The following is a 115,343-nucleotide window of genomic DNA, read 5'->3' on the forward strand; positions in this document are numbered from 1 at the left end:
ATGCTTCTTGTCGGGGTCTTGGGGGCTTGCCACCAAGACAATTTCCGGAAATTGTTTCGTTAACTCACTTTAGTCTATAACCATGAACAAATCTCTCGTTTTGGCAGCTGTGATCGCTGCTGCTGCCCTGGCTGCTTGCGGTAAGAAAGAAGAAGCTCCTGCTCCTGCACCCGCACCTGCTGCTGCTCCTGCCGCTCCTGCTGCTGACGCATCTGCTGCTGCTCCCGCTGCCGCTCCTGCTGCTGACGCATCTGCAGCCAAGTAATTTATTTACTGGCAACAAAAAAGCCACCTTCGGGTGGCTTTTTTGTTGCTTGCGACGGGTGTCGCAAGGACTGGCTTACTTGATGTCGTCCACGATGACCTTGGCAATGCGTTGCGCGCTCGCGGAGGTATCGGGAGCGCCCTTGCTATCTAGTACGGACACGGTGGTGACGTCCCCCTGGCTCTTAAGTGCAACCTGGAATTTGGTCGCTTCAGCCTGCTTGGACGAGCTGCCGAAGAGCTTGCTGAAAAAGCCCGGCTCCGTGCTGTCGACATCGGTGGGGACGTAACGCACGAAATAAATGCCTTGTTTGCGGTCGCGGTCTTCCACAGTGAAGCCTGTGCGGTCCAACGCCAGTCCAACGCGGCGCCAGGCGCGATCAAATCCTTCGCTGATCTGTACGACCGGGTGCCCATTCTGTGTGGCAAGGGTGGCCAGCGATTTGGCGGCGGCGGTGTTGGCAATCTGGGATTTGGCCTGCTCAGTGGACGCTCCCAACTTCACCATCAGGCGACGCAGAAATTCAGCTTCCAACTCGGGGTCGGTTGCGCGAGGTTGCCAAATTGTCTTGTCGGAGCGCTCGGTAGTGTAGACCTCCACCAACCCACGGTGGCTGATGTAGATCTCGGTTTCGCCGGCGGCATTGGTTTCCAGGCGCGTACGGAACTTGTCCCGTTCGGCAGTGGAATACACGGAGTCCAGTATCTTTCCGATGGAGTTGCGGATGAAGTCCTGTGGAATCTTGGCGCGGTTCTCGGCCCAATCCGTTTCCATGATGCCCAGATTGCTCTGGTCCATGGCCAGCAGAAAGCCGTTTTCCTGCCAGAAATCCTTGACAGGCTCCCACAGCTTGTCGGCAGGGCGCTTGACTACCAGCCAGCGCTGGTTGCCTGCCCGCTCCACGCGAACGTCACCGAGCTCGGGAACCGCCACGGGTGCCTTGCTGACCGTGGTATCTACGGTTTTCACGCTGGAGGCGGATACGGCACCGTCGACCATGGTGTAGCGGGTGTCTTTGGAGAGTTGTGTCAGATCCGGCGGAACAATGAGCGTTGGCGCTTTGGCTGCGCTGCGGTAGTCCACCTTGTCGGATTCCAGCGCTGAGCAGCCGGCCAATGCCAGGGCTGTGCCCAATGCGGTCACTTGAATAATCGATTTCACAAATTTCCTTGGTGTACGTGGCTTAAATCAAGCCGGTGGAACGCATCACACCTTCCAGCATCTGCTGGCTGGGTTGTGTCAATGTGGTCAGCGGCAGGCGCAGATAGCCCTCGCTGAGGCCCATGCGTGCTACTGCCCACTTCACGGGGATGGGGTTGGATTCAACAAACAGAGCTTTGTGCAGCGGAAGCAATTTGCGCTGGATAGCCATGGCGCCGGCCGCGTCCCCGGCAATGGCCGCCATGCACAACTCGTGCATGAGGCGCGGTGCCACGTTCGCGGTCACGCTCACATTGCCGTGTCCTCCGCAGAGCATGAGCGCCACGGCGGTGGGGTCGTCGCCGGAGTAGATGGAAAAGCCTTGAGGCGCTTCCTTGATCAACCACTGCGCGCGTTCAATGTTGCCGGTGGCTTCCTTGATGCCGACGATGCCGGGCACCTGAGCCAGACGCAGCACCGTGTCGTGCGCCATATCGGCGACCGAGCGGCCGGGCACGTTATAGAGAATGACCGGCAGGTCCACGGCTTCTGCAATGGCCTTGAAATGCTGGTACTGGCCTTCCTGCGTGGGCTTGTTGTAATAGGGGACAACCTGCAACTGGCTGTCTGCGCCAACCTTCTTGGCGAAGCGCGCCAGCTCGATGGCTTCCTTGGTGGAATTGGCGCCGCAACCCGCCATGATGGGTACCCGGCCTGCAGCCTGTTCCACTGACACGCGGATGATTTCGCAATGTTCTTCAACACTGACCGTGGGGGACTCGCCTGTGGTGCCGACGACACCGATGCAGTCAGTTCCTTCGGCAATGTGCCAGTCAATCAGCTTTCGCAGTGCCGCGTAATCCACCGCTCCGTCTTCGAGCATAGGGGTAACCAGGGCAACAATGCTGCCCCGCAAGGGACCGTGTGAAGAGTTCATGGAGTGCCAATAGTTCGGTAAACGCGCATTTTACCTAGAGAGTGTGCCGCGCCATTTCCAAATGTCCGGCATCTGGTAAAGCTGGGGCAAAAGCCACGATACGTTGGACAAACCGGTCAGGAGACGGCAAAAAACCATTCTCATAGGCCACGATCTGCATTCCGGCACATGCCTGCAACAGTTCGCCAGCCTGCAGAAGAAAGTCGGGACGGGACGGGCGGCCTACCGTTTCGTTGCCCGCGGCAAAGGTTTCGTACAGAAAATACCCACCCGGCGCAACGCTGCTCACCAGTGTGGGCAGCAATGGCCGCCAGAGGTAATTGGTGACGACCACGGCACCGAAGGTGCGCAGGCCGTTTGCATCGGCCAATGGCCAGGGCCCAGTTTCAATGTCGGCCTGCAGCAGATGGGCTTGCGGCACGTTCTGCTGCGCGGCAGCGATGTCTTTGTCCACACCCCACACGGCGTGACCACGTTCCGCAAACCATTGGAGATGACGGCCGCCGCCACAGGCCACGTCCAGCACGGAGCAGTCTGCAGCGAGCAGATGCGTCCATCGGGTGATCCAGGGGGATGGTGCAGAAAGGTTGTGGGCAGCGGCAGTTGTCATTCGGACTCAGGGGCTAAAAGCAGGACCATAGCTGATTGCTGAGCTGCACCAGAAAGTCCGCTCTGCTATACAGGGCGAACACCGCAGTCAGCAAGGCCACAACCACCAGCATCACGGACCAGCGCGCGTTGCGTCGCATGGGGTTCAGGCCGATTGCGGCTGTACGGCGCGCGCAATGGCGCGCTCCTTGATGGGCAGATTGACCAGTGCGGCTGCCACACCCAGGGCAATGGCGATCAGCCAGACGCTGTCGTAGCTACCGGTCTTGTCATACAGATAGCCACCCAGCCATACGCCCAGAAAGGAACCGATCTGGTGACTGAAAAACACAAAGCCGCTCAGCATGGACAGGTGGGCCACCCCGAAAATTTGCGCCACAGTGGCATTGGTGACTGGTACCGTTGAAAGCCACAACAGCCCCATCACACTGGCAAACAGATAGACCGACGCAGGCGTCAGCGGCGCCAGCAGGAACAGGGTGATGGCGACCGAGCGGGCAAGGTAGATGAACGCCAGGATCTTGCGCTTGGCAAGGCGCTGGCCTAGCACGCCGGCGGCGTAGGTACCGAACACGTTGAAAAGCCCCACCAGGGCCAAGGCGTAGCTCGCCACCTGAGGCGAAAGCCCCTTGTCCTTCAGATAGCTGGGCATGTGTACGCCAATGAATACGACCTGGAAGCCGCAGACAAAATAGCCCGCCATCAGCAACTGGAAGCTGGGGTACTTGAAGGCCTCGCGCATGGCTTGCAGGATGGATTGATCCCGGTGCATATGGGCATGGCCGCCGAAATCCGGCTCACGCAGCCCCCAGGCCAGCGGTGCTATCAGCAGGGTCGCAAATCCCAGCAATACCAAAGCCTGCTGCCAGCCGAAATGGCTGATCAGAAACCCCTCGGTGGGCACCATCAGAAATTGCCCGAAAGATCCTGCCGCCGCCGTGACTCCCATGGCCCAGGAACGTTTGTCTGCTGGCACATTGCGACCGATGACTCCATACACCACCGCATACGTGGTGCCCGACTGGGCCACACCGATCAGCACGCCGGCGCTCATTGCAAACAGCAGGCCACTGTCAGCGTAAGCCATGCCCAAAAGGCCCAGGCAGTAGGCGGCCGCACCTACCAGAATCACCCGGAAAGAGCCAAACCGGTCAGCCAGCATGCCGGCAAAGATGCCGGCCACACCCCAGGCCAGATTCTGGATGGCAATGGCAAAAGCAAAGGTTTCGCGACTCCAGCCACGGTCCTGCGTGATGGGCTGCAGCCACAGACCAAAGCCATGGCGAACGCCCATGGCCAGCGTGACGATCATGGCGCCGCAGACGAGCAACTGAAGTATGGATATACGTTTTTGTGTTTCAGGCATGCCACCTAATGTAGCCAATCTGTATAAGGTCAGGAACGTAGTCCCGTACCAGCCCTGTTGCCGACGTGACAATCAGCCGCGTGCCGCGGTTGGCTGTCTTTTTGTACAGTGAAAAATCAATCACCCACTACAATGCGCGCCTATGTCAGCCAAACCCCCCTCATCCAATTCCGACTATTCAGAAGGCTCCATCCGCGTCCTCAAGGGCCTGGAGCCGGTCAAGCAGCGCCCGGGCATGTACACCCGCACCGACAACCCGCTGCACGTCATCCAGGAAGTGCTGGACAACGCCGCCGACGAAGCGCTGGCCGGGCACGGCAAGAAGATCAAGGTCTGCCTGCATGTGGACGGTTCGGTATCCATCGAAGACGACGGCCGCGGCATTCCCTTTGGCATGCACCCCGAAGAAAAGGCCCCGGTCATTGAGCTGGTGTTCACCCGCCTGCATGCCGGTGGCAAGTTCGACAAGGGCAAGGGCGGTGCCTACAGCTTCTCCGGCGGCCTGCACGGCGTGGGCGTGAGCGTAACCAACGCCCTGGGCAAGCGCCTGGAGGCCACCAGTTACCGTGAAGGATCGGTGGCTCGCATCGTGTTTGAAGGCGGCGACGTGACCGAGCCGCTGCAGGTGCGCAAAGTGGGCGAAGGCGACCGCAAGTCCGGCACCACCGTGCGCGTCTGGCCCGATCCCAAGTATTTCGAGTCCGCTGTGTTGCCCATGAACGAGCTGACCCACTTGCTGCGCAGCAAGGCGGTGCTCATGCCCGGCGTCAGTGTTTCCCTGTTGAACGAAAAGACCAAGGAAACCCAGACCTGGCTCTACAAAGGCGGTCTGCGCGACTACCTGATGCAGTCGCTCAACGCCGAGCCGGTGATTCCGCTGTTTGATGGTGAAGGATTTGCCGACAGCCAGAGTGAGCAGTTTGCCGATGGCGAAGGCGCCACCTGGTGCGTGGCCTTCACCGAAGACGGTCAGCCCGTGCGCGAGAGCTATGTCAACCTGATTCCCACCAGCGCAGGCGGTACGCATGAAAGTGGTCTGCGCGACGGCCTGTTCACCGCCGTCAAGAGTTTCATCGACTTCCACAGCCTGTTGCCCAAGGGCGTGAAGCTCATGCCTGAGGATGTGTTTGCGCGCGCAAGCTATGTGCTCTCGGCCAAGGTGCTGGACCCGCAGTTCCAGGGGCAGATCAAGGAACGGCTGAATTCTCGCGATGCGGTGCGGCTGGTTTCCGGCTTTGTGCGTCCAGCCCTGGAGCTGTGGCTGAACCAGCATGTGGAATACGGCAAGAAGCTGGCCGAGTTGGCCATCAAGGCGGCACAAACCCGCCAGCGGGCTGGCCAGAAGGTGGAAAAGCGCAAGAGCTCCGGCGTGGCCGTGTTGCCCGGCAAGCTCACCGACTGCGAGAGCCGCGACATCCTCTACAACGAGGTGTTCCTGGTGGAGGGCGACTCTGCGGGCGGCAGCGCCAAGATGGGACGCGACAAGGAAAACCAGGCCGTGCTGCCCCTGCGCGGCAAGGTGCTCAATACCTGGGAAGTAGACCGCGACCGCCTGTTCGCCAATACCGAAATCCACGACATCTCGGTGGCCATCGGCGTGGACCCGCACGGCCCCAATGACGAGCCCGACATGAGCGGCCTGCGCTACGGCAAGGTCTGCATCTTGTCCGACGCGGACGTGGACGGTTCCCATATCCAGGTCTTGCTGCTCACGCTGTTCTTCCGCCACTTCCCCAAGCTGATCGAGACTGGGCACGTGTTTGTCGCGCGTCCGCCGCTGTTCCGCGTGGATGCACCGGCGCGCGGCAAGAAGCCTGCAAGCAAGGCTTACGCGCTGGACGAAGGCGAGCTCACCGTGATTCTGGACAAGCTGCGCAAGGAAGGCGTGCGCGAAGGCGCCTGGACCATCAGCCGCTTCAAGGGCCTGGGCGAGATGAATGCCGAGCAGTTGTGGGACACCACGCTGAACCCGGATACGCGTCGTCTGTTGCCGGTGGCCCTGGGGGCCATTGATTTTGGCCAGACCGAGGCGTTGATCACCAAGCTGATGGGCAAGGGTGAGGCGGCGGCGCGGCGCGAGTTGATGGAGTTGCACGGGGACTCGGTAGAGGTGGACGTCTGAAGCTCCCACACCCCGGACTTCGCCGCTGTGGGTACACCCGCCGCGCAAACATTTAGTTGAACAAGACAAACATGACCGACCAACCAATCATTGATCTCACTTCACCCGACGGCGGCGGTGATGACCAACTCAACCTGGCCACATACGCCCAGCGCGCGTACCTGGAGTACGCGCTCAGCGTGGTCAAAGGCCGGGCCTTGCCTGATGCCTGCGATGGCCAGAAGCCGGTGCAGCGGCGCATTCTTTACTCCATGTCGCGCATGGGCCTGGGCTTTGGCGGACCCAATGGCAACACCGGTGCCAAGCCGGTCAAGAGCGCCCGCGTGGTGGGCGACGTGCTGGGCCGCTTCCATCCGCACGGAGACCAAGCCGCCTATGACGCACTGGTGCGCATGGCGCAGGACTTTTCGCAGCGCTATCCGCTGATCGATGGCCAAGGCAATTTCGGTTCACGCGATGGCGATGGCGCTGCAGCCATGCGCTACACCGAGGCACGCTTGGCCAAGATCACCACGCTGCTGCTCGACGAAATCGACCAGGGCACGGTGGACTTCCAGCCCAATTACGATGGCTCCACCGAAGAGCCCAAGCAGTTGCCCGCGCGCCTGCCGTTCTCCCTGCTCAATGGCGCCAGCGGCATTGCGGTGGGACTGGCCACCGAAATCCCCAGCCACAACCTGCGCGAAGTGGCCGATGCCTGCGTGGCCCTGATCAAGTCGCCGCAGCTCAGTGATGAAGAGTTGTTCACGCTGATACCCGGCCCGGACTTTCCCGGTGGCGGCCAGATCATCAGCCCGGCTGCCGACATTGCCGACGCCTATCGCACCGGACGCGGCTCGCTGAAGTGCCGCGCGCGCTGGAAGATCGAGGACCTGGCACGCGGCCAATGGCAACTGGTGGTGACCGAGTTGCCACCGGGCGTAAGTACCCAGCGCGTGCTGGAAGAGATTGAGGAGCTGACCAACCCCAAGGTCAAGGCCGGCAAGAAGGCGCTGTCGCAGGAGCAGACCCAGCTCAAGGCCAGCATCCTGGCGGTGCTGGATGCAGTGCGTGACGAGTCCGGCAAGGAAAACGCCGTGCGTCTGGTGTTCGAGCCCAAGACCAGCCGCATTGAGCAGCAGGAGCTGATCACGGCCCTGTTGGCACACACCAGTCTGGAGTCGTCCTCGCCGGTGAACCTGACCATGGTGGGGCTGGACGGCAAGCCCACGCTCAAGTCGTTGCGCCAGATGCTGCAGGAATGGATCAGCTTCCGCCAGACCACCATCGAGCGGCGCTCGCGCCATCGGCTGGGCAAGGTGCTGGACCGCATCCACATCCTCGAAGGGCGCCAGACGGTGTTGCTCAATATCGATGAGGTGATCGCCATCATCCGGAGTAGCGACGAGCCCAAGGCGGCGCTGATTGCGCGCTTCAACTTGAGCGACCGGCAGGCCGAAGACATCCTGGAAATCCGCCTGCGCCAACTGGCGCGCCTGGAAGCCATCAAGATCGAACAGGAGCTGTCCGAACTGCGCACCGAGCAGGGCAAGCTGGAGGAAATCCTCAATAGCCCGGCTGCATTGCGACGCCTGATGATCAAGGAGATCGAAGCCGACGCCAAGACCTTTGCCGACGCCCGCCGTACCCTGATCCAGACCGAGAAGAAGGCCGTGGCCGAAGTCAAGGTGGTGGACGAACCGGTGACTGTGGTGGTGAGCCAGAAGGGCTGGGTGCGCACGCGCTCCGGCCATGGTCACGAGGCCAGCAGCTTTGCCTTCAAGGCCGGAGACGGCCTGTACGACACCTTTGAGTGCCGCAGCGTAGACACGCTGCTGGTATTCGGCTCCAACGGACGCGTGTACTCGGTCGCGGTATCGCTGCTGCCGGGCGGGCGCGGTGACGGCCAACCGGTGACGACTTTGCTGGAACTGGAAAGCGGCACCCAGCTGCTGCACTACTTTGCCGGACCGGCAAGCGCCACCCTGTTGCTCAGCAGCAGCGCGGCCTATGGCTTCCTTGCCAACGTGGAAAGCATGGTTTCGCGCCAGAAGGCGGGAAAGGCCTTTGTCACCTGCAACGCGGGCGAGACCTTGTGCAAGCCGTCCCTGGTGAGCGGCGCCCATGGGCGCGTGACCACGGCCGGTACGCCGGCCACCATGGTCCCGGTAGCCACGCATGTGGCCTGTGCCTCCACGGGCGGGCGCATTCTGACCTTTGAAATCGGCGAACTCAAAGCCATGGAGAAGGGCGGGCGCGGCTTGATGCTGATCGATCTGGAGCCCAAGGACACCTTGGCAGGCGCGGCAGCCTATACCCGCAGCATCCGCATCGAAGGCATTGGCCGCGGTGGCAAGGAGCGCGAGGAAACCCTGGAAATCCGCAGCTTGAACAATGCCCGCGCCGCCCGTGCACGCAAAGGCAAGGCGGCCGATCTGGGCTTCAAACCCACTGGCATCACGCGGGTCGAGTAAGCCCGTATTTCCGTCGGAGCCGGGCTCGCCCGGTTGTTGATTTGGCGCAAATGCGCTGTCAGCAAACCTCAAGACGGTAATTACACAATGTGTCATGCATAAAAAATTGCTGATAGCGGGCGGGGGAATCGGTGGACTGGCGGCTGCCCTGGCCTGCGCGCGTGCGGGCTGGAGCATGGAGTTGCTGGAACAGTCCCCGGTCTTTGGAGAAGTCGGTGCCGGCATCCAGCTCGGGCCGAACGTGGTCAAGGTGCTGCGAGAGATGGGATTGGAGCCGGGCCTTCAGCGCGTGGCAGCCTACCCCAGTCAGCTGGAAGTGCGCAACGCGGTGTCCACCGAACGCTTGGCGGTGTTCCCCCTGGGCAAGGTGACGGAGCAGCGTTATGGCGCGCCTTACGTGTCGATCGCCCGTGCCGATATGCATACCTTGTTGCTGGATGCGGTGCGCCAACACGACAGCGTGGGGCTGCACCTGGATTCGCGCCTGGCAGGCATTTCCACGACAGACCACAGCGTGCGCGTTGAGACCGTGCAGGACCAGGCATTCGAGGCGCCCTTGTTGGTGGGGGCCGACGGCTTGTGGAGCCAGGTACGCAAGGAGGTCATCGACGATGGCGCTCCGCGCGTGACCGGCCACCTGGCGTTTAGGGCCATGCTGCCGCAAAGCACCTTGCCCGTGCCACTGCGCAGCCAGGTCGTCACCGCTTGGATGGGGCCGGACTTTCATGCGGTGCATTACCCGGTGCGCGCAGGCGAGTGGCTCAATGTCGTGTGCATTGTGCACGGCAAGGTGGTGGGTGATCCGCAGTCCTGGGACCACAGCGCCAATGCCCACGAGCTGCGCAGCCGCATGTCCCAGGCGCGTGGCGCCTTGCGGGATCTGATTTATGCCATTGACCAATGGCGTCTCTGGCCTCTGTGTGACCGCGAACCCATGGGCAGCGCAGCCGAGCACGCCAAGGGTCGCATTGCCCTGCTGGGGGACGCAGCCCACCCCATGCGACCTTATCTGGCGCAGGGTGCCGGCATGGCGATCGAGGACGCGGCGGCCTTGGCTCGCTGCATCAGTGAAACGCCGCAGGAAATACCGCACGCCTTGCGGCGCTATGCCGAGATGCGCTGGCAGCGCAATGCCAGGGTGCAGGCACGTGCCATCCAGAACGGCAAGATCTACCACCTCAAGGGTCTGGCGCAGGTGGGACGCGACCTGTCGCTCAAGCTGCTGGGCGCAAGGCTGATCGACGTGCCCTGGCTCTACAACGGCCCCTGATACGCGCGCAGAGCGGCGTAACATGGCGCCTCCACAGGAGACGCCATGAAGTCCTTTCGTACCTATTCTTTTGAAGCTTGCAACGCACTGGCGCAAAGCGCCCGCGTAGCCGCCGTGCTGACTCTGGCCGGGGCCATGGCGGCATGTGCCAGCAGCAGCACCAAGCCCGACGCGGCAAGTCTGGATCGCATCCAGAACGTGGTGGTGATCTATGCCGAGAACCACAGCTTTGACAACATCTATGGCCTGTTCCCCGGCGCCAACGGCATTGCCAACGCCACCGCAGAGCAGAAGCTGCAACTCGACCACGACGGCACGCCGCTCAAGGAACTGGTGACCTTCGGCGCCGATGGCAAGCCGGATGATCGCTATCCCCGCATGCCCAATGCGCCATTCCGTATCGATGCGTCTCCGGTCAACCGTGCCACCAACCAGATCGTGCCCAGCCCCACACATCTGTTCTACAACAACCAGGAGCAGATCAACGGCGGCAAGAACAACCGCTTTGCCGCCATGTCGGCCGTAGGCGGCTGGGTCATGGGCTATTACGACGGCAGCCAGTTCCGCATGTGGCAATGGGCGCGCGATTACACCCTGGCCGACAATTTCTACATGGGCGCATTTGGCGGCTCCTTCCTGAATCACCAGTACCTGGTGTGTGCCTGCGCTCCGCGCTTTGAGAATGCACCAAGCTATATGCGGGCCCAACTTGACGCCAGCGGCAAACTGCTGAAGAAGCCCACGTCTCCTTCGGCCAATGCCGGCGCGGTGCAACTGGTCAGCAGCAACGGTGGCCAAGTCACCCCGGACGGATACGCGGTCAACACCACGCAGCCTCCTTACCAGCCCAGCGGCGTGGTACCGGCAGCCGGCGGGCCGCTGGAAATGGCCAATCCAAACGGCGTGGCGCGCAACGGCGGCAATCCGGAGTTGCCACTACCACCACAAGCCACCAAGACAATTGGCGACACCCTGTCGGCCAAATCGATTGACTGGGCCTGGTATGCAGGCGGCTACCAGCGCGCCTTGGCTGACGGCACACAGGACCCCACCGTGCCGCGCAAGGTGATCTACACCAAGTCGCCAGACTCACCCAACTTCCAGCCGCACCACCAGCCTTTCAACTACTTCGCCAATTACGCGCCCGGCACCGAAGCGCGGGCGCGCCATCTGCGTGATGGCGAGGATTTCCTGAAGGCCATTGATGCCGGGCAATTGCCACCGGTGGCGTTCTACAAACCGGCCGGTGTAAATACCCAGCACCCCAGCTATACCGACATGATTACGGGCGACCGCCATATTGCTGATCTGCTGGACCGGCTCAAATCCAGTCCGCAGTGGAAGAGCATGCTGGTGATCGTCACCTACGACGAGAACGGTGGCTATTGGGACCATGCAGCGCCACCCGCCGCGCCCGGTCTATCTGATCGTTGGGGTCCGGGTACTCGCATTCCCACCTTGCTGATCGGCCCCATGGTGAAGAAAGGCTATGTGGACTCCACCAGCTATGACACCGGCTCCATTCTCAAGCTGCTGACCCGCAGGTTCGGCCTGGAGCCACTGCCGGGCGTGCGTGAAAAGGTGGGAGATCTGACGGGAGCCCTGCAATAGGAAGTTCGTGTTGCGCGTCCGACTGTGGACGTGGATTTTGTGAATGGATGTAAGGTTGTTTGACTTTGCATGTGCAGGCCCTACGCTGTGCGCATTTACCTCACGCAATCCCATGAATCAGTTCAAACGTCTGACAGCCTCTCTCCTGATTTGTTCCACCACGCTGCTGGGCATGCCACTGGCGGCCCACGCAGGCATCGTGTCCAGTGCCGACGTGCTGGCAAGCCAAGGACAGACAGACGCCCGCGCCAAGGTCAACGCAGTGCTTGCGCGTGAGGACGTGCGTGCCGGCTTGGCTGAGCGGGGACTGAGCACCGAGCAGGCACAGGCGCGCGTGCAGGCCATGTCCGATGAAGAAGTCGCACAGTTGGCGGGCCGTATCGATCAGGCCCCTGCAGGTGGTGATATCTTGGGCGTCGCCTTCACCATCTTCATCATTCTGCTCATCACCGACATCCTGGGTCTGACCAAGGTGTTTCCGTTTACCCGCGCAGTGCGATGAATCCGGCGCGCCTGGCGCGCTGCCTTGCGGAGCTGGCTGGAGCCTTGCTCCTGGTGCTGCTCAGCGCCTGTGCCACGCCGCAGGTTAGCCGTCTGCAATCGGACGCGGGTGATCTGCCTGCTACAGGCAGCGTGTCCGGCGTTCCTTTTTTTGCACAAAAGGAGTACGAATGCGGGCCGGCGGCGCTGGCCATGGTCCTGTCTGCCGCAGGTGTGGCGGTTACCCCGGATGAGCTGGTGCAGCAGGTCTACTTGCCAGCCCGCAAGGGTTCGTTGCAGGTGGAAATGCTGGCCGCGACACGGCAGCGTGGTCTGCTGGCCTACAGGCTGCAAGCCAACCTGAAGGACTTGCTGGCCGAGGTGGCAGCGGGACATCCGGTACTGGTCTTTCAGAACGTTTCACTGCCGATCTACCCGGTCTGGCACTACGCCGTGGTGATTGGCTATGACCTGCAGCGCAACACCATCACATTGCACTCGGGCGAAACCGCATCCATGGAGATGTCGCTGTTCGCTTTTGAGCGCACCTGGGAGCGCGGCAATTACTGGTCCATGCTGGCCTTGCCTGCGGGGCTGTTGCCGGCCACGGCCGATCTGCCGTCACTCGCCCGCAGTGCTGCGGATCTGGAGGCGCAACAACCCCAAGTCGCGCTGGCCACCTACAACGCCGCACTTGCGCGTTGGCCAGGTGATGCCAACCTGCTGCTGGGGCAGGGCAACAGCGAATATGCCCTGGGCCAGATTCCGGCGGCGATTCAGGCTTACCGGGCTGCGGTACAAGCGCGCCCCGACTTTGCCGACGCATGGAACAACCTGGCGCAAGCGCAGCTGGATGCGGGCAACCGTGTGGCGGCCGCGCAGGCCATCGCAGAAGCGGTCAAGCTGGGTGGCGCAAGGCTTGCGCAATACCAGGCATTGCAGACACAGATCCAATCCGCCACACCCCAATGAGGTGTGCACTGCGCCTTTACGCTTGTCGTTGGCACACCGGTACGCTAGGCTTGTGGCATGCAAAAACTCAGTGATATCAACGGGCCGGGCGAAGATTACTTTGTCGCGGAAGAAAAGCGCATTGCCGGCAACCCCAGGCAAACCGTGTGGATGCAATACACCGATGCCACCGGCCAATTCATGGTCGGCTTCTGGCGCAGCCAAGTGGGCAAATGGAAGATCGCCTATACCGAAGAGGAGTACTGCAGCATGCTCGCGGGGGTGAGCGTGATCACCCATGCGGACGGCACCGCCATGACGGTGCGTGCGGGTGACAGCTTTGTCATTCCGCGCGGCTTCGTGGGGACCTGGGAGGTGCTGGAAGAAACCACCAAACGCTTCGTGATGTATGACAGGGCTGTATCTGCAGACCATGCGTAGTGCGTGCGGATGGCTTCTGGCCGGGTTGCTGGGTTGCGCAGCGGCGCTGGCGCAAGATGAGGAGCGCGCCAATTTTCTGGAGATCCCGTTCCTGCAAGTCACCGACGGCATCAAGACTTGTCCGCACCAGCAAGAGCCGCGGATGACCCGTGCGCAGGCCGTTGCGCAATCCCATTCACGGGCCGAGCGCGGCACCAGTTGCTTCCAGGCTGGCCGTTGCCGGTTGCCCAATGCCTATCTGTACGACAAGGAAATCATTCCGAGGGTGAACAGGCCATACTGGTGGACGGGCGATTCACGCATACCAGCATCTGGGTCGAAGGCCAGCGCCGCTGGGTATGGCTCAAGGGCTGTGCAACGAGCAGGGCAGAGGCGCAGGCCGTGGAAGACTTGGTCCGTAGTATTGATGACGTGGAGGCAGTGGTAAATGAGCTTTCTATTCAGTTGCCTGCGGGCCAGTAAGGTACGGTGGCATGCCTTGCAGGGGGCATGGGCATGACGCGGTATGTGGCCCTGCTGCGAGGCGTCAGCCCGCAAAATGCCAAGAGCGCAGATCTGGTGCGCGCTTTTGAGAGTGCAGGCCTTACCAAGGTCCGTACCGTGCTCTCCAGTGGCAACGTGGTCTTTGACAGCCGCACCTCCAGCGAAGCGCGGCTCACGCGCCAGATTGAGGATGCATTGCAGCAAAGCTTGGGGCGTTCTTTTCGCACCATCTTGCGCACCCGCACTTTCCTGCAGGAACTGCTGGACGCAGACCCGTTTGCAGCACACGCCGTTCCCGAGGGGGCCAAGCGGGTGGTGAGTTTTCTGCCGGACGTGTCCGCGCCCAGGATTGCGCTGCCGCTCAGCGTAGACGGTGCCTTTGTGCTGCAGCAGGTCGGCCGCGAAGTTTTCACGGCCTATGTGCCAAGTGAGAAAGGTCCGGTGTTCATGCAACTGATCGAAAAGGCCTTTGGCTCCGAGGTGACGACACGGACCTGGGACACGGTGCGCAAATGCTCAGTTGCGTGACCGAAAGGGCGGGTGACCAGCCGCCACCGGCAAAGGCATCTTTACACCTGCTTTAAATTGCGCCTGGGGTGTCGAACCATAATGACCTGACACCACAAAAAGTGATCTGACAATGCCTCTGCGCGCCCTCCGTTTCCTGCTCTCCGCCTTGCTTTTTTCAGCCCTTCTCACTGCATGTGGAGGTTCCGGCAGCAGCGCACCGCCGCCTGTTGGTGGCATCACTGTCACACCGGGCAATGGACAGGTAACGATCACCTGGACGCAAGCCGCCGGTGTGGAGTACTGGCTCATGTATGCACCAACGGCAAACCCCATTGACATCAAGAACCCGCCAGGCGGGCATGTGTGGCTGACCGCCATTACTTCGCCGTATGTGCTTACCGGGCTCACCAACGGCGTGACCTATTCGTTTGCAATGAATGCCCGCACCGGAAGCGGACCGGGCGGGGCGCAAACACCTTCGGTGTCGGCCACGCCGCGTGCTGCTGGGACCAGCGGACTCTGGACGGCAGGTACGGCGCTCGCCGGTGACTTGCGCAGTCTCACCACCGATGGTACCAACTATGTGAGCGTGGGGACGCAAGGCGCGATCTACACATCCACCGACGGCCTCAACTGGAGCACCGTTACCGATGCCACCACCGGAACCAACGACCTGAACTCGGTGCTGTACTTCAATTCAACTGTTGGCTACGTGGTGTCTGATGCCGCCAAGCACATTTACTATGGCACCGATCTGACGGCCCTGACCCTGGCCCAGACCGGCACCAGCAATATCAACGCATTTGCCAGCGACGGCACCAATCTGGTTGCGGTGGGGAACAGCGGCACCATTCTTCGCAGCACCAACGGCTCCACCTGGACTGCGGCCAGCAGCGTACCTGCTGCGGCCAATCTGCATTCCGTGGTGTATTCCAGTGGAATCTGGGTGGCGGTGGGTGATGCGGGCGCCATCTACGTCAGCACCGACAGCGGCGCCAACTGGACCATTCCCGGCGGCAGCTACGCCACGGTGACCAGCAACCTCAGGGGCATTGCCGCCAATGGAACGGCTTTTGTCGCCGTGGGTGACAGCGGTACCGTGGTGACCAGTGCTGACGGATCCAGCTGGACGTCACTGACCCTCTCGGGCAGCGTCAACCTGTACGCGGTGAAAGCCTCGTCGGCACAACATGTGATTGTGGGGGCCGCAGGCAGTGCGTATGTCAGTACAGACGGTTCCACCTGGACGGCCCAGACCACCAACCTCAGTGGTGATCTGTTGGCATTGATTGGTTCGCCCACGGAATACTTTGTGGTGGGTACCAGCGGTACCAACGCCATTTCCAAATAGCGCCGTAGAGCGTCAAGCGGCCCTTCGGGGCCCGGGCTGGTCCATGGACCGCTCAGGGATGCAAGCCGTTCATGGCTTCGAGGAAATCCCGAGCCAGCGGCTCGCCACGCAGATGGCGCCCCTGCGCCACCACTTGCTGCCCGGCCACATAGACCGCGTCTATCGCAGGCGTATCGCAGGCAAACACATAGGCATCCAGTGTGTGGCTGCTGGGTATGCCCAAGAGGCCACTGGCGCGCGGGTTGAGAACCAGCATGTCGGCGCGCGCTCCGTTCTGCAGCCCCCAGCGTTTCTGGCCGGCGGCCTGGCCACCGGCGGACAGGGCGGCTTCCAGCAGGCGCCCAGCGGTTGCGCTTTGGCCGGTGGCCGGGCTGGCTGCCACATTACGCTGTTGCAGCCGCATGCGCTGGCCATATTCCAGCCAGCGCAGCTCTTCGTTCCATTGACGGCACACATGGCTGTCCGAGCCGATGGCCATGGGCACACCATGTTGCAGCCAGGTCGGCAGGTCGGCAAATCCATCACCCAGATTGCCCTCGGTACTGGGGCAGATCACGATGCCCGCGCCGCCGGCGGCAACAGTTTCAATTTCAGCGGGTTCGGTATGCGTGGCATGCACCAGCTGCCAGCGTGCGTCCAAAGGCAGCGCGTCGCATAGCCAGGCGATGGGGCGTTTGCCGGTGTGCGCCAGGCAGTCGCGCACCTCCTGCATCTGCTCGGCAATGTGGATGTGAATCGGCATGTCGCTGTCGCCCACTTGTTCCAGTAGTTGCGTGATGGAAGCGGGTGATGCAGCACGTAGCGAGTGGACGGACACGCCGGCATTTACCAATGGCCGGCCGGACTGCGCAACGGTTTTCTGCAGCCCGGCAATGAAGTCGGGGGTGCCGGCGAAGCGGCGCTGGTCATTGCGCAGGTTGGGTTGCGCAAAGCCGGCGCGCTCATAGAGCACCGGCAACAAGGTGAGCCCCATGCCCGCGTCGGCCGCGCCATCGGCGATGGCCCAGGCCATGGTGGCGGGGTCTGCGTACGCCAAGCCTCTGTCGTCATGGTGCAGGTAGTGGAATTCACACACTTGGGTGTAGCCGCCCAGCAGCATTTCCGCATAGAGCTGGGCCGCCACGGCGCGCATCTGTTGCGGTGTGATGCGCAGGGCTACGCCGTACATGCGGTCGCGCCATGACCAAAAATCATCCTGGTCGGACGCGCGCCGCTCCGACAGGCCGGCGAATGCGCGCTGGAAGGCGTGGCTGTGGGCGTTCACCATTCCGGGCAGTACCGGGCCGGGCAGCACAGTGGCATGCTCTGGCGCGGTTGCGACGTCCGGTGTGATGTCTGTCCAGTACCCCTGCGCGTTGGCCTGCAGACAAACCTGGTGCTTCCATTGGCCGTCTACCCAGGCCAGAGGTGCCCAGAAAAAAGAGGTGCTTGCATTGGTCATGGTGCGGTTCTCAGCTGGGCTGCCACGTCAACATCGTCTGCACCAACTGCTGCAGCAGCGGTCGCACACGCGCCGCGCGTGTTTCGTCCAGTCCGTACGGCGGCGTCTCTGGCATGTAGCAGCTCCAGCACATCTCCAACTGCACGGCATGCCAGCCCTCCTGCGGACGACCAAAGTGGCGCGTGATGTGGCCGCCCTTGAAGCGACCATCCACCACATGACTGAATGCGCTCTGCTGTGCCAATACCTGGGCCAATGCTTCGCGCAAATCGGGCGCCACGCTGGCGCCATTGACCGTGCCCAGGTTCAAATCCGGCAGGCGACCGTCGAACAACCAGGGCACTTCGGACTTGATGCTGTGGGCGTCGAACAGCACCGCGTGACCATGGGCTGTGCGCAGGCGCGTGAGCTCAGCTTCCAGCGCATAGCGATAGGGGCACCAGTAGGTTTCTATGCGACGGGCTATTTCGGCATCGTCCGGTGCCATGCCCTCACGGTACAGCGGGTCTCCTGTGAAGAAGCGGGTAGGGCACAGCTCGGTGTTGTTGGCGCCCGCGTACATGGGGGTGTTTTCGCTGGGGCGGTTGAGGTCAATCACATAGCGCGAGTAGTGCGGCACGATCATGCTGGCGCCGGTACTGCGCACAAAGTGGTAGAGCTTGTCCAGGTGCCAGTCGGTGTCTTCCACCTGCAGCGCGCGCTCCACAAAGCGAGGCTGCAATTCAGGCGGAATCACGGTGCCCACATGCGGCATGCTGACCAGCAATGGTTTGCTGCCGGGGTACAGTGTGAATACTTCGTTGTGAATGGTCTTTTTCATAGGTCTCGCTCCTGGGCGCCTACGATAACGCGCTTGCACGGGTTGGTGCCAAACCAATAGGCCAGCTCGTTGGGGTGTGCAACATCCCACACACAGAAGTCGGCGCGCTGGCCTGCAACCAACTGGCCGCGGTCAGACAGACCCAAGGCCTTTGCCGCATGCACGGTCACACCCCGTACGGCTTCTTCCGGTGTCAGTCGGAACAAGGTGCAAGCCATGTTGATCATTAACAGCAGGGACAAGCCCGGCGACGTGCCCGGATTGTGGTCGGTGGAGACTGCCATCGGCACGCCGGCTGCACGCAGCGCGGCAATGGGTGGCAGCTTGGTGTCGCGCAGAAAATAGTAGGCACCGGGCAAGAGCACGGCCACCGTGCCGCTCCGGGCCATGGCGGCAATGCCGGCTTCACTCAGGTGTTCCAGGTGGTCGCACGACAGTGCACCGAACTCCGCAGCCAGCGCAGCGCCGCCCTGGTCGCTGAGCTGTTCGGCGTGCAGCTTGACGGGCAACCCCAGGCGGGCAGCGGCTTCAAATACGCGGCGCGTCTGCGCCGGGCTGAAGCCGATGTTTTCGCAGAACGCGTCCACGGCGTCGACCAAGCCTTGCGCATGCAGCGCGGGCATCCAGGCGCAGACGGCGCCCACATAGTCATCGCTGCGGCCTTCGAACTCGGGAGGCAAGGCATGCGCTCCCAGGTACGTGGTGCGAACGGCAACAGGCAAGGTACGCCCCAGTGCGCGGGCCACCGCCAGGCTGCGCGCCTCATGTTCCAGGCTGAGGCCGTAGCCGGACTTGATCTCCACGGTGGTCACGCCTTCGCGCATCAGGACTTGCAGCCGCTTGCCCGCATCCGCCAGCAACTGGGCATCGGACGCGGCGCGGGTGGCGGCCACGGTGGAGCGGATGCCGCCGCCCGCGCGGGCGATGTCCAGGTAGCTGGCTCCCTGCAGCCGCATCTCGAATTCATGCGCGCGGTGGCCACCATAGACCAGGTGCGTGTGGCAGTCGATCAGACCGGGAGTGACCAGTGCGCCGCCCAGATCGTGGGTGACGTTGATCTTCTGTGTGAACTGCGCAGGCAATTCCGACTCGGCACCGACCCAGTGCAGCGTCTCGCCCTGGGTGAGGATTGCGCCGTGTTCGATCAAACCCCAGCCAGCGGAGCCAGCCAGCGTGGCCAGCCGGGCATTGCGCCACAGAGTCAGTGAATAGGTCATGGGGTGGGCCCAGGTGTGTAGCCCAGCCACCAGGCGGCAGCGGGCTGGTTGTGGAGGGGTGTGAAGTGCATGGGCGCTGCGTTGGCGGCTTCGGACCACAGCAGCGTGTGTGCTGCGAGTTCCATGGACTGCGTGCCTTGGGTCCAAGTGCCAGCGACTGCGGTGTACAGGCCGCCCATGGCGAAGGTGCAGGTCCAGTCGGGGGACTGTTCCACCGCCAGCACAGTGGCATTGCCGCCGCGTGCCATGAGGTTCAGGTCTTGCGTTGGACCGCTTATCAAAGAGCAACCGGGTGCAAGGCCGCCATCAAAGTGCAGTGGGGCATGGCCCGGTAGCAACTGGTGATCCCGCGTATGGCCATCGGCCGTAGGCATGTGCAGCACCACCCCTTTGCCACTCAGCACCACAAACCAACGCTGCACGCCAGGGAACGCAGAGAAAGGGCCACTGGCAGCGATGTCGGCACGGCTGATGCGCAATTGCCATTCTGTGTCAGCCTGGGTGGCGGTGGGAGTCTGGGCAGCAATGCGCTCTGCTCCGTGTCCCCCGCCTGCTGCGCAGGCTCCTCCTTTACCTGCGCAGAGCGCATTGCCGCCCAGACTCCCGGGGACAGGCGGCCACACCAAGAGTTCGCGGGTTTGGCCGCCGCCGTTGCGCCAGGGGTGGGGGGGCTGGTCGTCTGCGCGAATGATTTGGATGGTGCTCATGGCTTGAAAGCACCGCTGATCTGGTAGCGCGTACCCGGGTGTACCAACCGCGCCAGCGTGATGGGCACGCCGCGGTTGATGGTGCGGCGTACCACGATGAGGCAGGGGTCTTGCACGCCAATGCCTAGCAGTTGCGCCTCTTGCGCGGTGGGGCTGGCGGCTTCGATGGAATATTGCGCTTCCCACAGCGGCGCCACCTGCAGCAGGTATTGCGTGGGCGTGATGGTCTGGAAATCCACGTCCAGATAGTCCGGCGCGCAGGCCGGGTTTACGTAGCGGTCTTCGCACTGCAGGGGTACGCCGTTTTCGCTGTGCACGATAAGGCTGTGAAACACCGTGCTGCCGACCTCTACGCCCAATTGCGCCGCCAGGTCGGCCTTGGCCTTTTCCTTCTTGGCAAACACCACGCTGGCCTGGTGGGTATGGCCGCGGGAGACGATCTCGTCGTGCAGATCGCGGATGGTCAGGGTGGACGACACGCGCGACAGGTGTGCCGCAAAGGTGCCCACACCCTGCACGCGGGTGACCAGCCCTTCGGCCTGCAGCTCGCGGATGGCGCGGCCCACCGTCATGCGGCTCACTTCAAAGCGCTGCACCAGCTCGGCTTCGGACGGCATCTGGTCGCCGGGAACCCAGCGGCCGCTGGCCAGGCCTTCCTTCAGGTAGGCCTTGACCTTGGAATAGGGCGCGTGGGTGGATGGCTTGTTGGAAGGCATGTGCAAATTGTAGTTGCATAGACATGTCTAGACAAGTACACTCGTGCCGAAATTCGCCCCCCTTTTGCTTTCAGGAGACACCATGACCAACCTCGCCGACATTCAGCACGCCGCACAACCGCATCCCGTACGCGCCCCGCGCGGCACGGCCATCACCTGCAAGAACTGGCTGATCGAAGCCGCCTACCGCATGATCCAGAACAACCTGGACCCGGAGGTGGCTGAGAACCCCGACGCCCTGGTGGTGTACGGTGGCATCGGCAAGGCCGCGCGCAACTGGGATTGCTATGAGGCCATCCTGGAAGCGCTGAAAAACCTGAACGAAGACGAAACCCTGCTGGTGCAAAGCGGCAAGCCCGTGGGCGTGTTCCGCAGCCATGCCGACGCACCCCGCGTGCTGATTGCCAACTCCAACCTCGTGCCCAAGTGGGCTACCTGGGAGCACTTCCATGAGCTCGACAAGAAGGGCCTCATGATGTACGGCCAGATGACGGCCGGCAGCTGGATCTACATCGGCAGCCAGGGCATCGTGCAAGGCACCTACGAGACCTTTGTCGAAGCCGGCAAACAGCACTACAACGGTGATCTGGCCGGCCGCTGGATTCTCACGGCCGGTCTGGGTGGCATGGGCGGTGCGCAGCCTCTGGCCGCCAGTTTTGCAGGTGCGTCCTCCCTCAACATCGAATGCCAGCAAAGCCGCATCGACTTCCGCCTCAAGACGCGCTATGTGGACGAGCAGGCCGCTGATCTGGACGACGCATTGGCCCGTCTGGAAAAGTACAGCAAGGAGAAGAAGGCCGTGTCCATTGCCCTGTTGGGCAACGCGGCAGACATCCTGCCCGAGCTGGTCAAGCGCGCCAAGGCCGGCAGCATCCGCCCCGATATCGTGACCGACCAGACTTCGGCCCACGACCTGGTCAACGGTTACCTGCCCAGCGGCTGGACGGTGGAGCAGTGGCGCGCCGCCCAGGCCAACGACACGCAACACGCAGCACTGCGCATCGCCGCTGCCAAGAGCTGCGCCGTGCATGTGCAGGCCATGCTGGACTTCCAATCCATGGGTGTGCCCACGGTGGATTACGGCAACAACATCCGCCAGGTGGCGCTGGACCAGGGCGTGCAGAACGCCTTTGACTTCCCCGGCTTCGTGCCCGCCTATGTGCGCCCGCTGTTCTGCCGCGGCAAAGGCCCGTTCCGCTGGGTGGCGCTCAGTGGTGATCCGGAAGACATCAAGAAGACCGACGCAAAGATGAAGGAGCTGTTTCCCGAAGACGCGCACCTGCACCGCTGGCTGGACATGGCGGGCGAACGCATTGCTTTCCAGGGTCTGCCCGCACGCATCTGCTGGATCGGCCTGGGTGAGCGCCACCGCGCCGGCCTGGCCTTCAACGAGATGGTGAAGAACGGCGAACTCAAGGCACCCATCGTCATCGGCCGCGACCATCTGGACAGCGGTTCCGTGGCCTCCCCCAACCGCGAGACCGAATCCATGCGCGACGGCTCGGATGCGGTGAGCGACTGGCCTCTGCTCAATGCCCTGCTCAACACCGCGGGCGGCGCCACTTGGGTCAGCCTGCACCACGGCGGCGGTGTCGGCATGGGCTACTCGCAGCACAGCGGTGTGGTCATCGTGGCCGATGGCACCGATGCAGCGGCCAAGCGTCTGGAGCGCGTGCTCTGGAACGACCCCGGCACCGGCGTGATGCGCCATGCCGATGCGGGCTATGACATTGCCGTTGCTTGCGCAAAAGAGCAAGGCATGAACTTGCCCATGTTGAAGCACCCCTGAGCGCCTTTGGCGCTTCCCCTCAAGGGGACGATACCGGCGGCCTGGCGGAGCCAGTTCCACGGTATCTCTGCTTGAACTACCCACATTTTTCGAGAATCACATGAGCAAAATAAATCTGAACCCCGGCCACTTCACATTGGAGCAATTGCAGGCTATTCACGCGGGCGTGTGCCAGCTGGAATTGCCGGAAGCGGCACGCGGCGTGGTGCGCGCTGCGCATGCCTTGGTCAAGGCTGCAGCCGATGGAGACGCGCCGGTCTACGGTGTCAACACCGGCTTTGGCAAACTGGCCAACAAGCGTATCGACAAGCACCAGCTTGACGCCTTGCAGCGCAACCTGATCCGCTCCCACAGCGTGGGCGTGGGCGAGCCGCTGGTCGCGCCCATCATGCGGTTGATGATGGCTACCAAGGCGGCCAGCCTGGCACGTGGCTACTCCGGTTGCCGCGAGGTGGTGATCGACACGCTGCTGGCCGTGCACAACGCGGGCCTGGTGCCCTACGTGCCCTCGCAAGGCTCAGTGGGTGCATCGGGTGATTTGGCACCCTTGTCGCACATGACCCTGGCACTGATGGGCGAGGGCGACATGCTGGTGGACGGCGTGCGCGTGCCGGCTCTGCAAGCCTTGCAGCAGGCGGGCATCACCCCGCTGACGCTGGAGGCCAAGGAAGGGCTGGCGCTCATCAACGGCACCCAGACCTCCACGGCGCTGGCACTGCATGCCTTCCTGAGTTTCGAGCCGGTGCTGGAGGCCGCACTGGTCATCGGCGCACTCACGCTGGATGCGGCGCGTGGCAGCGATGGCCCGTTTGACCCGCGCATCCACGCGGTGCGTGGCCAGCCCGGCCAGATCGATGTGGCGCAGTACTACCGTGCGCTGCTCCAGGGCAGCGCCATTCGCCAGTCGCATGCCGAAGGCGATGACCGCGTGCAGGACCCGTACTGCCTGCGTTGCCAGCCGCAGGTGGTGGGTGCCTGCCTGGACCAGATGCGCCATGCGGCGCGCATTCTGCTGATCGAGGCCAATGCGGTCACCGACAACCCGCTGGTCTTCGCAGACAACGGTGCGATGATTTCTGGGGGGAACTTCCACGCGGAGCCCGTGGCTCTGGCCGCCGATGGCATGGCTCTGGCCATTGCCGAAGTGGGCGCCATTGCCGAGCGGCGCATTGCCATGCTGATCGACAGCGGTGTATCGCGTCTGCCGCCTTTCCTCACACCCGACGCGGGCCTCAACAGTGGCTTCATGATTGCGCATGTGACAGCCGCCGCGCTGGCCTCGGAGAACAAGTCCATGGCCCATCCTGCCAGCGTGGACAGCCTGCCCACCAGCGCCAACCAGGAAGACCATGTGTCCATGGCCACCTTTGCGGCGCGCCGCCTCCAGGGCATGATCAGCAACACCTCCAACATCCTGGGCATCGAGCTGCTGGCGGCTGCACAGGGCATCGAATTCCTGCGCCCGCTGCGCAGCTCGGATGCACTGGAAGCCGTGCACGCCCTGTTGCGCAAGGACATTCCCGCCCATAACGTGGACCGCTATCTGGCGCCGGACATCGCCCATGCGACGCAGCTGGTGCGCGACGGCTCGGTGGCCCATGTGCTGCGGGGCCTGACGGGCTTGCCTACGCTGTGGGTTCCGGTCTGAGTCCCATCTAACCTGCCCAGGGCGGGGGGCTATAGTGCGCGGCATGGAATTGCTGCCCCACCTCCGACCCTTGCGTGCCCTGGTTGCCGTGGTGCAGGCCGGCAGCAGCCAGCGGGCTGCCACCCTGTTGCATGTGGCGCAGTCATCGGTGGCGCGCGCCGTGCAGCAGCTGGAGTCGGCCATGGACGGCGCACTGCTGCTGCGCAGCGGACGCGGCATGCAGCCCAATGCGCTGGGCCAGCGGCTGGCGCTGCGGGCGCAGCGTGCCCTGGAATTGTTGGCAGCAGCCGATTGCCACAGGCGTCGCGCTTCCACCGTCTCTTGGACCGACAGCCCCCTGGCGCTGGGGCTTTCGCAGCGCCATGTGCAGACCCTGCTGGCGCTGCAGCAGTCTGGCAGCGAGGGCAAGGCGGCCCAGGCGCTGGGCTTGAGCCAGTCGGCAGTGCACCAGTCCTTGAGCCAGCTGGAGCATCTGGCAGGCAGCACGTTGTTCGTGCGCACACGCGGCGGTCTGCGGCTGGACGAGACCGGTGCAAACCTGCTGCGGGCCGTGCAGCTGGCATTGGCCGAATTGCGCCAGGCCGAAGATGAATGGCCGCAAGCGCACGGGCGGTTGCAGGGCCGGTTGACCATCGGTACGCTGCCGTTCTCCACCACCATGCTGCTGGCACCTGCGGTCAGCCGCGTGCTCGACATGCAGGCGGATGTGCAGGTCGCCATCGTAGACGGCACGTTCGATGCATTGGTGCAGCAGCTGCGCAGTGCGCAGATCGATTGCATTGTGGGTGCCTTGCGTCCCACGTCCCCCGCCGCCGATGTGCAGCAGGAAGTGCTGTTTGAAGATCGTCTGTCCGTGGTGGCGCGACGGAACCATCCGCTGGCACAGCGTCGCACCTTGCAATGGCGCCATCTTGCCCAGGCGCAATGGGTCATGCCCATGCCCCAGACCCCGGCTGCTGCCGCGTTTGCGCAGATGCTCCAGTCGGCCGGCATGCCGGCACCGCCGGATGCATTGCACGTCAACAGTGCCTTGATGATGCTGGCCTTTCTGGCCGAGGGTGACCGGCTGGCCCTGATGTCGCCCCGCCAGGTGGCGCGTGAGCTGGCGCAAGGGCAGTTGGTGGAGTTGCCGCTGCCGGTGCGGCACACGCCGCGCCGCATTGGCGTGATGCTGCGCGCCGGCTACCTGCCCACACCGGCCGCTGCGCAGTTGCTGGAGGCCCTGCGCGCCGTGGCTGCGACGTTGTAGCTAGTTGCCCCATAAGCGATTTGCATAGCAGAGCAGGGCTTTGCATTGGACGCTTCGGAGGCGTGTTCCCACAATCGGCGCATTCCATAACAACCATTTGAAGAGACAACCATGCGCAAACGTCTGCTGCTCCAATCTGTCGCTGCTGCTTCCCTGCTGTGCAGCCTGCCGCTGTCCTACGCACAGGATGCGGTGTTCAAGATCGGCCTGATACTGCCGCTCACCGGCCCCTTTGCTTCCACCGGCAAGCAGCTCGAAGCCGGCGCGCGCCTGTACCTCAGCCAGCAGGGCGATACCGTGGCCGGCAAGAAGGTGCAGCTCATCGTCAAGGACGATACAGGCGTGCCCGATGTGACCAAGCGCATGGCGCAGGAGCTCATCGTCAATGACAAGGTGCAGGTGCTGGCAGGCTTTGGCCTCACACCGCTGGCCATGGCCACTGCGCCCATTGCCACCCAGTCCAAGACGCCCATGGTGGTGATGGCCGCTGCCACCTCCAGCGTGACCGACGCGTCGCCCTACATCGTGCGCACCAGCTTCACCGTGCCCCAGGTGGTGACCATACTGGCCGACTGGGCCATCAAGAACGACATCAAGAAGGTGGTGAGCCTGGTGAGCGATTACGCACCGGGTGTGGACTCTGAAACCTTCTTCAACCAGCGCTTCACTGCGCAGGGCGGCACGGTCATCGAGGCCTTGCGCGTGCCCTTGCGCAGCCCCGACTTTGCACCCTTCCTGCAGAAGGTGCGCGACGCCAAGCCCGATGCGCTGTTCACCTTTGTGCCGGCCGGAGTCGGTGCGGCCCTGATGAAGCAGTTTGTCGAGCGCGGCATGGACAAGACCGGCATACGCGTCATCGCCGAAGGCAGCGTCACCGACGACGACATCGTGGACGGCATGGGCGAAGTGGCGCTTGGCGTGGTGACGGCACACCATTACTCGGCCGCGCACAACTCGCCGCTGAACAAGCGCTTTGTCGAAGCCTTCGGCAAGGCCAACAACGGGTTGCGACCCAATTTCATGGCGGTGGGCGCCTATGACGGCATGCACGTGATTGTGGAAGCCGCCAAGGCCAGCAAGGGCGCAGGCAACGACGCGCTGCTGCAGGCCATGAAGGGCCAGTCCTTCGAAAGCCCGCGCGGCCCGGTCAGCATCGACGCGCAGACCCGCGACGTGGTGCACAACATCTATGTGCGCAAGGTGGAAAGAATCGACGGCAAGCTCTGGAACAGCGAAGTGCAGACCTTCACCGCGGTGAAAGACCCGGGCAAGGCGGCGAAGTAAACCATGGCCAAAATGACTTTGGCCTTGTTGCCCGGTCTGATGTGCGATGCAGCAGTGTGGTCGCCGCTCTATCCCCATCTGGGGCGGACCGTTTCCCCCTGGGTGCCGGACTATGGCGATCTGGATGACCTGGGCGCCATGGCAGACCGCGTACTGCAGCAGGTGCCCAGCGAACGCTTTGCACTGGCGGGTCACTCCATGGGCGGCCGGGTGGCATTGGAAGTGGTGCGCAAGGCGCCGCACCGCGTCACCCACCTGGCGCTGATGGATACCGGCTACATGGCACGGCCCGCTGGCGCTGCGGGCGAGCAGGAGGCACAAAAACGCCATGCCTTGTTGCAGATTGCCAGAACCGAAGGCGTACGCGTCATGGCGCAGACCTGGGTGCAGGGCATGGTGCATCCGGCGCGGCTGCAGGACTCTGCGCTGCTGGAGAGTGTGCTGGCCATGTTTGCGCGCAAGACGGCTGACATCTTTGCCAGCCAGATTGCGGCCCTGTTGGCGCGTCCCGATGCATCGCCTGTGCTGAGTGCCTGGAACAAGCCGACGTTGCTCCTGTGTGGCGCCCAGGATGAATGGTCGCCCCCGACCCAGCATGCCGCCATGCAGGCGCTGCTACCCGATGCATTGCTGGCGGTGGTGGAACATGCCGGGCATATGGCGCCGATGGAGCGGCCGGTCGCGGTTGCACAGCGCTTGTCCGACTATCTGCAACGCGGGGAGGGCGGAGCATGACCACGCCCGAAGAGTTGGCAGCCCAAGCGCAATGCCGCGATATGGTGCTGCGTGCCGCCGAAGCCGTGGACGACGGTGATGCGCAAGCCTTTGCTGCCCTGTTTGCGCCGGATGGCGTACTGGTGCGACCGGACGGCAGCCATTTGCAGGGCCGTGTGGCCATCGCCCAGGTATATGCGTCGCGCGACCCGGACCGCCTGACCCAGCACCTGATCTGCAACCACCGGGTCACCGTGGACCTGGCTGCAGGAACCGCGGAGTCGTTTTGCAAGGTGCTGCTCTGGAGCGGGCGCCGGAGCGCAGAAGCCAGCGCCAAAGGACGTCCGGCAGACGCCGTGCAGCAGGTGGGCGAGATGCATGACCAGTTGCAACGCGATACGCAGGGAAGCTGGTTCATACAAAAACGCATTGCACGCTTCGTCCTTTACAGCAGCTGATCTTCGGAGTATTCCGTAAGGACTCAGGACGGCAAGGCACTCAGCGCCGTTCGTGTCCCCCGCCCTGCGGGCTCCTCCTTTACCTCACCGCGCTGACTGCCTTGCCGTCCTGAGTCAGCCAGCGTTGTTGGCATGCCGTCGGCCCAATCCACCGCGTTTTGCGGTGAAATAGCGGCATGACCCACCTCTACCAGCTTCCAGATTCCACAGTTGAGGATTACCAGCGCAATGGCGCCGTGGTGTTGCGCGGCGTTCTTTCCGCCGCGCAGGTTGCTCTGCTGACGCAAGGTATTGAACACAACCTGCAACACCTCAGTCCGTTGGCGCAGGTGGCCAGCAAGGCCGACGATCCCGGGCGCTTCATCGAGGACTTCTGCACCTGGCAAAGCAATGCTGCCTACGAACAGATCATGCGCAGTTCCGCCTTGCCGGAAGTGGCCAGGGCGCTGATGCGCAGCAGCAGCGTGCGCATCTACCACGACCACCTGCTGGTGAAGGAGCCCGGCACGCGCCAGCCCACGCCCTGGCACCAGGACCAGCCCTACTACAACGTCAGCGGTTGGCAGAACGTGAGCTTCTGGGTTCCGGTGGACCCGGTGCCGCTGGAGAGCACGTTGCGCTTTGTCGCCGGTTCCCATGCCGGCACCTGGTACATGCCGCGCACCTTCCGCGACAACCAGGCCAAGTGGTTCCCGGATGGAACGCTGGCCGAACTGCCGGCCATTGACGCTCATCCGGACCGCTACCACCAGTTGGGCTGGGCGCTGGAGCCAGGGGACGCGGTGGCGTTTCACATGCTCACCCTGCATGCCAGCGGCGGCGTCAGCCCGGCCCAGAGGCGGCGGGTGTTTTCGGCGCGCTACCTGGGTGACGATGCCCGCCATGCGGTGCGGCCCTGGCGCACCTCGCCGCCGTTTCCGGGCTTGAGTGAGCGCCTGCCCGATGGCGTGGCCATGGAGGATGCACTGTTTCCGTTGGTATGACAGGCTGAATGCACCAACTTGTATACCAGTGGCATGCGAATTGCATGAACTGGTGATATGACAAGTGCAACCGAAATCAGTGAACGCATCATCGAGGCCGTGATGGCCCAAAAACTCGCACCAGGCGCGCGCCTGGGCGAGCAGCAGTTGGCCATGCTATTTGACTGCAGCCGGACCATCGTGCGCGAGGCGCTGACGCGTCTGGCAGCACGCGGCATCGTCACCGTCAGCAGCCGACGCGGCTGGTACCTGATCGAACCCTCGCTGGATGAGGCGCGCGAAGCCTTCGAGGCAAGGCGCGTGATAGAGATGGGCCTGATCCGATGCACCACATCGGTGAGCAAACCGGCCATCAAGCTGCTCAAGAGCCACCTCGCCAAGGAAAAGGCCGCCATCAAGGGCGATGACGTGGGCTTGCGCAGCTTCCTGCTGGGGGACTTCCATGTCTGCCTGGCCGAATGCCTGGGCAACACCCTGTTGGCAGACACGCTGCGCGACTTCACGGCGCGCACCACCCTGATCGCCATGCTGTACCAGTCTTCCCACGACGCCGCGCACTCCTGCGCTGAGCATGCGGAGATCGTGGATGCACTAGAGCAGGGCGAGTGGGCCAAAGCGGAGCAGATCATGCAGCGCCATATCGGCAATGTGCAGGACGCCCTCAAGCTCAAGCCCCCGGGTGACGATCCTCTGGCCGAGCTGCGCAAGGCGCTGCAGCCGCTGAAGGAGGGGCAGGGTGGTAGTGGCACGCAAGCTGTGGCACAACCCTTGCATACAAGATCGGCATCCAAACCCTCTGACGATTCTTCTACCTATTTAAGGGCACTCTTATGAAATTGGTTCACGCTTCCAAACGCAACATCCTGCTGGCCATCGCTGCCACCTGCCTGCTGGGCAGCACCGCTGCACAGGCGCAGACTGCACTGGATGACATCCTGAAGTCCAAGGTGCTCAAGGTCGCCATTCAGACCGACTCCGCACCCTACGGTTTTGTGGGCACCGACCTCAAGCCCATCGGCCTGGACATCGACATGGCCAACTACATCGGCAAGAAGCTGGGTGTGTCCGTCGAATTGGTGACGGTGGTGAGTGCCAGCCGCATTCCGGCACTGCAAACCAAGAAGGCCGAGCTGGTGATTGCCACCTTGGGCAAGAACCCCGAGCGCGAGAAGGTGATCGATTTCACCGCGGCCTATTCGCCGTTTTTCCAGGCCGTGTTCGGTCCCAAGAGCGTGGCAGTAAAGAGCTTTGCTGATCTGGCTGGCAAGACCGTGGGCGCAACCCGTGGTGCCATGGAAGACCAGGAGCTCACCAAGCTCGCACCCTCGGGCACCGACATCAAGCGCTTTGAAGACAACAACGCCACAGTGGCTGCGTTTGCCTCGGGCCAGGTGCAGTTCGTGGCACTGGGTGCGTCGGTTGCGGCCAACATGATGGCCAAGAACCCTCAGTTGGCTGCGGAGTACAAGCTGCTGATCAAGGAAAGCCCCAACTTCATCGGTGTAGCCAAGGGCGAAGACAAGCTCAAGGCCAAGGTCAACGAGATCCTGGCCGAAGCCAAGAAGTCGGGCGAACTGGATGCGCTGTCCAAGAAGTGGCTGGGGCGTCCCGCTGGCGATCTGCCACTCTGATCCCGGTTACGGGACGCGGTGGCGATGAACATACAACTTGACTTCGCGGCAGTGCTCTCGGAGTGGCCGCTGCTGCTGACGGGCGTGGCCTGGACGCTGGCGCTCACCATTGCCTCGGTGGTCGTGGGCACACTGCTGGGCATAGGCTGTGCATGGGTGCGTGCGCGTGGCTTTGGTGCCGCGCTGGCACCGGCCTGGCTCAAGGCGCTGGTGGCAGCCTATGTGGAGCTGATCCGCAACACGCCGTTCATCGTGCAGTTGTTCTTCATCTTCTTCGGTTTGCCCGCAGCAGGCTTCAAGCTATCGGCCGAGACGGCCTCTTTCATTGCCATGGTGGTCAATCTGGGTGCCTATGCCACCGAGATCATCCGTGCCGGGCTGGAGGCCACGCCCAAGGGGCAGATCGAGGCTGCACAAAGCCTGGCTCTGTCCGGCAGGCAGACTTTTGTGTGGGTGGTGTTGCCACCTGCGCTCAAGAAGATCTGGCCCAGCCTGGTGAGCCAGATCATCATCGTGATGCTGGGCTCTTCGGTGTGCGGGCAAATCTCCACACAAGAGCTGAGCTACGCGGCTGACCTGATCCAGAGCCGCAACTTCCGCTCCTTCGAAGCCTTCATCGTGGTGGGTGTCATCTACCTGGTGTTGTCTGTGTTGATGCGCCATGTGCTCAATTGGGCCGGGGCCAAGTTTCTCTTTGGCAGGAGGTAGGCCATGGTTGAGTTTTCACTGTGGGACATCCTGCGCAACCTGCTGCTGGCCGTGCGCTGGACCGTGGGCCTCTCGTTGATTGCCTTCATCGGTGGTGGCTTGGTGGGCATGTTGTTGGTGTTGTTGCGTCAGAGCCGCTGGTCTGTGGTGAACAACCTCGTGGCCACCTATGTGCAGATCTTTCAGGGCGTGCCCCTGCTGGTGCAATTGTTCCTGGCCTATTACGGCCTGGGCCTGTTTGGCATCAACACATCCCCCTGGGTGGCAGCTGGCATGGGGCTCACGCTCTACACCAGTGCCTTTCTGTGCGAGATATGGCGCGGCTGCATCGCCTCCATCCCCAAGGGGCAGTGGGAGGCATCGGCCAGCCTGGCACTGAATTTTTACGAGCAGATGCGCTACATCGTCCAGCCGCAGGCGCTCAAGATTGCCGTGCCGCCCACCGTGGGTTTTCTGGTGCAGGTGATCAAGGGCACGGCCCTGGCCTCTGTCATCGGTTTCATGGAACTGACCAAGGTGGGCAAGACCATTGCCAATGCCACGTTCAGTCCGTTTCTTGTTTTTAGCGGTGTGGCGCTGATGTACTTCGTGCTGTGCTATCCCGTCAGCCTGTACGCCAAGCACCTGGAGAGGAAGATTCATGTCCATCGTTGAAATTGCCAGCCTACGCAAATCCTACGGCGCCAACGAGGTGCTCAAGGGCATAGACCTGCAGGTCACCAAGGGTGAAGTCATTGCCATCATCGGCAAGAGCGGCTCGGGCAAGAGCACGCTGCTGCGCTGTATCAATGGCCTGGAAGATTTCCAGAGTGGCACCCTGAGCGTGGACGGCAAGCCCTTGCTGCACCACAACGCTGCAGCCATGCGCGAGCTGCGCCAGCATGTGGGCATGGTGTTCCAGAGCTTCAACCTGTTCCCGCATCTGACGGTGGGAAAGAACATCATGCTGGCGCCCGGCCTGGTCAAGCACAAGGACGCCGCAGCCAATGAGGCGCAAGCGCGCAAGCTGCTGCAGCGTGTGGGCCTGGCCGAAAAGTTCGACGCCTATGGCGATCAGCTCTCGGGCGGGCAACAGCAGCGTGTGGCCATTGCCCGCGCCCTGGCCATGGAGCCGGCCGTGCTGCTGTGTGACGAAATCACCAGCGCGCTGGACCCAGAACTGGTGGGCGAGGTGCTGCGCGTGGTGGAGAGCCTGGCCGACGAAGGCATGACACTGCTGATGGTGACCCATGAGATGAACTTCGCCCGCAAGGTGGCAGACCGTGTCATCTTCATGCACCAGGGGCTTGTGCATGAAATGGGCAAGCCTGAAGACCTGTTTGCCAACCCCCAGACGCCGGAACTCAAGCAGTTCCTGGGCGCCTTGCACGCCTGAAGGGCGCGGCCCCAGACGATCTACAGGGCCGTGCGCAAGGTCCAGATTTCCGGGAACAGCACCACGTCCAGCATCTTGCGCAGGTAGCTTACGCCACCGGTGCCGCCGGAGCCACGTTTGAAGCCAATGACACGTTCCACCGTGGTCACATGGCGGAAGCGCCAAAGCCGGAATGCGTCTTCCAAGTCGGTGAGTTCCTCGCCCAGCTGGTACAGATCCCAATACTTCTCAGGTTGGCGATAGACCTGCAACCAAGCCAGCTCCACCTCGGAGCTGGCGCTGTAGGGCTGTGTCCAATCGCGTTCCAGGTGGCTCTGCGGCACGGCAATGCCGCGGCGCGCCAGCAGCTTGAGTGCCTCGTCGTACAGCGACGGTGCCTCATAGGCTGCCTGCACCGTGGCCAGCCGTTCCGCGCTGTGTGCATGGGGTTTGAGCATGGCGGCATTCTTGTTGCCCATGGCGAACTCGATGCAGCGGTACTGGTAGCTCTGGAAGCCGCTGCTCTGGCCCAGGTAGGGACGTATGGCGGAGTATTCGGGCGGCGTCATGGTGGCCAGCACATCCCAGGCGTGCACCAGTTGCTCCATGATCTTGGAGACGCGCGCCAGCATCTTGAAGGCGGGCGCCATCTGGTCGTTGGCAATGTTGCGCACGGCGCCGTGCAGCTCGTGCAGCATGAGCTTCATCCACAGCTCGCTGGTCTGGTGCTGCACGATGAAGAGCATTTCGTCATGCGCGGGTGACAGTGGATGCTGGGCACTCAGGATGGTATCAATGTGCAGGTAGTCGCCATAGCTCATGTTGTTGCTGAAGTCGAGCTGGGCCTTTTCTTCGGCAACGATCTGTTCGGTACGATGCGCACCGTCCTGGCCAGACGCACTGTGCATGGGGCAACCGGAAGGTATGTTGGTCATGGTCAGGTCACCGCATGTTTCTGGTTGAACGCAGGCTTTTGCCATTCACCGGTTTCCAGCACCTGGCGCAGGTGTTCGACCGCGTTCCATACATCTTCAAAGCCGATATAGAGCGGGGTGAAGCCAAAGCGCAGGATGTCCTTGTAGGCCGCTCCGTCACCAGCGCGGAAGTCGCCAATCACGCCACGGGCAATCAGGGCCTGCACGATGGCAAAGGCGCCGGAGCCACCCGGTGCGTGCTCACGCGTGAGGCAGACTTGCGAGCCCCGTTGTGCGTGGGCGCGGGGAGTGGCCAACCCCAGGCCGAAGCCTTGGCAGCGCTGCTCCACCAGTTCTATGAAGAGGTCGGTCAGTGCCAGTGATTTGGTGCGCAATGCTGCCATGCCGCCCAATGCTTCGGCCGCCTTGAAACCGTCCAGGCCGCATTCCAGCAGTGAGAGGCTGACCATGGGCTGCGTGCCGCACAGGTAGCGGGTGACGCCGGGTGCGGGCTGGTAGTCTGGCGTGAAGGCAAAGGGTGCCGCGTGGCCCCACCAGCCTGACAGCGGCTGCCAGAAGCGGTTGGCGTGCTTTGGGTTGACCCACAGGAAGGCTGGCGCGCCCGGACCGCCGTTGAGGTACTTGTAGCCGCAACCTACGGCGAAATCGGCGCCCGCGCCCAGCAGATCCACTGGCACCGCGCCCGCGCTGTGGGCCAGATCCCAGATCATGAGTGCGCCCGCAGCATGGGCCGCTGCGGTGACCGCGGCCATGTCGTGCATGGCACCGGTGCGGTAGTTCACATGGGTGAGCATGAGCACGGCCAGGTCGCTGGTGAGCGATGCGGCAATTTCCTCCGGCTCCACCAGCTTGAGGGTAAAGCCCTGGGCCTTGCACAGGCCCTCGGCAATGTAGAGGTCGGTGGGGAAGTTGCTGCGCTCGCTCACGATGACGCGGCGTTGCGGCGCATCCTGTTTGGCGATGGACACTGCGGCGGACAGCACCTTGTAGAGATTGATGGAGGTGGTGTCGGTGGCCACCACCTGGTCCGAGCCGGCACCGATCAGGGTGGCGATCTGGTTGCCCAGGCGCTGGGGCAGGGTGAACCAGCCCGCGGTGTTCCAGGAGCGGATCAGGTCGTGTCCCCATTCCTGGGTCACCACCTGGGCGGCACGTGCCGCGGCGGTTTTGGGCATGGCTCCCAGCGAATTGCCGTCCAGGTAGATCACGCCGGGTGGGATGGAAAACAGGTCGCGCAGGGAGCGCAGTGGGTTCGCAGCATCGCGCTGCTGGCAGTCTTGCAGAGTCATCATGGTGCTTCTCTTCGGGTGGTTGGTTGACGCGCAGCGAAGGTAACACCAGCGAAATTGGTGTGGTGTCGGCAATTTCCAACACCCTGCAAAAATAGTTTAGAACTAAAGTAAATCAGTCAAGGGAGGCAGGCCGCGCATGCGCCGTGCGCGCTGGCAGGCCTCACTGCCTTCCTCGAATTCGCGGCAGGGCGAGGGGCGCCATTCGTAGATGCCGCACAAGGCTTTTTCGCCCACCTTGCCACTGAGTGCGGCGCAGCGCGGGGGAGAATGGTCGGTGCCGCGCATGCGTGCCAAGCTGGCGGTGACCTCCACCGCCAGGCCTTCGGGCACGCTGCCGCCCATGTCCTCACGTTCGTACACGGAAAAATCCACCCGGAAACTGGCGCAGCAGGCTCCGCAGGTGGTGCAGGCGCTCATGCAGGTGAGTGGCAGACGGCTTCGATGTTGTTGCCGTCCGGATCGATGACAAAGGCGCCGTAGTAATTGGGGTGATAGTCCAGCCGCAGTCCCGGTGCACCGTTGTCGCGTCCACCGTGGGCCATGGCAGCTTGGTAGAAGGCGTCGACCGCGGCGCGGTTGGGTGCGGACCAGCAGAGATGGCAGCCGGTGGTGACGGGGTGACCGCCGTAAGGGGAGGGGCCGTCGGCAAACCAGGTATCGACCCGGTGCCCATGCGGTGTGTTGGCGTCGGGCGTGCCATAGCCCAGCATATTGCTGCCGCCGTAGTTGGCTTCCACCACCAGGGCGTAGCCCAGAGTCGCCAATGTTGGCGTGTAAAAGGCCTTGGTCCTGGCGATATCGCTCACGCGGAAGGTCATGTGGTCAATCATCGCCCGTCTCCTAGAGTTTGCCCAGCAGCAGGTATTCCATCAGGGCCTTTTGCACATGCATGCGGTTTTCGGCCTCGTCCCAGACCACGCTTTGCGGGCCATCGATGACTTCGGCCTCCACCTCTTCGCCGCGGTGGGCGGGCAGGCAGTGCATGAAGAGCGCGTCGGGTGCAGCCACCGACATCATCTTGCGATCCACACACCAGGCTGCAAAGGCCTTGCGGCGCACTTCGTTCTCCGCCTCATAGCCCATGCTGGTCCAGACATCGGTGGTGACCAGGTTGGCACCGGCGCAGGCTTCCATCGGGTCGCTGTAGGTCTTGTAGCTGCCCGAGCCCATGGAGGCCGGGGCGGCGGCGGTGATTTCGTTGACCTCGTAGCCGCTGGGCGTGCTTACGCGCAAATGGAAGCCCAGCAGGGCAGCGGCTTGGAGCCAGGTGTTGGCCATGTTGTTGCCGTCGCCCACCCAGGCCACCGTCTTGCCGGCAATCGGGCCACGGTGTTCGATGTAGGTGAAGATGTCCGCCAGGATCTGGCAGGGGTGGAACTCGTTGGTGAGACCGTTGATGACCGGCACGCGCGAGTGCGCTGCAAAGCGTTCGAGCTTGCTTTGTTCAAAGGTGCGGATCATCACGATGTCGGTCATGCGGCTGATGACCTTGGCGCTGTCTTCGATGGGCTCGGAGCGGCCCAGTTGGCTGTCGCCGGTGGTCAGGTGCACCACGCTGCCGCCGAGCTGGTACATGCCCGCCTCGAAGCTCACGCGGGTGCGGGTGGAGGCCTTCTCGAAAATCATGGCCAGGGTGCGGTCCACCAGGGGCTGGTGGCGCTGGAAGGTCTTGAACTTGGCTTTGATGAATGCGGCACGCTCCAGCAGGTACAAGGTTTCTTCGGTCGTGAAGTCGGTGAACTGCAGGTAGTGCCGTACGGGTGGTGCACCTTGCGGCAAGGTGCTGGGTACCACGGGCTTGTGTGTGCTCATGCTTCTTCTTTCAGAAAGGCTGCAATCAGCGGGCAAAGGATGGCGGCAATCTGGTCCGCCTCGGCTGTGCTCAGAATGAGTGAGGGCACCAGACGCACCACGCTGTCAGCCGTGACGCTGATCAGCAGGCCGGCCTCCAGTGCGCGTTGGGTCAGGGCGCCACAGGGCTTGGACAGGTCGACGCCCAGCATCAGGCCCTGGCCGCGCACTTCACGCACGGCACCGCTGGCGAGCTCGGCCGCCAGCCCTTTTTCCAGTGCCGCCTTGAGGTGTGCGCCCACGCGCTCAGCGTTGGCCAGCAGGCCTTCTTCTTCCATGATGCGAATGGTTTCCACCCCGGCGCGCATGGCCAATGGGTTGCCACCAAAAGTGCTGCCGTGGTTGCCTGGCTGGAAGATGGTGGCGGCCCTGGGGCCCACCACCACGGCGCCCACTGGCACGCCCGAACCCAGGCCCTTGGCCAGCGGCATGACGTCGGGCTTGATGCCCGCCCATTGGTGGGCAAACCATTTTCCGGTGCGGCCCATGCCGCACTGCACTTCGTCGATCATCAGCAGCCAGTCTTTTGCGTCGCACAGCGCGCGCACATCGCGCAGGTAGTCCATATGCATGGGATTGACGCCGCCTTCACCCTGGATGGCTTCCATGAACACGGCCACGACGTTGGGGTTGCCGGTGGTCGCAGCCTTGAGTGCTTCGATGCTGTTGACCGGCACGCGGATGAAACCTTCGACCAGCGGCCCAAAGCCCGCCTGCACCTTGGGGTTGCCGGTAGCGCTCAATGTGGCAATGGAGCGGCCATGGAAGGCTTTTTCGTAAACCACGATTTCGGGGCGTTCAATGCCTTTGTCGTGGCCGAACTTGCGCGCCAGCTTGAGCGCGGCTTCATTGGCTTCCAGGCCGGTGGAGCAGAAGAACACATTGGTCATGCCGGAGCGCTCGACCAACAAGCTGGCCAGTTGCTCCTGCAGAGGGATGTGATAGTAGTTGGAGGTGTGAATCAGCTTGGTCACCTGGTCTTGCAGCGCCGCCACCAGCTTGGGGTGGTTGTGGCCCACGGTATTGACGGCAATGCCGCCCAAGCCGTCCAGGTACTCTCGCCCATTGGTGTCCCAGACGCGGCAGCCCTGGCCGTGCGACAAGGCAACAGGCAGGCGGCCATAGGTGTTCATCACGTGGGGTGAACTGGGAACGGACGGGGACTTTTCGCTAGACATGCTTTCACTCCGGACTGGTAGAAAAAACTTCGGCCCAACGCAGGTTGGGCCGTTGAACGCTGATTTTAGGCGCATATGCACGTCACCTTCACGGCAACACAGGGCACCATCACGGTGCCTATTTTTTACCTGGCTGTTGTCAGAGGTGTGACAGATGAAAGGGTAGAATTCTTGTGCGCTGCAACACCTGTGTGCTCACGTACAAGCGCCAGCGCTTCATTACCGATATGGATTCCTCTTCCGCCAAAAAACTCTACATCCTGGGTGTGACCAACCAGGGCAAGACCTTCAGACCCAGCGACTGGGCTGAGCGTCTGGCCGGGGTGATGAGTCAGTTCCGACCCGGTGGAGCGCGGCCCGGTAGCCATATCGCTTATTCCCCCTGGTGCGTCCCCACCTCGATTGGCAACACCAAATGCGTCATCGTGCACAGCGAGCTGCGCGACCACAACGTGATGGCCTGGGACTTTTGCGTGCACTTTGCCCGTGACAATGATCTGCAGGTGAGCGAAACCCGTCCAGAGCCTCCCGAAAGGAAATAGCCCCCACGGTCGCCCACTGCGTGTGGCTTCCTGCCCCCCAAGGGGGCCGCATTTGCCTTGGGGCGGCCCGGCGGCAAATTTCCGGCGTCAACCCCGGTCGCCCACAAAAAAGCCGCTCCGAGGAGCGGCTTTTTGCTTTGTTGACAGCGCACCCGTTACAAACGGCAGACCCCAGAAGGGTCCGTGCGAATGCCTAAGTGATTAGGCGGCGAGTGCCAAGGCTTTCACCTTGGTAGCCAGACGGCTCTTGTCGCGAGCTGCCTTGTTCTTGTGGAAGATGCCCTTGTCGGCCACGGTGTCCACCACGGCTTGCATCTTGGCAAACAGTTCACCGGCCTTGGTCTTGTCACCAGCCAGAACTGCCTTTTCCACATTCTTTACCGCGGTGCGGTATTTGGAACGCAGGGAGGTGTTCGCTGCGTTGATCTTGACGTCCTGACGGACGCGCTTACGGCCCGACGCCAGGCGCGGGTTCTTTTTCTTGGGTTTTCCAGATGCCATATAAGTAATTCCTTGTGTCTGAGGATGTTGTCAGCAAAGCCCGCGATTGTACCACCCGGTTACAACCCAGGCAAACTGGCCTTGGGGGCATGGGCGCTACACTCGGCCCGGTGAGCCTAATCAAATCTGCATCTACTGTATCCCTGCTGACGCTGGCATCCCGCATAACCGGCCTGGTTCGCGAACTGTTGGTGGCATCCACTTTCGGTGCCAGCGCCATGACCGACGCCTTCAACGTGGCGTTCCGCATCCCCAACCTGTTTCGCCGCCTGTTCGCCGAAGGCGCCTTCAGCCAGGCCTTTGTGCCGGTGCTGGCTGCCAGCAAGGCCCAGCACGGGGATGACGCAACAAGGCTGCTGATCAACCATGTGGCGACCTTGCTGGCCTGGACGCTGCTGCTGACTTGTGTGCTGGGCGTTCTGGCGGCTCCGGTGCTGGTGTGGCTGATGGCCAGCGGCTTGCAGCAAAACGCGCATGGATACGACACGGCGGTATTCATGACCCGCTTCATGTTCCCCTACATCGGGTTCATGTCGCTGGTGGCGCTGTCTTCCGGCGTGCTCAATACCTGGAAGCGCTTTGCCGTCTCAGCGGCAACGCCGGTGTTGCTCAATTTCTCCATGATTTCCGCCGCCTGGTGGCTGGCTCCTTGGTTCAAGACCAAGGGAATCGAACCGATTTACGCCATGGGCGTTGGCGTCATGATCGGGGGCGTGCTGCAATTGGCGGTACAGATCCCGGCGCTGCACAGGCTCAACCTGCTGCCGCGCATTGGCTTGACTTGGCAAAGCGTGAAGGTCTCCATAGCCGATCCCGGTACCCGGCGCATTGGCAAACTGATGATGCCTGCCTTGCTGGGCGTCAGCGTGGCGCAGATTTCCCTGCTCATCAACACCCAGATCGCTTCACACTTGCCTACTGGCAGCGTGAGCTGGCTGACCTATGCGGACCGGTTGATGGAGTTCCCCACGGCCATGTTGGGCGTGGCTCTGGGCGTGGTGCTGATGCCTCAATTGGCTGCAGCCAGGGCGTCCGGTGACATGCAGCGCTATTCCGCCTTTCTGGATTGGGGGCTGCGCATCGTGGTGGTGTTGTCGGCTCCCTCGGCCATCGGGTTGCTGATTTTTGCCAAGCCGCTGGTGGCGGTCTTGTACCACTACGGCGCCTTTACCGCGGATGACGTGCAACAGACAACCCTGGCGCTGATGGGTTACGCTGCAGGCCTGCTGGGACTGGTGGCCATCAAGGTGCTGGCGCCAGGCTACTACGCCAGCCAGGACATCAAGACGCCGGTACGTATCGCCGTGGCCATTCTGGTGCTCACCCAGGTCATGAATGTGGTTTTGGTGCCTCTGTACCACGTTGCAGGCTTGTCCCTTTCCATTGGTCTTGCGGCTATGCTCAATGCGGGGCTGCTGTTGACGGGCTTGATCCGCCGCGGTACCTTTAAGCCGGAGCCCGGTTGGGGACGGTTTTTGTTGCAGGTGCTGGCTGGCAGTGCGCTGTTGGTGGTTTACCTGCTGTGGGCAGCCAACAGTGTGGACTGGATCGCGTTGCGAAGTGAAAGTTTCAAACGCATCGTATTGCTGGCAGCGACACTGGTGGGTGCGGTGCTGGTGTACCTGGGTGCGGTGTGGGCTGCAGGCTTGAATCCACGCCAGTTTTTGCGTCGGTAGCCAAGAAGGGGATGCAGAGGCAAACATGGTTATGAACCTTTCATACGATGTGCCATCGCCGTTGGATTACTTTGCCAATCTGGTGCAGAGCGACGCCAACTTTGCCCTTTTTGAGGCAGCTGTCAGTCTGGCGCAGGACGAATACCCGGAGCTGGACGTCCAGACCGTTCTGGGCGAGGTGGATCATCTGCTGGAGCGGCTGCGCAGGCGTTTGCCAGCGGACGCGGGCCAGCTGCACAAGTTGCGCATCCTCAACCATTTCTTCTTCCAGGACTTGCGCTTTGGCGGCAATGTCAACAACTACTACGATCCTGACAACAGCTTTGTCCATACGCTGCTGCGCACGCGCCGTGGCATTCCCATCTCCCTGGGGCTGCTGTGGATGGAGCTGGCGCAAGGGCTGGGCCTGTCCGTGCGGGGCGTGGGCTTTCCCGGCCATTTCATGGTGAAAATCAACCTGCCTTTGGGCCAAGCCGTGATTGACCCCATGACCGGGCAGTCGCTAAGCCGCGAACAGCTGGCTGAGCGGCTGGAACCGTTCCGCCAGCAGGATGAATCACTGGAGGACATGGACGTGCCGCTGGGTCTGTACCTGCAGAGCGCGCCGCCGCGCGACATCATTGCCCGCATGCTGCGTAACCTCAAGGAGATCTACCGCACCCAGGAGGACTGGCCGCGCATGCTGGCCGTGATGGAGCGGCTGATTGTGTTGCTGCCCGAGGCCTGGGCCGAGTACCGTGATCGCGGACTGGCACACGCCGAAATGGGCAATACCGAGCAGGCGCTGGCTGACCTGGAGTGCTATCTGGTCAACACGGACGATCTGGTGGACGTCAACGCCATTGCCGACCGGGTCGACGAGCTACGGCGCGACGAAGGCTAAGCCTGGTGTTGTGAGGGCGTGCCGTGCACGCCAAACTGGCGCCAGGCCCGGCGCAACTGGGTATCCGAGCCAAATCCGGCCATTTCTGCCGCCTGCGTGACATTGCGACCGCTGCGCAACGCACTCTGCGCCACCGCCAGACGTATCTGCCTGAGATAGGCCAGGGGAGCGACCTGCGCATGCTCCACAAACAGGCGGGTCAAATGCCGAGGTGAAGTGTGGGCAATATGGGCCATGGCTTCCAGATTCCAATCGTTGGCCGGCGCACTGCCAATGGCGTCCTGCACCCGGTGCAGCGCGGGGTGCAGGTGGTTGCGATAGGACAGAAACGGCGACAGCTCAGGGTCTTGCGGCCCGCGCCGCATCGCCACCACCATGGTTTGTGCCACCTGCGCGGCAAGCGCCGGCCCGCACAGGGCGCCGATGCGATGCAGCACCAGATCGATCCCGGTGGTGACTCCCGCACTGCTGAAAACCGGTGCGTCCTCCACAAACACCCGGTTGCTCACCACTTGGCATGCGGGGGCAACGGACTGCAGTTCTTCCAGATGCTGGTGGTGTGTGGTGGCACGTCGCCCGTTCAGCAGACCGGCATGCGCCGCCAGCACAGTGCCGGCACAGATGGCGAGAAGCTCCAGTGTGCCGTTTTGCAGCCTCAAGCCACTGAGCCATTCCAGCGCGCTGCGCATGGCTGGGCTTTCCACGTCAATGAAGGGGCCTGGCTGCCCCACCACGACCACCCAGGTCGGCAAGGGCAGGGCGGCAGGCAGTGGTTCCAGTCCGGCAATGGCAACGCCTACCGAGCTCATGGTCTGCGGCAACGGGCTGACATAGCGCAAACGAAATGGCTCCGCCTGACCCTGGGCCAGCAGGATGTCGTTGGCAATGCGAAGCGCTTCTGCCGGACCGGCCCAATCCAGGATCAGGCTCTCGGGCAACAGCAGGAACACTACCTCGCGGGCCTGGGCCATGCTCACCTCGTTGTGCCCGCAAGATGCTCACGCAAGCCGGCCTGGAACACCCGCTGCGTTGACGCCGGGTTGTTGGCCAGTTTTGCCTCTGGTCGGCGTGGCCTTTGCAGCAGTTCGCCGCCGCAGTTGGGGCAGCTGCCATGCAGCAGCGTGTCCGCACATTTGGCGCAGAAGGTGCATTCGAAGGTGCAGATGCGCGCCTGCTCGGAGCCTGGGCCCAGATCAGCGTCGCAGCATTCGCAGTTGGGTCGCAGTTCCAGCATGAGGGTTCCTTGGCTGTACGCAGCGATCAGGCCGAAGCTTCCAGCGCCTGCGCCACCGAGCACACGCGGGCGAAGCGGCCATCCAGAACGGTGGCGGTGCGAGCCTTGATGTCAGCGGCGCTCAGGGGTTGGCCATTGGGTTGGGTCATGTCAAAGGTCAGGGTGGCATCAAGCACGTAGTCGATCTCCCAACCCAGGTCGGAGGCATGGCGCGCCGTGGTTTCGCAGCACTGCTCGGTGCGGATTCCGCTGACGATGATTTTGCGGATATGGTTTTCGGTCAACCACACCTGCAGTCCGGTGCCCACCAGTGCGCTATGGCGACCCTTGGTAAATGTGGCGGCGGCAGAAAAGTCGGCCAGCCCCTGCACAGGACGGACAAAACCCGAGACCAGGGAAAACGGGTTGCCTGCCTCTTCAGGTGGATCGCTGTGGAAGATGCGGATGACGGGAATGCCCTTTGCCACAGCACCGCTGATCAGCGCATTCTGTTCAGCAAGATAGGCGGCCGCCAGGGCTTCATTCCAGGACGGGCGCTGGCGAAAGGACTCTTGCGCATCGATCACTAAGAGACATGTATTCATGGTGTATTCCTTGGGGGTTAAGGTAGATAAGCCCTAATTCTCCTAGGAGACATCAGGTGGCGCCACGCGCAGACCGACACGTATCGTACATTTTCAGACATCCGGTTGGAGAGAGTCCCCGGCGCATACTTCACGCACGCAAGCGCGCAGCCACTGATGCGCGGGGTCGGCGTGCATGCGGGGATGCCAGAGCAGGGACACCGTTATTTCCGGAGTGGAAACCGGCAGCGCGAAACTGTGCATGCCGTCACGCAGATTGCCGGTATGCCGTTCGGGTACGCTGGCAATCAGGTCCGATGCGCGCGCCAGCGCCAGGGCGGTTGCAAAGCCGCCCACCACCGTGACGATATCTCTCTTCACCCCTTGGGCGTTCAAGGCTTCGTCCAGTGCACCCTTGTCCAACCCCAGGCGCGACACCAGTACATGCTTGCCGGATGCATAGCGTTGGGGAGTCATCTCGCCTTCCCCCAAGGGATGACCACTGCGCACCACACCGACGAAGCGGTCGCGAAACAGTGCCTGGGTACGCAGCTCCGGGCTTGCAGCCTGGCCGACCACACCAGTCTCCAGGTCCACGCTGCCATCGCGCAACAAATGGCTTTCCTTGTTGAACTTGGGCAGAAAGTGCAGCCGCACCTGGGGTGCGTCAGCCGCCACGCGCTCGATGAGGGCGGGACCGAAGTTCTCCACAAAGCCTTCGCTGGTTCGGATGGTGAAGGTTCTGGCCAGCTGCCGGAGTTTGGGTTTCTGAGCCGGGCGCAATGCCGCTTGGGCCTGCTGTACCAGGGGACCGATGCTGTCGCGCAGCTCCAATGCCCGGGGTGTGGGTACCAGCCCGCGCCCGGCACGGACCAGTAGGGGGTCGCCGGTGGACTCGCGCAGTCTGGCCAAAGCCCGACTCATGGCGGACGGGCTCAAATGCAGGCGCTTGGCTGCCTGGGCCACATTGCACTCGGACAGCAAGACGTCCAGGGTCAGGAGTTGGTTGAGATCGGGGCGGACCATGGCCAGACCATAGCATGTTTGCGTACGAGGTGGCGTTTGATGCAGGTATACATTGCAAATGCTGCGTCTTCCGCCATGTCACTCAAAAACATAAGCTTCCTTCAACGCCTCTTCCCGGGGCAAACAAAGGAATCCATCATGTTGAAAATCGACCCGTTGAAGCAAGCCACGCCGTTGCGCGAAACGGCTGCGCTACAGACTTCACCTTGGGGCTGGGCAATCGGCAGCCTGTCACTTTCCATCCTGTTGTCGTCCATGGGGACCAGCATTGCCAATGTGGGGCTGCCGGCACTCGCGCAAGCCTTTGGCGCCCCGTTTCAGGCGGTTCAATGGGTGGTGATCGCCTATTTGCTGGCCATCACCACGTTGATTGTCAGTGTGGGCCGTCTGGGGGACCTTGTGGGTCGCAAGCGTCTGCTGCTGGCAGGCATCGCACTGTTCACGCTGGCGTCGGTGGTGTGCGGTATATCTCCCTGGCTCTGGTTGCTGATAGCCGCCAGGGCGGTGCAGGGTCTGGGTGCGGCGGTCATGATGGCGCTGACCATGGCCTTTGTGGGGCAGACGGTGCCCAAGGCCAAGACCGGCAGCGCCATGGGCTTGCTGGCCACCATGTCCGCCATCGGTACGGCGTTGGGTCCGTCGCTGGGTGGCGCATTGGTGTCCGAATTCGGTTGGCCAGCGCTGTTTCTGGTCAATGTTCCAATGGGCATCCTGACCTTTGTATTGGCCTGGCGCCATCTGCCCATGGACCGGCGCGCATTGGCCCATTTGCCACCGGGATTCGACCACCTGGGTGCGTTTCTACTGGCCCTGACCCTGGCCGCCTATGCGCTGGCCATGACGACCGGGCGCAGCCATTGGGAGGCGCTCAACTATGCCCTGCTGGGAGCCGCTACCCTGGGAGTCGGTGCGTTTGTGTGGGTACAGGCGACGGCCGGATCTCCTCTGATCCATTTGGCCTTGTTTCGCAACAGGGCGTTGTGCGCCAGCCTGGCCATGAATGCGCTGGTGTCCACGGTGATGATGGCAACGCTGGTTGTCGGGCCGTTCTATCTGGCGCGCGGTCTGGGTCTGGCCACTTCGATGGTGGGTGCCGTCATGTCGGTGGGACCGCTGATTTCCGTATTTGGTGGAGTCGTGTCCGGGCGCATGGTGGACCGCTGGGGCACTTCGCGCATCACCCTGGCCGGTCTGGTGGCAATGACGCTAGGTGCCTTGGCGCTGTGCAACATCCCGGCCGCTCTGGGCATTGCGGGTTACGTCACGGGTATTGCCATCCTGACGCCCGGTTACCAGCTCTTCCAGTCGGCCAACAATACGGCGGTCATGGTGGATGTGCAGGCGGATCAGCGCGGGCTGATTTCGGGCTTGCTGACCCTGTCACGCAATCTGGGTTTGGTTACCGGCGCATCCGTCATGGGGGCGGTGTTTGCGTTTGCGGCACAGACCGCAGATATCTCCACAGCAGCTCCGCAATCCATTGCGCGCGGCATGCACTTCACGTTTGCCATGGCGGCGGTGTTGACAAGCATGGCCCTTGCACTGGCCATGGCGGCATACCGCACCGCCAGGATTGGCCGCTAACGAATCGGAATGTGCTTCAGGCAACCACGACGGCGGCGGTGTCACCGCGCGCAGCGATGCTTCCAATGGTGTAGACGGTCTCACCTGCGGCACGCAGAGTGGCAGCACAGGCCTCGGCCTGGGCGGCATCGATGACCACCACCATGCCGATACCGTTGTTGAAGGTGCGGTTCATCTCGATGTCGTCGATGCCGGCGGTCTTCTGCAGCCAGGCAAACAGCTCGGTCTGGGGCCAGCTGCCTTTTTTCAGATGGGCAGCGGTTCCTTCTGGCAGCACGCGGGGAATGTTTTCCAGCAGACCACCACCCGTGATATGGGCCAGGGCCTTGATCGGGTGGGCGGCCAACGCCGTGAGCACATTCTTCACATACAGGCGGGTAGGCTCCATCAGCGCTTGCTTGAAGGGTTTTCCATCCAGCGTGGCTGGGGCGTTGCTGCCGGCGCGCTCGATGCACTTGCGCACCAGGCTAAAGCCGTTGGAGTGCACGCCGCTGCTGGCCAGGCCCAACACCACGTCACCCGGCTTGACGTCGGCTCCGGTCAGGATCTTGGACTTTTCGACGGCGCCCACAGCAAAACCGGCCAGATCGTATTCACCGGCGGGGTACATGCCCGGCATTTCGGCCGTTTCACCACCAATCAGCGCGCAACCGGAGAGTTCGCAACCCTTGGCAATGCCGCCGACCACGGCAGCCGCCGTGTCCACGTCCAGCTTGCCGCAGGCAAAGTAATCCAGGAAAAACAGGGGCTCGGCACCTTGCACCAGCACGTCGTTCACGCTCATGGCCACCAGATCGATGCCCACGGTGTCGTGCATATTCCATTCAAACGCCAGCTTGAGCTTGGTGCCCACGCCGTCGGTGCCGCTCACCAGCACGGGTTCCTTGTAGCGCTTGGGCACTTCAAACAGGGCGCCAAAACCTCCAATACCAGCCAGCACGCCCTCGCGCATGGTTTTCTTGGCCAGGGGTTTGATACGCTCAACCAGGGCGTCACCTGCGTCAATGTCGACACCGGCGTCTTTATAGGAGAGGGGAGTGGGGGAGTTGGATTGGGTCATGAAAAGGTACTTGGGGCTTAGGCTTCATCAAGCCCGATAGAATTTGCCTTGATTTTAAGGGTTCCCACCTCCCCCTCCTGTATGCAATTCACCCCCACCCAAAAAAGTATCGCCGCATGGGGCGCAATTGCAGCCGTGTTTGTCCTCGCTTTGTGGCTGCTGGCGCCGGTGCTGGCGCCCTTTGTGGTGGCCGCTGTGCTGGCCTACGCCCTCACGCCTTTGGTGGATGGGTTGGATCGCCTGGGGCGCGGCCGCATTCCGCGTGCGCTGCTGGTCATGCTGGTGGAGTTGCTGTTTGTAGTGGCCTTGACCGCCATCGTCTTACTGATTGTTCCCATCCTGGCCAAGGAATTGCCGCAGATGCGGGACCAATTGCCCTTGCTGCTGCAGAAGGTCAGCGCGCTGCTGCAGCCGCTGCTCACCCAATGGGGCTTTCAGGTCGCCCTGGACATGGAAAGTGTCAAGAGCTTCGTCAAGACCTATCTGGATACCAATTTCCAGGACGCCATGGGCTCGGTGTTGTCTTCGCTGAAGATCGGCGGAAACGTGGCCTTTTCCCTGGTGGGCAACCTGGTGCTGATTCCGGTGGCCTTGTTTTACCTGTTGATGGAGTGGGAGAAGTTGGTCGGTCAGGTGCGCCAGCTCATTCCTCCCAAGTTGCGCCCGCCCACGGATGCATTTGTGCGGGATGCGGATGCGGTACTGGGCCAATACCTGCGTGGGCAGCTGCTGGTCATGCTGCTACTGGCGGTGTACTACAGCCTGGGACTCAAGCTCTTTGGACTGGATCTGGCGTTACCCATCGGCGTGTTTACCGGGCTGGCGGTATTTGTGCCCTATCTTGGGTTTGGCCTGGGCTTGCTGTTGGCCAGCTTTGCCGGGGTGTTGCAGTTTTCTGCGGATGCCGGGTTGTCCCATACCATCATCATGCTGATCACGGTGTTTGGCGCCGGGCAGGTGCTGGAGGGCTTTGTGCTGACCCCCCGGCTGGTGGGCAAACGCATTGGTTTGCACCCCCTGGCGGTGATTTTTTCCTTGTTGGCGTTTGGCCAGTTGTTCGGTTTTTTGGGGGTGCTGGTTGCCTTGCCGGTAAGCGCCGTGCTGCTGGTCGCCATCCGCCGCGTGCAAAGCGGCTATCTGGCCAGCCATTTGTATCGGGGCTAGTGCACAGCGTTCATGAAACAGATTGCTCTCGATATCGGCCTGTCCACCGGCCCCACGGTGGCCAATTTTTTCGCCGGCCCCAATGCCGCCGCGCTGCAGCACTTGACGCTGTGGCTGGGAGATAAGGCAAACGCCGCCACCCGCTCTCCTGTGCCAACCTACTTCTGGGGGCCCAGTGGCAGCGGCAAGAGCCATTTGCTCAAGGCCGCACGCGAAGGCTTGCGTGAGCAGGGCGCACGTGTGGGCTGGCTGGATGCCAGCGTTCACGAAGCGCCGGAATACTCCGAAGGCTGGGCAGCCATCCTGATGGATGATGTGCACCTGTACACCGCTGCACAGCAGCAGATGGCCTTCAACTGGTTTGTGCATGCGCAAACCCTGCAGCGCCCGGTCATGGCTGCCGGCGATACCGTGCCGGCGGAACTCCAATTGCGCGACGATTTGCGGACCCGGCTGGGTTGGGGTCACATATTTGGTCTGCAGCTGCTGACCGAACCGGAGCGCCGTGCCGTGCTGCGTCAGGCAGCGGACGCACGTGGCGTGTTTCTGGGCGACGAGGTGATGGATTTCATGCTCACCCGTTTTTCGCGCGACCTCGGCAGCCTGATGGAGTTGCTGGAGCTGCTGGACGGCTACAGCCTGCAGACCAAGCGTGCCATCACCATCCCCTTGATTAAATCCATGTTGGAGAACCAATGACCTTGAAGAAGCTGGCCCTGTTTGATCTGGACCACACCCTGATTCCCTTTGACTCGGACTACAGCTGGGGCGAATTCACCCTGGGCCTGGGCTGGAACGACGCGCAGGATTTCAAACGCATGAACGACGCCTTCTATGCACAGTACAAGGCGGGCACTTTGGATATCCATGCCTATTGCCGTTTTGCCACGGCCGCGGTGTGCCGCCAGGGGCCGGAAAGGTCCAAGGCAGCCCATGCCCAGTACATGGAGAAAGTGGTGCTGCCCGGCATCCGCCCCTGCGCGCGCGAACTGGTGCGCCAGCATCAGGACGCCGGTGACACGGTGGTCATCATCACGGCCACCAATGAGTTCGTGACCCGCCCCATCGCACAGGCGTTTGGCGTGAAAGACCTGCTGGCCATCGAACTGGAAGTGGACAGCGCCACTGGCTGGTATACCGGAGAAATCCGGGGCGTACCCTCCTTCCGTGAGGGCAAGGTGACCCGCACCGAAGCCTGGTTGAAGGAGCATGGACTGAGCTGGGACACGGTACACGTCACCTTTTACTCCGACTCCATCAACGACGTGCCCCTGCTGGAGAAGGCCAATGTGGCAATTGCCACCAACCCGGACGATCGCCTGCGGGTGCTGGCGGCAGAGCGGCAATGGCGCATACTCGACCTGTTTGCCTGAGAGTCGGCAAACTTTAGTTAGGAATAAACGACTTGATCAAGAAATTCATCGACAAACTGCTGGGAAAGGCTGGCGTCACCTCGCGTGCGACCGCCCCCAAGTTTGGCAAGCGGGTGGAAGTGCCGGCAGCGACCCATGGCATCGATCCCACACTGGTAGACGAACGTGCCATCAATGTGGTGCGTACGCTCAAGGGCGCCGGCTTTGAGGCCTATATTGTGGGCGGGGCCGTGCGCGACCTGCTGCTGGGCCTGCGTCCCAAGGATTTTGACGTGGCCACCAATGCCACGCCCGAACAGGTCAAGGGGCTGTTTCGCCGTGCCTTCATCATCGGGCGGCGCTTTCGCATCGTGCACGTGGTGTACGGTCGTGGCCGCGAGAATGAGGTGATTGAAGTCTCTACCTTCCGTGCCTACCTCGACAACGCCGCTGCCGAGCAGGTGGCAGGCAACGAGAAGACCAGCAAGAGCGAATTGGCCGGCATGAAGCATGCCGTGGACTCCAGCGGCCGGGTGTTGCGCGACAACGTCTGGGGTCCGCAGGAGGAAGACGCGGTGCGCCGTGACTTCACCATCAACGCCATGTACTACGACCCCGAGACGCAAATCGTGGTCGATTACCACCATGGCCTGAAGGACGCCAAGAACCGCACCCTGCGCATGATCGGTGACGCCACGGCCCGCTACCGCGAGGACCCGGTACGTATCATCCGCGCCGTTCGGTTTGCGGCCAAGCTCAATGGCCTGGGCTTCAAGCTGGAGCCCAAGACGGCCGCTCCGCTGATCAAGTCGCAAGCCTTGCTGGCCGACGTGCCGCAGAGCCGTCTGTTTGATGAAATGCTCAAGCTGCTCCAGACCGGCCACGCGCTGGCATCGGTCGAGCAGCTCAAGACACTGGGCATGGCCACGGGCATCTATCCGTTGCTGGACGTGGTGGTCGAGCGCTCGGCTCAACCCTTTGTCAATGCGGCCCTGAAAGATACTGACCGCCGCGTGGGTGAGGGCAAACCGGTGGCACCCAGCTTCTTGCTGGCCTGCGTGCTGTGGGCCGATGTGCGTGACGGCTGGGCCCGTCGTATCGCCGACAAGCAGCACAGCCACCCGGCATTGCAGGATGCCATTGAAGACGTGTTCAATGCCCGTATTGGTGACGTCTCCGGACGCGGCAAGCTGGCAGGTGACATGCGCGAGATCTGGCTGATGCAGCCGCGTTTTGACAAACGCGTGGGCAGTACCCCGTTTGGCATGGTGGAGCAGCCGCGCTTCCGTGCGGCATTTGACTTCATGCGGCTGCGTGCGGATGCGGGCGAGATTGATGAAGTGCTGGCCGACTGGTGGCAGGAGTTCAGCATGGCTGACGACAACCTGCGTCAGGACATGATTGACCAAGTACGGGCCGAGCAACAGCAACGCCCCAAGGCACCCCGTGTGCACCGTGCGCCCGCACAGGCGCGCGATAAGCCCAGGCAAGATGCCACGGGCCCGTCGGATGATCCTTCTGCAGAACATTCTGATGCGCTAGGTGATTCCGCTGAAGGCGGCAGTGCGCCACGCAAACGCCGCCGTCGCCGTCGCCCTGGCGGTGACCGCGGCGCAGGAGGCGCGCCACAGATGGGTGGAGCCGACGCTTGAGCGAGGAAATGGCTGAGCCGGTTGTTGCCTACATCGGATTGGGCGCCAATCTGGGTGACCCGCGCGGTGCCGTGCTGTCGGCCATGCAAGCCATTGCCGATCTGGATGGTCTGGTTGTCACGCGCAAGTCATCCTTGTACGGCAGCGCCCCGGTCGATGCCGGTGGTGGTGACTACGTAAACGCTGTGGTGGAAGTGCAGACCTGGCTTGCCCCCCATGACCTGCTGGCAAGGCTGCACGATATTGAACAGGCGGCCGGGCGCGCCAGGCCCTACCGCAACGCGCCGCGCACGCTGGATCTGGATATCTTGCTCTTTGGTGAACGAACCCTGGACGATGGGCAATTGACCATTCCCCACCCCCGCATGTGGCAACGTGCCTTTGTGTTGCGCCCGCTGGCAGAAATCGCTCCGGCGCTGGTGACCCAGGACCAACTGCAGGCCGTGGCGGATCAGCTGATCTGGGCTCTATGAAGCGTCTGCCACCGCTCAACGCGCTCAAGGCCTTTGCGGTGGCCGCCCGCGAGGGAAGCTTCACCCAGGCGGGCGAAGTGCTGCACGTGACCCAGGGAGCGATTAGCCGACAGGTCAAGCAGCTGGAAACGGCATTGGGTACGCCCTTGTTCGTACGTGTGCATCAGGCCGTGGAACTCACCCCGGCCGGCAAGGAGCTCGCCCATACCCTGCAACGGCTTTTCAGCGAGATGGAAGTGGCTGTGTACAAGGCCTCCGGCAAACACCGGCCACAAATGCTGTCTGTCAACGTGCCCCCCACGTTTGCCACGCGCTGGCTGGCGCCTCGGCTTTCCGATTTCCGGGCGCGTTACCCCCATATTGACCTGTCCATCAAGACCGACCCCATTGCCACGGTGCGTGAGGCACGCTCGCTGGACTGTCTGATCGTCTACGCAGAGCAGCCATGGCCCAGAGTCGTGTGTGAGCCGGTCATGAAAGAGCGGCACATCATGGTCAGCGCACCTTCGCTGTGGAACCAGGGGCGTCCCCCCGCGATTCCTGGCGCCACGATGTTGCATGTGCTCGATGGCGGTAGCCGTCTGCCTGTGTGGGAGCGCTGGATTGCCGAACACGGGCCACGTGCACTGGATGTGCGCCCTGGCCTGACTTTTAGTACCCTGGACCAGGCCATCAACGCCGCCATTGCCGGTGCCGGTGTGGTCATCGTGGACGAGGCCATGGTGGTGCGGGAGTTGCAGTCCGGTGAGCTGGTGCGTCACAACCCGCTGTACGTGGAAGGTCCGTTCGCCTACTGGTTTGTATTGCCGCAAAACCAGGCGCCAACGCCTGCGCGCGTGAGCGACTTCAGGGATTGGCTGATGGGTCGCGTGGCACAGGATTGACGGCGGCAGCTGTGGCACCGCGTCCACTGCTGAGCACGTTGACCAGCACGGCCAGCACGATTACTGCTCCACCGATCAGGCTTTGCTGCGCGACCTTTTCGCCAAAGAGGGCGTAGACCCAGAGCGGTGCCAGCGGGATTTCTATCATGCAGACCAGTGATGCCAACACGGCCTTGGTACGCCGCACACCCAGCAGGTACAGGCCAAAACCCACGCCCACATTCAGTACGCCGTAGAGCCAGAGCCAAGCCAGATCCTGCGTGCTGGTATTGGCAAAGGTGGAGAAGGGCGCCATGGCTAGCGCCGCCAGAAAAGTGCCCATGTAGGTGACCTTGATCATCTGCGCCTGCGGATGGCGCTTGATGCCCACGGTGATCAGCGCAAACAGCAAGGTTGCCAACAAACTCAGTGCCGATCCCAGCAGGCTGTGCATGGAAGACTGGCCCCACACGATCAATCCCATACCAGCCACCACGGTCAACGTGCACAGCAGGTCCACGGTGCGCACCCGGGTGCGCAGAACGAGGGCGGAAAGCAGCAGTGTGATGACGGGAAAAGCGCTGTAGATGAACACCACGTCGGCAACAGGCGCGAAGAAGAACGCAGCGATGAAACACACCATGGCACCTGAACTCAGCAGCGACATCCACAGCTCTGCCCGGGTCAGTCGCCAGAGGGCGGACAGGCCATCCCTTTTGCCCAACAGCATCTGGATGGCCAGCACCGAACTGCCACCGAGCAGGGAGCGCCAGAACAGGGTGGTGAACACGTCCGTGCTGACCATCCGCGGAAACAGCCCGGCGGTGCTCCACGACAGCGCCGCCAGCGCAATCAGTGCAACCCCCGCCCAACGGGTGAGGAATGTCATGGTTTGCGTATGCTGATGCTCCGCTGCTGCGGCGCCTACCGCAGCAGGGTGCGGCGCATATCAGGCTGCAGCCTGAGAGCGGTGGGCCAATACCTCGTCAAGCCAATCGACGCGCATTTCCGGAACGGCGGTGATGAGCTTCTGGGTATAGGGGTGCTCGGGGTTGTCGAAGATCTTGTCGGTGGCATCAAAGGCAACAAACTTGCCTTGCAGCATCACGGCCGTACGGTGGGCGATGCGGTGCACCACGTCCAGATCGTGGGTGATGAGGATGTAGGACAGTCCCAGTTCACGCTGCAGCTTGCGCAGCAAGGTGAGAATTTCTTCCGCCACCAGAGGGTCCAGTGCCGAGGTCGGCTCGTCCAGAATGATCATGTCGGGCCGCGCCGCCAAGGCACGTGCAATGCACACGCGCTGCTTCTGGCCACCGGAAAGCTGCCCCGGCCTGCGTGAGAGAAACTCCACCGGCAGCTCGACCAGGTTGATCAGTTCCTTGGCGCGCTGTTCCACTTCCTTGCGGCCGGAGCCGAAATAGAACTGCACCGGCCGTCCAATGATTTCCATCAGGCTCTGGCGCGGATTGATGGCCACGTCGGGAATCTGATAGACCAGCTGGATGCGTCGCTTGAGCTCCTTGCTGCGCTCTTTCAGGCTGCGGGGCAAAGCTTTGCCCTGGAAAATGATCTCGCCGCTCTTGGGCGGTAGCAGTCCGGTGACAACGCGGGCCAGCGTGGACTTGCCCGAGCCGGATTCGCCAACCACGGCCACCGTTTCACCGCGCTTCACGTCCAGCGTAACGCCTTTGACCACATGGAAGGCACCGTAGTAGGCGTGGCAATCGTTGATGGACAGAACGGTTTCCTCTGCCTTGACCGTGTCCGGGGCAGCGCGTTCGCTGGCCGCGGCACCGCGCACCTTCACCAGGCGTGCCGTGTAGTCCTGCTTGGCATCGTGCAGGATTTGTGCAGTCAGGCCTTCTTCGACTTCCTTGCCATGGCGCAGCACCTTGATGCGGTCCGCCACCTGGGCCACCACGGCCAGATCGTGGGTGATGTAGATCGCTGCCGTCTTGTACTGGTGAATCAGCGACTTGAGCAGAATCAGCACTTCGATCTGGGTGGTTACGTCCAGTGCAGTCGTGGGCTCGTCCAGGATCAGCACGTCGGGTCGGCAGGACATGGCCATTGCCGCCATGGCGCGCTGCAGTTGGCCGCCGGAAGCCTGGTGCGGATAGCGGGCACCGAAATTCTCGGGATCCGGCAGGTCCAGCGCCTTGAAGAGTTGGCGGGCCCAGGCTTCCGCTTCGCTGCGCGACATCAGCTTGTGGATGGTGGGCGCTTCACAGACCTGGTCCATCAGCGTGTGGGCCGGGTTGAAGGCGGCGGTAGCGCTCTGTGCGATGTAGGCAATGCGCTTGCCCCGCACACCACGCCGACCGTCGGCATTGAGCGCGCGGATATTGGTGCCGCCCAGAATGATTTCGCCGCCAGCAATATGCACACCGGCGCGGGCGTAGCACATGCTGGACAGACCAATGGTGGACTTGCCTGCGCCGCTCTCGCCAATCAAGCCCAGCACTTCACCCTTGTTGACCTTGACGTCCACGTTGTCCACGATGACGTTGCCGGCGATGCTTTCCAGTCGCAGGCCCTTGATTTCCAGAATCAGTTGATCGCTCATGTCCAGGTGTTCCTTAGAGTTCGGCTTGCGCGCCGGAGGGGCGTGCATCGATGGACAGCATCCAGTCCACCACCAGGTTCACCGACACGGTGAGCAGGGCAATGGCCGTGGCGGGGTAGATGGGGGCCATCATTCCGAAGTTGATGGCCGCGGCGTTCTCGCGCACCATGCCGCCCAGGTCGGCGTAGGGCGGCTGAATGCCAAGGCCCAGAAAGGACAGGCCGGCAATGAACAGGAAGTTGAAGCAGAAGCGCAGGCCGAATTCGGAGATCAGCGGCGCCCAGGCGTTGGGCAGGATCTCGCGGCGGATGATCCACCACAGGCCTTCACCACGTAGGCGCGCAGCCTCCACGTACTCCATCACGGTCAGGTTCATGCCCAGCGCACGCGCCAGCCGGAACACCCGGGTGGAGTCCAGCACCGCGATGGTCATGATCAGCACCGGGATGCTGGAGCCGAACACGCCCAGAATGATCAGCGCAAAGATCAGGCCGGGAATGGACAACATCACATCGACCAGACGGCTGAAGAAGATGTCGACCCAGCCGCCCATGACGGCGCTGACAAAGCCCAGCACGATGCCGATCAGGAAGGACAGCAAGGTGATGGCCAGCGCCACACCAATGGTCATGCGGGCGCCGTACATGATGCGGGTGAGCATGTCGCGGCCGATCTGGTCTGCACCCAGCAGCATGGCGCGCGAGGGTTCATCCCAGGTACCGCCGACATTGGCGGACTGACCGTAGGGGGCCAGCCAGGGTGTGAAGATGGATACGAAAATGAAGATGGCCACCACGGTCAAGCCGAACCAGGCGGACAGGGTGGGTTTGTGTCCAAAGACTTTCATGTGTCGCTTCCTTGAATTCAGCGCTTGTGGCGCAAGCGGGGGTTGACCAGAATCACCAGAATGTCGGCCAGCGTATTGAGCGTGACGAACACCATGGCAAACACCAGGCCGCAGGCCTGGATCACCGGCACATCGCGCTTGGAAACCGCATCCACCATCAATTGACCCAGACCGGGGTAGACAAATACGGCCTCGATCACCACGACGCCCACCACCAGGTAGGCAAGGTTCAGGGCCACCACGGTGATGATGGGGGCTGCCGCATTGGGAAGCGCATGACGCACGATCACGCGCCCGCGCTTGGCACCCTTGAGAAAGGCCATTTCAATGTAAGGTGTGGACATCACCGACAGCACCGAGCTGCGTGTCATGCGCAACATGTGCGCCGCCACCAGCAATGTCAGGGTGATGGCTGGCAGGGTGGTCTGGTACACCCGCTCGGAGAACGGCATGCCCTTGTAGACGGTGGATAGAGAAGGGAACCAGTCGACATCCACTGCCATAAAGATGATCAGCAGGTAGGCGATGAAGAATTCGGGCAACGAGATAGCCGTCAACGTAACGATGTTGGCCAGCTTGTCGGACAGCTTGCCTTCATTGATGGCGGAGAAGATACCAAGCCCCACGGCCACTGGAATCGCGATCAGCGCGGCATAACCGGCCAGGAACAGGGTATTGCCCAGGCGGGGCAACACTTCATCCACGATTACGCGCTTGTTGGTGAGTGCCACTCCCAGATCGCCGTGCAGGGCGCCGGTGAGCCAATGGATGTAGCGCAGATAGGCTGGCACATCCAGGCCCAGTTCCTTGCGGAAGATCACCAGTGCTTCTGGCGTTGCGCCCTGGCCCAAGACCGCCGAGGCCACGTCACCGGGCAGGATCTGGGTGCACACAAAAATCAGAATGGACACTGCAAACAGCGTCAGAACGCCCAGTAGCAGCCGGTTGAGTATCAGTTTCGCCATGGCATGTTCTTTATTTATTCATATCAAATAAAAATAGCAGGTGGGACTTGTGTCCCGCCCCGCTATTCATGTTTCATATCCGTCGCGATGCACACAACGCAATTTTCGAGCCCGAATGGTGCTCACACCATTCGGTAACCGACATACGTTGTTCTAACTGGGAACCTGATCAGGCAAACCAGCCTTTTTCAGCAATGCGGTCATCAGCCAGATCGTAGCGACCGGAGATGGTCAGACCTTGCAGCTTGGTGGAGCAAGCGTCCAGGTAGTCCTGAACAGCGAAGCACACCATGCCGGAGTTCTGCGCAATCAGCTCTTGGCAGCGCGCATACATGGCGCCACGCTTCTTCTGATCCATTTCAACGCGGGCCGCAACCAGGGTCTTGCTGAACTCTTCGTTCTGGAAGTGGGTGTCGTTCCAGGGATTCTTCAGTCCACCGAAGAAGGTGCTGGTGAGCTGGTTGTCGATGGTGGGACGATTGCCCCAGTACACCGCGCAGAACGGTACCTTGAGCCAGACGTTGTCCCAGTAGCCGTCACCGGAGACGCGCTTAAGGTCGAGGTTGATGCCAGCCTTGGCCAGGGATTCCTGATAGACCTGACCTGCGTCGGTTGCACCGGAGAAGGCGCCTTCGGACACTTGCAGCTCGATGGGAGCCGTCACACCAGACTTCTTGTAATAGAACTTGGCCTTGTCGGGATCGTAGGGAGTCTGCTTCTGCTTGGTGTCGTAGTACTTCATCTTGGTGCCGACGGTGTGGTCGTTACCGATGGAGGCGTAACCGGAGAAGACGTTGTCCACGATCTTCTTGCGATCAATACCGTACTTGAGCGCCATCATCAGGTCCTTGTTGCTGTAAGGATCCTTGTCGGTGTGCGCAACAAACGCAAAGCGGTTGCCCATGCCAGGTGTGCGCGAGATGCGCAGCTTCGGGTTCTTTGCCAGCAGTGCAGCAGTCTTGGGGTCCACGCGGTTGATGACGTCGACCTGACCGGTCATCAGTGCCTGCGAGCGTGCAGCAGCGTCACCGATGTAACGCAGTTCTACGCGGTCAAAGTTGCCGCGGTTGGGCTTCCAGTAGTTACCGGGCTTGCGCTTGGCAACAAAGCGAACACCAGGTTGAAACTCTTCCATGGTGAATGCGCCGGTGCCGTCGGGCTTGCTCCAGTCGGTGAAGCCGTTGGGAACCACGATCAGGTGGTAGTCGCTCAGATTGAACGGCAAGTCCAGATTGCCGTTGCTCATGGTGATCTGAACTTGATTGGCGTTAACTTTCTTGATGTCGGTGATGTCGTTGAGCAGCGCCTTGGCGGGAGACTTGGTTTCGCCGCGGTGCATGTTGAGCGAGTAGATGACGTCATCGGCGTCAAGTGTTTTGCCGGAAGTGAAGGTGACGCCCTTGCGGATGTTGAACAGCCACTCGGTTGCGCCGGGTTTGACTTCCCAGCTTTCAAACAGTTCACCGGTGGCGTCGCCGTTGTCGGCCACTTCCACCAGGCAGTTCCACAGCATCAGGCTGATGTTGATTGGAATGGAGTCAGCGTAGGTGCGGGGGTCCAGGCTGTCAGATGGAGATCCACCTTCCACACCCATGCGCAATACGCCACCTTTCTTGGGTGCGCCTGCAGCCATTGCTGGCATGGAGCTGAAAGCTGCCGATAGTCCAACGGCGGATGCTCCGAGGATGAGCTGACGGCGATCCAGGATAAGTCCAGAGTCCGTTTTATTTTCGATCATTGCCATGTTTGAAGATCTCCAATCAATTCAAGTAAGGGATTTCGGCGCACTCTTTTGGGTGATGAGCTTGCCGAAAATTTACGAGCGCAATTTGCATGCCGCCCCGCATCAATAGTATTGCAATTACCCATGCAATATTCATTCGCGTATTCCCTTAGCGCATTATTTTTAATTGGGAAAGAGCCAGTTTTCTAAATGGATTCACACCCACTCAGTCGCAAAAGAGTTGTCGCAAGTCGCGTGCATATAAGGGTTTTGGGCAGGCTCTGATAAGTCCGAAAAATGTTATCCCATCAACAAAATTCAAAGCAGATTTCGCTTTATTTTTTGATCCCAATTTCGGCTCCAAATCAGGGCGTCATTTTCATAAGCTTCAAGTCTTCCTGCCACATGCCAGTGCGTTTTGCTGGCCGTCAAACTCGAATAGGTTTCTGTACGCACTTTCCAGTCGCCACGGCTGCGCTCCTCCGTCCAGTGGCATTCCTGCCGCGCAGATAGGGGGTCGTTTGGCAATATGCGATAGGTCTCGCGACCGCAGGCCCAAATCTCCAGTCCGTGCTCGGCGATGGTGGTGCGGCCAAAGTCATCCACGATGGCCAAGCGGGTTTCACCTGTTGCTTGATCGCGTGTGAGTTCCCGCAGATTGCTGGGCTTGCTGTGCTCTATGAGTTTGACCGGCGTTGCGGCTTCCGGTGCGGCAAATACCGGTACTTTCTTGCTGCCGCTGCGGGAACGAACAGGCACGTCGATGAAAGTCGCCGCCGTGTGCAACGTCAGGGTGACCGGTTCTGGTGCGGGCCAGATCATGGGCCAGTAGCTGGTCGACACAGACACCCGCAACTTGTGTCCCTTGGGAACGCAAACGGCGACATCGTCGAGGGCGATGCGCACGGTGTAGGTCTTGCCGGGCTCGAGTGCCTGCGGTTTTTCGTGGCCATCGCGGTGGCAAAGATTGAAAACCGCATAAGTCAGGCGCGAAACCGCACCGTCGGGCCAGATGGAGTTGAGTCGCACGGCCACATTGGCAACGGGCTTGTCCACACTGAACTTTAGTGTGAGTGCCGGCGCCCCCACCACATCGAGGTCCTGCTTCAGCGCTTCACTGTCGAAGGTGAGTGAACCCGAGTCGTCATGGCGCTGGTCGCCGGCAAATTCCGGCCCCAGCCAGATGATGCAGTACTCGCCGCCGTCACCACCCACGGATTGCGCCGTACTGTGGTTCTGCTTGGTGGCACGTCCCTTGGTTTGTGACAAGCCATCGCTGTTGAGATGCCAGCGTTGCACTTCGCCCTTGTCGAACGGCCACTGGCTGTCAGTTACCCAACGTCCCGGAATTTGAGACACGGTTCCGCCCGGGCGGCCCAGGTCCATGATGTAAGTGCGAAACGCCGGGTCTTTTTGTACACCGGTGTCGTCTCCCTTGAGCCACTGATCCCACCAGCGCAGTGCTTCCTGCAAAAAGCCGATGCGTGGTTCGGGTACGGCGAAATGCGGGTACTTGTGTGCCCAAGGGCCGATGATGCCCTTCGTTGGAGACGTCAGATTGCTGACTAGACGCGGCACTGCATTGGTATAGGCGTCATTCCATCCACCCACTGCCAGCACGGCAGCCTGAATGGCGCTGTAGTCTTCGTTGACGGAACCATGTTTCCAGTAGGCGTCGCGGTGCGGATGCTGCAGCCAGTCGATGGCCAGCAGCGGTTCGGCCTCCAGCCGTTGCAGCCACATGTCACGCCAGCGTTCGCCCACCAGTGCGGGATCGGGGGAGCGTGAAGAGTACGCAAACATGGTGGCAGACCAGCCCAGGTTTTCGTTGAGCAGACAACCACCTTTGTAGTGGATGTCATCGGTATAGCGGTCATCGGTGGAGCACAAGGTGATGATGGCTTTGAGGCCTTCGGGACGCATGGCTGCAACCTGCAGGCTGTTGAAACCACCCCAGGAAATTCCCATCATGCCCACGTTGCCGCTGCACCAGGGCTGCGCACGCAACCAGGCGATGACTTCGCAGGCATCGTCAAGTTCCAGCTGCGTATATTCGTCGCGCATGACGCCATCGGACTCGCCATTGCCACGCATGTCCACGCGCACGCAAGCGTAGCCGTGTCCTGCGATGTACGGGTGAGTGAGCGCATCGCGCACGTGCGTGCCGTCGCGTTTGCGGTAGGGCAGATATTCCAGAATCGCGGGTACCGGTTTCTTGTCAGCATCGGCTGGCAACCAGATGCGCGCGGCGAGTCGCGTGCCATCGGCCAGCGTGATGAAGGTGTTGGCTATTTCCTTGACTTTGCGGGGGAATGATTTGACGGTTTTCATGGAGTTGAGACAGCGCGTGTGAGTGAGTGACTTGTGCATTCTGCATGGTTTATGCCAGGTGTGCACACTCCATGTATTGGTATCTTTCGCACTGCATATCCTTGTGCAAGAATGGTTCTCTATGACAATCACCAGCCCCCATCCCATGCCGCAGGACCCGGAGGTCCGCGCCTTCATAGAACTCAGCAATTCCTTCTATCCGGCCGACGCTTTTCTGGGGACGGTGGAGCAGTCACGCAACTGGTACAACCGCTACGCCGCCGCCATGGCGCAACCCTTTCCTCCCGAGGTTGTCACTGAAGATTTCACCATCGCGGGACCGCAATCGGGGCAGTCGATTGCCGCGCGCCGCTATCGCAACATCAAAGCGAACGCAGACGTTCCCAACGATGTGACCGTGCTGTACATCCACGGTGGCGGTTTCGTATTGGGTGGGCTCGAAAGCCACGCCGACGTGTGCGCAGGACTGTGCCAACTGAGTGGCCTGGATGTGGTGGCAGCAACCTATCGCCTGGCGCCCGAACACCGGCACCCGGCCCAGCTCGACGACGTGCAGGCTGCGTTTCTGAGTTTGCAAGGCCGGGGTGAAAAAATCATTCTGTGCGGAGATAGCGCGGGTGGCAATCTGGCAGCGGCGCTGTCGATTCGGTTGCAGTCGCAAGGTCGTGCGCATGCCATCGGGCAGGTACTGATCTATCCCGGTTTGGGTGGTGATGTGACGCAGGGCTCCTATCTCAGCAATGCCCATGCACCCATGCTGACGACCGAGGAGTCTGCCTACTATTTCGCGGTGCGCTCTGAAGGTCTGAGTGCAGAACAAAGCAACCAACCGGAACTGCGTCCTTTGCTGGCCGAAGACTTTTCCGCTACACCGCAGACGCTGGTGGTGACGGCCGATATTGATCCGCTACGTGACGACGGCGTGCACTATGTCAATCGTTTGCTTGGCGCAGGTGTCAACGCCCAATACCGCAATGAGCCGGAACTGGTGCATGGCTATCTGCGCGCGCGTCACACATCACAACGGGTAAGAGAAAGTTTTAGTGCCATTGCTGATGCATTGAAAAAAATGGCCAGCGGAACTTTCTGAGTTCGGCTGGCCACACGGTTACACAGGGTTACGAATCAGGCGAACCAACCTTTTTCCGGAATGCGGCAGTCGGCCAGATCGAAGCGGCCGGACAGTGTGAGGCCACGCAATTTGGTGTTGCAGGCGTCCAGATAATCCTGAATTGCGAAGCACACCATGCCGGAGTTCTGGCTGATCAGTTCCTGGCAACGCGCATACATCGCCGCTCGCTTTTTCTCGTCCAGTTCCACGCGCGCGCTGACCATCAGTTTCTCGAATTCGGCGTTGTTGAAGTGGGTGTCATTCCAGCTGGAGCCCGCCTTGAAGGTGGTGGTCAACTGGTTGTCCACGGTGGGGCGGTTGGCCCAGTACACCGCACAGAACGGTTGCTTGAGCCAGACGTTATCCCAATAGCCGTCACCGGAAACCCGCTTGAGGTCCAACGTGATGCCGGCCTTGGCCAGTGACTCTTGATACACCTGACCGGAGTCGGTTGCGCCCGAGAAGGCACCTTCGGAAACCTGCAGCTCGATAGGGCTGGTGACGCCGGATTTCTTGTAGTGGAACTTGGCCTTGTCGGGGTCATACGACATCAGCTTTTGCTTGCTGTCGTAGAACTTCATCTTGCCGCCCACGGTGTGGTCATTGCCCGGAGTGGCGTAGCCAGCAAATACGTTGTCGACGATCTTCTTGCGGTCGATGCCGTACTTCAGCGCCAGCATCAGGTCCTTGTTGGAGAACGGGCTCTTGTCGGTTTGTGCCACAAACGCATATCGGTTACCCATGCCCGGTGTGCGAGAAATACGCACCGCCTTGTTTTTGGCCAGCAGAGCGGCGGTCTTGGGATCGACACGGTTGATCACGTCCACCTGGCCCGTCACCAGCGCTTGGGTACGCGCTGCAGCGTCACCGATGTAGCGGATTTCCACGCGGTCAAAATTGCCGCGGCCCGCTTTCCAATACGTGCCGGGTTTGCGCACAAAGGTTGCACGCACACCAGGCTGAAATTCCTCCAGCGCGAAGGCGCCGGTGCCATCAGGTTTGCTGAAGTCGGTGGTGCCGTTGGGCACCACCATGATGTGGAAGTCGCTCAGTGTGAACGGCAGATCCACGTTGCCACTACCCAGCGTGATCTGGATCTGGTTGGCGCTGAGCTTCTTGATCTCGGTGATGTCCGCCAGTACCGACTTGGCGGGCGACTTGGTTTCGCCGCGGTGCAGGTTGAGCGAGTAGATGACGTCGTCGGCATCGACCGTCTTGCCAGAGGTGAAAGTCAGCCCCTTGCGCACGGTAAACACCCACTCGGTGGCACCGGGCTTGACCTCCCACTTTTCCAGTACTTCGCCGACCACGTCACCGTTGTCGGCGATCTCGACCAGACCATTCCACAGCATCATGCCCATCACCAGCGGGACCGAGTCGGCAATGAGGCGCGGATCCAGGCTGTCGGACGGAGAACCACCCTCCATGCCGATGCGCAGCGTGCCACCCTTCTTGGGGGTCTCGGCCGCCGCTGCGCCCAGGGGCAGCAGCGCAGCACCCAGACCTAGCGCCGCAGCGCCCGCAACCAGTTGTCGGCGCGCCAACAAGATACCGGAGGACTCGTCTTTTTCAATGTGCAGCATTTCTATCCTTGGTTTGGTTGAAACGGGCATGGCAGGTGCATGCAGCTGGCGCATCGTAGGGGCTACGCAATCGCACGTCTCGTGCGCTTACGACCCTTTGTTGACCTTATGCGCCATTGCACGGACTTCTTCAGACTTTCGGTGTGTCGTGCGTCATGTCCAGATGCAGGGCGTTACCCACATACGGATGGGCCAGCGCGACTTCCTCATTCAGTTCAATGCCCAGGCCCGGCTCGGTTGGTGGAATGATGTAGCCGTCCTGCCATTGCATGGGCTTCTTGAGGATGTCGGAGTGGAAACCCTTCCAATCCAGAATGCTTTCCTGGATCAGGAAGTTGGGGCTGCAGGTAGCCAGTTGCACATTGGCAGCTCCCACCACCGGACCGCAGTACAGATGCGGCGCAATTTGTACATGGTAGGCCTCGGACATGGAGGCAATCTTCTTGCCTTCCAGAATGCCGCCCACGCGCCCCAGGTTCATTTGCAGGATGGCGGCTGCGCCTTCTTCCATCACGCGCAGGAATTCCCACTTGGTGGTCAGGCGTTCGCCCGCTGCGACCGGGATGGAGGTGCCGTGTGCCACCTTGGCCATTTCCTTCTGGTTGTCCGGTGGAATGGGTTCTTCAAACCACAGCGGGTCATAGGGTTCCAGACGCTTGGCCAGGCGGATGGCGCCTGCTGCCGTCATCTGTCCGTGCGTGCCGAACAGCAGGTCAGCCTTGCTGCCCACCGCTTCGCGCAGCAGCTTGCAGAACCGCTCGCTGCGGTCCAGCTCGGTCAGCGACAGCTGGTGACCGTCGTACACGGTGTAAGGGCCGGCCGGATCGAACTTGACCGCGGTGAAGCCCATCTTGACGTATTCCTGCGCGCGCTCGGCCGCCAGCACCGGGTCGGCATACACGTCGGTCTTGTCGCCCGGCTTGGGGTAGATGTAGGTGTAGCTGCGCAGCTTCTCGTGCACCTGTCCGCCCAGCAGCTTGTAGATGGGCTTGTTGACGTCCTTGCCGACGATGTCCCAGCAGGCCATTTCGATGGCACTCAGAATACCCATCATGCTCACGTCGGGCCGGTGGATGAAGCCACCGCCATACACGCTGCGCCAGATCTTCTCGATGTCGAACGGCTCCTTGCCGACCACATAGCGTTCCACCACATCCTTGGCCATCTGCGCCACGATGTCGGGGTGGTAGGGCAGGTTGTAGATCTCGCCCAGGCCTTCGATGCCGTTGTCGGTGATGAGCTTGATGAAGACGAAGTAGCGGCCGCCAAAACCGGGCGGTGGGTTACCTACGACAAATGTTTTGATGTCCTTGATTTTCATGGAGAGCTCCTAAGTTGTTGGGTTGTTTTTCCGCCGGGCCGCCCCAAGGAAAAACGCGCCCCCTTTTGGGGGCAGCGCAGTACACGCAGTGACAAGCGTGGGGGCACTATTCAGAGCCCGTTGACGATCTTGTATTCCATGAACTCGTGCAGTCCGAAGCGGCCCCACTCGCGGCCATTGCCGGACTGCTTGTAGCCACCGAAGGGGTTGCAGTATTCGTTGCCGGATGCGTTGACCGACACATTGCCCGCGCGCAGGCGCTTGGCCACGCGGCGCGCGCGCGCCTTGTCGTTGGTGGACAGGTAGGCGGCCAGACCATAGGGCGTGTCGTTGGCGATGCGGATGGCGTCTTCCTCGTCTTCAAACGGGATCAGGCACAGCACCGGTCCGAAGATTTCCTGGCGCGCAATCGGCATGTCGTTGGTCACGTCGGCAAAGATGGTGGGCTTGACGAAGTAGCCCTTGTCGAACCCCTCAGGCCGTCCTGGCCCGCCCAGTACCAGGCGAGCGCCGCAATGCATGCCGATGTCGATGAAACGGTTCACCGTCTCGAACTGGCGTTTCATGGCCAAGGGGCCCACGCCGCTGCCTTTTTCTGTGGGCTGTATGACTTGCACTTGCGCACCGGCCTTCACGGCGGCGGCCACGGCTTGCTGGTACACCGACTTTTCCACCAACATGCGTGTGGGCGCATTGCAGCTCTGGCCGGTGTTGTTGAAGCAGCGCTTCACACCCCGGGCGACCGAAGCATCCACATCGCTGTCGGCAAAGATGATGTTGGGCGACTTGCCGCCCAGCTCCTGCACCACGCGCTTGACGGTGTCCGCAGCGGCCTTGGCCACCGCCACGCCGGCGCCGGTGGAGCCGGTAAAGCTCACCATGTCCACTTCCGGGTGGGCACTGAGCGCAGCACCTACCACCGGGCCGTCGCCGTAGACCATGTTGAACACACCTGCGGGGTAGCCCACCTCGTGCACATACTCGGCCACCAGCTTGGCTGAGAGCGGCGCAAATTCGCTGGGCTTGAGCACCACGGTGCAGCCCGCCAGCAGGGCGGGCGCTAGCTTGGCCACCACCTGGTTCATGGGCCAGTTCCAGGGCGTGATGAGCACGCACACGCCAATGGGCTCCAGGCTCAAATCGCCCTGGCCGCTCTTCACTTCAAAGGGGAAGTCCTTGGCCGCCTCCAGCGTGGCCTTGATGTGGCCGGGGCCGCATTCGGCCTGCGAGTCATAGGCCAGGCTCCAGGGCGCGCCCATCTCGGTGCTAATGGCCTGTGCCATCTCGGTGTAGCGGCGTTCGAACACGGCTTGCAGCTTTTGCAGCATCTCGGTGCGGTACTGCAGCGTGGTCTGGCTGTAGGCGTCAAAGGCGCGGCGCGCAGCCATGACGGCACGGTCTGCATCGGCCTTGCCGCCCATGCTGACAGTGCCTACCGATTCCTCGGTGGCCGGGTTGATGATGGGGTGGGGCGTGCCGGGCTCTTGGGGCTCTACCCATTGGCCGTCGATGTAGAAGTTGCAGTGTGTCAAGGAAGTCTCCGTCAATAGTTGGGGCCGCGTTGCCAGTCGTTGGTGTGCGGCGTAATGCGGTTTACTCGGCCACCAGTTCGGTGGGGTAGCCTGGCGCACGCAGCTCCAGGTCGCAGGCTTTCTCGATCATGCGCACCACCTCGGGCGACTGGGCGTTGCCGCCCATCAGGCCGCGGGCGCGGCGGAAGATCTGCTGGGCCATGCTGCCCAGTTCCAGCGGCACGCCCAGCTTTTCGGCAATGCCGTTGACCAGGCCCAGGTCCTTGCAGGCCAGGTCCATGGTGAACTTCACGTTGTAGCTGCCCGAGAGCACCAGCTTGGATTCGGTCTCGTGCACGAAGCTGTTGCCCGAGCTGGCGCGGATGGCGCGGTAGGTCGCATCCGGGTCCACGCCGTACTTGGCCGGCAGCATCATGGCTTCACCGGCCGCAATCAGGTGGATGAAGGCCAGCATGTTGGTCACCACCTTCACCACCGAGGCGTTGCCCATCTTGCCCATGTAGATGATCTCACCGCCCATGGTGCCCAGAATGTCCTCCACGCGTTTGAAGGTGGCTTCTTCGCCGCCCACCAGCACCGTGATTTCACCCGAGTTAGCCAAGTGCACGCCGCCGGTGACGGGGCACTCCAGCACGTTGATGCCTTTGCTCTTGCCCACCTCTGCCAGGCGCAGCAGGTCTTCCATGTCGGTGGTGCTCATCTCGATCCACACGCCGCCGGGTTGGAGGTTCTCGAACACGCCGCCCGGGCCTTCGACGACCTTGCGTGAGACGGCAGGTGAGGGCAGTACGGTGATGACTACGTCGGCGTCTTTGCATGCCTCTGCTGTGGTGCTTGCCCACTGTGCGCCGCCATCGAGTAGGCGCTTGGCCAGGTCCTTGTTGAGGTCATTGACTTTGACGGGGTAGCCTGCTTTGACCAGGCTGTTGCACAGGCCTTCGCCCAGGCTGCCTAGGCCGATGAATCCGATTTTTAGTTTGCTCATTTGTTGGTCCTGCTTTTGGGGGATTAGTGGGGTTTGTGGTTTGCGGGGCAGGCCGGGTTTCGGCCCGGCGGCCGACTCACTTTTCTTTGCTTCGCCAAAGAAAAGTAAGCAAAAGAAAGGCGAGCCGTGTAACGTGCCCCTGCGGGGTACCTTGCGCTGCTCGCGCTGGGCGGGGTCGGTCGCAAACTCGCTACGCTCAAACATGCGTCCGCCCTGATTCGCCCACCGCTGCGCTGCTCAGCACGTTCCAATGGCGCGGGGCGCAGAACATCTGCGTGCTCGTTCGCTGCGCTCACCTTGCACGCGTGTTGGGTGGTGTCGCGCGTCGCTGCGCTTGCGCTTGGGGCAAGGGGGGAAAGCATTAAGCCCAGTCCTGCAACACCATATCCGCCCCTTTTTCCGCCACCATGATCACCGGCGCATTCGTATTGCCCGAGGTGACGGAAGGAAACACGGAAGCATCAATCACCCGCAAACCGGTCATGCCATGCACGCGCAGCCGCGCGTCCACCACCGAGGTGGCCGGGTCCACGCCCATCGCGCAGGTGCACGATGCGTGGTAGACCGAGCCGCCCCGCGTGCGGAAGTCCTTGAGGATGTCTTCGTCGCTTTGCACTGCAATACCGGGCAGGTGTTCGTTTTGCATCACGTCGACCAGGGGCCGGCTGTTGGCAATGGCGCGCACCATGCGCGATCCTTCCACGATGTCGCGCAGGTCGTGCTCGGTGCGGAGGAAGTTGGTTTCGATCTTCGGTTTGTCCAGCGGGTTGGCGCTCTGGATGGCGACGCTGCCGCGGCTGGTGGGCACGCAGGTGTTGAAGGAAATCAGAAAGGCCGGGAAGGGGTCGGGGTTGGTGATCTTGAAGCGGCCAGGAACGATGGTGGCTGCGCTGTAGCTGATGGGGTTGAAGTACAGGTGCAGGTTGGGCCGTTCCAGCCCGGGGCGGCTGCGCACGAAGGCGCCGGCCTGGTTCACGCTCATGCCCAGGGGACCCTTGCGGGTGAACAGGTAGCGCACACCGGCCCACAGCTTGCCGTACCACGGGCCCAACGTGTTGTTGAGCGTGGGCACCTTGGACTTGAAGAAGTAGGACACGCACAGGTGGTCCTGCAGGCCTTGGCCCACGCGTGGCAGGTGGTGCACCAGAGGCACGCCAACGCGTTGCAAATGGGCGCTGTCGCCGATGCCCGAGAGTTGCAGCAGTTGCGGCGAGTTGATGGCGCCGCCCGAGAGGATGACTTCCTTGCGGACGGTGAAGGTGTGCGTTACGCCATCGATCAGGCACTCCACACCCACGGCCTTCTTGCCTTCGGTCAGCACCCGCGTGACGTGGGCATGGGTCTGCAGTATGAGATTGCTGCGCTTGAGCGCCGGGCGCAGGAAGGCGTTGGAGGTGGACTCGCGTACGCCGTTGCGTATCGTCATCTGCCACAGGCCGAAGCCTTCCTTCAGGCGGCCGTTGAAGTCGTCGGTGCGCTCAAAACCGAGCGCCTGGCCAGCCTGCAGAAAACGTTCGCACAGCGGGTGCACCTGGTCGGCAAAGTCGCTGACCCGCATTTCACCGGTTGCGCCGTGGTGTTCGGACGCGCCCCACACATGGTCTTCGGATTTCTTGAAGTAGGGCAGCACGTCCTTCCAGCTCCAGCCGGTATTGCCCGCAGCGGCCCAGTCGTCATAGTCGCCTTGCTGGCCACGGATATAGACCATGGCATTGAGCGAACTGCTGCCGCCCAGTACCTTGCCACGCGGCCAATAGGAGGCACGTCCGTTGAGCGCCGGATCGGGTTCGGTGGTGTAGCCCCAGTTGTATTTGGGATCGGCAAAGGTCAGGCCGTAACCCAGGGGCACCTGGATCAGCGGGCTGCGGTCGGAGCCACCGGCCTCCAGCAACAGGACCTGGTCTTTGCCGCTGGCTGTCAGGCGGTTGGCCAGTACGCAGCCAGCCGAGCCCGCACCCACGACGATGTAGTCGAATTGGTTCATTGCCGCATACTATGCGCTGGATTGCATGCTATCAATGCAGCCATCTTGAGTAATTGCACATTCCCGGAAAGAGCCACCGTTGTCCATCGAGAACCTGATTTCCAAGGCCTGCCTGCAAGACACCGGCAAGCCGCGCTACCTAGCCCTGGCCGACGAGTTGGCCCAATTCATACAGAACGGCCAATTGCCTACCGGTGAGCGCCTGCCGCCCCAGCGTCGGCTGGCGCAGCGCCTGGGCGTGACGGCGGGCACGGTCAGTCACGCCTATGAAATCCTGGAGCAGCGTGGCATGGCCACTGCCCGGGTGGGCGACGGAACCTATGTGCGCTCCCCGGAGCAGGCCGGTACGCTGCAGAACGCTGCCAATCGCGCCCCCGTGGATCTGGCCCACAACGTGGCCATTCCCACCGATGACGGGCGCGCGCTGGCAGCAACCCTGCAACGCGTTGCCGCCGATCCGCAGGTCCTGCGCCAGGTGCTGAGCTACCAGCCCGAAGCCGGCCATGCGCGCCACCGCCAGTCGGGTGCTGATTGGTTGCGGCGCTTCGGCCTGGGCGGTGATGCCAGCCGGGTCATGGTTACGCACGGCGCGCAGCACGGGCTGTCCTGCGTGCTGCGTGCGCTGGCCCATCCAGGGGATGTTGTCTTTACCGAGACGCTGAGTTATCCCGGGCTGCAGGCACTGGCGCGGCTAATGCGCCTGCAGCTGGTGGGCGTGGAAATGGACGAGGAGGGCATGCTGCCGCAGGCGCTGGAGCACGCGGCGCGCAACATCACCGGCAAGCTGGTGTATTGCTCACCCAGCCTGCACAACCCTACCAACAGCACCATGCCCCTGCAGCGCCGCCAGGCGATTGCCAAGGTGATGCAGAAGCACAACCTGTTGCTGATCGAAGACTGTGTGCACGCCGCTTCCCAGGCCGCGCCGCTGCCAGCGGTATCCACGCTGTTGCCGGACCAGTCCTTTGTGCTGAGCAGCTTCTCCAAAGTGGCGGGGCCGGGGTTGCGTGTGGGTTACATCGAGGCCGCTCCCCAGTGGCTGAGCAAGCTGGCCGCCGCCATGCGCGCGGATTGCTGGATGACGGCGCCGCTACTGCCGGAGATCGCGTCGCAATGGATAGACAGTGGTGTGATGGAGCAGCTCATCGTTGCGCAGCGCACCAGCATGACCGAGCGCCGGGACGTGGCGACGGCTCTGCTCCAGGGCATGGACTGCCGTGCCGATGCCGAGTCACCCCTGATCTGGATGCCCTTGCCCGAGCCGTGGCGTGTGGGCCAGTTTGCTGCCGCGCTACGCCAGGCTGGGGTGCTGATACGCACAGCAGATCATTTCGCGGTGGGCAGGGCGGTGACCCCCCATGCCGTGCGCATCAGCCTGAATGCGGCTCGCTCGACTGCGGAAATCGAGGCGGGCATGCGCAGGATTTTGTCTATATTGCATAGCACGCCCACTACACAAATGGAGCCCTAGTCGCTGCCGGTGTTGTGTCTCCCGTGAGCTAGTTGCCCACGCGTTCGAGGAGCTCAAGCAATGTGGATCGCTCCTCAGGGCTCAAGCGACCGAATATCTTGTCTTGAACTTCTGCCATCACCGGGGCGAGTCGATTGGCGGTCCTACGCCCAGCCGCTGTCAATGAGACGAGGACTTTTCGGCCGTGGTTGGGATCCTTTTCCCGCGTCACCAGTCCCCGAGCTTCCAGTGCCCGCACGGTATGGGTAACGTCACGGGGATCCAGCACGGCTGCGTTTCCTAGCTCGGCTTGACTCAATTGCGCCGCGGTTGCCAGTGCCGATATGCAGCGATATTCGTAGCCATCGACTCCAGACACCGAGAGTTGCTTGTGCAGGATTTGATGCGATCGCATCGCGGCGGAACTCAGAATCCAGGTTGGGAGCGTAGAGAGATGTAGCGACATTGTTGTTGACCAATCTTGGTAATACCAATAATATATCTTGGTTGCACCAAGATCATAGGAGAAAACGATGCCAGTCTCACGCCCCTTGCCCTCCGTAATCGGTCCAGCAGAGAACGCCTTGCGCGCGCTGCTTACCAAAACTCTGTCGACGACCGCGATCAAGACCTATCCGGAGTGGGTCTGCCTAAACGCCTTAAGCAAAGCGAGTGTCACGCCGTCGAACGGAAACTGGCGGCTTGCAGTCGCTGACGCTCTCAAGGTTGAATTGGGCGAAGTTGAGGGGGTACTTGATCAACTTCGCGCTACGGGTTTGGTCGGCAACGACGACATGCCGACGGCTCTTGGCGAAACCGAGCTGGCGAAGGGGCGATCCACTGTGTCGAGAGCAACATCTTGCCTGGTTGAGGGGATCGGTGAGGAAGAGCAGGAGACTGTTCGCCAGGTGCTCGACCAGATTCGTCGCAAGGCAGAAGAGTTGTTGCGCACGTGAGTCTTACGCGCGGATCGGTGATGTCTGTCGCCATTGCTCTCGGCTGCTGGTGCGCCCACGGGCGTGGCAAATCACAAGCTGGAACTTAGCCATTTGGAAACAGGGCACACACTTATTTGCAGCCCATTTTTTCAACAGAAACCGTGCACGGGATGTAGCGCTCAACGGTACTCTTGTAGCTGCCATCCTTGAGCATGGTTCCAAAGGCCTGATCGAAGCGCGCGACAAAGTCGGCATTGGTGGACTGCTTGCTGAAGGCGATATAAGAGGGCTTGTCGGATACGACAACCGCCGACTTGACGATGCGATTTTCCAGTCCTTGGCTGGCGATTTCGATCAGTGCCGTGGACTCATCAGCGATCATGCCGTCTATGCGGTTGCTGTCTATCATTTGCCAGCCCAGAGAGCGTTGGCCCAGTTCAGTGCGCTTGGGAAAGCGCGGATCGGCAATCAGCCGGTCATATTCCTCGCCATAGGACACCTTGATCTGGACGCCGAGCCGGAAATCCGTACCAAGGATGTCCGCCAGCTGTTTCAGACGGAAGGAGCGCGCCGCCGCCACGCCAACGAACAGTACGTTGGGTGATCGGTTCACCGGCCGGGAAAACAAGGCGAAGCGTTCGCGCTCTTCGGTCTTGAAGGCGCCGGGCAGAACGTCCAGCTTGCCGCCCTCCAGTTCAAAAAGCGCTCTGGCCCAGGGCATTTCCACAAAGACGGCCTTGCAGTTCATTCGGCGCAAGGTCTCGCGCATCAGATCCGCATAAATGCCCTGAACTTCGCCGTCCTTGCCCAGGTAGGAATAGGGGCTGTCGGCATTCCAGCGCACGGTTTTCGTGCACGTCAAGGACTCGGAAGCGCTTGCGGGCAGACAGCAAACAACGTGCAACAACAGCCCGCAGACCCAACTGCAGAAGTTCCAACGGACCATGTTCCAGCAATTCCCCTTTTATGAGAACTGCAAGGCTACTCCATATTCCAAGGCAGCGTCCAAAACCGTACCCAACTGGTCGTAGGCATAGGTGCTGAACACATAGATGTCGAAAACGTCAGAGGTCACTCGATGCAAGGTGCAGGGCACGTGGTGGGTGCCAGTCATTGCCACGTCGCCGACCGGGAACGCGGTCTCGCGCAGGTCCAGCGCAAAGAGTTTGTTCAAGGTGGTGCGGCACTGGGCACCTTCGATGCGGATGCGGCAGCGCGCCTGGCTCAGGTCGGTGACCGAGCCCACATCCGCCGCAATGGACGTGCGCAGCAGGGCGGTTCGGTCGGTGTAATCGTCACCGATGAGCAGGAATTCTTCCGGCCCGGTGCGCAGCAACAGGCCCAGTTCGGTCTGTGCGGTCTTGCCGGTCTGCCCGGGGATGTGGTTGCCGAAGACTTGCGTCAATGCCTGCTGCAGGGCATCCACACCAGTGATCCAGGTGCTGATCAGGGTCACGCTGGGCAACGTGCTGGCGGTCAGCTGCACACCGGTCTGGCCTGCGGTATTGGGCCGCTTGCCAGCGGCATGGCCGGTAAACGGGCTGCGCAGGGATGCTGGATGGGGGGGGGGTGACTCAACCACGGTAACGGTTCCCTTCGGGGTCAAGGAAGCAGGGTTCCACCACCTTGAGCTTGTATTGTCTGCCATGTACGGGCGATGCCGCCACCACGATCTGTCCGACGTGGCTGGTGCCACCTTGCAGCAGGCCCAGCGCAATGGGCTTGCCCACGTGCTTGCTGTAGGTGGTGCTGGTGATGTGGCCGCGTCCATGGCCCTTGATTTCGTCGTCGGCAAAGAAGAGGATGGCGCCGTTGTTGGGCGGCTCATTGGCGTCCAGGGCCTCCAAGCCGACCAGTGCCGCGCGGTCCTTGCGCGTCAGGTTCTCGCTGCGGCGCAGTGCATCGCCCCAGAAGGGTTTGAGCTGGCTGGCCATCTTGCCAGCGCCCATGTCGTCCAGGGTGGTGCGGCCATCCATCTCGGAGCCGACCACATGGCCTTTCTCGATGCGCAGGGAGCCCAGTGCTTCCAGGCCGTAGCTGCCCAGGTTCCAGGGTTTGCCGGCCTGCATCAGATGGTCCCAGATGGCGCGGCCATGGTGTGTGGGGGTGTAGACCTCGTAGGCCATTTCGCCCGAGAAGGTCAGGCGGATGATGCGCACCTTCACACCTGCCAGGGCGCCTTCGAGCGTGGCGTCCAGCACGCCCATGAAGGGGAATGCTTCGTTGCTGAAGTCCAGGCCGGGGAAAGCCGCGCGCATCACGTCACGCACCTGGGGACCGGCCACACTCATGGCGGCCCATTGGTCGGACACCGAAGCCACGGTGACCCGCAGATCCGGCCACACCACCTGCAGCAGGAATTCCAGATGGCTCATCACCCGAGCGGCCTGGGCGGTGGTGGTGGTCATGAAGAATTCGGTCTCGCTGATGCGGCTGGTGGTGCCGTCATCCATCACGATGCCATCCTCGCGTAGCATGAAGCCGTAGCGCGCCTTGCCCACACCCAGCTTGGCAAAGCCGTTGACGTAGACGCGGTTGAGGAATTCGGCCGCGTCAGGGCCCTGCACATCAATCTTGCCCAGGGTGGACACATCGGCCATGCCGACCTGCTCGCGCACGAGGTCCATCTCGGCCTTGTAGGCGGTCGAGAGGTTGGCGCCGTGGGTGTTGTACCAGAGTGGGCGCATCCAGTAACCGGCCTCCATCATCTGACCGCCGTTTTCCAGATGCCAGTCGTGCATGGCCGTGCGGCGCACCGGCGCCAGGTGCGAGCGCACGCCGCGCCCAGCCAGCGCACCGATGGTGGCGGGTGTGTAGGGTGGCCGGAAGGTGGTGGTGCCGACCTGTGCCACTTCCATGCCACGCTTGCCGGCCATGATGGACAGTGCATTGAGGTTGGAGGTCTTGCCTTGGTCGGTGCCCATGCCTTGCGTGGTGTAGCGCTTGAGATGTTCTACCGACTGGTAGCCTTCCTGGTGCGCCAGATCCACGTCACTGGTGGCCACGTCGTTCTGGAAGTCGACAAAGGTCTTGTCCACCGGCTTGGCCACCACGATGGGGCCTATGCCGGTAAAGGCCATGTAGGCGTCACGCGAATCGGGGGCTTGCGGCGCATCACCCAGGATGCTGGTGCCGCACACCTGCACCGCCTCTTTTGCGGCTTCCCAGCCGCTCTGGATGGCGGCAGTCAGGGTCTGGGTTCCCACCATGCTGCCCGCGCCAAACTGGGCACGCTCGAAGCCTCCGGGCACAAACATGCTGAGCTCGGGCCTGTACACGGGCTTTACACCGCGATGCGAACTGAGGTGCACGCTGGGTGTCCAGCCTCCGGACATGGCCAGAAGGTCCACGCTGCGTTGTCCCTGGTGTCCGCCTACGGTGCCGGTAGCAATGTCATATGAGGCCAGCTCGCACTGGTTCACGCGGGCTGCACCCCGTGCGCCTACCACGGCAGTGCCCAGCAGCACTTCCACGCCGGCTGCTTCGGCGGTCTTGAACAGGGCCTGGTTGGCCTGCTTGCGCAGATCGGCCAGGCAGACCTTGGCACCCGCCTTGGCCAGGGCAATGGCATCGGCATAGGCCGCGTCGTTGTTGGTGCTGAAAAGCGCCTGCTTGCCAGCCAGCACGCCGTAGCGGTTGACGTAGGTACCGACGGCGCTGCTGAGCATCACGCCGGGACGGTCATTGCCCGCAAACAGCAGGGGACGCTCCAGCGCGCCGCAGGCCATGATCACGCTCTTGCTGCGCAGAATGTGCAGCCGTTGGCGTGGCACACCATGGGCCGCATCGGCAACGCCCGGTGCGCTGCGCTCCAGCACGCCTACCGTGTTGCCGTCAAAAACGCCAAAGGCGCTGGCGCGGTTGAGCAGTGTCACACGGCCCGAGGATTGCAGCTCGGCCAGAGTCTTTTTCAGCCACTGGGCATCTGCGCTGTCCACGGCGTTGTTGAGCAGGGAGCCGCCAAAGGCAAAGTCCTGCTCCACCAGGGTGACGTCCAGACCTGCACGGGCTGCACCCAATGCAGCAGACAAGCCCGCCGGGCCGGAACCGATCACCAGCACATCGGGGAATCCGTGGTGCCAGTCGTAGCGGTCCGGGTCCGGCAACTCCGTGGCCTTGCCCAGACCAGCGGCCTTGCGGATGAAGTGTTCAAAGAACATCCAGCCCTTGAGCGAGGGCATGAAGGTCTTGTAATAGAAGCCCGCCACAAAGATGCTGGAGAGCGTGTTGTTGATGGCCATCAGGTCGAAGTCGACCGAGGGCCAGGCGTTTTGCGTGCGGGTCACCAGGCCATCGTGCGACTCGATCACGGTGGCAGCGATGTTGGGCTCGGTCGTAGCACCGCTGCCCACGGTCAGCAGGGCATTGGGCTCTTCCACGCCTGCGGCCAGGATGCCGCGCGGGCGGTGGTACTTGAAGCTGCGCGCCACCAGGTGCTTGCCATGGGCCAGCAGCGTGGCCGCCACGGTGTCGCCGGCCAGGCCGGTGAAGGTCTGGCCGTCCAGGCTGAATTGCACCGGCTTGTTGCGGTCCACGCGCCCGCCCTGGGCGGTGCGGAAGGCGCCAGCGGATGTTGCCGGGTTGCTCATGCCTTGGCTCCTTGGTTGGCTGCCGGGCTGCTGCAGGCCGCGGGTTTTGTGGCGCCCAAAGGGCGTTCGCGTGCGGGCATCACGGCCAGGATGTCGTGTGTGATGGTGTTGCGCTTGACTACCAGCCAGCGGCGGCAGGCCAGGGTGTGTTGCCAGAATTCAAAGTGTTCGCCTTTGGGGTTGTTACGGGTGTAGACCGCGTCGACCCAGGCGTCGTGGTTTTCGGCTCCCAGGCCGGGGTAGGTCTTGGTGGCATCGCCGAAATAGCTGAACTCTTCGTGGTCGCGTACGCCGCAGTAGGGGCAGTGGATTCTTAGCATGGGCTCAAGGATGTGGAGATCTGCATTTACTGGAGGTGGTTGTACGGCCCATATCCGGCCTCGTCGATGTAGCGGCCTTTGGCAAACCGATCCATCGTGAACCCCGCGTTGTACTCATGCGGCGAGTCATTGGCAATCGTGTGCGCAAAGCACCACCCGGACGCAGGTGTAGCCTTGAACCCGCCATAGCACCAGCCACCATTGAGGTACAGCCCTGGCACCGGCGTAGTCGTGATGATGGGGCTGCCGTCGGGCGTCATGTCCATGATGCCGCCCCAGCTACGCAGCAGCCGCAGGCGCGCTGCAAACGGCACCAGACTGGCCAGGCCCTGCATGGTTTCGCCCCAATTGGCGAGGTTGCCGCGCTGGGCATAGGAGTTGTAGCGGTCGATGTGGCCGCCAAACACCAGGCCGCCCTTATCCGACTGCGAGACGTAGAAGTAGGTGGCACTCCACACCACCACGTGGTTGACCACGGGTTTGATGGATTCGCTCACAAAGGCTTGCAGCACATGGCTCTCAATAGGCAGTTGCAGTCCGGCCTTTTGCGCCAGTACCGAGGTGTGGCCCGCCACCGCAATGCCGACCTTGCCGGCGTTGATGTCGCCGCGGTTGGTCTTGACGCCTACGATGCGCTCTTTGTCCCAGATGTAGTCCTGCACTTCGCAGTTCTGGATGATGTCCACGCCCAGCTGGTCGGCGGCGCGGGCATAGCCCCATACGACGGCGTCGTGGCGGGCGGTGCCCGCATCGGGCTGCAGCATGCCACCGTAGATGGGAAAGCGGGCCTTGTCGGAATAGTCCAGGTAGCCGGCTTCCTTGATCATCTCTTCACGGGTGAGGATTTCGGCGCGGATGCCATTCAGGCGCATGGTGTTGGCGCGGCGCACCAAGCTGTCCAGGGACGCCTGGGAGCAGGCGGCAAACAGGTAGCCGCGCGGCGAGAACATCACGTTGTAGTTGAGGTCCTCGGACATGCCGCGCCACAGGCTCATGCTGTGCTCGTAGAACGGCGTGTTCTCCTGCATCATGTAGTTGGAGCGCACGATGGTTGTGTTGCGCCCCGCATTGCCGCTGCCGATGTAGCCCTTTTCCAGCACCGCAATGTTGCGGATACCGTGGTTCTTGGCCAAATAGTAGGCGGTGGCCAGGCCGTGGCCGCCGCCGCCCACGATGATGACGTCGTAGCTCTTCTTGGGCTCGGGATCGCGCCAGGCGCGCTCCCAGCTCTTGTGCCCACCCATCGCATGCTTGAGCAGCGACCAGATGGAATACCGTTCGCCGGCGCGCTCTGTCACTGCCATGGCTTACATCCTCATGCGCTTGGCTTCAGGGTCAAAGGGCGGGTCCATTTGCAGGCGGGCCTTGCGGCGCTCGCCCAGGATTTCAATTTCCAGTTGCATGTCGGGTTTGACCAGTTCGGTAGGAATGTAGCCTTGGGCCAGCGACTGATCGACGTAATGTCCATAGCCGCCGGAGGTCACCCAGCCTACCACCTTGCCGTCCACCCAGATGGGTTCGTCGCCCATCACGTCGCAATCGTCGGCATCCACCACCATGAAGATGCGGGTGCGCTTGGGGCCTTCTTCCTTCTCCTTGATAGCGGCTGCTTTGCCGATGAAGTCGGGCTTGTCGAGCTTGACGAAGCGCTCCAGACCAGCTTCAAACGGTCCGTAGATGGGGCGGAACTCGCGGAACCAGGTGCCGAAGTTCTTCTCCAGGCGCAGGCAGAGCAGGGCGCGCATGCCGAAATTGCGGATGCCCAGGTCCTTGCCGGCTTCCATGATGCTTTCGTACAGGCGGCGCTGGTACTCGGGCGCGACCCAGATTTCGTAACCCAGGTCGCCGGTGTAGGTCACGCGGTTGACCTTGGCCTGCACGGTAGCCACTTCCATCTCGCGGTAGTCCATGAACTTGAAGGCTTCGTTGGACATGTCGTCGTCGGTGAGGCGCTGCAGCAGTTCGCGCGATTTGGGGCCCGCGATGGACAGGCCAATCAGCTTCATGCCGAAGGGTTCGATCTTCACCGAGCCATCCTTGGGCAGGTGCTGCTCGAACCAGCGCATGTGGTAGACCTGTGCCTGGCTGGAGCCCCACATCATGTAGCGGTTGTCCGCTGCCTTGGCGATGGTGAAGTCGCCAATGATCTTGCCGTTCTCGTTGAGCATGGGCGTGAGCATCAGGCGGCCGGTCTTGGGCATGGTGTTGGTCATGACCCTGAGCAACCAGGCCTCTGCGCCAGGGCCGGTGATCTGGTACTTGGCGAAGTTAGCGATCTCGGTCACGCCCACGGCCTCGCGCACGGCCTTGCATTCGGCCTTGATGTGCGGGAAGTCATTGGAGCGGTGGAAGCTCACCACGTCATGGGCTTCAGCCTTGCTGGGTGCAAACCACAGCGGGGTTTCCATGCCCCAGGAGTCGCCCATCACCGCGCCTTGCTCGATGAATTTGTCATACAGCGGCGTGGTTTGCAGCGGACGTGCTGCGGGCAGTTCCTCGTTGGGGAAGCGGATGCGGAAGCGCCGGGAGTAGTTCTCGCGCACCTTGGCGTTGGTGTAGGTGCGGGTGGCCCAGTCGCCGTAGCGCGCCACGTCCATGCCCCAGATATCGAAACCGGGGTCGCCGTCCACCATCCAGTTGGACAGCGCCAGACCCACGCCGCCGCCCTGGCTGAAGCCGGCCATCACGCCGCAGGCGCTCCAGAAGTTGGTGCGGCCTTGCACCGGACCCACCAGCGGGTTGCCGTCCGGCGCGAAGGTGAAGGGGCCGTTGATGACGCGCTTGATGCCGGCGTTCTCCAGTGTGGGGAAATGCTTGAAGGCAATTTCCAGCGAAGGCGCAATGCGGTCCAGATCGGGCTGCAGCAATTCCTGGCCAAAGCTCCAGGGTGTGTTCTTCGGGCTCCAAGGCACACCGGCCTGCTCGTACACGCCCAGCACCATGCCCTTGCCTTCCTGGCGCAAATAGCTCTCGGCGCCGAAGTCGATGACGTGGCCGATTTCCTTGCCGGCGCTCTTGTTGAAGGCTTCCACTTCGGGGATGTCGTCGGTGACCAAATACATGTGCTCCATGGCCAGCACGGGCAGCTCGATGCCCACCATGCGGCCCACTTCACGGGCCCACAGGCCGCCGCAGTTCACCACGTGTTCGCACTCCACCACACCCTTGTTGGTGATGACGCGCCAGGTACCGTCGGGCTTTTGTTCCAGGCTTTCGACCTTGGTCTGCACTTCGATGGTGGCGCCACCTAGACGGGCCGCCTTGGCGTAGGCATAGGTGGTACCGCTGGGGTCCAGATGGCCTTCGTTGGGATCGAGCAGGGCGCCCAGGAAGTATTTTTCTTCGATGAAAGGGAAGTACTCCTTGGCTTCCTTGACCGAGATGATTTCGGTTGCCATGCCCAGGTAGCGGCCACGGGCCACCGTCATCTTCAGGAACTCCATGCGCTCGGGCGTGTCGGCCAGCATGATGCCGGGCGACTTGTGCATGCCACAGGACTGGCCGGAGATGCGCTCGAGCTCTTCGTACAGGCTCACGGTGTAGCTCTGCAGCATGGCCACGTTGGGGTCGCCGTTGAGGGTGTGGAAGCCGCCGGCTGCGTGCCAGGTGGAGCCGCTGGTGAGCTGGTCACGCTCGATCAGCATCACGTCGCTCCAGCCCTTCTTGGTCAGGTGGTACAGAACCGAGCAGCCCACTACGCCGCCGCCAATGATGACTACCCTTGCTGTTGTCTTCACATCAAATCCTTGTTCAACTCAAAAATTAAAAATCGGTGGGGGCGCCGCCTTCGGCCTTGCGCCTGGACACAAAGGCGTCCAGTTCTTCTTCGATGGCCGGGTCCATGGCCGGGCGCTCGTATTCGGCCAGTTCCTTTTGCCAGATGGCATTGGCCTTTTGGTAGGCGGTGGGGCTGCCGCCCTCTTGCCAGGTCTCGAAATTGCGCCAGTCGGAAATCAGGGGCGAATAGAAGGCGTTCTCGAAGCGTTCCAGCGTGTGTGCGGTGCCGAAGTAGTGGCCACCGGGCTCCACGTCGCGGATGGCGTCCAATGCCAGCGCCGGTTCGCTCACATCCAGCGGGGTGAGGAATTCGGCCACCATCTGCAGCAGGTCGCAGTCGAGGATGAACTTCTCGAACGATGCGGTCAGGCCGCCCTCGAGCCAGCCGGCCGAGTGCATGATGAAGTTGCCGCCGCCCTGCGTCAGCGCCCACAGCGAGAACACCGACTCGTACGCAGCCTGTGCGTCCACCGTGTTGGCGGCATTCACGTTGGAAGTGCGATAGGGCACGCCGTACTTGCGGCAGAGCTGACCGCCAGCCAGCACCGCCTTCATGTACTCGGGCGTGCCGAATGCGGGAGCGCCGGTCTTCATATCCACATTGCTGGTAAAGCCGCCGTATACCACGGGCGCGCCGGGGCGCACCATCTGGGTAAAGGCGATGCCGGCCAGGGCTTCGGCGTTCTGTTGCACCAGGGCTCCGGCGATGGTCACCGGTGCCATGGCGCCCGCCAGCGTGAAGGGCGTGAGCATCACGATCTGGTTGCGCGAGGACATTTCCATGATGCCTTGCAGCATGGGTGTGTCGAGCTTGCGCGGCGAGTTGCTGTTGATGATGGTGAACAGCGAAGGCTCGGCCTCGAATTGCTCGTGGCTGATGCCGCGTGCAATGCGGGCGATCTCCATGCCGTCCTGGTTGCGCTCCTTGCCCAGCGAATACACATGGAAGGCCTTGTCGGTCAGCTTGGCAATGTCGGACAGGCAGTCCAGATGGCGTACCGAAGCGTGGATGTCGGTGGGCTCCACCGGGTAGCCGCCGGTGCAGTGGATGATGTCGTGGCACTGGGCCAGCTTGACCAGGTCGCGAAAGTCCTTCTGGTTGCCGGCGCGGCGGCCGCCTTGCATGTCGGAGCAGTTGGGCGGGCTGGCCACCTGGGCAAAGGCCAGGTTCTTGCCGCCAATGCGGATGTTGCGTTCTGGGTTGCGCGCATGCAGCGTGAATTCGCTGGGGCAGGTCTTGATGGTTTCCAGGATCAGGTTGCGATCGAAGCGCACCCGTTCCGAACCTTCCTTGACGTCGGCACCGGCCTTCTTGAGGATGGCGCGGGCGTCGGGGTGCATGAAGTCGATGCCCAGTTCCTCCAGCACGGTGAGGGAGGCATTGTGGATGGATTCCAACTCGTCTTCGGAGACCACCGGCGTAGGCGGCAAACGGTTTTTGAGGGAGCGGTATTTGACGGTGGAAGTGGCCGCACGGACGGTGCCGCTACCACGCCCGGCACGCCGCCTGGGGGACGCGGTGCGAGCTGTTACTTCATCTGACATGACTTGAATCTCCAGTGACGTGCAAAACGGCAAAAAAGATTATCAAGTCAAAAAAACGGAGCATTTACATGATGTTTTTGCAGCGAGCGAATGAGTTTTTGTAATGTGTCATGCGCACCGGTTTGCGTGCTATCGTGAAGCTCCATGATGGAGATACAGCGATGATTCTGCGCAGGCTGATTCGCGCCACCGTGATCGTGCTGGCGCTGGCGGCACTGTCCTTGCACGCCCAGGAGGAAGACTACGCATCGTCCTTCAAGGTGGTGAACGCCCAGGAGCGGGAAGTCCTGCGTGGCGTTCTGGCCGAGCCGGTGCCCGTCGGTGCGCCCGATGAGGTGTTGGCTGAACATTTTCAGAAGAAGCGCAATGCGGCTGACCGCTTGGGCGAATTCGAGGCGCGGGAAAAGGTCTACCAGCAGTGGGCCAAGGCCCTGCAGGACAGTTTTCTGCCCAAGCATCTGTTGGCGGGACTGCTGGAGGCGCGCGGGGACTTCGGTGCAGCGTTGCCCTTGCGGCACGAGGTGCTGAAGCTGACCAAAACGGAGCAGGACAAGGCCTATTACCGGCAGGTGCTGGCAAGCACGCTGTTTGCCGCTTCGCGATTTGACGAGGCGCGCCAGGTCAACGAGCAGGTGCGCGCCAGTCTGCCCGCGCTCAAGGTCAAGTACACCAAGCCACTGTCGCTGCAATACCTGCTGCGCACGGAGAGTGCGGTGCTGGAGCTGGATGCCCAGTTGCAGCGCAAGTACGGTCACTGGCCGGAGGCCGTCGCCAGCGCTACCGAGGCGGTGGATGTTGCGCGTGAGGCGTTGCGCACCTTGCGCTCCGTACCCAGCAGCGGCGATGGCGCCGCGCTGAATCGTGCCCGTATCGTTGTGGCGTCCCTTGGTACCCGCATGGGCACACGCACAGCTACCCTGCTGGAGGCTCGGCGCTTTGGCGAGGCGGAAAATTCCCTGCGTGAATTTGCCCGGCTGTCCCGTGAGGAAGAGCTTCCGCCGATCTACCTGAGCAGCATCAACAGGTTTGCGGGCAGCCTGAGCTTGAACCAGCGGCAGTTCATACGCAGCGAAGAATTCTTCCGCAAGGCCGACAAGGTATTTGAAGACCTGGGCTATCCGCAGCTGCATCGCAACCGCATGTGGGTTGCGCAGTTCGATCTGGCGGCACTGATTGGGCAGCGCCGCTGGGACGCCGCACTCAAGGAGCTGGATCGTCTTGATGCTGCGGCAGGCAATGATCCGGTACAGCAAAGAAGGGTGCGCCTCCAGTTCGAGCGGGGCCTGGTGTACCTGGGTGCGGGCGTGCGTACGGAAGAGGCCGCCACCTTGTTCGCGGAGCTGCTGGGCTCGGTGGGCAGGCGGTTCCCGGAACACCACTTCTACATTGCCCAGGCCCAGGGGTTGCGCGGCGTGGCGCTCTGGCGCACGGGCACTGCGCAGAACAAGACCCAGGCCACGGCCTTGTTGCAGGGCGCGGTACGCGACTACATGCTGCCGGACAACCTGGAATACGAGAGCCTGGGTGTGCGCAAGGACGTGCGCGACCTGGTTTTTTCCACCTACCTGGATGCCATGTTTCAAGGCCCGTCCGCGGGCGCGATGGACGCGATGACCCCGGCGGACTGGGTGCGCGGCGGGCTGGTCCAGGAAGCCATCTCGGACGCCGCCGTGCGCTCGGCGGCCGTGGACCCCAATCTCAATGACCTGGTGCGCCAGGATCAGAACGCCAAGAACGAAATGGAGGCACTGCGCAACTACCTGGCCGGTGAAGACGAAAACAGCAGCTCCGCCTTGCCGGAGACGGCGGCCAGGATGCGCGAACGCATCACGGCACTGGAGTCCGTCAGGCTGGGCCTGCAGAAGGAAATCCGGCGTCGCTTCCCTGATTACGACCGGCTGGTGCACCCCAATCCTGCCACCACCGACGACATCACCAAGGCGCTGGCGCCCGATGAAGCATTGATCATGTTGCAGCCCACGGCTGCCGCAGTTTATGCCTGGGCCGTGGCGGCCGATGGCAGCCATACGGCGGTGCGGGTTCCGTGGGAGGGCGCTGCGCTGGCCGCCAAGGTCAGGTCCCTGCGCAAGACGCTGGATTTTTCCGAGATGGGCAGCCGCATGACGCCCTTTGACGCGAAGTCATCCGCCGAGATCTACCAGCAATTGCTCAAGCCACTGGAGCCCACGTTTGCCGGCAAGAAGCATCTGGTCATTGCGGCCGGCGGCGCCCTGGGGCAAATTCCGTTTGGTCTGTTGCTGACCCAGCCCACGGCTTCAGCCGGAGCTGATGCGCCCTGGCTGATACGGCGCTATGCGGTGACCCATGTGCCCAGCCTTGGCTCTTGGCTGTCGATCCAGAAACTGGCCCGCTCCAAGCCGGCGGCAGAGGCACTAATCGCCTGGGGCGACCCCCAGTTTTCCACCGCCAAAGGCCCAGCCGCCAAGCCCGCCACGACCCGCCATGTGACCTTGACCCGTGCGGCGGTCGCGTCGGATCTGGAACAGGCGCCCGCCGGTGCCCTGCGCTATGGCGACATACCCGAGCTGCCGGAAACCCGCGACGAACTGCTGTCGATTGCGCGCGCCCTGCGGGCGGATTCGCTTTCCGACTTGCACCTGGGCGCGCAGGCAACCAAGACCAGCGTATTGCAGAGCAATGCGTCCGGTGAATTGGTGCGCAAGCGTGTGGTGGCATTTGCCACGCATGGCTTGATGGCCGGAGACTTGCCTCACCTCACCCAACCTGCACTGGCCCTGGCTGCGGCAGGAGCCAGTGACGGCAATCCTTTGTCGGCGCTCCTGGGCCTGGATGAGGTTCTGAACCTCAAGCTCAATGCGGACTGGGTGGTGCTGTCGGCGTGCAACACGGCTGCGGCGGACGGCAAGGGTGATGAGGCGCTCAGTGGGCTTGCGCGCGGATTCTTCTATGCCGGCAGCCGCAGCCTGCTCGTCACGCACTGGGCGGTGGAAAGTGAAAGCGCCAAGGAACTGACCAGCAGGACCATGCAGCATTACGCAGCCAGTGCGCAGGAGCGCAAGGCCGAGAGCCTGCGCCAGGCGATGATCGAGGTCATGGCCATGCCCCAGTTCCAGCATCCGGCCTTCTGGGCACCTTACGCCCTGGTGGGTGACGGTGGACGCTGAGCGACTCAGGCGTAGGGCGTGCCGTCCTTGTGCAGAAACTTCCAGCTGCCGTTTTGCATCACGGCCTGCAGATCGTCGTCTGGATAAAAGCCCTGGTCCCCGGGCGTGCGGTCGCCAACCTCCAGGTACACCACGGGCTCGGACGTCTCGTTGACCAGCTGGTGCCCGTTGCCGGTTCCCGCCTTGAAGCCGGCGCACATGCCCGGCGCCAGCAGTGTGGCGCCCTCATCGGTCAGCAAGGTGGGGTGGCCCTGCAGGATGTAGATGAATTCATCCTGCTTGCTGTGCGCATGGCGCAGGGCCGAGATGGCATTGGGCGCCAAGCGCGTGAGGTTCACACCGAAGTTGGACAGGCCGAACAGGTCGCCCAGCGCGCGCTTTTCGCGACCTGTCATGCGCGATGCAAACGGTTCGGGGTAGTTGCTGGGTTTGCTCCGCGCGGGTGCATCGGTCGCGCGGATGGCAGTGGGGGCGTTCACGGTGTCGGACATGGCAGTTGGGAAGTCAAGTGCGGCTTTGCAGCCAGCTCAGCAGGTCGGCTACAGCCAGGGGGCGGGAAAAAAGATAGCCCTGCGCTTCCGCACATCCCATGGACAGCAATTCGTTTGCCTGCTGCTGTGTCTCCACGCCTTCGGCGATCAGTTCGAGCTTCAGGGAGCGGGCGATGTCGATGATGGACTTGGCGACCCCGGCCGATTCGCACAGGTCGTCGACGAACGATTTGTCGATCTTCAGGCGATCGAGCTGCAACTGTCCCAGAATGCTGAGCGACGAGTAGCCCGTGCCGAAGTCATCAATGGCAATGGTCACACCCAGCTGCTTGAGCTCGCTCAATACGTTGAGCACAAAGTCCAGCTCTTCCGCCGCCATGGATTCCGTGATTTCCAGCTCCAGGTTGCGCGGCGAGATGCCCGCATCGGCCAGTGCACGGGTGACAGTGGCAACAAAGGCCGGGTCGCGGAACTGGACCTGCGACACGTTGACTGACATGCGGAAGTCGGGGTAGCCCAGGTCGTTGAGCGAACGCAGTTGGTGGCAGGCCGAGCGCAGAACAAATTCGCCAATGGAAATCATCAGCCCGGACTGCTCGGCCACCGGTATGAATTGGTCCGGCGGCACATACTTGCCGTCCTCGGTACGCCAGCGCAGCAGGGCCTCCGCGCCAATGGTGGAGCCATCCCGGAGCAGAACCTGGGGCTGGTACACCACGAAGAGGCGGTCCGACTCGAATGCTTCACGCAGGCGCCGTAGCAGGGTGCTGCGCTCGGTGGCGTCGGTCCCCATGGCTTCGCTGTAGTACATGCTGTCGCCGCGGTGTTGGGTCTTCGCCAGCTTGAGTGCGACATAGGCCTGCTTGAGCAGTTCGGCACCGCTCTTGCTGCCATTTTGGATGCGCACCAGTCCGCAGGTGGCGGAGACAGTCACGGTCTGGTTCAGCACCTGCAGCACAGCGCTGGAGCACAGCGCCAGCACTTCGGGCGTGATCTGCTGTTCGCTTCCGACCAGCGCAAAAGTGTCGGACGACAGGCGCGCCAGACCCACTTGGGGGCCGAAGGTGTCTGCCAGACGTTGGGCAAAGGTCTTGAGCAGTGCATCGCCGAATTCGTGTCCGAACATGGCGTTGTCGCCAGCAAAGTCATCCAGATCAATGACTGCCACGGTTCCGTTGCCCACCTGGTCTATTTGGTCCTGCAGCAGCTCCAGAAAACGGTTGCGGTTGGCCACGCCCAGCAGTTGGTCTTGGTAGGCCAGGCTGTACATGCGTTCGTGCAACAGCACGTTTTCCAAGCCCACGGTCATGCTGGAGCAAAAGGCCTGTATCAGTTGTTGGTCGATGGCACCAGCCGGGCAGGCATCCACATGGACCACCACCGTCTGGTCGCCCGGCGCCGGCAGATACAGGGTGGTCGTGGCGCCAACCAGATTGGCCTCCAATTCCAGGCTTTTCTGGATGACCTTGCGCGGCTCGCCCGGGGGCAACTGGCCGAGCGGAGTGTCCAGCAGTGTTGCGTAGACGCCGGTAGCCGCCACAACGCGGGTTTGTGTGTTTGCCGCATGGCTGAGCCTGGCACAGACCAGTCCATCCGCACGCGTGTTCATCAGGGCACAGAGCTGGGACAACAGACCCTGCGCAAAGCTCCGCAGGTTGCGCGACTTGCTGAGTTCCGCGCTGGAATGGACCACCACTTCCAGTCCGCGGCGCGTCTCTTCCATGGCCCTGAGGTGCTGGTAGGTTCGTATGGCTCCAGTCAGACTGGTGTAGAGGCGTACCAGCGACAGCTCGGTTTTGTTCTGGTAGTCATTGATCTCGTATTTCTGGATCGTCTCGATCTCGGGGGCGAAGCCGGGCTGGCCGGTGCGCAGAATGATCTGCACCGACTCCAGCGCGAATTCGTTGCGTATGGCCTTGACCAGACGCAAGCCTGCGTCCTCCGACTCCATCACCACGTCGAGCAGGACGGCGGCAATGTTCGCGTTGTTGGCCAGGTATTCGCGTGCCTGTGCGGACGAAAACGCCTGCAGAAATTGCAGTGACCGCCCCTCGATCTCCATGCCTCGCATGCTCATCAAGGTGGTGTCGTGCACGTCCTGATCGTCGTCCACCATCAGGACCAGCCAGGGGGGGAGCGCGGAAGAGTCGTCGGTATCGGGTGATTCGGCCGCGAATTCGAGCAGGTCGTCGTCGGCGACCTGGGAATCGGAGAGGGGCATCGGGCTGTTCATCGCAACATGGATTTCAGGTTGACTCAAAGGATGTCCAAATTTTTGCGAAACATTGATTGAACCTCCAGCTCATGTCGCCTGCCCTTGCATTTTTGCCCGTGTTGCGCATTGAGGCGCAACAGGGCTCACTCCACTGTAATGCAGAAAGGGGAATCCGTTTGGGATTCCCCTGCCGCTCTGCAACAAATCAGTTGGAGACGTCGACTTCGACGATGAGTTCGATTTCCACACAGCAGCCCATGGGAATCTGGGCCACGCCAAAGGCGCTGCGTGCGTGCGCGCCCTTGTCGCCAAAGACCTGACCGAACAGTTCGCTGGCACCATTGGTGACCAGGTGCTGCTCGGTGAAATCACTGGTGGAGTTGACCAGTGACATCAGCTTGACGATGCGTTTGACGCGGTTGAGATCACCCACTGCCGCGTGCAGGGTGCCCATCAGGTCGATGGCGATGGCGCGTGCTGCAGCCTTGCCTTCCTCGGTGCTGGTGTTCTTGCCGAGTTGGCCCACCCACGGTTTGCCGTCCTTCTTGGCCACATGGCCGCTCAGGAAGACCAGGTTGCCGGTCTGTACGAAGGGCACGTAGGCTGCAGCGGGAATCGCCACCGGGGGCAGGGTGATCTGCAGTTCGGCCAGTTTGTCGTAAATGCTCATGGTTTTGCCTTAGTTTTGGGACTGAGATTGGGTATATCCACCCGGCAGCGATTGGCTCTGAGACTGCGAAGTACCTCGTTCGAGGGTTTGCGTCTGCGCCTGCATCGCCGGCAGGTCGGGAGTTGCATTTTCACCTACCGGAGCCACCGTCACACCGACGGTGAGCACATGGCGCGCGCCGCCGTGGATGACGCCGCGCAAGGGCGATACGTCGCCAAAGTCGCGGCCGGTGGCAACGGTCACGTAATCCTCACCCGGCGCGTGCCAGGCCCAGCGGTTGTTGGTCGGGTCGAAGTTGCACCAGCGCTCTCCCTCTGGCAGGTCTGGCAGGTAGACGCTAACCCAGGCATGGGATGCATCGCTGCCAATGAGGCGGGGCTGGCCTTCGGGAGGGTTGGTGAGCATGTAGCCGCTGACATAGCGCGCTGGCAGCCCCAGGGTGCGCAGGCAGGCAATCATGATGTGCGAAAAATCCTGGCACACGCCCTTGCGCTGCGCCAGCGCCTGACGGGCTGGGGTGTTGATTTGCGTGCTCTGGCTCTCGTAGGTGAAGTCCTCGTGGATGCGCTGCATGAGTTCCATGCAGGCCGCCAGCAGGGGCGCGCCCGGCGTGAAGCTGGTCCTGGCATAGGCGGCGAACTCCATGTGCCGCGGAACAAAGGGTGAGGGGTAGACAAACTCGGAGGCCGCATCAAAGCGGTTGCCCGCCTGGTAGCGAAACATCTCCCTGACCTTCTCCCACGCCACAGCACTTTGGACCTCGTCGCTGGGGCGCGTGGCAATCAGGCTGTGGGCCACCACGTTGAGTACTTCATGCGGTGTCTGCAGCGAGAAGAAGCAGCGGGAGTTGCCGTAGACGTCATCTGAAAACCGCATTTGCGCGGGCGCCGGATTGACGTGAAGCGCGAAGTCCAGCACTGTTTGCGTGGCATGGGAGCGCGGCTCCATGTAGGCCATGTGCTGGGCCGTCTCCACCGCAGGCTGGTAGCGGTAGCTGGTGTCATGCGTGACTTGCAGCAGCATCAGGTGGCCACGCTCTGGTTAGATTCCGCGGCGTGGGTGAAGTAGGTGGCGCTGATTTCGTCGGAGACGTTGAACGCACTGGCGCGCAGCGTGTTCAGCAGATCCAGCAACGACACCGGCTCCAGCAGTTCGCTGGCGTGGTCGTGGTCGCTGGAAAAGTCCCAGTCCTGCGGTGCGGGCACCTTGAGCGACAGCGGGCTGAGCACCCCGGCCGGGCTACCGGCCAGTTTGGCCAGGCGTCCGCGCAGCGTGTGCGCCACCCAGGCCAGGGAGCGCGGATTGTCCAGGTCCAGAACCACCAGGTCGGTCAAGGCGGCAATGTCGCGGCTCTGCTGGTACTGGGCGCGGAAGGTGATGGTGCTGTCAAACAGATCCAGCATGGCCTCGAAGCCGCCGTCGCCTTCCAGCGTGCCCAGCTCCAGCCCGCTCTCCAGCGCGCCCGACAGGAAGGCCAGGCGCTCCACATGGCGCCCGATGCTCAGCAGGCGCCAACCGTCGTCACGCGTCATGCGGTCGGTTTGCGCACCGGTGATGGCCGCCAGATAGTCGCTGCTGGACTTGAGTACGCGCAGGGCTGCTGCGGCTGAGAAGTCGCCCTTGGCCGCATGGGCGGCGCAGCGGGCGAACAGCTCCTCTTCGCAGCGCACGATCATGCTCCAGTGTTCCTGCGAAAGGCGTTCGCGCACACAGGAGGCAGCCATCTTGAGCGCACGCAGGTTGTAGCCCACGCTGGTGGCACCATCGGTGGAGCCCAGGCTGGATATCAGCGAGCGCTCGAACACGCGCCGCGCCTGCACCGCAGAAGGCACGCGGGGCAACACCAGGGTGTTGCTCACGGCCATCTGCGACAGCCACTGCTGCAGCGGTACCGAAGTCTGGTATTCGCCACCCAGACACTCCAACGTAAGTCGCGCCAGGCGGACCGAGTTCTCGGCACGTTCGGTGTAGCGGCCCAGCCAGTACAGGTTCTCCGCGGCGCGACTGGTCACCAGGCGCTTGCGGCGCATGGGCAGGCTGGCCTGGCTACCGGTGGGCAGCAGGGTGCTGGTGTCCACCTCACCCTGGGTCAGTGCCCAGACATCGGCGCTGCTGCCGCCGCGCTGCATGGACGCGATGTCCATGCTGCTGCCAGCCACACGGGCCATGCCGCCGGGCAATACGCGCCAGCGCGGTGTACCGTCTTCGGCCAGACCGTTCGAGACTGCAAATACACGCAGCAAGACCGAGCGGGGGGCCACGCGGCCATTCTTCCCGGCGCCGTTGACCTGCCAGGTGGGCATTTGCGAAAACGGCAGGTAGGCCTGCACGGTATGTTCTTCGCCCTGGCGCAGGATGCGACCGGCAAGCGCATCCAGTTCCATGCGGCTGAGGTGCCGGGCAATGACCGGATTGAATGACTCGTGGATGTCGGAGCCGGGGTAGGTGGGCTTGATGGTGTGCTCCGCCAGGTAGGGCAGGACTTCTTCCATGGCGCTGTGCTCGCCGCACCACCAGGTGGCCAGGGCCGGAAGGCTCAGCTCCTCGCCCAGCACGTGTTGGGCCAATGCCGGCAGGAAACCCAACAGCGCTGGTGACTCCACAAAGGCCGAACCCGGCGCATTGGCCACCAGCACATTGCCAGCGCGTATGGCCTGCAGCAGTCCCGGCACACCCAGCGTGGAGTCGGCGCGCAGTTCCAGCGGGTCCATGTATTGGTCGTCTACCCGCTTGAGCAGGCCGTGAATCGGGACCAGTCCTTGCAGCGTCTTGAGGAACAGGCGCTCATCACGCACGATCAGGTCACTTCCTTCCACCAGCGTGATGCCCAGGTAGCGTGCCAGATAGGCATGCTCGAAATAGGTTTCGTTGTAAGGGCCAGGGGTCATCAGCGCAATGTGCGAGTCGGCACCGGCCGGGCTGAGTGCCTTGAGGCTCTCCATCAGCGCGCGGTAGGTGGCGGCCAGGCGCTGCACCCGCATGCTCTGGAACGCCTGGGGGAACTGGCGCGATACCGCCAGGCGGTTCTCCAGCAGATAGCCCAGCCCGGAAGGGGCCTGGGTGCGCTGGCCGACCAGCCACCACATGCCGTCCGGCCCGCGTGCAATGTCAAAGGCGGCCACATGCAGATGCACCCCGCCGGCCGGAACCACGCCGTGCATATTGCGCAGGTAGCCGGGGTGGCCATGCACCAGTGCACCGGGCAACAGGCCCTGCTTGAGAAAGTCCTGGGGGCCATACACATCGCGCAGCACGGCCTCGAGCAGGCGCACGCGCTGCAGCACGCCGCGCTCGATGTGGGCCCAGCTCTGAGGGGCCACGATGAGGGGGAACAGATCCAGTGACCAGGGGCGCTGTGGCCCCTCCTGATCGGCATAGACGTTGTAGGTGACACCGTTGTCACGAATCTGCCGCTGCAGGCTGGTGTAGCGCTGGTCCATTTCGGCAGCCGTGGGCGTATCGGCCTGGGCAAAGAACTCCTGCCAGTTGGCATTCAGCCCCGGGTCGGCGACTGAGCCTTTGTCCGTAGGTGCCACCCGGCCGCGCAGTTCGTCAAAGTGCCCGGCTTCCGGCGTGCAGCCCAGCGCCAGGGCCGGCATGTCGGGGCCCGCCTGGTTTGGGTCAGCGGAAGAGGGGTCAGTGGTGGCGCTCAAGTGTCACAGTATGCCAGTGGCCGTTGCATGGTTGCTTATTGCAAAGGCAGGGTGTCGAATGCGGCGTACACGCCTTTTTGCCAGTTCTTGACGCGCTGGCGCTCCAGCAGACCCAGGGCATCGTCACCCGTTTTTGTGTTGATGGCGGCCCAGAAGCTGGCGTTCTGGCGGTCGATCTTGCGCATGCTGGCTTCGTGCAATTGGCCCAGCGTGATGACCTTGGCACCCAAATCCAGCGCCTTTTGCATGGCAGAGGATGTGTCAAGCTGGGAGAAGTCGGTACCGCGTCCCTGGTTCTTCACCACGATGTAGTTGGGGCCTTCGCCGTAGGTGCTGAGCAGTCGCCCCAACAGGTCTACCGTGTCCTTGCCTGCGTCGGCCAGATGCCAGAAGTTGACCGTGATGCCCATCTCGGCCATAAGTGAGATCAGGTCGGAGTCGCGAATCCAGCGCGACAGCGGCGCTGCAGTCTGGGCGGCCAAGTCGACGATGACGCTTTTGGTCTGGCCGTCTGCAGTGGGGTTCTCGAATTCGCTGGCAATCTGGTCCAGACCTTCAAAGCTGTCCACCACCACGGGAGAGGCATAGTCCGCATAGAAGCGGGTGAACGAGGTGTGAGAACGGTCGGTGTCGAAGCCGGTGAATGGCAAGCCCTTGTCAATGTAATACTGGGCCAGCAGACGCGCTGCGACGGATTTGCCGACGCCGCCTTTTTCGCCGCCTATGAAATTGAGTGAGGGCATGTAATGTTCCGTATGTTGTGGTTGGATGGGTGCTCCATGCAATTACCGTGCAAGGTCACACGCCTCGGGAGCTGTATTTCATACAGGACAGGCAGGCTATTGTGCACAATCCGTAGCGGCGGCCGTTGACCCAGGATTTCACTTACCCACTGCGAACGATCTGAACATGACGCAAATCGACTACACCACCCGGACTGAATTGGGCGGCACATTGCCCCAGGGCAAAGGCCAGCATCTGCTGAGCCTGTTGCACATGAGCGATGTGCATGTAATGGACACCGTATCCCCGGCGCGCTGCGAGTGGATCGAACTGCTGGCCGAAGATCCCTACTGGAAGCCGCTGCTGCACATGCATCGGCCCTATGAGGCGCTGACCCACTGGGCGTTGGCCGCACACGTGGACAGCGTGCATCGCAACCCGGTGGCGCCCTGGAGTCAGACTCCGTACAACCTGGCGCTGAGCACCGGCGACAACATCGACAACGCCCAGGCCAACGAGCTGCAGACCTTTCTCAAGATCATGGCAGGTGGCCAGACCTCCCTGTCTGCCTACGGCGGCGTGCACGAAGCGGGCAAGGAGCTGGGCGACAAGGCTTGGCCCTTCTGGTGTCCGGACGCGGATCGGCCCGACACTTGGAAGGCGCAGGGCTATCCGGTGGTGCCGGGCTTCGTGGCACGGGCCAGCGCGCAATTGCAGTCGCCCGGCCTGGGCTTTGCCTGGACCAGCGTACCCGGCAACCATGACGTGATGCGCCAGGGCACCGCCTTGCCAAATCCGGCGATCGAGGCCATTGCCCGGGGCAGTGTCAAAGCATTGGCCGCCACGCCGGGTTTTAGGCCCGAGGACCCGCTGAATCTGTTCGTGGACCAGCCCGAGCTGTTCTCCACCGGGGGCGTGAACCGCCAGATTTCTGCCTCGACCCAGCGGCGCGCCGTGGATTTGCGTGAGTGGATGGCTGCCCATATGCAGCACGGCGCACTGGGCTACGACCCGTCGCACCTGCGTGACGGCCGGGCCGACACCTGTATCGATACCGAGCATGTGCGCATCATCCTGCTGGACACCAACCACCCGGGCGGTGACTACCAGGGCAGCATTGGCGCTGCGCAAGTGGCGTGGCTGGAGGCCCGTCTGGCCGAGGTGGAGCGTCAGCCCGGGCGGATTGCGGTGCTGGCCAGCCACCATGGATCGGTTTCGCTCATCAACACCCGAGGCGACGATCCGGAGCGACTGCTGGCCCAGGCTTTGACGGACGTGGTACATCGCCATCCCTGCGCGGTGGCCTGGCTGGTGGGGCACAGGCACTTGCATCGTGTCATGCCGCATCCCAGCCCGACTGGCAATGGTGCGGGTTTTTGGGAAATCACCACCGCCTCGCTGATCGACTGGCCATCGCAGACCCGGGCTGTGGAGTTCATCCGCCACGGCGACGGCACGCTTGAGATTGTCTGTACCTTGCAGGACCACCACGCGCCAGCAGGTAGTCTGGCTGCCTTGCACAGGGACCTGGCCAGGCTTTTCGCCGGTGATTCTGCGGGGCATATGCAAGGCACTGCGGGTGACGGAAACGTGCGCCTGTTTCTGAAGCGCTGATCAACCTGAAACCTGCACACTTCTTCATGCAATTCCATCTCAAACGATCCAGCAGACGATTCTTGGCCATTCTGGTGGTGCTTCCCATCACCGTGGTGTTCCTGGCACTCATCTATATGGTCGGCATGGAGCACCTGGAGGGGCGCACGCGGACCTTTTTGCAAAGCCTGCAGTGGGCTACCGAGACCATCACCACCACCGGCTATGGTGCCGACAGTGCCTGGAGCCATCCGGCCATGGCGCTGTATGTGGTGCTGGTGCAGTTTGCCGGGCAGTTCCTGATCTTCCTGGTGTTTCCGATGGTCATCCTGCCGTACTTCGAGGAGCAGTTCGAGGTGCGGCTGCAGCACCGCCTGCCCGCCATGGACGGCAAGGTGCTGTTCTACCGGTTCGGCCCCACCATCGAAGCGCTGCTGGATGAGTTCAAGAACAAGGGAACGCCCTTCGTCATCCTGGAAGAGGACATGGAGGTTGCGCGCAACCTGCGTGATCGTGGCTATGAAGTGGTGTTTGGCAAGCTGGCCGATGACCCGGCGGTTCTGACCAATGTGGCGCAGGCCAAGGCTGTTGTGGCCAACGACAATGACCACGCCAATGCCACGTTCACCATGGTGGTCCGCGAGCAGGGTTTCACGGGGCCCTTGTACGCACTGGCCGACGATCCGGTCTACCGCTACCCCATGATCCGCATAGGTGCATCCGAGGTGTTCACTCCGGCGCACGTGCTGGGTGCGGCCCTGGCGTCGCAGGCCAGTACGCGCATCAGTCCTCCGGCCGAAGGCATGCACCTGTTGGGAACCAAGATCGGCATGGCGGAATTTCGTGTGCGCGCCGAAAGCCCGTTGGCTGGCAAGAAGCTGGGCGAGCTGAGGCTGCGGGAGCGCCACGGCGTCACCTTGATCGGCCAATGGATGGGCGGCGTTTTCACCACCACCAAAGGGCCCCAGACCCAGGTGGAGGCGGGCGCCATTCTGGTGGCCGTGGGCACGCACGCCAATCTGGAAGCCGTTGAGCGCATGGCCATGCCGATTCGCCGCGCCGGCCCCATCGTGCTGGCCGGGTTGGGTGCAGTCGGGCAGAAGGTCGTGGAGATGCTCAAGGACGCAGGCGAAACCTGCGTGGTGATTGACCGCCAACCCGGTCCGGGCGTGGATCTGGTGGGCAGCGTGCTGGAGCGTGCCACTTTGAGCCGTGCCAACTTGCGCGATGCCAGCGCCGTGGTGCTGGCACTGAGTGATGACAGTGAATCGGTCTTTGCCAGTGCCGTGGTGCGCGATTACGCACCCCAGGTGCCGCTGATCGTGCGGGTGCAGCGCACGCGCAATACCGCGCGCATGTACCGCTCGGGTGCCGACTTCGCCATTTCGGTTGGCCAGGTGGCCGGGCAGATCCTGGCCTTTCAGCTGCTGGGCGAGCAGGCCTTGCAGGTCGAAAACCGTATCAAGTTTGCCCGTCTGCATCCTGGCGCCCTGAGTGGGCGCCATCCCTGGCGCAACGAGGAACTGGACAGCACGGGTGCCAAGGTGATTGCGGTGGAGCGTGCGGGTGAAATCATCGTGGAATTTGCCGATGACTTCGTCGTGCAGGATGACGACGCACTGTTCGTTTGCGGCTCACTCAACAGCCTGGAGCGCTACCAGCGCGCCTTCAAGACGACCAGCACGGTCTAGGGTCAGCCCTCCAGCCGGGGCAGGTGCAAGTTGTTTTGTGCGCCCAGGTTGAAGACGGCCACGGCCCGTACCAGCTCCTGAGCCTGGTTTTTCAGGCTGGCTGCGGCGGCAGCCATTTCTTCCACCAGGGCGGCATTTTGCTGGGTGGTCTGGTCCATCTGCCCCAGGGCGGAACCTACCTGTACCATCTCGTGTGCCTGATGGTCTGTTGCCGAGCTGATGCCTCCCATGAGATCGGTGACGCGGCGAATGCTCTGCACCACCTCGGTCATGGTTTCACCCGCCTGATCCACCAACGTGGTGCCTTGCGCAACGCGGTCCACACTGGCTGATATCAGCAACTTGATTTCCTTGGCTGCGTCAGCGGAACGGCCCGCCAGCGCACGTACTTCGCTGGCCACCACGGCAAAGCCTCGACCCTGCTCACCGGCGCGCGCAGCTTCGACGGCGGCATTGAGCGCCAGGATGTTGGTCTGGAAGGCGATGCCGTCGATGACGCCAATGATGTCGTTGATCTTGCGCGACGACTCGTTGATGCCCTTCATGGTTTCCACCACCTGAGCTACTACCTCGCCACCCTTGGCGGCAACCTGGGATGCGTTCAAGGCCAATTGGTCGGCCTGGCGCGCGGCTTCTGCGTTCTGGTTGACGGACTGATTGACCGTGTCCATGGATGCGGTGGTGGTCTGCAGCGCATTGGCCTGGTTCTCGGTCCGCACCGACAGGTCGTGGTTGCCATTGGCAATCTCTGAGCTGGCAATGGCCACACCTTCCGAGCCGGAGCGCACACCTGCCACTACCTTGCGCAAGGACTCCTGCATTTGCGAAAGTGCCGCCATGATGCTGCCGGGTGCCGTCGTGCCAGCCTGAGAGGTCTGGCTCAGGTCGCCGCCTTCGATCTGGTTGGCGTATGCCACCACATCACTGGGGTCTGCGCCAATCTGGCGCAGCACGGTGCGCCCGGTCAGGGCCAGGAAGGCACCCACCACGCCCAGGACCAGTGCGCTGATGCCCAGCATTCCCAGCAATGCTGCACGGGTCAGCGTGGTGGCAGATTCGCGTTGCTCGTCCGCCGTCTTGTTGGCCTGATCCACGATCTTGGCGATCGCACTGCGATGGCCCGCATATTCGACCTGCATGGCGCGAATGGTGGAATTGATGGTGTCAATGTCGCTGGCGGCCATTGCCGGGATCAGCTCCTTATTGATCAGTTTGAAGATGGCTTGTGCATGCTTGTCCGACTCGACCAGGCCTGCGTGCAGTTCATCGCCAATGTCCTGCTGTTTCCAGTATTCACTGCGGGTTTCGTAGGCCTTCTGCAACACGGGCAGTTGCTTGATCAACGCCTCCTGCTCGGAGGAGGGGGAGTTGATGGCCTGTACCGACACAAGATAGCTTTCCATCACGAACAGAGGCGGCGGAAGCACGTCGGCTACAAGGTCCTTGGTCTGGATGATGCGTTCATAGACCGGGCCGTTGACCTTGATGCGACCAAGGACCACATAAGATACCAGGCTGACAGCCAGCAGGCCAATACCGAACACAGCGGCCAGTAGCCAAAAACGTTTCACAAGTCTCATAAATCCAACCTCTTTGTCTATTGTCGTTACGCGAAATAATGCTTCCAACCGGTTTGCCAACCCATCCGATAAGGCCACAATGTAACTGCACTTATGGTTGCCAGAAATTTCCGGCTTGGCAACCGGATAAACACCTGCAAGCCCTGTGCAAAGATGGGTACGGTGAAGGCAATGCATCAAGTATCGTGCCAGGCGGGAAGGCGGATTGGCAATCACAGGAGAGGTAAGTACATGGCCTATGAAACACTGACGATTGATCTTCAGGATCACATTGCGACCGTCACTTTGAACCGGCCCGAAAAAGGCAACGCATTGAATGCGGGTATGTGGAGTGAAATCCGGCAGGCATTTGAATGGGTCGATCACACCGCCCAGGCACGTGTTGCCATTTTGCGGGGCGAGGGGCGACATTTCTGCACCGGCATCGATCTGCACATGATGATGAACGTGGTGCGGCAAATCCAGACCGATTGTGACGGGCGTACCCGCGAAGAGCTGCGCAACATCATCATTGACATGCAGGGCACTTTGACCAGCCTGGAGCGCTGCCGCAAGCCAGTGCTGGCAGCTGTCCATGGCGCCTGTATTGGCGGTGGCATAGACCTGATCTGCTGTGCCGACATGCGCTATGCCACGGACGATGCCCAGTTCAGCATCCGCGAAATCGACATTGGCATGACCGCTGACGTAGGCACCTTGCAGCGCATGCCCAAGCTCGTAGGCGAAGGCATGGTGCGCGAGCTGGCCTACACCGGAAGGGTATTCAGCGGGACCGAGGCGGCAGCCATGCGCCTGGTCAACCGCACGTTTGAGTCGAAGGAGGCCTTGTACCAAGGGGTGCAGGAAATCGCCGCGACCATCGCGCTCAAGGGCCCCCTGGCCATACGCGGCACCAAGGAGATGATCACCTACGCCCGCGACCACAGCGTGGCCGACGGACTGAACTATGTCGCAACCTGGAACGCCGCCATGCTCATGAGTGCGGACCTGGCCGAGGCCATGCAGGCCTCCCTGCAAAAGCGCAAGCCTGTATTCAAGGACTGAGCGTCAGCCCCTGCGCAAATCCTTGGTGAACGGAAACTCCTTGCTGGCCGCCACATTGATGGTGGCCGGTGGAATGACCAGGGTGCCGGGCGTATGGCCCATGGCGGCAAAGCGCGACAGGCGGCGGCTCTCGGCCTCAAATGCATTGACCGGGAAGTTCTCGTAGGCCAGGCCACCCGGGTGGGTGACGAAGTACTGGCAACCGCCCACCGAGCGCTTCATCCAGGTGTCCACGATGTCAAAGGTCAGCGGAGCATGCAGGCCGATGCTGGGGTGCAGGCTGCTGGGCGGGTTCCAGGCCTTGTAGCGCACACCGGCAACAAATTCGCCCACCGTACCCGTGCTCTGCATGGGCAAGGCCTTGCCGTTGCAGGTGATGACGTAGCGGCTCTCGTTGAGGCCGCTCACGCGCACCTCCATGCGCTCCAGGCTGGAGTCCACATAGCGCGCGGTACCACCGGCACTGCTTTCCTCGCCCATCACATGCCAGGGTTCCAGCGCGTTGCGCAACGTGAGCTCGATCCCCATGCTCTGCACACCGCCCACCAGCGGGAAGCGGAACTCGAAGTGCGGTGCAAACCAGCTCTCATCGAATGCATAGCCGGCCTGCTTCATCTCACCGATGACGTCGTGGAAGTCCATCTGGATGAAGGTGGGCAACATGAAGCGGTCATGCAGCTCGGTGCCCCAACGGGTGACCGGGGCCTTGTAAGGCGTCTTCCAGAACCGCGCCACCAGGGCACGCAACAGCAACTGCTGCACGCTGCTCATGTGCGGATGCGGCGGCATCTCGAAGGCACGCAGTTCCAGCAGGCCCAAGCGGCCCGTGCTGGAGTCGGGCGAGTACATCTTGTCGATGGAGAACTCGCTGCGGTGGGTATTGCCGGTGACGTCGATCAGGATGTTGCGCAAGGTGCGGTCTACCAGCCAGGGCGGCATGCTCTGGCCATAGGTGTCGCGGTTCTTGTAGATCTGCTCGATCGCGATTTCCAGCTCGTACAGCTGGTCGTTGCGTGCCTCGTCCACACGCGGCGCCTGGCTGGTCGGGCCGACAAACATGCCGCTGAACAGGTAGCTCAGGCTTGGGTGGTTGTGCCAATACAGCAGCAGGCTGGCCAGCAGTTCGGGCTTGCGCAAGAAGGGGCTGTCTGCCGGCGTGGCGCCACCCATCACAAAGTGGTTGCCGCCACCGGTGCCGGTGTGGCGACCATCGGTCATGAACTTCTCGGCCGACAGGCGCGACTCAAAGGCGGCGTTGTACAGGAACTCGGTGTTGTAGACCAGCTCCTTCCAATGGGTGACAGGATGGATGTTGACCTCGATCACGCCGGGGTCGGGAGTCACCGAGAGTTGTTTCAGCCGCGGGTCGCGCGGAGGCGGGTAGCCTTCCAGCACGATCTTGACCTTCAGCTCGGTGGCCGTGGCTTCAATCGCTGCCAGCAGGTCCAGATAGTCTTCCAGCAGTTCCAGCGGCGGCATGAACACGTACATCACGCCGGACTTTTCGCCTACGGCCTCGGCCTTGGGGCCGTTGGCGCGGCGCGGGTCACGCACTTCCACGCACAGCGCGGTGCGGGTGATCCAGTGGGCAGACTCCTGCCGGTTGGGCATGCGGGCAAAGTCGGCCGGTTCTGCCTGGGTGCTGCTTTGGGCGTTGGCCGCGACTGCGCTGCTTGCCGCACTGGCGCGGCTCTGTATCTTGCGCGCGGCTTCACTTTGCGCGCCGGTGCCTGCCAGGTATGGCGTGGCTCCGCCCGCCACGCCATTGCTGCCCAGGGCACCGGCCTTGTCGGCTCCTGTTGCCGCCGTTGAGCCAGCAACCGAGCTGCCCGGCGCATAGCGCTGTGCAAATGCAGCATAGGGGGGCAACTCGCCGCGTGGCGCGGTCGGGTCCAGTTCCACCAGATAGGGATAGTCGCCTTCGCTGACCCAGGGCAGGGAGTCCAAGGGCAGGCGCAGGCCCATGGGCGAGTCGCCGGGCATCAGGTACATGCGCTCGTCCCGGAAGAACCACGGGCCGGTTTTCCACTCAGGGCCGGTCAGGCGCGGGCCGTCGCTGGACTTGAGTGGCAGCACAAAGCCCACCACCGAGTCGAGCTTTTGCTCGAACACGCGGCGCAGGCGCGAGCGTTCCATCTCGTCGTCCAGGCGCGACTTGAAGGGGTCCACATTCACCGGCAGGCGGCGTTCGCGCCACAGGTAGTACCAGGTGTCCTCGTAGGCGGGCTGCACGTATTTGTCGGTCAGGCCGAGCCGAGCAGCCAGGGTGCGGATGAAGCGTCCTGCTTCCTCGCTGCTGTAGTGCGTGGGGTTGCGCTCGTCCACGAACAGCGCGGGATTTTTCCAGACCGGCTGCTTGTCGGCGCGCCAGTAGATGTTCAGGGCCCAGCGCGGCAATTGCTCACCCGGGTACCACTTGCCCTGGCCGAAGTGCAGAAAACCGCCCTGGCCATATTCGTCACGCAGCTTGTGCACCAGTGCGGTGGCAAAGCCGCGCTTGGTCGGGCCCAGGGCGTCGGTATTCCATTCGGCCGCGTCGCGGTCATCCACGGCGACAAAGGTGGGCTCGCCGCCCATAGTCAGGCGTACGTCGCCGGCAACCAGTTCGCCATCGACCTGCTCGCCCAGTTCCATCACCGCGTCCCATTGTTCCGGGGTGTAGGGTTTGGTGACGCGCGGCGACTCGTACAGGCGGGTGACCTGCATGTGGTGGCTGAACTCGACTTCGCTCTTGTCCACGCCACCTTCAATGGGAGCCGCGCCCGAGGGCTGTGGCGTGCAGGCCAGGGGGATGTGGCCTTCGCCGGCCAGCAGACCGGAGGTGGCGTCCAGGCCAATCCAGCCAGCACCGGGCAGGTACACCTCGCACCAGGCGTGCAGGTCGGTGAAGTCCACTTCGGTGCCGCTGGGGCCGTCCAGCGCCTTCACATCGGGCTTGAGCTGGATCAGGTAGCCTGAAACAAAGCGCGCGGCCAAGCCGCAGTGGCGCAGCAGTTGCACCATCAGCCAGGCCGAGTCACGGCAGGAGCCGGAGGCCTTGGTCAGGGTTTCGTCCGGCGTCTGCACGCCGGGCTCCATGCGGATGGTGTAATTCACATCCTTGTGCACCAGTTGGTTCAGGTCCACCAGGAACATGACGCTACGGCGCTTGGTGTAGTCCACCTTCTTCAAATACGCCTCCACCAGCGGCGTCATCTTGTCTGCAATGAGGTAGGGTGCGAGCTCCTGCTTGAGGTTGGCTTCGTAGGTGAAGGGGAACTCTTCGGCTTCGGGTTCCAGGAAGAAGTCGAACGGGTTGTACACCGCCATTTCGACTACCAGATCCACCGTGACCTTGAACTCGCGGGTCTTTTCCGGAAACACCAGGCGCGCCTGGTAGTTGGAAAACGGGTCCTGCTGCCAGTTCAGGAAATGGGTTGCAGGCTCGACCTTGAGCGAATACGAGATGACCTTGCTGCGGCAATGGGGCGCCGGGCGCAGGCGGATGACCTGCGGGCCCAGGGCCACCAGCCGGTCGTAACTGTAGTGGGTAACGTGGTTGAGCGCTGCGTGAATGGACATAGGTGGTGTATCTCGGTAGATAGGTGCTTGGGCCTCGTCTGGCGTGTGCAGGTCGCTTCGATAGTAGCAAGAGTTCATTGTCCGGCTTTGACAGCCGTCACCTTGGTAAAAGCAAGAGACGGGCCATCCCGCTTGGCGCCTGCCCGAACCGCTAGCATGCAGGGCATGGCCGAAGTGCATCTTTTCAGCTCAGACCCACCGCACCAGCGCGTCGGCCCCTTTGCCGCATTGCTGGGCTGGGTGCTGGGGGCGGCCCTGCAACTGCAGCAGGCTAACCTGTGGCCGCTCCAGGCCTACCTGCTCCTGGCGCTGGCGGGTCTGGCGTGGTGCGTGTGGCAACGCCGCCGGCCGGCCTGGGCACGGAAGCACCGACAGTTGGGCTGGTTGCTGGCGATGGCACTGCTCGGGTTTGCCAGCACCGGTTTGCGTTGCCTGGCATACGAGACGCGAGCCCTGCTGCCGGCGCTGGAAGGGCGGGACGTGCAGGGCACGGGCGTGGTCGTCGACATGCCGCAGCGCGGTGAGGCCGGCTTGCGCTTTACCTTGGCCATCGAGGCGGCCGTGTTGGAGGGGCAACCAGTGGACATGCCACCCCGGGTTGATGTGGGCTGGTACACCACCGGTGTATCTGCAACAGGTGATACGGTGGCCTTGCAGCGCCAGCCCGAGGACGTGCATGCCGGAGAGCGTTGGCGCATGACCTTGCGGCTCAAGGCGCCACACGGCAGCCGCAACCCCTTTGGCTTTGACTACGAACTGTGGTTGTGGGAGCGCGGGGTCCAGGCAACGGCCTATGTGAGGGCCAGTGCAGCGGACCCGGTACCGCAGCTGCTGGGGCAGACCTGGACGCACCCGGTGGCGCTGCTGCGTCAGACGGTACGTGAGCGCATTGCGACCCATGTGGAGCAGCGTCAATATGCAGGGCTGATTGCCGCATTGGTGGTGGGCGACCAGAACGCCATAGACCGGGTGGACTGGGACGTGTTTCGTGCTGCGGGCGTGGCGCATCTGGTCAGCATCTCCGGCTTGCACATCACGATGTTCGCCTGGGCTGCTGCCTGGCTGGTCGGCTGGCTCTGGCGCCGATCCGGGCCCTTGTGCCTGTGGTTGCCCGCACCCACCGCCGCCTGGGTCGGCGGCCTGGCACTGGCCTTGGCGTACGCCGTGTTTTCGGGTTGGGGGATTCCGGCGCAGCGCACCTGCCTGATGCTGGGTATCGTGACCGCGCTCAGGCTGTCCGGGGCTCGCTGGCCCTGGCCGCAGACCTGGATGCTGGCGTGTGCGGCGGTGGTGGCCATGGACCCCTGGGCACTATTGCAGGCTGGCTTCTGGCTCAGTTTTGTGGCGGTGGGCGTTCTGTTTGCCACAGATGACGGCGCCTTGCGCGAGCCGGTTGCGGACGGCCGACTGCAGGATGCCGCGGCGCGCCTGCGCGCCATGCTGCGCGAGCAATGGGTGGTCACGGTGGCACTGGCGCCGCTCACGCTGTTCCTGTTTGGGCAGTTGTCCATCGTCGGGCTGGTGGCCAATGCCTTTGCCATTCCCTGGGTCACGCTGGTGCTCACACCGCTGGCGATGGCTGGCGTTGCCTGGCCCTGGTTGTGGAACCTGGCCGGCAGCGCCATTGCGCTGCTGCTGTCTGTGCTGCAGGTGTTGGTGGCCTGGCCCTGGGCCACACTGGCATTGCCTGCGGCGCCCTGGTGGCTGGCGGCGGCCGGTGTTGTGGGCGGGATTCTGCTGCTGGCGCGTCTGCCCTGGCATGTACGCGGTCTGGGGTTGCCGCTCCTGTTGCCGGTGCTGCTGTGGCAGGCGGCGGTTCCGGGCCACGGTGCGTTCGAGTTGTTGGCCGCTGACGTGGGGCAAGGCAATGCCGTGCTGGTGCGCACAGCCAGTCACGCGCTGCTGTACGACGCCGGGCCGCGCTACAGCCTGGAGAGTGATGCCGGACACCGCGTGCTGTTGCCCCTGCTGCAGGCCCTCAACACGCGTCTGGATACGGTGGTGATCAGCCACCGCGATACCGACCATATCGGCGGCGCTGCGGCGGTTCTGACCATGCAACCCCAGTCCACCCTGCTGAGCTCCATTGCGGCGGACGACAGGTTGCAAGCTGTGCATCCGGCGCAGCGCTGTGTGGCGGGCCAGCATTGGGAGTGGGACGGCGTGCAGTTCGACATGCTGCATCCGCAGGCTGGGGATTACGAATCACCGCGCAAGCCCAATGCGTTGTCCTGCGTGCTGCGCATCCAGAGTGCCGCCATGCCCGTGCCCGTGGTGGCATTGTTGGTCGGCGATATTGAAAAGCCCCAGGAGGATGCGCTGGTTGCGGCCCAAGCTGCCATCAAGGCAGATTTGCTGCTGGTCCCTCACCACGGCAGCAAGACCTCCAGCAGCGATGCGTTTCTGGACGCCGTGCAGCCGCATGAAGCATGGGTTCAATCGGGGTATCGCAACCGCTACGGACATCCGGCTGCCACGGTCTTGCAGCGCTACCAGGTGCGCGGCATTGTGGTGCGTGACTCGCCTCATTGTGGTGCTATGCAATGGCTCTCGACAGAGCCTGCGCAGGTGCACTGCACGCGTACCGAAAGCGTGCATTACTGGAGTCACCGTGTTCCATAGGAGTGCATGAGTCGAGCGATGAATCAGGGTTAGTATGTTGGTGCGAAGCTTGCTTAGAAGATCAACAGAGATTGAGTTCAAGAGGATTTATGCAGAAATTTGACGAGATGTACACCAAGCTGCCCTACGAGTTCTTCTCCAAAGGTGAGCAAATCCGCGATCACTACAAGATCTACGATGAGTGGCTGGCCCGCCAACCTGGCGACATGATGGCCAAGCGGCGCGAGGAGGCGGAAATGATCTTCCGCCGCGTCGGCATCACGTTCGCGGTGTACGGTGAGAAGGACGAGAGCGGAGCCGGTACCGAACGTCTGATTCCCTTTGACCTCATCCCCCGCATCATTCCGGCCCACGAGTGGGCCAGCATGGAAAAAGGCCTGGTGCAACGCGTCAATGCGCTCAACCGCTTCATCCACGACATCTACCACGAGCAGGAAATCCTCAAGGCCGGCGTCGTGCCGCGCGACCAGATCGAGGGCAATGCCCAGTTCCGGCCCGAGATGGTGGGCGTGGACGTGCCACACCAGATCTATTCCCACATCTCCGGCATCGACATCGTGCGTGCGCCCGACGCCAAGGGCAACGGCGAATACTACGTGCTGGAAGACAACCTGCGCGTGCCCAGTGGGGTGAGCTACATGCTGGAAGACCGCAAGATGATGATGCGGCTGTTCCCCGACTTGTTCAGTGCACACCGCGTTGCACCGATCGCGCACTATCCCGACCTGTTGCTGGAAACGCTGCGCGCCAGCAGCCCCGAGACCAGCGCCGACCCTACGGTGGTGGTGTTGACTCCCGGCATGTACAACAGCGCCTACTTCGAGCATGCCTTCCTGGCCCAGCAGATGGGCGTGGAACTGGTCGAAGGCCAGGACCTGTTTGTGAAAGACAAGTTCGTCTACATGCGCACCACGCGCGGACCGCGTCGCGTGGACGTGATCTACCGCCGAGTGGATGACGACTTCCTGGACCCCACCGTGTTCCGCCCGACCTCCACCCTGGGTTGTGCCGGGCTGGTGGATGCCTACCGCTCGGGCCATGTGACCATCTGCAACGCAGTGGGCACGGGCATCGCGGACGACAAGTCCATCTACCCGTATGTGCCCAAGATGATCGAGTTCTACCTGGGTGAAAAGCCCATCCTGAACAACGTCCCCACCTACATGTGCCGCAACAAGGACGATCTGGCCTACACCCTGGCCAACCTGAAGGATCTGGTGGTCAAGGAAGTGCACGGCGCCGGTGGCTACGGCATGCTGGTGGGACCGGCGGCAACGGCAGCGGAAATCGAGGACTTCCGCAAGGCGGTGCTGGCCAACCCCAGCGGCTACATCGCCCAGCCCACGCTCAGCCTCTCGAGCTGTCCCACTTTTGTGGAAAGCGGCATCGCACCGCGCCACATTGATTTGCGCCCCTATGTGCTCTCCGGCAAGACGGTGCAGATGGTGCCCGGCGGCCTGACACGGGTGGCCCTGAAGGAGGGCTCGCTGGTGGTGAACAGCAGCCAGGGCGGCGGCACCAAAGATACCTGGATTTTGGAGAACTAGAACATGCTGTCACGTACCGCCGATCACCTCTTCTGGATGTCCCGCTATACCGAGCGGGCCGAGAACACCGCGCGCATGCTGGATGTGAATTACCAGACCTCTCTGCTGCCCCAATCCGAAGCCGTGGCCCTCATGGGATGGCAGGGTCTGCTGAGCATCAGCGAACTCACCGGTGCCTACAACAAGCGCTTTGAAACGGTCACAGCGCAGAACGTGATGAGCTTCATGGTCAAGGACGAGAGCAACCCGTCCTCCATCGTCTCCTGCCTGGGCGCTGCCCGGGAAAATGCGCGTGCCGTGCGTGGCACCCTGACCACCGAAGTCTGGGAGACGCTCAACCAGACCTGGCTGGAAGTCAAACGCATGATCAAGAGCGGCGAGTTCGAGGCCGACCCCGCGCAGTTCTTTGAATGGGTGAAGTTCCGCTCGCACCTCTCACGCGGTGTCACCGTGGGCACCATGCTGATGGACGAGGCCCTGTACTTCATGCGCATGGGCACGTTCCTGGAGCGCGCCGACAACACCGCGCGTCTGGTGGATGTGAAGTTCCATGCGGTGCAGAGCGACTTCTACGGCGTGGCCAATGAGCGCGACCAGGAATACGACTTCTACCACTGGAGCGCCATCCTGCGCAGCGTCTCGGCCTTCGAGGTCTACCGCAAGGTCTACCGCGATGTGATCCAGCCTGAGCGCGTGGCCGAGCTGCTCATCCTCAAGCCTGACATGCCGCGCTCATTGCACGCCAGCCTCAATGAGGTGGTGAACAACCTGGCCCTGGTCTCCAGCAATCCTGGCAGCGAAACTCTGCGTCGCGCGGGCAAGCTGCGCGCTGAACTCAAGTACGGCCGCATCGACGAGATTCTCGCCACGGGCCTGCACGCCTATCTCACACAGTTCCTGGACCGTGTGAACGATCTGGGCGCGCACATCAGCCGCGAGTTCCTGGTCGCGGGAGCCTGACGGCGCAGGGCGGTTACGACGTTTCCAGCTTGAATACGGAAACGTTGTGCACCAGGTCATCGGCCAGTGATTTCAGTCGCGCAGCGGCGTCGGCCATCTCGTGCACCAGGGCGGCATTCTGTTGGGTTGCATGGTCCAGTGAGCCAACAGCTTCACCAATCTGAGCCACTCCCAGTGCCTGCTCTTCGCTGGCACTGGTGATTTCGGTCATGATGTCGGTGACCCGCCGTATGGAGTCCACCACTTCCTGCATGGTGGCACCCGCCTGATCGACTTGCAGTGTGCCTTGCTCCACGCGTTCCACACTGGTACTGATCAGGGTCTTGATTTCACGCGCGGCCTCGGCACTGCGACCAGCCAGCAGGCGTACTTCACTGGCAACCACGGCAAAGCCGCGTCCCTGTTCGCCCGCCCGTGCTGCTTCAACGGCTGCATTGAGCGCCAGGATGTTGGTCTGGAAGGCAATGCCGTCGATCACGCTGATGATGGCGGAGATGCGTGTGGAGGCTTCATTGATGCCCTTCATGGTGTCTACCACCTGGCTGACCACGGCTCCACCCTTGGTCGCAACCGCCGAAGCACTCACTGCCAGCTGATTGGCCTGCCGGGCCGAGTCGGCATTGCGTTGCACTGTGGCATTGAGCTCCTGCATATTGGCAGCGGTTTCTTCCAGTGCGCTGGCCTGGTGTTCGGTGCGGGCCGACAGATTGGCATCGCTTTGGGCGATATCTGTACTGGCGGCGGCAACACCTAGCGCGCCGCGGCGAACCTCACTCACGATGGAGGCAAAGCTGCGCTGCATACCCTGTATGGCATGCAACAGACTGGTCTGGTCACCCGCACGCAGTTCAATGGGCGTGGCCAGATCACCACCGGCCATGCGCTGCGTAATTGCCACGGCCTTCACCGGTTCTGCACCCAGCAGCGAGATGACCCCGCGCGAGATCAGCATGCTCACCGCAATCAGCACAGCAGCGAACACCACGGTGGCCAACGTGGCGTGGAAGATCCGTTGGGAGATGTATTTGTCCACCATGTCCACATACACCCCCGAACCCAGCACCCAACCCCAGGGCGCAAAGCCCTTGACAAAAGACACCTTCTGCACCGGCGTGTCGCTGCCGGGTTTGGGCCAGAGGTACCAGACAAAGCCACTGCCGTTGGTCTTGACCGTCTGAGCGAATTCCACGAACAGGTGCTTGCCGGTGGGGTCTTTGGTGTCGCTGACATCCTTGCCGTCCATTTCCGGCTTGATCGGATGCATCACCATGTGCGCATCCATGTCGTTGATCCAGAAGTACTCGTTGCCGCTGTAGCGCATCACCTTCAGGGCGTTCATGGCGCTCTTGCGGGCCTCTTCATCCGAGAGCTTTCCGGCGGCCACCTGAGCATGAAAGTGACTCACCACACCATGCGCCGTTTCCACCGCCTGCTGCACACCCAGTTGCCGCTCTTCCATGATGAGTGTGCGTTCAGTCGCCAGCAGAAAGGCCACCAATGCACTGATGCCCAGCAGGCAGATGGCTGTCAGAAGTGCCAGTCGACGGGAAATCGTGAGGGAATCAAAATGAAACATGATCGTCTCCTCTTTACATGCGTGACACAAACATGTCACTTTTGCCGACTGTGGCACCTTCATCACCCCAAAGTCTTTGACTGAAGTCAACCGCGGACGCGAAACATCCCACCGATAATCTTTGTCAAAAGGGGCCTGTATGGACGTAGCTGAGATTGACCGGGAACTGGATCACGCGCGGGACAAGGGCCCTGTGAAGGACATCGTCATACCGCCTTGCCCGGACCTTTTGATGGAGTTGCGCAAGGAAGTAGGCAAGGGCGATCCGGACCCCGGAGAAATTGCGCGTATTGCCGCCAGCGACGTGGCCATGGCCGCATCCCTGCTGCGCATTGCCAACAGTCCTTTGTACGCACGCTCGCGGTCTGCTTCCACCGTGGCGCAGGCCGTGGCCATGCTGGGTGTGGGGCAGACCATTGACATCCTGACGTGCTTTCTCACGCGCAACGCGATTCGGGTCAACTCACCGCTCATCGAGCATTTCTGGGAGACGTCCACCCGGCGCGCCATTGCCATGGGCTTCATTGCCAGGCAGCTGTATGGCGTGGACCCGGACATCGCCCATACCTGCGGACTGTTTTGCCACGTTGGCATACCCATCCTGTTGATGGGTGTCAAAGGCTATGCCGGAACGCTGGCCGAGGCTCTGGCGCGTCAGGATCGCAGCTTCACCCAGACCGAGAATGCCGCCCACAAGACCGACCACGCGGTGGTGGGCGCCATAGTTGCCAAGACCTGGCGGCTACCCCCGGTGGTGGCGCTGGCCGTACGCCTGCACCATGACTTCACCATATTGCAGGACAAGGGCTTTTCGGAAGAAGTGCGTACGCTGGTTGCCATGGCACTGGTGGCCGAGACGCTGGTGGCGCGGCATGAGGGCGTTACAGTGCACCGCGAATGGGACCGGTTTGGAGCGGCCTGCCTGACCCATTTGAATGTGGCCGAAGCAGAGATGGACGCCTGGCTGGATACGCTGTACCCGCTGTTTGAAAGCGCTGCCGTGCTGTAAACGCCGCGCGTCGGCACAGGTCTTTCAGGGCTTGAAGACCTGGGCCTCCAGATGCAGGCCGCGTATGGTGTCCGCCGCGTGGTCGGCCTCGGCCTGGGTCTCGAATGGACCGACCCGCACCCGGGTGCGCGGGCCCTTGGACGACTTGACCTCCTGCGATTGCGCGGGCAAACCGGCATCCTTGAGCTTGGTGTAGGCATTGCGGGCGTTGTTCTCGTCGGCAAACAGTCCCACGTTGACCACATAGCTGTCTGCAGTCTGCGCCGCAGCCGCCGGGCTGGATGCCGCCGGTTTGGGTTTGGCTGTGCGCGCATTCCTGGCGGCCTCTGCATGGGCTCGGGCTTCTGCCTTTGCCGCCTTCTTGCCTTTTGCGACCTTGGCCGGTTTTTCTGCTTTGGTCGGAGCTTGCGCCGTCGGCGTTGCAGCAGATGCGGCAACAGGGGTTGAAGCTGCCGGCGCAGGCGTTGGCGCGGGAACGGGCGTTGGGGTTGGCATGGGAGCGGAAGTCGCGCTCTGTGGTTCGGGTACTGCGGCCGAGTTGGCCACCTGCACCATACCCTGGCTCATGCGCGAAACGGTGTTGGATGCCTGCGTGGCTGGGGCCGAGGCAGCTTCTTGCGGCGCAGATACCGTTGCTACTGCCTGCTTGCCCTGTGCGGCTTGCCACTCGTCCACGGTCGCGGTGCGCGCCTGGCCCATCTTGCTACTGTTCAGGGGCAAGCTACCGGTGTCAGGCAGGGACTGCACGATGACGGCCACCAGGGCGCACAGCACCACATTCAAGCCCGCGAGGAGCCCCAAGCGCCGCCGTCCGGCCAACTGCTGTTGCAGCAGGGTCTGCGCTTCTTCCAGCGTGGCGCTGTCGGCCAGCGCACGCTCGATGCGTTTGTTGGTTGCCGCATACAGCCAGGCATTGCCCAGCGCACCGGGCACCGCAATGGCTGCCAATACCAGCAGCGCCAACAACCCCCACAGGCCGCTGGAAGGGAGTTGGAATACCAGGCGACCAATGCCGAACAGCAGCAGGGCCGCAAACACCACCGCACCGCCGTAGGCCAGGGCTGCACCCCAGAGGCGCCGAAATGCCAGCCAGTTGAGCGTGAGCAGCGCCGCTTCCCAATTCCAGCTCAGGCTGCTGCGGCCGGCCGCATCGAAGCGGGTGAAGGCCTTGAGGTAGTAGTCCGTACGGATGGGGCCGAGTGCGGCGCGATACAGATCGATGGTGGCGCTGGCATCGGAGCGATCCAGCAGCATTTTTTCGGAGGCGGCGTTGGGTGGGGCCATGCCTTATTTTGTCACGCCACTTTCGCGCGTTGTGGCCATTTGGGTCTGCGAACCCATGGCATCGGCCACGGCCCGGCCCAGCTCAATGACGGCCATGGCGTAGTAGCTGCTCCAGTTGTAACGGGTGATGGCGTAGAAGTTTTCGGTGCCAGCCAGGTACAGCGGCTCGGCGTCCCCGTTTTGCAGTTCAATCAAGGCCAATGGGCCGCTGTAGGTTCTTGCCGCTTCGTCCACTTGCACGCCCTTGGCAGCCAGCTGTTCTACGCTGAAGGTTGGCACGATGTCCGGTGCCAGCAGAGCCTGCTTGTCAAACAGGGCCGGGTCCACGCTGACGCCAAAGTGGGTAGGCATGCCGCGTTGCCAGTTGAAGGCCTTGAAGTAGTTGGCGACCGACCCGATCACGTCGGCCTGGCTGTTGAACAGATCCACGCGCCCGTCACCATCGAAGTCAATGGCGTACTTGACCCAGCTCGACGGCATGAACTGTGGCCAGCCCATGGCGCCGGCATAACTGCCGCGCAGCGCCAGCGGGTCGGTGTGGGTGCGGGCGGTCAGAGCCAGATATTCTTCCAGCTCCGACAGAAAAAAGGCTGTGCGGGCCTCGGCCTTGGGGTGGGCCGCGGGAAAGTCGAACGCCAGCGTGCACAGCGCATCGATCACGCGGAAGTTGCCGGTGTGCTGTCCATAGATGGTTTCCACACCAAGAATGCCCACGATGATGCTGGCGGGCACGCCGGTCTGTTCTTCGGCACGCTGCAATGTCTCGATGTTGGCCAGCCAGAATTGGGTTCCGGCCTTGATGCGCACGGGCTCCACGAAGCGGCTGCGGTAGGCCTGCCAGTTCTTGGGCACGCCTGCGGGCGGCGGGAGAATGGCCTTGGTGATGGCCGGTACAAGGCGTGCCTCACCGATCGCATGGCGCACCCAGTTCACATCCAGCCCACGGCGTGCGGCAATGGCATCGGCCTGTTGCATCACCTCCGGTCGGCTGGCATAGGGAGTGCCGGTTGCCTTGCTGTTGGTCGAAGCGGTTTTGGCCTTCACCTTGAGCTTGGTCTTGGCTTTGGAGGGCGCGGCGTGCCCTGCGTGATTTCTTTGGTAAGGAAGGGACTGGATGGCCGTAGCCGCATGGGCTGCGGTAGCGGCGCACAGCACGGCGGCAATCAGGAGGGCAAAGGGTTTCACGGTGTCTTGGGAGCTCGTTGAGGCCAGTGCAACTGGCGGTATTGCCGCTGCAGTGTACCTAGCGCGATACGCGTGGCATGTGCGTCCTGCGATGCAGGCGCATAGCGCCATGCCTCCAGACGCAATAGCCAATCGTGCAATTGCCGGATATCCGCGCTGGCCTGCCTGGAAGCTCCGCTCGGGTCGAAACCCCATTGCTTCTGCAAAGCCAAGGCCAATTGCCTGGGGGCGGCATTGGCGTCCACGACCAGCCCAGCCTGTTCCAGGCGGTGCGCCGCGCCGTGCAGCAGACGCAGCCAGGGGTCCTGGCGCATGCGCTCCCACTGTGTCCAAGCCGCGCCTGCCAAGCTGACCAGAACGATCAGACCAATGAGCAGATAGCTCAGGTCTTCCCAACCCGGTGATTCAAATCCGATGTTGCGCAACAGGTCCAGTTGGCGCGCCTGCGAATAGTTGAGCACCCACTGGTTCCAGCGGTTGTTGGTGGCTTCCCATAGCGCACGCAGATTGACTTCGAAGCCCGGGCTTAGCGTATTGAGCGCCTGGGCCACCAGTCCCGGTACCGGCACCAGACGCTGCAGCGAACCGGTGCGCCCCGGTGCCACGGCAGATGTGGGGTCCACGCGGACCCAGCCGCGGCCTGCCATCCAGACCTCTGCCCAAGCGTGGGCATCACTCTGACGCACTGTCCAGAATCCGTCGACCGCGTTGGGCTCGCCGCCCTGGTAGCCCGTTACCACGCGCGCCGGGATGTCCAGTGCACGCATCAGCAGCACAAAGCTCGATGCGATGTGCTCGCAAAAGCCCTGCTTGCGGTCAAACCAAAATTCGTCGGCCGTGTGGGTGCCGAACACACCCGGGTCTAATGTGTAGGTGTAGCCACCGGTGCGCAGCTTGTCCATTACCACCTCCACCAGCGCCGGCGCATTGGCACGGGCATAGCGCGGGTCGCGCCGTATGTCTTGTGCCAGTTGCAAGGTGCGCGGGTTGAAGCCTGGAGGCAGCTCGACCAGATCCTGCAAGCCCAGTTCCTCCTTCATAGGGCCGTGCCGGAAGGTGGTGTAGCTCTCTGCCTTGAAGCGCACCAGGTCCACCAGCGGCCGGTCCGCCGTCCATTGCAGGTCCGCCTGCATGTGCGCGCCGTAGCCCGGCAGTGCGGGCGCTTTCGGCGCGGCATCGAGCAAGGGCAACCAGGCCTGGTTGCTGCCTTCCAGCGTGACTTCGTAACGCACTGGGTCGCCACGCACCTCGAGCCGGTCTGCCAGTTGCATGTGTGCGGGAAAGCCGCTGCGCAGCGGCTTCCAGTCCCGTCCATCAAAGGTGGACAGCACCGGTCCGCGGAAGTACAGGTCGCGCTGGGCCGGCGGCTTGCCCTCGAAGCGGATGCGCATGGCAATGCTGTCGTCTAGCGCCAGATTGGCAATGCTGCCCACCCGCATGCTGTTGGACAGCCCGGTATGCCCGGCCCCGCCATCACCCGGCATGCCCCACAGCGGCGCGATGCGAGGGAACAGCACAAACAGCACGACCATGATGGGTGCACCTAGCAGCGCCATGCCCGCCGCCGTGCGTGCCGCCAGTGCCAGAGGCGGGCGACCCACCGGCATGTGGTGGTTGACCAGGGCCGTCAGCAGCCCCAGCAAACCGATCACCATGGCGAACGCCGTCAACAGGCTTTGTGAGAAAAAGAAGTTGGACAGCAGCGTGAAGAAGCCCAGGAAGAACACCACAAAGGCGTCGCGCCGGGCATGCATCTCCAGTGTCTTGAGCGCCAGCAACACCACAATGAAGGTCACGCCGGCGTCGCGGCCCATCAGAGTGCGGTGGCTGTAGAACGTGGCGCCGCTGGCGGCCAACAGCATCAGCAGCAACAGCCAGCGCGAAGGCAAGGTGCCACCGCGAACCGCAATCCAGCCACGCCAGACCAGCACCAGCGCCGTCATCACGCTGCACCACAGGGGCAGGTGGTTGACCTGGGGCAGTGTGATCCAGGCAATCACACACAGCAGGAACAGCGTGTCGCGCGTGTCGCGGGGCAGATGCTGCAGACGGTCGAGGACATTCATCGCGGTGCAGCTCCATACAGAGCCAGGGCCGCCAGACAACTGCGCTTGTGCGCTTCGCCGCTATCCGGCGCGACTTCCACGCCCGGCAGTCGCAGTCCATAACGGAAGTCCTGCTGGTTGGCCAGCAGCACCCAGGCGCACAGGCGCGAGAGTCTGGCCTCCAGTGGCATGGAGACGCCGGTGTGCTGCAGGTCCAGCCAGAGCTCAAAGTGCTGGGCTTGCTGGGTGTCGCGGCTGACCAACTGGTCGGCCTTGGCCATTTTTTTCCACACCACCATCTTCAGCGGGTCGCCGCGCCGGTAGGCCCGCACCCCATCGAACTCGCCGCTGTTGTGCCGCTGTACCGTGTGGGCGCCAGCGGCGCTGGGCTCACCCGGCGGAAGCGGTGGCGGATGGATTTCTGGCGTCGGGTACACCAGTACCTGTGCGGCGGGACGCCAGACCGTCCATACCCGGAACGTGCCCATGGGAAAGTGGGTTTCCGCCGTGAGGGTGGGCAGTGCCTGCAGGCCCCGTTGCCGGGGGTGAAACGCCAGTGTGACCTTGGCACTTCCCTCTGGCGGCACATCGGTCCAGGTCCAGTGCTGCGTGCCCAGCACGGCCAGTCCAATGCCATAACG

Annotated in this window: 98 protein-coding genes (1 of these 98 only partly in view); 44 read left to right on the forward strand and 54 right to left on the reverse strand. The window is 62.4% G+C overall.

What is annotated here, in order from left to right; all coding sequences use genetic code 11:
- Nucleotides 1–82 precede the first annotated feature (82 nt).
- On the forward strand, nt 83–265 hold the full coding sequence (locus AC1RMF_RS00545) for a hypothetical protein (protein ID WP_493138709.1): 183 nt from the start codon (nt 83–85) through the stop codon (nt 263–265).
- 75 nt (nt 266–340) lie between these two features.
- Here AC1RMF_RS00545 and bamC read toward each other — a convergent pair whose 3' ends face one another.
- The 5 genes from bamC to AC1RMF_RS00570 are packed head-to-tail and all read right to left on the reverse strand — an operon-like array spanning nt 341 to nt 4,317.
- Entirely contained in the window at nt 341–1,426 is a 1,086-nt protein-coding gene (bamC, locus tag AC1RMF_RS00550; RefSeq protein ID WP_493138711.1) for an NlpB/DapX family lipoprotein, read from the reverse strand.
- Between the two features lie 22 nt (nt 1,427–1,448).
- Nucleotides 1,449–2,342: a 4-hydroxy-tetrahydrodipicolinate synthase gene (dapA, locus tag AC1RMF_RS00555; protein WP_493138712.1), complete on the reverse strand. Its 894-nt coding sequence runs from the start codon at nt 2,340–2,342 to the stop codon at nt 1,449–1,451.
- 34 nt (nt 2,343–2,376) lie between these two features.
- Complete coding sequence (locus AC1RMF_RS00560; RefSeq protein WP_493138714.1) at nt 2,377–2,952, reverse strand: class I SAM-dependent methyltransferase; 576 nt, start codon at nt 2,950–2,952, stop codon at nt 2,377–2,379.
- Between the two features lie 13 nt (nt 2,953–2,965).
- A complete protein-coding gene (locus AC1RMF_RS00565; protein ID WP_342618095.1) occupies nt 2,966–3,091 on the reverse strand; it encodes a hypothetical protein in 126 nt (41 codons plus the stop codon).
- A gap of 5 nt (nt 3,092–3,096) precedes the next feature.
- The gene (locus AC1RMF_RS00570; RefSeq protein ID WP_493138717.1) at nt 3,097–4,317 is read right to left on the reverse strand and encodes an MFS transporter; all 1,221 of its coding nucleotides are present in this window, start codon (nt 4,315–4,317) and stop codon (nt 3,097–3,099) included.
- A 142-nt stretch (nt 4,318–4,459) separates the two neighbouring features.
- Here AC1RMF_RS00570 and AC1RMF_RS00575 point away from each other — a divergent pair, with 142 nt between their 5' ends.
- From AC1RMF_RS00575 to AC1RMF_RS00620, 10 genes are all read left to right on the forward strand, one after another.
- Nucleotides 4,460–6,439 carry a DNA topoisomerase IV subunit B gene (locus AC1RMF_RS00575; protein ID WP_493138719.1) on the forward strand — a complete coding sequence of 660 codons (1,980 nt, stop codon included), beginning with the start codon at nt 4,460–4,462 and terminating at the stop codon, nt 6,437–6,439.
- A gap of 71 nt (nt 6,440–6,510) precedes the next feature.
- Nucleotides 6,511–8,892, forward strand: coding sequence for a DNA topoisomerase IV subunit A (gene parC, locus AC1RMF_RS00580; RefSeq protein ID WP_493138721.1), 2,382 nt, complete (start codon nt 6,511–6,513; stop codon nt 8,890–8,892).
- 94 nt (nt 8,893–8,986) lie between these two features.
- On the forward strand, nt 8,987–10,162 hold the full coding sequence (locus tag AC1RMF_RS00585; RefSeq protein ID WP_493138723.1) for an FAD-dependent monooxygenase: 1,176 nt from the start codon (nt 8,987–8,989) through the stop codon (nt 10,160–10,162).
- A gap of 135 nt (nt 10,163–10,297) precedes the next feature.
- Nucleotides 10,298–11,773: an acid phosphatase gene (gene acpA / locus AC1RMF_RS00590; RefSeq protein ID WP_493139906.1), complete on the forward strand. Its 1,476-nt coding sequence runs from the start codon at nt 10,298–10,300 to the stop codon at nt 11,771–11,773.
- Between the two features lie 112 nt (nt 11,774–11,885).
- Nucleotides 11,886–12,275 carry a PA2779 family protein gene (locus AC1RMF_RS00595; RefSeq protein WP_342618089.1) on the forward strand — a complete coding sequence of 130 codons (390 nt, stop codon included), beginning with the start codon at nt 11,886–11,888 and terminating at the stop codon, nt 12,273–12,275.
- Complete coding sequence (locus AC1RMF_RS00600; RefSeq protein WP_493138725.1) at nt 12,272–13,225, forward strand: PA2778 family cysteine peptidase; 954 nt, start codon at nt 12,272–12,274, stop codon at nt 13,223–13,225. The genes AC1RMF_RS00595 and AC1RMF_RS00600 overlap by 4 nt, the downstream gene beginning before the upstream one ends.
- A 57-nt stretch (nt 13,226–13,282) precedes the next feature.
- The gene (locus AC1RMF_RS00605) at nt 13,283–13,645 is read left to right on the forward strand and encodes a cupin domain-containing protein (protein ID WP_493138727.1); all 363 of its coding nucleotides are present in this window, start codon (nt 13,283–13,285) and stop codon (nt 13,643–13,645) included.
- Nucleotides 13,646–13,927: 282 nt separating this feature from the next.
- Nucleotides 13,928–14,107, forward strand: a complete 180-nt coding sequence (locus AC1RMF_RS00610) for a BON domain-containing protein (RefSeq protein WP_493138729.1) — start codon at nt 13,928–13,930, stop codon at nt 14,105–14,107.
- A 27-nt stretch (nt 14,108–14,134) separates the two neighbouring features.
- Nucleotides 14,135–14,656, forward strand: a complete 522-nt coding sequence (locus AC1RMF_RS00615; protein ID WP_493138731.1) for a DUF1697 domain-containing protein — start codon at nt 14,135–14,137, stop codon at nt 14,654–14,656.
- 112 nt (nt 14,657–14,768) lie between these two features.
- Complete coding sequence (locus AC1RMF_RS00620; protein ID WP_493138732.1) at nt 14,769–15,989, forward strand: WD40/YVTN/BNR-like repeat-containing protein; 1,221 nt, start codon at nt 14,769–14,771, stop codon at nt 15,987–15,989.
- Between the two features lie 52 nt (nt 15,990–16,041).
- On the opposite strand, the gene AC1RMF_RS00625 is transcribed toward AC1RMF_RS00620, so the two are convergent.
- From AC1RMF_RS00625 to hutC, 5 genes are read right to left on the reverse strand one after another with little or no spacing between them, the layout of a single operon-like run.
- Nucleotides 16,042–17,430 carry a formimidoylglutamate deiminase gene (locus tag AC1RMF_RS00625; RefSeq protein WP_493138734.1) on the reverse strand — a complete coding sequence of 463 codons (1,389 nt, stop codon included), beginning with the start codon at nt 17,428–17,430 and terminating at the stop codon, nt 16,042–16,044.
- 10 nt (nt 17,431–17,440) lie between these two features.
- Nucleotides 17,441–18,250: an N-formylglutamate deformylase gene (gene hutG, locus AC1RMF_RS00630; protein WP_493138736.1), complete on the reverse strand. Its 810-nt coding sequence runs from the start codon at nt 18,248–18,250 to the stop codon at nt 17,441–17,443.
- Nucleotides 18,247–19,467 carry an imidazolonepropionase gene (gene hutI / locus AC1RMF_RS00635; protein WP_493138738.1) on the reverse strand — a complete coding sequence of 407 codons (1,221 nt, stop codon included), beginning with the start codon at nt 19,465–19,467 and terminating at the stop codon, nt 18,247–18,249. Before hutI ends, hutG begins: the two co-directional genes overlap by 4 nt.
- Nucleotides 19,464–20,174, reverse strand: coding sequence for a HutD/Ves family protein (locus AC1RMF_RS00640; protein ID WP_493138740.1), 711 nt, complete (start codon nt 20,172–20,174; stop codon nt 19,464–19,466). Before AC1RMF_RS00640 ends, hutI begins: the two co-directional genes overlap by 4 nt.
- Entirely contained in the window at nt 20,171–20,890 is a 720-nt protein-coding gene (gene hutC / locus AC1RMF_RS00645; RefSeq protein WP_493138742.1) for a histidine utilization transcriptional repressor HutC, read from the reverse strand. The genes AC1RMF_RS00640 and hutC overlap by 4 nt, the downstream gene beginning before the upstream one ends.
- 82 nt (nt 20,891–20,972) lie before the next feature.
- Here hutC and hutU point away from each other — a divergent pair, with 82 nt between their 5' ends.
- The 12 genes from hutU (at nt 20,973) to AC1RMF_RS00705 (ending at nt 32,729) form a co-directional block, all read left to right on the forward strand.
- The gene (gene hutU, locus AC1RMF_RS00650) at nt 20,973–22,679 is read left to right on the forward strand and encodes a urocanate hydratase (RefSeq protein ID WP_493138744.1); all 1,707 of its coding nucleotides are present in this window, start codon (nt 20,973–20,975) and stop codon (nt 22,677–22,679) included.
- A 100-nt stretch (nt 22,680–22,779) separates the two neighbouring features.
- Nucleotides 22,780–24,327, forward strand: coding sequence for a histidine ammonia-lyase (gene hutH / locus AC1RMF_RS00655; protein ID WP_493138746.1), 1,548 nt, complete (start codon nt 22,780–22,782; stop codon nt 24,325–24,327).
- Between the two features lie 43 nt (nt 24,328–24,370).
- The gene (locus tag AC1RMF_RS00660) at nt 24,371–25,576 is read left to right on the forward strand and encodes a LysR family transcriptional regulator (RefSeq protein ID WP_493138748.1); all 1,206 of its coding nucleotides are present in this window, start codon (nt 24,371–24,373) and stop codon (nt 25,574–25,576) included.
- A 111-nt stretch (nt 25,577–25,687) separates the two neighbouring features.
- Nucleotides 25,688–26,860 carry an ABC transporter substrate-binding protein gene (locus AC1RMF_RS00665; RefSeq protein WP_493138750.1) on the forward strand — a complete coding sequence of 391 codons (1,173 nt, stop codon included), beginning with the start codon at nt 25,688–25,690 and terminating at the stop codon, nt 26,858–26,860.
- A gap of 3 nt (nt 26,861–26,863) precedes the next feature.
- Entirely contained in the window at nt 26,864–27,595 is a 732-nt protein-coding gene (locus tag AC1RMF_RS00670) for an alpha/beta fold hydrolase (RefSeq protein ID WP_493138752.1), read from the forward strand.
- The gene (locus tag AC1RMF_RS00675; protein ID WP_493138754.1) at nt 27,592–28,032 is read left to right on the forward strand and encodes a nuclear transport factor 2 family protein; all 441 of its coding nucleotides are present in this window, start codon (nt 27,592–27,594) and stop codon (nt 28,030–28,032) included. Before AC1RMF_RS00670 ends, AC1RMF_RS00675 begins: the two co-directional genes overlap by 4 nt.
- Nucleotides 28,033–28,208: 176 nt before the next feature.
- On the forward strand, nt 28,209–29,015 hold the full coding sequence (locus tag AC1RMF_RS00680; RefSeq protein ID WP_493138756.1) for a phytanoyl-CoA dioxygenase family protein: 807 nt from the start codon (nt 28,209–28,211) through the stop codon (nt 29,013–29,015).
- 57 nt (nt 29,016–29,072) lie between these two features.
- Nucleotides 29,073–29,849: a GntR family transcriptional regulator gene (locus AC1RMF_RS00685; protein WP_493138758.1), complete on the forward strand. Its 777-nt coding sequence runs from the start codon at nt 29,073–29,075 to the stop codon at nt 29,847–29,849.
- Nucleotides 29,846–30,646, forward strand: coding sequence for a transporter substrate-binding domain-containing protein (locus AC1RMF_RS00690; protein ID WP_493138760.1), 801 nt, complete (start codon nt 29,846–29,848; stop codon nt 30,644–30,646). Before AC1RMF_RS00685 ends, AC1RMF_RS00690 begins: the two co-directional genes overlap by 4 nt.
- Before the next feature lie 24 nt (nt 30,647–30,670).
- Complete coding sequence (locus AC1RMF_RS00695) at nt 30,671–31,354, forward strand: amino acid ABC transporter permease (protein ID WP_493138762.1); 684 nt, start codon at nt 30,671–30,673, stop codon at nt 31,352–31,354.
- A 3-nt stretch (nt 31,355–31,357) separates the two neighbouring features.
- Nucleotides 31,358–32,008 carry an amino acid ABC transporter permease gene (locus AC1RMF_RS00700; protein WP_493138764.1) on the forward strand — a complete coding sequence of 217 codons (651 nt, stop codon included), beginning with the start codon at nt 31,358–31,360 and terminating at the stop codon, nt 32,006–32,008.
- Nucleotides 31,995–32,729, forward strand: a complete 735-nt coding sequence (locus tag AC1RMF_RS00705; RefSeq protein ID WP_493138766.1) for an amino acid ABC transporter ATP-binding protein — start codon at nt 31,995–31,997, stop codon at nt 32,727–32,729. The genes AC1RMF_RS00700 and AC1RMF_RS00705 overlap by 14 nt, the downstream gene beginning before the upstream one ends.
- A 20-nt stretch (nt 32,730–32,749) precedes the next feature.
- Here the strand turns inward: AC1RMF_RS00705 and kynA are convergent, their stop codons facing one another.
- The 6 genes from kynA to AC1RMF_RS00735 all read right to left on the reverse strand — a co-directional run bounded on the left by kynA (nt 32,750) and on the right by AC1RMF_RS00735 (nt 37,964).
- Nucleotides 32,750–33,616, reverse strand: coding sequence for a tryptophan 2,3-dioxygenase (kynA, locus tag AC1RMF_RS00710; RefSeq protein ID WP_493139908.1), 867 nt, complete (start codon nt 33,614–33,616; stop codon nt 32,750–32,752).
- A 29-nt stretch (nt 33,617–33,645) separates the two neighbouring features.
- Nucleotides 33,646–34,935: a kynureninase gene (kynU, locus tag AC1RMF_RS00715; RefSeq protein WP_493138768.1), complete on the reverse strand. Its 1,290-nt coding sequence runs from the start codon at nt 34,933–34,935 to the stop codon at nt 33,646–33,648.
- Between the two features lie 102 nt (nt 34,936–35,037).
- Complete coding sequence (locus AC1RMF_RS00720; RefSeq protein ID WP_342618065.1) at nt 35,038–35,352, reverse strand: YkgJ family cysteine cluster protein; 315 nt, start codon at nt 35,350–35,352, stop codon at nt 35,038–35,040.
- Complete coding sequence (locus AC1RMF_RS00725) at nt 35,349–35,765, reverse strand: VOC family protein (protein ID WP_493138770.1); 417 nt, start codon at nt 35,763–35,765, stop codon at nt 35,349–35,351. Before AC1RMF_RS00725 ends, AC1RMF_RS00720 begins: the two co-directional genes overlap by 4 nt.
- 10 nt (nt 35,766–35,775) lie before the next feature.
- Nucleotides 35,776–36,747 carry an ornithine carbamoyltransferase gene (argF, locus tag AC1RMF_RS00730; RefSeq protein ID WP_342618063.1) on the reverse strand — a complete coding sequence of 324 codons (972 nt, stop codon included), beginning with the start codon at nt 36,745–36,747 and terminating at the stop codon, nt 35,776–35,778.
- Complete coding sequence (locus AC1RMF_RS00735; RefSeq protein WP_493138772.1) at nt 36,744–37,964, reverse strand: aspartate aminotransferase family protein; 1,221 nt, start codon at nt 37,962–37,964, stop codon at nt 36,744–36,746. The genes argF and AC1RMF_RS00735 overlap by 4 nt, the downstream gene beginning before the upstream one ends.
- Before the next feature lie 227 nt (nt 37,965–38,191).
- Here AC1RMF_RS00735 and AC1RMF_RS00740 point away from each other — a divergent pair, with 227 nt between their 5' ends.
- Entirely contained in the window at nt 38,192–38,506 is a 315-nt protein-coding gene (locus AC1RMF_RS00740; protein ID WP_342621167.1) for a DUF3579 domain-containing protein, read from the forward strand.
- Nucleotides 38,507–38,707: 201 nt separating this feature from the next.
- Here AC1RMF_RS00740 and rpsT read toward each other — a convergent pair whose 3' ends face one another.
- On the reverse strand, nt 38,708–39,007 hold the full coding sequence (rpsT, locus tag AC1RMF_RS00745) for a 30S ribosomal protein S20 (protein WP_105261031.1): 300 nt from the start codon (nt 39,005–39,007) through the stop codon (nt 38,708–38,710).
- Nucleotides 39,008–39,096: 89 nt separating this feature from the next.
- On the opposite strand from rpsT, the gene murJ reads away from it, so the two are divergent.
- Nucleotides 39,097–40,683: a murein biosynthesis integral membrane protein MurJ gene (gene murJ / locus AC1RMF_RS00750; protein WP_493138774.1), complete on the forward strand. Its 1,587-nt coding sequence runs from the start codon at nt 39,097–39,099 to the stop codon at nt 40,681–40,683.
- Nucleotides 40,684–40,714: 31 nt separating this feature from the next.
- Nucleotides 40,715–41,566 carry a SirB1 family protein gene (locus AC1RMF_RS00755; RefSeq protein ID WP_342618060.1) on the forward strand — a complete coding sequence of 284 codons (852 nt, stop codon included), beginning with the start codon at nt 40,715–40,717 and terminating at the stop codon, nt 41,564–41,566.
- Here AC1RMF_RS00755 and AC1RMF_RS00760 read toward each other — a convergent pair.
- The 4 genes from AC1RMF_RS00760 to AC1RMF_RS00775 all read right to left on the reverse strand — a co-directional run bounded on the left by AC1RMF_RS00760 (nt 41,563) and on the right by AC1RMF_RS00775 (nt 44,389).
- Nucleotides 41,563–42,537 (reverse strand): GlxA family transcriptional regulator, encoded by a 975-nt coding sequence (locus AC1RMF_RS00760; RefSeq protein ID WP_493138776.1) that lies wholly within the window; start codon nt 42,535–42,537, stop codon nt 41,563–41,565. The genes AC1RMF_RS00755 and AC1RMF_RS00760 overlap by 4 nt on opposite strands.
- Nucleotides 42,538–42,539: 2 nt before the next feature.
- Nucleotides 42,540–42,800 (reverse strand): DUF1272 domain-containing protein, encoded by a 261-nt coding sequence (locus AC1RMF_RS00765; protein WP_493138778.1) that lies wholly within the window; start codon nt 42,798–42,800, stop codon nt 42,540–42,542.
- A gap of 26 nt (nt 42,801–42,826) precedes the next feature.
- Nucleotides 42,827–43,384: an isochorismatase family protein gene (locus AC1RMF_RS00770; RefSeq protein WP_493138780.1), complete on the reverse strand. Its 558-nt coding sequence runs from the start codon at nt 43,382–43,384 to the stop codon at nt 42,827–42,829.
- A gap of 93 nt (nt 43,385–43,477) precedes the next feature.
- Nucleotides 43,478–44,389: a LysR family transcriptional regulator gene (locus AC1RMF_RS00775; RefSeq protein ID WP_493138782.1), complete on the reverse strand. Its 912-nt coding sequence runs from the start codon at nt 44,387–44,389 to the stop codon at nt 43,478–43,480.
- A 138-nt stretch (nt 44,390–44,527) separates the two neighbouring features.
- Between AC1RMF_RS00775 and AC1RMF_RS00780 the strand changes: the two genes are divergently transcribed.
- The gene (locus AC1RMF_RS00780) at nt 44,528–45,973 is read left to right on the forward strand and encodes an MFS transporter (RefSeq protein ID WP_493138784.1); all 1,446 of its coding nucleotides are present in this window, start codon (nt 44,528–44,530) and stop codon (nt 45,971–45,973) included.
- Nucleotides 45,974–45,989: 16 nt separating this feature from the next.
- On the opposite strand, the gene purM is transcribed toward AC1RMF_RS00780, so the two are convergent.
- Nucleotides 45,990–47,033 carry a phosphoribosylformylglycinamidine cyclo-ligase gene (gene purM, locus AC1RMF_RS00785; RefSeq protein WP_493138786.1) on the reverse strand — a complete coding sequence of 348 codons (1,044 nt, stop codon included), beginning with the start codon at nt 47,031–47,033 and terminating at the stop codon, nt 45,990–45,992.
- Nucleotides 47,034–47,114: 81 nt separating this feature from the next.
- Between purM and AC1RMF_RS00790 the strand changes: the two genes are divergently transcribed.
- From AC1RMF_RS00790 to AC1RMF_RS00815, 6 genes are read left to right on the forward strand one after another with little or no spacing between them, the layout of a single operon-like run.
- On the forward strand, nt 47,115–48,197 hold the full coding sequence (locus AC1RMF_RS00790) for an AI-2E family transporter (RefSeq protein ID WP_493138788.1): 1,083 nt from the start codon (nt 47,115–47,117) through the stop codon (nt 48,195–48,197).
- A gap of 12 nt (nt 48,198–48,209) precedes the next feature.
- Nucleotides 48,210–48,896 carry a DnaA regulatory inactivator Hda gene (gene hda / locus AC1RMF_RS00795; protein ID WP_342618052.1) on the forward strand — a complete coding sequence of 229 codons (687 nt, stop codon included), beginning with the start codon at nt 48,210–48,212 and terminating at the stop codon, nt 48,894–48,896.
- Nucleotides 48,893–49,570, forward strand: coding sequence for a histidinol-phosphatase (locus tag AC1RMF_RS00800; protein ID WP_493138790.1), 678 nt, complete (start codon nt 48,893–48,895; stop codon nt 49,568–49,570). The genes hda and AC1RMF_RS00800 overlap by 4 nt, the downstream gene beginning before the upstream one ends.
- A 32-nt stretch (nt 49,571–49,602) precedes the next feature.
- A complete protein-coding gene (gene pcnB, locus AC1RMF_RS00805; protein ID WP_493138792.1) occupies nt 49,603–51,201 on the forward strand; it encodes a polynucleotide adenylyltransferase PcnB in 1,599 nt (532 codons plus the stop codon).
- A gap of 8 nt (nt 51,202–51,209) precedes the next feature.
- On the forward strand, nt 51,210–51,674 hold the full coding sequence (gene folK, locus AC1RMF_RS00810) for a 2-amino-4-hydroxy-6-hydroxymethyldihydropteridine diphosphokinase (RefSeq protein ID WP_493139911.1): 465 nt from the start codon (nt 51,210–51,212) through the stop codon (nt 51,672–51,674).
- Nucleotides 51,671–52,558: a LysR substrate-binding domain-containing protein gene (locus AC1RMF_RS00815; RefSeq protein ID WP_493138794.1), complete on the forward strand. Its 888-nt coding sequence runs from the start codon at nt 51,671–51,673 to the stop codon at nt 52,556–52,558. The genes folK and AC1RMF_RS00815 overlap by 4 nt, the downstream gene beginning before the upstream one ends.
- On the opposite strand, the gene AC1RMF_RS00820 is transcribed toward AC1RMF_RS00815, so the two are convergent.
- The 6 genes from AC1RMF_RS00820 to AC1RMF_RS00845 form a co-directional block, all read right to left on the reverse strand.
- On the reverse strand, nt 52,521–53,426 hold the full coding sequence (locus AC1RMF_RS00820; protein ID WP_493138796.1) for a DMT family transporter: 906 nt from the start codon (nt 53,424–53,426) through the stop codon (nt 52,521–52,523). The genes AC1RMF_RS00815 and AC1RMF_RS00820 overlap by 38 nt on opposite strands.
- A gap of 60 nt (nt 53,427–53,486) precedes the next feature.
- Nucleotides 53,487–55,106 (reverse strand): ABC transporter ATP-binding protein, encoded by a 1,620-nt coding sequence (locus AC1RMF_RS00825; RefSeq protein ID WP_493138798.1) that lies wholly within the window; start codon nt 55,104–55,106, stop codon nt 53,487–53,489.
- A 13-nt stretch (nt 55,107–55,119) separates the two neighbouring features.
- On the reverse strand, nt 55,120–55,953 hold the full coding sequence (locus AC1RMF_RS00830) for an ABC transporter permease (protein WP_342618045.1): 834 nt from the start codon (nt 55,951–55,953) through the stop codon (nt 55,120–55,122).
- Nucleotides 55,954–55,970: 17 nt separating this feature from the next.
- Complete coding sequence (locus tag AC1RMF_RS00835) at nt 55,971–56,918, reverse strand: ABC transporter permease (protein WP_342618044.1); 948 nt, start codon at nt 56,916–56,918, stop codon at nt 55,971–55,973.
- Nucleotides 56,919–57,087: 169 nt separating this feature from the next.
- Nucleotides 57,088–58,662: an ABC transporter substrate-binding protein gene (locus tag AC1RMF_RS00840; RefSeq protein WP_342618043.1), complete on the reverse strand. Its 1,575-nt coding sequence runs from the start codon at nt 58,660–58,662 to the stop codon at nt 57,088–57,090.
- A 297-nt stretch (nt 58,663–58,959) separates the two neighbouring features.
- The gene (locus AC1RMF_RS00845) at nt 58,960–60,972 is read right to left on the reverse strand and encodes a CocE/NonD family hydrolase (RefSeq protein WP_493138801.1); all 2,013 of its coding nucleotides are present in this window, start codon (nt 60,970–60,972) and stop codon (nt 58,960–58,962) included.
- Between the two features lie 121 nt (nt 60,973–61,093).
- On the opposite strand from AC1RMF_RS00845, the gene AC1RMF_RS00850 reads away from it, so the two are divergent.
- Entirely contained in the window at nt 61,094–62,062 is a 969-nt protein-coding gene (locus AC1RMF_RS00850; RefSeq protein WP_493138803.1) for an alpha/beta hydrolase, read from the forward strand.
- Between the two features lie 35 nt (nt 62,063–62,097).
- On the opposite strand, the gene AC1RMF_RS00855 is transcribed toward AC1RMF_RS00850, so the two are convergent.
- From AC1RMF_RS00855 to AC1RMF_RS00875, 5 genes are all read right to left on the reverse strand, one after another.
- The gene (locus tag AC1RMF_RS00855) at nt 62,098–63,666 is read right to left on the reverse strand and encodes an ABC transporter substrate-binding protein (RefSeq protein WP_493138805.1); all 1,569 of its coding nucleotides are present in this window, start codon (nt 63,664–63,666) and stop codon (nt 62,098–62,100) included.
- Nucleotides 63,667–63,796: 130 nt separating this feature from the next.
- Nucleotides 63,797–64,987 (reverse strand): mandelate racemase/muconate lactonizing enzyme family protein, encoded by a 1,191-nt coding sequence (locus AC1RMF_RS00860; protein ID WP_493138807.1) that lies wholly within the window; start codon nt 64,985–64,987, stop codon nt 63,797–63,799.
- 110 nt (nt 64,988–65,097) lie between these two features.
- Nucleotides 65,098–66,519, reverse strand: coding sequence for an aldehyde dehydrogenase family protein (locus tag AC1RMF_RS00865; protein WP_493138809.1), 1,422 nt, complete (start codon nt 66,517–66,519; stop codon nt 65,098–65,100).
- 61 nt (nt 66,520–66,580) lie between these two features.
- The gene (locus tag AC1RMF_RS00870; RefSeq protein ID WP_493138811.1) at nt 66,581–67,504 is read right to left on the reverse strand and encodes an NAD(P)-dependent oxidoreductase; all 924 of its coding nucleotides are present in this window, start codon (nt 67,502–67,504) and stop codon (nt 66,581–66,583) included.
- Nucleotides 67,505–67,865: 361 nt separating this feature from the next.
- The gene (locus AC1RMF_RS00875; RefSeq protein ID WP_493138813.1) at nt 67,866–69,488 is read right to left on the reverse strand and encodes a GMC family oxidoreductase; all 1,623 of its coding nucleotides are present in this window, start codon (nt 69,486–69,488) and stop codon (nt 67,866–67,868) included.
- A gap of 79 nt (nt 69,489–69,567) precedes the next feature.
- Between AC1RMF_RS00875 and AC1RMF_RS00880 the strand changes: the two genes are divergently transcribed.
- On the forward strand, nt 69,568–70,959 hold the full coding sequence (locus AC1RMF_RS00880) for an aminotransferase-like domain-containing protein (RefSeq protein ID WP_493138815.1): 1,392 nt from the start codon (nt 69,568–69,570) through the stop codon (nt 70,957–70,959).
- 28 nt (nt 70,960–70,987) lie between these two features.
- On the opposite strand, the gene AC1RMF_RS00885 is transcribed toward AC1RMF_RS00880, so the two are convergent.
- Complete coding sequence (locus AC1RMF_RS00885; protein ID WP_446738060.1) at nt 70,988–71,353, reverse strand: MarR family winged helix-turn-helix transcriptional regulator; 366 nt, start codon at nt 71,351–71,353, stop codon at nt 70,988–70,990.
- A 169-nt stretch (nt 71,354–71,522) separates the two neighbouring features.
- Between AC1RMF_RS00885 and AC1RMF_RS00890 the strand changes: the two genes are divergently transcribed.
- A complete protein-coding gene (locus AC1RMF_RS00890) occupies nt 71,523–71,894 on the forward strand; it encodes a hypothetical protein (protein WP_493138817.1) in 372 nt (123 codons plus the stop codon).
- A gap of 112 nt (nt 71,895–72,006) precedes the next feature.
- Here the strand turns inward: AC1RMF_RS00890 and AC1RMF_RS00895 are convergent, their stop codons facing one another.
- The 7 genes from AC1RMF_RS00895 to AC1RMF_RS00925 all read right to left on the reverse strand — a co-directional run bounded on the left by AC1RMF_RS00895 (nt 72,007) and on the right by AC1RMF_RS00925 (nt 82,107).
- Entirely contained in the window at nt 72,007–72,738 is a 732-nt protein-coding gene (locus tag AC1RMF_RS00895; protein ID WP_342618033.1) for a substrate-binding periplasmic protein, read from the reverse strand.
- A gap of 102 nt (nt 72,739–72,840) precedes the next feature.
- On the reverse strand, nt 72,841–73,458 hold the full coding sequence (locus tag AC1RMF_RS00900) for a sarcosine oxidase subunit gamma (RefSeq protein WP_493138819.1): 618 nt from the start codon (nt 73,456–73,458) through the stop codon (nt 72,841–72,843).
- Nucleotides 73,451–76,465 carry a sarcosine oxidase subunit alpha family protein gene (locus tag AC1RMF_RS00905; protein WP_493138821.1) on the reverse strand — a complete coding sequence of 1,005 codons (3,015 nt, stop codon included), beginning with the start codon at nt 76,463–76,465 and terminating at the stop codon, nt 73,451–73,453. The genes AC1RMF_RS00900 and AC1RMF_RS00905 overlap by 8 nt, the downstream gene beginning before the upstream one ends.
- Complete coding sequence (locus AC1RMF_RS00910) at nt 76,462–76,785, reverse strand: sarcosine oxidase subunit delta (RefSeq protein ID WP_493138823.1); 324 nt, start codon at nt 76,783–76,785, stop codon at nt 76,462–76,464. Before AC1RMF_RS00910 ends, AC1RMF_RS00905 begins: the two co-directional genes overlap by 4 nt.
- Before the next feature lie 26 nt (nt 76,786–76,811).
- Nucleotides 76,812–78,089 carry a sarcosine oxidase subunit beta family protein gene (locus tag AC1RMF_RS00915; protein WP_493138825.1) on the reverse strand — a complete coding sequence of 426 codons (1,278 nt, stop codon included), beginning with the start codon at nt 78,087–78,089 and terminating at the stop codon, nt 76,812–76,814.
- A 3-nt stretch (nt 78,090–78,092) separates the two neighbouring features.
- Nucleotides 78,093–80,522 carry a GcvT family protein gene (locus AC1RMF_RS00920; RefSeq protein ID WP_493138827.1) on the reverse strand — a complete coding sequence of 810 codons (2,430 nt, stop codon included), beginning with the start codon at nt 80,520–80,522 and terminating at the stop codon, nt 78,093–78,095.
- Between the two features lie 25 nt (nt 80,523–80,547).
- Complete coding sequence (locus AC1RMF_RS00925; RefSeq protein WP_342618027.1) at nt 80,548–82,107, reverse strand: trimethylamine methyltransferase family protein; 1,560 nt, start codon at nt 82,105–82,107, stop codon at nt 80,548–80,550.
- Between the two features lie 161 nt (nt 82,108–82,268).
- Between AC1RMF_RS00925 and AC1RMF_RS00930 the strand changes: the two genes are divergently transcribed.
- Nucleotides 82,269–85,253, forward strand: a complete 2,985-nt coding sequence (locus AC1RMF_RS00930; RefSeq protein WP_493138829.1) for a CHAT domain-containing protein — start codon at nt 82,269–82,271, stop codon at nt 85,251–85,253.
- A 5-nt stretch (nt 85,254–85,258) separates the two neighbouring features.
- Here AC1RMF_RS00930 and AC1RMF_RS00935 read toward each other — a convergent pair whose 3' ends face one another.
- The 6 genes from AC1RMF_RS00935 to AC1RMF_RS00960 all read right to left on the reverse strand — a co-directional run bounded on the left by AC1RMF_RS00935 (nt 85,259) and on the right by AC1RMF_RS00960 (nt 93,025).
- The gene (locus AC1RMF_RS00935) at nt 85,259–85,744 is read right to left on the reverse strand and encodes a cupin domain-containing protein (protein WP_493138831.1); all 486 of its coding nucleotides are present in this window, start codon (nt 85,742–85,744) and stop codon (nt 85,259–85,261) included.
- A gap of 13 nt (nt 85,745–85,757) precedes the next feature.
- Nucleotides 85,758–87,977 carry a putative bifunctional diguanylate cyclase/phosphodiesterase gene (locus AC1RMF_RS00940; protein WP_493138833.1) on the reverse strand — a complete coding sequence of 740 codons (2,220 nt, stop codon included), beginning with the start codon at nt 87,975–87,977 and terminating at the stop codon, nt 85,758–85,760.
- A gap of 187 nt (nt 87,978–88,164) precedes the next feature.
- A complete protein-coding gene (locus tag AC1RMF_RS00945) occupies nt 88,165–88,629 on the reverse strand; it encodes a RidA family protein (RefSeq protein WP_493138835.1) in 465 nt (154 codons plus the stop codon).
- A 9-nt stretch (nt 88,630–88,638) separates the two neighbouring features.
- Nucleotides 88,639–89,652: a transglutaminase family protein gene (locus tag AC1RMF_RS00950; RefSeq protein WP_493138837.1), complete on the reverse strand. Its 1,014-nt coding sequence runs from the start codon at nt 89,650–89,652 to the stop codon at nt 88,639–88,641.
- Nucleotides 89,652–92,228: a circularly permuted type 2 ATP-grasp protein gene (locus AC1RMF_RS00955; protein ID WP_493139913.1), complete on the reverse strand. Its 2,577-nt coding sequence runs from the start codon at nt 92,226–92,228 to the stop codon at nt 89,652–89,654. Before AC1RMF_RS00955 ends, AC1RMF_RS00950 begins: the two co-directional genes overlap by 1 nt.
- Before the next feature lie 89 nt (nt 92,229–92,317).
- The gene (locus AC1RMF_RS00960; protein WP_493138839.1) at nt 92,318–93,025 is read right to left on the reverse strand and encodes a P-loop NTPase family protein; all 708 of its coding nucleotides are present in this window, start codon (nt 93,023–93,025) and stop codon (nt 92,318–92,320) included.
- 166 nt (nt 93,026–93,191) lie between these two features.
- Between AC1RMF_RS00960 and AC1RMF_RS00965 the strand changes: the two genes are divergently transcribed.
- Both AC1RMF_RS00965 and AC1RMF_RS00970 read left to right on the forward strand, forming a co-directional pair.
- Nucleotides 93,192–94,619: a metallophosphoesterase family protein gene (locus AC1RMF_RS00965; protein ID WP_342618020.1), complete on the forward strand. Its 1,428-nt coding sequence runs from the start codon at nt 93,192–93,194 to the stop codon at nt 94,617–94,619.
- Nucleotides 94,620–94,681: 62 nt separating this feature from the next.
- Nucleotides 94,682–96,289, forward strand: coding sequence for a potassium channel family protein (locus AC1RMF_RS00970; RefSeq protein ID WP_493138841.1), 1,608 nt, complete (start codon nt 94,682–94,684; stop codon nt 96,287–96,289).
- Nucleotides 96,290–96,291: 2 nt separating this feature from the next.
- Here AC1RMF_RS00970 and AC1RMF_RS00975 read toward each other — a convergent pair whose 3' ends face one another.
- Nucleotides 96,292–97,860 (reverse strand): methyl-accepting chemotaxis protein, encoded by a 1,569-nt coding sequence (locus AC1RMF_RS00975; RefSeq protein ID WP_493138844.1) that lies wholly within the window; start codon nt 97,858–97,860, stop codon nt 96,292–96,294.
- A gap of 240 nt (nt 97,861–98,100) precedes the next feature.
- Between AC1RMF_RS00975 and AC1RMF_RS00980 the strand changes: the two genes are divergently transcribed.
- Nucleotides 98,101–98,913 (forward strand): crotonase/enoyl-CoA hydratase family protein, encoded by an 813-nt coding sequence (locus tag AC1RMF_RS00980; RefSeq protein WP_493138846.1) that lies wholly within the window; start codon nt 98,101–98,103, stop codon nt 98,911–98,913.
- 3 nt (nt 98,914–98,916) lie between these two features.
- Here AC1RMF_RS00980 and AC1RMF_RS00985 read toward each other — a convergent pair whose 3' ends face one another.
- Nucleotides 98,917–102,474: a transglutaminase family protein gene (locus AC1RMF_RS00985; RefSeq protein WP_493138848.1), complete on the reverse strand. Its 3,558-nt coding sequence runs from the start codon at nt 102,472–102,474 to the stop codon at nt 98,917–98,919.
- A gap of 165 nt (nt 102,475–102,639) precedes the next feature.
- On the opposite strand from AC1RMF_RS00985, the gene AC1RMF_RS00990 reads away from it, so the two are divergent.
- The 3 genes from AC1RMF_RS00990 to AC1RMF_RS01000 all read left to right on the forward strand — a co-directional run bounded on the left by AC1RMF_RS00990 (nt 102,640) and on the right by AC1RMF_RS01000 (nt 107,603).
- Nucleotides 102,640–105,096: a DNA internalization-related competence protein ComEC/Rec2 gene (locus tag AC1RMF_RS00990; protein WP_493138850.1), complete on the forward strand. Its 2,457-nt coding sequence runs from the start codon at nt 102,640–102,642 to the stop codon at nt 105,094–105,096.
- A gap of 89 nt (nt 105,097–105,185) precedes the next feature.
- On the forward strand, nt 105,186–106,643 hold the full coding sequence (locus AC1RMF_RS00995) for a circularly permuted type 2 ATP-grasp protein (RefSeq protein ID WP_493138852.1): 1,458 nt from the start codon (nt 105,186–105,188) through the stop codon (nt 106,641–106,643).
- Between the two features lie 3 nt (nt 106,644–106,646).
- Nucleotides 106,647–107,603 carry an alpha-E domain-containing protein gene (locus AC1RMF_RS01000; RefSeq protein ID WP_493138854.1) on the forward strand — a complete coding sequence of 319 codons (957 nt, stop codon included), beginning with the start codon at nt 106,647–106,649 and terminating at the stop codon, nt 107,601–107,603.
- Between the two features lie 13 nt (nt 107,604–107,616).
- Here AC1RMF_RS01000 and AC1RMF_RS01005 read toward each other — a convergent pair whose 3' ends face one another.
- Nucleotides 107,617–109,179, reverse strand: coding sequence for a methyl-accepting chemotaxis protein (locus tag AC1RMF_RS01005; RefSeq protein WP_493138856.1), 1,563 nt, complete (start codon nt 109,177–109,179; stop codon nt 107,617–107,619).
- Nucleotides 109,180–109,318: 139 nt separating this feature from the next.
- Here AC1RMF_RS01005 and AC1RMF_RS01010 point away from each other — a divergent pair, with 139 nt between their 5' ends.
- Entirely contained in the window at nt 109,319–110,188 is an 870-nt protein-coding gene (locus tag AC1RMF_RS01010) for an HDOD domain-containing protein (RefSeq protein WP_493138858.1), read from the forward strand.
- Nucleotides 110,189–110,212: 24 nt separating this feature from the next.
- Here the strand turns inward: AC1RMF_RS01010 and AC1RMF_RS01015 are convergent, their stop codons facing one another.
- The 4 genes in view from AC1RMF_RS01015 to AC1RMF_RS01030 are tightly spaced (at most 3 nt apart) and all read right to left on the reverse strand, a layout consistent with a single transcriptional unit that may run on beyond the window.
- A complete protein-coding gene (locus AC1RMF_RS01015) occupies nt 110,213–111,472 on the reverse strand; it encodes an SPOR domain-containing protein (protein WP_493138860.1) in 1,260 nt (419 codons plus the stop codon).
- A 3-nt stretch (nt 111,473–111,475) separates the two neighbouring features.
- Complete coding sequence (mltB, locus tag AC1RMF_RS01020; protein ID WP_493138862.1) at nt 111,476–112,657, reverse strand: lytic murein transglycosylase B; 1,182 nt, start codon at nt 112,655–112,657, stop codon at nt 111,476–111,478.
- Complete coding sequence (locus AC1RMF_RS01025; protein ID WP_493138864.1) at nt 112,654–114,723, reverse strand: transglutaminase TgpA family protein; 2,070 nt, start codon at nt 114,721–114,723, stop codon at nt 112,654–112,656. Before AC1RMF_RS01025 ends, mltB begins: the two co-directional genes overlap by 4 nt.
- Nucleotides 114,720–115,343, reverse strand: the 3' portion of a protein-coding gene (locus AC1RMF_RS01030) for a DUF58 domain-containing protein (protein ID WP_493138866.1). 375 nt of this gene lie beyond the right edge of the window; only the last 624 of its 999 coding nucleotides appear in the window; its start codon lies off the right edge, out of view; it ends in the stop codon at nt 114,720–114,722. The genes AC1RMF_RS01025 and AC1RMF_RS01030 overlap by 4 nt, the downstream gene beginning before the upstream one ends.

Source organism: Rhodoferax sp. GW822-FHT04A08 (assembly GCF_058801025.1).

Coding starts and splice junctions, on each gene's coding strand:
- AC1RMF_RS01005 (WP_493138856.1), bottom strand. CDS start 109,179: ATGTTTCATTTTGATTCCCTCACGATTTCCCGTCGACTGGCACTTCTG.
- AC1RMF_RS00735 (WP_493138772.1), bottom strand. CDS start 37,964: ATGTCTAGCGAAAAGTCCCCGTCCGTTCCCAGTTCACCCCACGTGATG.
- AC1RMF_RS00940 (WP_493138833.1), bottom strand. CDS start 87,977: ATGAACAGCCCGATGCCCCTCTCCGATTCCCAGGTCGCCGACGACGAC.
- murJ (WP_493138774.1), top strand. CDS start 39,097: ATGGGCGCTACACTCGGCCCGGTGAGCCTAATCAAATCTGCATCTACT.
- AC1RMF_RS00565 (WP_342618095.1), bottom strand. CDS start 3,091: ATGCGACGCAACGCGCGCTGGTCCGTGATGCTGGTGGTTGTGGCCTTG.
- AC1RMF_RS00575 (WP_493138719.1), top strand. CDS start 4,460: ATGTCAGCCAAACCCCCCTCATCCAATTCCGACTATTCAGAAGGCTCC.
- hutU (WP_493138744.1), top strand. CDS start 20,973: ATGACCAACCTCGCCGACATTCAGCACGCCGCACAACCGCATCCCGTA.
- AC1RMF_RS00620 (WP_493138732.1), top strand. CDS start 14,769: ATGCCTCTGCGCGCCCTCCGTTTCCTGCTCTCCGCCTTGCTTTTTTCA.
- AC1RMF_RS00850 (WP_493138803.1), top strand. CDS start 61,094: ATGACAATCACCAGCCCCCATCCCATGCCGCAGGACCCGGAGGTCCGC.
- AC1RMF_RS00605 (WP_493138727.1), top strand. CDS start 13,283: ATGCAAAAACTCAGTGATATCAACGGGCCGGGCGAAGATTACTTTGTC.
- AC1RMF_RS00695 (WP_493138762.1), top strand. CDS start 30,671: ATGAACATACAACTTGACTTCGCGGCAGTGCTCTCGGAGTGGCCGCTG.
- AC1RMF_RS00570 (WP_493138717.1), bottom strand. CDS start 4,317: ATGCCTGAAACACAAAAACGTATATCCATACTTCAGTTGCTCGTCTGC.
- AC1RMF_RS00705 (WP_493138766.1), top strand. CDS start 31,995: ATGTCCATCGTTGAAATTGCCAGCCTACGCAAATCCTACGGCGCCAAC.
- AC1RMF_RS00780 (WP_493138784.1), top strand. CDS start 44,528: ATGTTGAAAATCGACCCGTTGAAGCAAGCCACGCCGTTGCGCGAAACG.
- AC1RMF_RS00845 (WP_493138801.1), bottom strand. CDS start 60,972: ATGAAAACCGTCAAATCATTCCCCCGCAAAGTCAAGGAAATAGCCAAC.
- hutI (WP_493138738.1), bottom strand. CDS start 19,467: ATGACCTATTCACTGACTCTGTGGCGCAATGCCCGGCTGGCCACGCTG.
- AC1RMF_RS00600 (WP_493138725.1), top strand. CDS start 12,272: ATGAATCCGGCGCGCCTGGCGCGCTGCCTTGCGGAGCTGGCTGGAGCC.
- AC1RMF_RS00980 (WP_493138846.1), top strand. CDS start 98,101: ATGGCCTATGAAACACTGACGATTGATCTTCAGGATCACATTGCGACC.
- AC1RMF_RS01000 (WP_493138854.1), top strand. CDS start 106,647: ATGCTGTCACGTACCGCCGATCACCTCTTCTGGATGTCCCGCTATACC.
- AC1RMF_RS00830 (WP_342618045.1), bottom strand. CDS start 55,953: ATGAAAGTCTTTGGACACAAACCCACCCTGTCCGCCTGGTTCGGCTTG.
- AC1RMF_RS00625 (WP_493138734.1), bottom strand. CDS start 17,430: ATGACCAATGCAAGCACCTCTTTTTTCTGGGCACCTCTGGCCTGGGTA.
- AC1RMF_RS00740 (WP_342621167.1), top strand. CDS start 38,192: ATGGATTCCTCTTCCGCCAAAAAACTCTACATCCTGGGTGTGACCAAC.
- AC1RMF_RS00855 (WP_493138805.1), bottom strand. CDS start 63,666: ATGCTGCACATTGAAAAAGACGAGTCCTCCGGTATCTTGTTGGCGCGC.
- AC1RMF_RS00820 (WP_493138796.1), bottom strand. CDS start 53,426: ATGACATTCCTCACCCGTTGGGCGGGGGTTGCACTGATTGCGCTGGCG.
- AC1RMF_RS00595 (WP_342618089.1), top strand. CDS start 11,886: ATGAATCAGTTCAAACGTCTGACAGCCTCTCTCCTGATTTGTTCCACC.
- AC1RMF_RS00720 (WP_342618065.1), bottom strand. CDS start 35,352: ATGAGCGCCTGCACCACCTGCGGAGCCTGCTGCGCCAGTTTCCGGGTG.
- AC1RMF_RS00700 (WP_493138764.1), top strand. CDS start 31,358: ATGGTTGAGTTTTCACTGTGGGACATCCTGCGCAACCTGCTGCTGGCC.
- argF (WP_342618063.1), bottom strand. CDS start 36,747: ATGAGCACACACAAGCCCGTGGTACCCAGCACCTTGCCGCAAGGTGCA.
- hutH (WP_493138746.1), top strand. CDS start 22,780: ATGAGCAAAATAAATCTGAACCCCGGCCACTTCACATTGGAGCAATTG.
- AC1RMF_RS00930 (WP_493138829.1), top strand. CDS start 82,269: ATGATTCTGCGCAGGCTGATTCGCGCCACCGTGATCGTGCTGGCGCTG.
- AC1RMF_RS00675 (WP_493138754.1), top strand. CDS start 27,592: ATGACCACGCCCGAAGAGTTGGCAGCCCAAGCGCAATGCCGCGATATG.
- rpsT (WP_105261031.1), bottom strand. CDS start 39,007: ATGGCATCTGGAAAACCCAAGAAAAAGAACCCGCGCCTGGCGTCGGGC.
- AC1RMF_RS00860 (WP_493138807.1), bottom strand. CDS start 64,987: ATGAAAATCAAGGACATCAAAACATTTGTCGTAGGTAACCCACCGCCC.
- AC1RMF_RS00990 (WP_493138850.1), top strand. CDS start 102,640: ATGGCCGAAGTGCATCTTTTCAGCTCAGACCCACCGCACCAGCGCGTC.
- AC1RMF_RS00925 (WP_342618027.1), bottom strand. CDS start 82,107: ATGTCAGATGAAGTAACAGCTCGCACCGCGTCCCCCAGGCGGCGTGCC.
- AC1RMF_RS00765 (WP_493138778.1), bottom strand. CDS start 42,800: ATGCTGGAACTGCGACCCAACTGCGAATGCTGCGACGCTGATCTGGGC.
- AC1RMF_RS00945 (WP_493138835.1), bottom strand. CDS start 88,629: ATGAGCATTTACGACAAACTGGCCGAACTGCAGATCACCCTGCCCCCG.
- AC1RMF_RS00965 (WP_342618020.1), top strand. CDS start 93,192: ATGACGCAAATCGACTACACCACCCGGACTGAATTGGGCGGCACATTG.
- acpA (WP_493139906.1), top strand. CDS start 10,298: ATGGCGGCATGTGCCAGCAGCAGCACCAAGCCCGACGCGGCAAGTCTG.
- AC1RMF_RS00760 (WP_493138776.1), bottom strand. CDS start 42,537: ATGGCCCAGGCCCGCGAGGTAGTGTTCCTGCTGTTGCCCGAGAGCCTG.
- kynU (WP_493138768.1), bottom strand. CDS start 34,935: ATGATGACTCTGCAAGACTGCCAGCAGCGCGATGCTGCGAACCCACTG.
- AC1RMF_RS00955 (WP_493139913.1), bottom strand. CDS start 92,228: ATGCCGGCCCTGGCGCTGGGCTGCACGCCGGAAGCCGGGCACTTTGAC.
- AC1RMF_RS00840 (WP_342618043.1), bottom strand. CDS start 58,662: ATGGCAATGATCGAAAATAAAACGGACTCTGGACTTATCCTGGATCGC.
- AC1RMF_RS01010 (WP_493138858.1), top strand. CDS start 109,319: ATGGACGTAGCTGAGATTGACCGGGAACTGGATCACGCGCGGGACAAG.
- AC1RMF_RS00790 (WP_493138788.1), top strand. CDS start 47,115: ATGCAATTCACCCCCACCCAAAAAAGTATCGCCGCATGGGGCGCAATT.
- AC1RMF_RS00950 (WP_493138837.1), bottom strand. CDS start 89,652: ATGCTGCTGCAAGTCACGCATGACACCAGCTACCGCTACCAGCCTGCG.
- AC1RMF_RS00985 (WP_493138848.1), bottom strand. CDS start 102,474: ATGTCCATTCACGCAGCGCTCAACCACGTTACCCACTACAGTTACGAC.
- AC1RMF_RS00905 (WP_493138821.1), bottom strand. CDS start 76,465: ATGAGCAACCCGGCAACATCCGCTGGCGCCTTCCGCACCGCCCAGGGC.
- AC1RMF_RS00660 (WP_493138748.1), top strand. CDS start 24,371: ATGGAATTGCTGCCCCACCTCCGACCCTTGCGTGCCCTGGTTGCCGTG.
- AC1RMF_RS00690 (WP_493138760.1), top strand. CDS start 29,846: ATGAAATTGGTTCACGCTTCCAAACGCAACATCCTGCTGGCCATCGCT.
- AC1RMF_RS00835 (WP_342618044.1), bottom strand. CDS start 56,918: ATGGCGAAACTGATACTCAACCGGCTGCTACTGGGCGTTCTGACGCTG.
- AC1RMF_RS00875 (WP_493138813.1), bottom strand. CDS start 69,488: ATGAACCAATTCGACTACATCGTCGTGGGTGCGGGCTCGGCTGGCTGC.
- AC1RMF_RS00870 (WP_493138811.1), bottom strand. CDS start 67,504: ATGAGCAAACTAAAAATCGGATTCATCGGCCTAGGCAGCCTGGGCGAA.
- AC1RMF_RS00770 (WP_493138780.1), bottom strand. CDS start 43,384: ATGAATACATGTCTCTTAGTGATCGATGCGCAAGAGTCCTTTCGCCAG.
- AC1RMF_RS00800 (WP_493138790.1), top strand. CDS start 48,893: ATGACCTTGAAGAAGCTGGCCCTGTTTGATCTGGACCACACCCTGATT.
- AC1RMF_RS00755 (WP_342618060.1), top strand. CDS start 40,715: ATGAACCTTTCATACGATGTGCCATCGCCGTTGGATTACTTTGCCAAT.
- AC1RMF_RS00670 (WP_493138752.1), top strand. CDS start 26,864: ATGGCCAAAATGACTTTGGCCTTGTTGCCCGGTCTGATGTGCGATGCA.
- AC1RMF_RS00545 (WP_493138709.1), top strand. CDS start 83: ATGAACAAATCTCTCGTTTTGGCAGCTGTGATCGCTGCTGCTGCCCTG.
- AC1RMF_RS01025 (WP_493138864.1), bottom strand. CDS start 114,723: ATGAATGTCCTCGACCGTCTGCAGCATCTGCCCCGCGACACGCGCGAC.
- AC1RMF_RS00640 (WP_493138740.1), bottom strand. CDS start 20,174: ATGAGCACCATCCAAATCATTCGCGCAGACGACCAGCCCCCCCACCCC.
- AC1RMF_RS00825 (WP_493138798.1), bottom strand. CDS start 55,106: ATGAGCGATCAACTGATTCTGGAAATCAAGGGCCTGCGACTGGAAAGC.
- AC1RMF_RS00995 (WP_493138852.1), top strand. CDS start 105,186: ATGCAGAAATTTGACGAGATGTACACCAAGCTGCCCTACGAGTTCTTC.
- AC1RMF_RS00725 (WP_493138770.1), bottom strand. CDS start 35,765: ATGATTGACCACATGACCTTCCGCGTGAGCGATATCGCCAGGACCAAG.
- AC1RMF_RS00665 (WP_493138750.1), top strand. CDS start 25,688: ATGCGCAAACGTCTGCTGCTCCAATCTGTCGCTGCTGCTTCCCTGCTG.
- parC (WP_493138721.1), top strand. CDS start 6,511: ATGACCGACCAACCAATCATTGATCTCACTTCACCCGACGGCGGCGGT.
- AC1RMF_RS00680 (WP_493138756.1), top strand. CDS start 28,209: ATGACCCACCTCTACCAGCTTCCAGATTCCACAGTTGAGGATTACCAG.
- hutC (WP_493138742.1), bottom strand. CDS start 20,890: ATGCCTTCCAACAAGCCATCCACCCACGCGCCCTATTCCAAGGTCAAG.
- dapA (WP_493138712.1), bottom strand. CDS start 2,342: ATGAACTCTTCACACGGTCCCTTGCGGGGCAGCATTGTTGCCCTGGTT.
- AC1RMF_RS00775 (WP_493138782.1), bottom strand. CDS start 44,389: ATGGTCCGCCCCGATCTCAACCAACTCCTGACCCTGGACGTCTTGCTG.
- purM (WP_493138786.1), bottom strand. CDS start 47,033: ATGACCCAATCCAACTCCCCCACTCCCCTCTCCTATAAAGACGCCGGT.
- AC1RMF_RS01015 (WP_493138860.1), bottom strand. CDS start 111,472: ATGGCCCCACCCAACGCCGCCTCCGAAAAAATGCTGCTGGATCGCTCC.
- AC1RMF_RS00960 (WP_493138839.1), bottom strand. CDS start 93,025: ATGCCCTCACTCAATTTCATAGGCGGCGAAAAAGGCGGCGTCGGCAAA.
- AC1RMF_RS00915 (WP_493138825.1), bottom strand. CDS start 78,089: ATGGCAGTGACAGAGCGCGCCGGCGAACGGTATTCCATCTGGTCGCTG.
- hutG (WP_493138736.1), bottom strand. CDS start 18,250: ATGAAAAAGACCATTCACAACGAAGTATTCACACTGTACCCCGGCAGC.
- AC1RMF_RS00815 (WP_493138794.1), top strand. CDS start 51,671: ATGAAGCGTCTGCCACCGCTCAACGCGCTCAAGGCCTTTGCGGTGGCC.
- AC1RMF_RS00585 (WP_493138723.1), top strand. CDS start 8,987: ATGCATAAAAAATTGCTGATAGCGGGCGGGGGAATCGGTGGACTGGCG.
- AC1RMF_RS00935 (WP_493138831.1), bottom strand. CDS start 85,744: ATGTCCGACACCGTGAACGCCCCCACTGCCATCCGCGCGACCGATGCA.
- AC1RMF_RS00615 (WP_493138731.1), top strand. CDS start 14,135: ATGGGCATGACGCGGTATGTGGCCCTGCTGCGAGGCGTCAGCCCGCAA.
- AC1RMF_RS00910 (WP_493138823.1), bottom strand. CDS start 76,785: ATGCTAAGAATCCACTGCCCCTACTGCGGCGTACGCGACCACGAAGAG.
- AC1RMF_RS00560 (WP_493138714.1), bottom strand. CDS start 2,952: ATGACAACTGCCGCTGCCCACAACCTTTCTGCACCATCCCCCTGGATC.
- hda (WP_342618052.1), top strand. CDS start 48,210: ATGAAACAGATTGCTCTCGATATCGGCCTGTCCACCGGCCCCACGGTG.
- AC1RMF_RS00885 (WP_446738060.1), bottom strand. CDS start 71,353: ATGCGATCGCATCAAATCCTGCACAAGCAACTCTCGGTGTCTGGAGTC.
- folK (WP_493139911.1), top strand. CDS start 51,210: ATGGCTGAGCCGGTTGTTGCCTACATCGGATTGGGCGCCAATCTGGGT.
- AC1RMF_RS00685 (WP_493138758.1), top strand. CDS start 29,073: ATGACAAGTGCAACCGAAATCAGTGAACGCATCATCGAGGCCGTGATG.
- kynA (WP_493139908.1), bottom strand. CDS start 33,616: ATGCACAGTGCGTCTGGCCAGGACGGTGCGCATCGTACCGAACAGATC.